Origin of the sequence: Haliea salexigens DSM 19537 (assembly GCF_000423125.1) — a bacterium.
Classification (GTDB): domain Bacteria; phylum Pseudomonadota; class Gammaproteobacteria; order Pseudomonadales; family Halieaceae; genus Haliea; species Haliea salexigens.
Map to the genome: position 1 here is coordinate 1 of NZ_AUHJ01000009.1, position 115343 is coordinate 115343.

Genomic DNA, 115343 nt, shown 5'->3' on the forward strand with positions numbered 1-115343 from the left:
TGTGCAAAATGCGCTGTGGGTGTTCGGATTTAAGTTAATAAAATCAATGGGTTAAAATTTTACAGCAAAATTCATAATGCTGGGGTCGGTGGTTCAAGTCCACCCGTAGCTACCACCTTTTCCTGGTGCATTCCGGTCACATAGGTTGCACTTTATTCCGAGGGCATGGGTGACACTTTTGGAGCGAAGGGGTTCACACCCACTGGCTCCACCCTGTTCTCGGTCTGGTCAAAAAAGCCTAGATCATAATCCATAAAGCTGGGGTCCGGCCTTCCGGCAAGCCAGATCTCGTCAGCGATCTCTCTAATCCCTACATACTGGCCCGCAAACACGGTACTGAAGTTCACTTTGCGGCTGCCTATGCATATCCGCCCACACTGGGTGACCTGGATCGTACGGTCATGAAACGGGGCTCTACCCAGTTAACGGGGGAAGCGCTAAGTCTCACTAAACTCGGTTGATAATGCCATCCCACCCGCAATGGACGCTTGGGAAACCACAAAGCATGAGCTATCGCGTGCACCTGTTCAGAAATGATCGGATTTTACTGGCCTGCTCAACGCAGCGAACAGGATTATCGGGTCAATAGATGGAAACTTTGACAGGTCTGCAGGTCCGGGCAGCACAATCAGCGAGGATGTCTACTCTCGATGGGCCATTGATATGTCCTATGCTTACCGGTCAGACAAGTAGGATTCGTTCCAGCCGGCGTGATCGTCACAGAACGGTTGAGGAAACTCATTTTCCAGCGCGATACCGAATTCCGTTACGTCAAACTCATGGCTCATAGGCGACTCAAACCCCTTTGAGTTTTTAGATGGGCGTTACTAACTGTAAATCACAGTTACATATCCCGGGCATTGAGGCAACCGCGCAAGCGGCCATGGTGCAATTAGCGGCACTGTTGCTGATCACAATGCGCCCGTCTGGTGCAATGCTTCTGGTTCGCGTGACCCATTACGCGTGACTACAGATTTGCAGCTGTCACGAATGGCTGGGAATTGCGCTGATGACATGGTTCTGTGGGTATCGACCTTGTTTGACTTCGCTATATATGCATTCTGGCATATAAGTTGCGTCTATCTGAACGAATGACACGAAAGCACGCGTTACCGAGGAGTGAGAAAGATGACGACTAGCAAATTACTGGCGAGCGATTTCGACGATCCTCAGGCCACTCTGCAATCGCTGCACGACCGCATCTGCGATACGGCCCAACTGCCGCTCAATCAGGCACGGGCGCTGCCGGCAGCGACATACACGGACGATGCACAGTTTGCATGGGAGCGCGACGCGGTGCTTGTGCGGCAGTGGCTTTGTGTGGCGCATATTTCGCAAATTAACCACACCGGAGATTATGTCAATCTCGATTTACTGGGCGAGCGCATCAGCGTGGTCAATGCGGGCACCGATGGCATCAGGGTGCTTTCGCGGGTGTGCGCACACAGGGGTATGGATATCATGCCACCGGAATTCGGACATGCCGCGCAGGGCAACTGCGACAACTTTCGCTGTCCCTATCATCACTGGGTGTACGCACTAGATGGCAGCCTGAAAGGCGCGCCATTAATGAAAGACCATCCGGACGTGGTAGGCGGACACATGTCTTTGCACGCGTTTAACAGCGTTGTATGGCAGGGCTTTGTGTTCGTGAATTTCAGCGGCGACGCGGAGCCGATCAATACACAGTTCGGCGGCCTCGAAACGCACTTGGCGCGCTGGCAAATGGACGAGCTGGTGATGGTAGCCGATATCGCCTGGGACTGCCCCTTCAACTGGAAGGTACTGGTGGAAAATTTTATGGAGCCCTATCACCACGTTGGTGCCCACCAGTCGTTGTTTCAGCCTATCCTGCCCGCGCAGGGCTGTTGGACCGATGAGGAAGGCGCCAACTTTCAGGTGTGCCACCTGCCACTGTCCAAGGCTCTGCAGCAGAAGGTGAAAGCGGGAGAGCCTCAATTAATATCCTTCAAGCCGATGCCCGCATTGATCGAAGAGGACTTTCTGGAATGGACCGTGTACCTCGCAGCGCCCACTATGCTGTTGTTTGTTGCGCCCGATCGCGTGTACTGGTATCGCCTGCAGCCTGAAGCCGCCGGGCGCATGCAATTGCGCACCACCCTGCTGGTGCACCCTGATTCGATACAGGCATACGATTATGTGCAGACACTTGAGGCGGAAACTGAGTTGATGCGCAAGTTTCATTTGGAAGATATGGAAATGTGTGGTGCCGTACAGTCTGGTTTATCGTCAGCGGCATACTCCCCCGGTCCCCTCAGTGCATTGGAGGAACCGGTATGGTTATTTCAGCGCTATCTGGCGCGACAAATACAGTTGCGAGCGTGAATCTCTCGGCGCAGATTGCTGACGGTGTTCCTGCACTTCAATAAAGCGCGCGTAACCCTGCGGGGCCAGTGCTGTGAGAAGCCCGGGGGCATCACCAAAGCTATTGGAGCGTGGCTAACGAATACGCTAGAAATAGGCGGCTATGCTTAAAAAGCGCCTAAGTGGCCCCCCCCCTTTGGGCAAAAATTTCCCACTATTTTCCATTGCTTTACTGGCGACGATTAACGAGCTTCAAGCTTTTTCGCTAACTGCGGAATATGCAGTACGGTGGCATTGTGGGCCTCGGTAGATTCAGCCAGCCATGTAATCACGTCAGCAACCGTTTTGGCCGGTGTGGCGTCGGCAAAATCAGCTAACTTTTCACTCAAGCCATTTGCTTTCATCACTTCGGTAACAACAAACCCGGGCTCTACATTCATAAACCGCAGATTAGAACCCTTGTGCTCTACCCGCAGAACCCCGGCCATTCGTATCAACGCAGCCTTTGATGAAGAATAGGCAAATCCCCATCCGCCCTCGCCTGCGGGCGCGGGCGGGTCAAATTCGGCAGAGCCTGACACCATATTGATAATAGTGCCTGACTGCCGGTCCAGCATGCCGGGCAATACTGCCTGCACAGCAGCTAGTGGCGTAAATACATTACCTTGATAAATATCCCCAAGCTGTTGCGCGGTAATATCCATAATGTGCTGCATGTTTCCCATACCCTGGAAACACGCATTGTTAAACAGCAGGTCGATGTGGCCGTAATGGCTTAGCGCCTCTTCAATGGCCGCCAACACGGTGTCGGGTTGCAGAATATCCGAGCGCATACATAAGGCCTGGCCGCCGGCAGCGCGAACTGCGTCTGCTGTAGACTCCAGACTGCCGGGCAACGTCTGGGTATTTGACTGATAAGTACCATGCTCATGCTGCTCGCCGTCACTTAAACTACGTGCCGTGATCGCCACATCGTAACCGGCATGGGCCAGGGCGATGGCCGTTTCAGCCCCGATACCCCGGCTAGCACCGGTAATGAAAGCAACTTTTCGTGTCATTTAATTTCCTTTGGGAATCAGCGACCCACTCGTCTTCATAATAACTGGCCCACCAAACGCAGGACCCGTGTTCAGGCAATCGCCCGGTCAGGCCGAGCCAGCAGCAATGGCTAGCCGGCTACTGGTCAAGCGAGCAGCGCAGTGAGCCTGGCGGCCTCCTGCCCTTGCGCTCCCCCACCCCGCTGATGGGCAGCCAACTGCCGGCGCAGCTGCGCGGGCAGATCGGCAGGCTGCCAGTCCGTCAGCAGCTCCGTACCCGTGAAGTCACGCACCGGTTGGCCGAGCTCCAGTAGTAGTTCCAGGCTGTACACGATGCGACCGTGCAATGCGGGGTCACGTGTAGTGCACAGGACGGTGGCCGCTTCCACCATGGTTTCCAGAGGCTCGAAAAAATCCGCATCCAGGTAGCCGGCATCGCGTACCTGGGCCAGTTCTGGCGTAAGCACCGCGGCCTGCGGCGTCAGGGCGTTGACCGTAATACCCGTACCCTCGACTTCGGCAGCAAGTCCAACCGTCATCCGGTTAAGGGCGGCCTTGCTCGCACCATAAGCGCTACCCGCCTGCGCTGGCGCTGTCTTGCCGAACGGCGGGCCAGCGGGCAACTCCGCCACCGAAGTGGTCAGGTTGAGAATCCAGCCACAACCGCGTTGTTGCATCCCCGGCAGAACCTGTTGGGAGAGTCGCCAGGGCGCCCATACGTTGACCTGCTGTAAAGATTCCAGCTCCGCGAGCGTCCAGTCTGCAAAGGGCTTGTAGTCACCGGCCGCTGCATTGTTCACCAGGATGTCGATGCTGCCAAAGTGGGCTTCCACCTGTGCCACCAGAGATTCTCGCTGCGCCGGGTCGGCGAGATCACACACCAGCGGCAACACCTCACCGCCAGCGGCTTCTATTGCCGCCCGGGTACGCTCCAAACCGTCAGCGCTGCGTGCGGTAATTGCCACGCGGGCCCCTTCGGCCGCAAGACGCATTGCAATTGTGGTACCACAGCCACCCTTGCTGGCGCCAGTGACGAGGGCTACGCGGCCTGCACAAGCTTTTGCACTCATGTCCTTACCCCACTTGCGGGGCGCGGTGAAACACGGCTCATGCTCATCGTATTGACTCCTCGTATGCCTTTATTGTGTTTCGAGTGTTGCATGAGGGCCTCGTCGTTGCCACCGGACGGCTTGGATTGTGCCGCCGCGGTTCAAAAATCTGCTTCAGGCGTGCCGCAGCCTCCAATCACAACACGCTACGGCAAGTGTCCTGGACGCAGACGGCCAGGCCTATATCGAGTGCTGCGCAACCGGCTGGAGAAAGTGCCCCTGCAAGCCAGTACATTGGTTTGTCTCTATCAAAAACATATTTCATAAAATGAGGGAGTTGTAAGCGATCAGGAGGATTCATACCATTCGATTTGTCCGGCCGAACAGCGCCGTCGCAATCAGCCCGATAAAGGCAAACCCCGCTACCACCCCGAATACATGCTGGTGCCCCGCAGCCCCTGGAGAGGAATCGATAAGCCATCCCATCAGCGGGCCCATGAAAATATCCGGTGTGAATCCGACAAAAGACACCACCCCCACCGCGGTGCCGGTCTGTATTAGCGGGACATTGGCTTCACCAAAAATCGCGAAATACAGGCCGCGCAAACCATAGATACCGGCACTGGTGCCCGCGATGGTCGCCAGCAACAGCCAGGGCAGTCCGGGCACAATCATGCCGGCCGCGATCGCCCCACTGCCCAGCATGACGACGACAAAACTCCACAACAGCATAATCGTGCCGCTGAACCGGTCTGCCAGCAATCCCGCGCCGATGGCCGCGACCGGGCGCACCCAGAAAGAGATGGTGCCGATAGTGGCGGCCTCCACTTCGTTATAGCCGAAGGCGTCTCTGGCATACAGGGAAAAATCATCGGTGCTTTTGTAGGCCACGTACGCACACAGCACGATGACCGCGTGGCACCATACCGTGCGCATGGCCATGACCTGCTGCAGGCACCGCAAGGTCACCCCGGTACCGGCCAGGGTATCGGTCCGCGGCGTCGGCGGAACGAAAAACCAGACCAGTGCCGCCGACAGGACACACATACCGGAAAATCCCTGGATGATTACAGCAAGTGCCTGCCCGCGCTGTGCCAGAGTGGCGGTTTCAACATCCGCCGGCAACAGAGCCGCGAACACCAGGACCGACACCGAAGACATGACCGCAGCAAACAGACCGCGACCGCCGTCCAGCAGACCGAAGGTCCTGCCCTGGTGAACACTGCCCAGCTCCCGGGTGGTTTTGATAAGTGCCCCCCAGAACAGCAGGATCGTGGTCAGTCCCCAGAAACCGTAGAGCAGGGTCAGGACACCAATCGATGGTATGGCGGCCATGACCACCCCGCCGAGGGAAGTCGCCAGCAATGCCGCCACCAGCAGGTTGCGGGCGGAGAAGCGATCCGCCAGCGGACCGCCAGCAAGATAAGACGCCATGGCTATAACGCCATACAGGGAGAACGCGGTGCCGAGCTGGAAGTTGGTAATGCCGAATATGTCGATGAAGGTGGGACGGAAAATGCGCGCAAGGACGAAGGGCAGTAGAAAGATGGCCTCGCCGGCAATGATGAGGGCGGCGAGCGCCAGAAAACCGGAATTCTCAGGGACTCTGTCCTTGCTTGTCTCAATGACCGAGATAACAGCACCTCTTGGTATCCATCCGGCAAATCACGGCGGCTCCCACCAGAAACCAGGCAGTGCAGCTCAGAAGAGCGGGGGCACTCAGGCTGCTGATACCGGGAATCAACTGGGCACTTGATCCGCTTCCATCTGCCTCGGATCAAAAATCAACTGAAAGGAGGTGGGGTTACCGGCCCTTACCTTCAGATCCGCCTCGATCTGCAACGCCAGTGCTTCCAGCAATCGCAGTCCCAGTGTTTCGCCTTCGCGGCCAGTCCTTCCGGATGGCAGGCCGACGCCTGTATCTGTTACAGCCAACATCGCTCTGGAGGCACTCTCTGCTTTCAAGCTAACAGTCAGTTTGCCAGCTCGGCTTTCAGGGAAAGCATGTTTCAACGCATTTGACACCAGCTCATTGACGATAAGGCCCAGCGGGAGACTCCGGTTCATCGACAGAATCAGAGGATCGACATCAAGTTCCAGGTCAATGCGTGCTCGGTCCATGCCATAGGACTGAACCAGGTTGTGTGTCAGCGAGGCAATGAACTCACCCGCGTCTATATGAGCAAAATCCTGTGACTGGTAGAGGATCTGGTGTGTCAGAGATATCGTTTTGACGCGATTTTGACTGTCCATGAGGGCAGCCCGAGCCTGCTCTCCCGCGACATGCTCCATCTGCATACCAATCAGGCTGTCGATGATCTGCAAATTGTTTTTCACCCGATGATGAATCTCCGCCAGCAGGACTTCTTTCTCAAGCAAAGCAGATTTGAGCGACTCCTCCTGCTGCTTGCGCTCGGTGATGTCTACAACTGACGCGAGGATCATCACCCCTGTCGCCGTATCCAGAGGATTCAACCCTATTTCAACAGGAAATTCCTCGCCCTTTTTGTTGAGTGCGTACAGGTCGCGGCCCTGACCCATCGCTCTGGATACGGGCCGCGCGGTATAGGCATGACGAACCTCCGGGTGGTGTTGCCTGAACCGCTCGGGAACCAGCATATCGATGTTGGCGCCTATCAGTTCATCGCGACTGTAACCAAACATGGTTTCAATCATTGAGTTCACGAGTGTGATTGTGCCGGTCTTGTCCGTCATCACCATCCCGTTGGGTGCTGCCTCAACTGCCAGATGGACCATCTCCTGGGAGCGTTGGCGTTCGGTGATGTCCAGAATGGTCGCAAGCGTATAAACCCGTTCCCCGATACTGATCGGGTTGAGGCCGATTTCGACCGGCATCTCGATACCATTCCGATGCAAGCCATACAGGTCTCGCCCGTGCCCCATGGCACGGGCCTTTGGTCGCCGAAGGTAGCTGGAGCGAAGCTGGGGGTGTGCCTGCGCAAAGCGTGGAGGCACCAGTCGCTCAATGGGCTGTCCGAGCAGTTCATTCCGGGTGTAACCAAACTGGCTTTCAGCACTGGAATTGGCCAGCACGATTGTGCCTCTGTCATCAACAATGACCATGCCATTCGGCGCCGCCTCAATGGCGAAGTGCATGAGTTCCTCATTATCAAGCACGTCTGCAGGGTTGTCTGTCGCCATGATGCCCTACCCGTCACTCTTCGAGCTGTTGATGCTCTCGCAGCAGCTCAGCTAGATCCCCGGGCGGCAACGGCACACTGAGCAGATAGCCCTGCATTTCGTCACAGCCTGCCGCCCGCAGGAAATCCGCCTGTTCCCGACTCTCTATTCCCTCGGCAATGACGCGCAGTTCCAGCTGATGCCCCAAAGCGATAATGGCTGTAGCGATAGCGCAGTCATTTTTATCGCCAGGAATATCCCTCACAAATGACTGATCAATCTTCAACCGATGAATCGGGAGCAATTTCAAAGAACTCATACAGGAATAGCCGGTGCCAAAGTCGTCAATAGAAATGGTAACACCCAGGGACTCAACTCTGCGTAGTGCGACGAGGCTGGCCTCACAGTTTTGCAGTGATGACTCTGTAACTTCCAGCTCGAGGAATTCACCGGGCATCTGGCTGGTCTTCAGAGCGTTGGTGACAATGCTGACAAACCGCGGTTCCCGCAGTTGCCTGGGAGACACATTGACCGCAATGCGTATGTTCTTGCCGAATTTATCGACCCAGATACGGTATTGTCGACAGGCCTCGCCGATCACCCATTCGCCGATATCGACGATCAGGGAGCTGTTCTCGGCCACTGGAATGACCTCTGCGGCGGATAGCAGGCCGACCTCGGGGTGCTGCCAGCGAATAAGCGCCTCCATACCAACAATATCCTGGTTTTCCGCGCTAAATTGAGGCTGGTAATACAGGACAAACTGCCGCTGCTGAAGCGCATGTCGCAACTCCTGTTCACGGTTCAGATAGTGCGCCACTGCCTGCGTCATTTGCGGCTGGTAGAATGCGTAGCAGTTCCTCCCGAGGCCTTTCGCAGAATACATAGCAGTATCCGCCATTTTTACCAGGTCGTCCTTGTCGTCGGTATCCGTTGGATAGATACTGATACCGACGCTACAGCCTGGTGTCACCTCATTCTTGCCAAGAAGCATCGGCTGGTGAACCGCTTCGATTATCTTTCGGCACAGCGCCTCAAGGTCATCGGTAGTATCAAAAGCATCGACAATAACTATGAACTCGTCCCCGCCGATCCGGCACAACGTATCCGAAGTCCGCAACACCGGCTGCAAGCGATCTGCTATGGCACGCAGCATCTGGTCTCCAACCTGATGGCCCAGTGTGTCATTGACTCGCTTGAAGTGATCGAGGTCGATGAAAAGTACAGCCAGCCTGCTTTTCGCCCTCGCAGCATGCGCAATCGCCATGTTCAGCCGATCCATGAAGAGGTGCCGATTGGGTAGCCCGGTGAGGGTGTCGTAGTAAGCAATATAAGCCAGCTCGGCCTGGGCACGTCGCATCTCCGATATATCGGATATCAGGATGACATATTGCCAGGGGCCGTTTGCCCTGGACGCAACTCGCGAGATATTCACCAGCGCATGGAAGGGTTGATCGTCCTGCCTGTAGGCGCGGACCTCACCGCGCCAGCACTCGCCCTGAGCCAGCGCGGCATTCATCTTCTCGCGCGTCGCCTGACCGATGTTGGCCGCCGAGAGTAAATCCAGTGGTTGACCCTGTACGCTGACCGCTGTGAGCCCGGTAATCTGGTAGAAGGTCGCGTTGGCATTCGCTACTGTCAAGTTTTGATCGGTAACTACGATGGCTTCCGAACTGCTGTTGAACACCAAGGCGGCCTGCTGCAGCTCCCGCTCCGCCAGTTTACGTGCAGTGATGTCCTGGATCACACCCAGGACATCGCGGGTGCCGCGCTCTCCTTGATCATCGGCTACCCCGTACAACACATAAAAACTCGGTCCTGTGCGCGCGTCGTCAACCTCAAATTCGAGCTCGATCGAGTCCTGCAGACGGTTCTGCAGATTATTGATCTCGCGATCAATCCGGCGCCTGTCTCTCGCCGTGATCAGGGGGCGGAATTCGCTCCAGTTGGAGAACTGGGTATCACCGTGCTTGATAGGGTTCGCCAGCACTACGGTGCTGCCAGAACGCTCGCCAATCTCCCACGTTCCCATATTGGCAGCGTCAATTGCCAGTTTCAGGCGAGCTTCGCTGCGCTGCAATTTCTGATCCCACTTCGAGCGTTCAAGAGAAATCTTGAGTACTGCTTGCAAGTCGCGTTCGGAAAATGGTTTCAGAAGGTATCCATAGGGTAGAGCCTGGCTGGCCCGGCCCATCGTAGCGTCTTCCGAATATGCAGTAATGAAAATGATAGGCAGACGGTACTTTTCATTGATCGCGTTGGCGACATCAATACCATCGATAGCGTCATTGAGATGGATATCCATGAGGACAATATCGGGGAGCTCGCTCTCAATCAGTGTCATAGCCTGCTGAGCACGGACTGCCATTCCCGTCACCCGATAGCCGAGCTTTTCCACTCGCCGCCGGATATCCAGAGCGACAATACTCTCGTCCTCGACTATCAGGATCTTGCTCTGTACGGTGGCACTCACAGTCTTTCCTTTTCCGACATGAAGCGAGTGGCCCCCGCATCCATGTAACGTAGTGTATTAGTTCACGTTGCCGGGAGTGTCAACCGACGCCGTGTCTTGTCAGCGCGCTGTTAAAGTGATTTGCGCTGGCCTCACCACGAGGCACTACGGTGTTGCATCGCTGCAAACACCGGGTTCAAAAGAGAGTGACGCGATGTAGCTTTCCTGCGCGGCTGCCAAAGCATGGATCTACCCCAGGATGTTGCGCGTACACCCGCACTGTCCTAGCATGCGACCCTCGCTAGACTACCCGGTCAGCCTCCCTACACACTTTCCAACACGAGTGGTGATTTACCGTGATTTCCCAGAACCGACATCTGCCCGGCGCTCTGCTCCTGGCGGCACTTGCCACCGGCAACGCCCACGCTACCAACGGCTACTTCACCCACGGCACCGGGGTGCGCGCCCAGGCAGTTGCCGGTGTCAGTTTTGCCCTGCCCCAGGACGCCCTGGCAGCGGCAACAAACCCCGCCGGCACCGCTCTGGTGGGAGATCGCCTGGACGCCGGGATCACCTGGTTCCAGCCCGACCGCAGCTCATCCATTTCCGGCAACCTGGCCGGAGCCAACGGCAGCTATGACGGCAACGACGACGCCTGGTTTCTGCTACCGGATATCGGCTTCACCAGCGCAGTGAATGAACAGCTTAGCTGGGGGGTCGCCTTATACGGCAATGGCGGCATGAATACAGGCTATGAGAGCAATCCCTACGCGGCGTTTGGCGCTACCGGAACTGCCGGTGTGGATCTGGCGCAGGCTTTCATTACGCCCTCCGTTGCCTGGAAATCAGGCGCGCACAGCTTCGGTGCGGCGGCGACCTTTGCCTACCAGCGCTTTGAAGCGCGCGGCCTTGCACCCTTTGATGGTTTCAGCAGCCGTCCCGGTTCGGTGACGGACCGCGGGCACGACAGCAGCGCTGGCTGGGGTGTCAAACTGGGTTGGATGGGGGAGGTTCACGAGAACATCATTCTCGGTGCTGCCTGGTCTTCGGAAATCGATATGTCGAATTTTGACGACTACGCCGGACTCTTCGCCGACGGCGGCGGTTTCGATATCCCCGAGTCCTATGGCGCAGGCATCGCCTGGGAGGCATCAGAAGCCCTGACCGTTGCGGCCGACTGGCAGCGCATCCTCTACAGCGACATCACCTCCGTGGGTAACCCGCTGGCACCTTTGCTGACTGGCGTACCCCTGGGTGTTGCGAATGGCCCGGGGTTCGGCTGGGAAGACAGCGACGTGTACAAGCTGGGGGCGGTTTATCGTGTCACCGGCGCATTGACACTCCGCGCCGGCGTGAGCCACATGGATCAGCCCATCCCGGGCTCGGAGACCTTCTTCAATATACTGGCGCCAGGTGTGATCGAAACCCATGTGAGCCTGGGCGCAAGCTGGGCCCTGTCCGACAGGAACGAATGGAACGTTGCCTATACCCACGGGCTTGAAAAAACCGTGCGCGGCACCAACTCCATACCCATGCCGTTCGGTGGCGGTGAGGCCGACCTCACCATGCACCAGAACATACTTGCAATCGGGTATACGAGACACTTCTAATGGATATCGCCTGGTCCCTGTTTACACCTTGGCACTCACTAGCCGGCGGGGCGCTGATTGGCCTTGCTGCGAGCCTGCTGTTGCTTGCCAACGGGCAGATTGCCGGCATTAGCGGGATACTCGGCAACCTGTTGACACGTGAGGGGCGTGCCCCGTGGCGGCTCGCCTTCCTGGCGGGCATGGTGCTGTCTCCACTGCTGCTGTGGTCGGTAATGACAGAGGTTGCTCCCGCTACCGTTCAAACCCCGGATATCGATACGCAGACAGTTGCACGCCTGTTGGTGGGGGGCTTTCTGGTCGGCCTCGGCACTCGCCTCGCCAACGGCTGCACCAGCGGGCATGGTGTGTGTGGCCTGGCCCGTTTCTCCCTTCGCTCGCTGGTTGCGGTCATCACCTTCATGGGCGCGGGCTTTGTGACTGTTGCGCTGTGGCGGCTGATCAACGGAGGCGTTGCGCTATGAAAAGTGCCCTCACTGCGATGATCGCGGGCCTGCTGTTCGGCAGCGGCCTGATTGTGTCAGGCATGGTAAACCCCGCCAAGGTGCTCGGATTCCTCGACCTCACCGGGCAGTGGGACCCCTCCCTTGGGCTAGTGATGGCCAGCGCAATCGTGCTGTCCTGGGTGGGCGTGAAACTGGCCGCTCGACGCAGCGACCCCGCTTGCCCTGTCGACCCGCCCGCCAAGCCGATCGACAAACCACTGGTACTGGGCAGCATCATGTTCGGTATCGGCTGGGGCTTGAGTGGCTTTTGCCCCGGCCCGGCGGTTGTCGCAGCCAGCGACTGGTACTGGCCCGCACTGGCTGTCATGGCGGGCCTGCTCCCCGGTCTCGCGGTCGCAGGCGCCTTTCAGGCTCGAGAAAGGAATAGCGCTGGGTAATGTTCGGGGCGCTGGCCTCCCCCTGGGCGCTATTCACAGCACCCAGGGAATCAGCACCTTGCGCTCTCGCGGGTAGTTGTCGAATTTGTTGAGATACCAGCGGTGCACCTGAAACGCACGCGGTATCAAGTTGGCAGCACTGACAAACAACACAAAAAGCGCGCCGGGGGACCAGGTCGCAATCGCGAAGCCCGCAAAGGACACCAGTTCGGTAAAGTAACTGGGGTTGGTGACGTAGCGGAAAAGCCCGCCTTGGGGAATGCGGTAAATGCGTTCTCCACTCTCCACTTCAGCCTTGCTTCGCAAGTTGCGGATGATCGCGTCAGAGTGCACATTCATGACAAAGCCAAACAGGTAGATGGCCATGCCCAGCAGGAACCGCGGGTCGCTCAACCAATCGGGTGTGAGGTGCGTAGACAGGTGAGAGATGAATACCGCGTTGAGGTAGCCGTGCAGGGTGGTGACCAGCCAGCCCGCGACCACCACCAGCAACCCAAAGGTACCTTTACTACCACTCGCAACGCGCATCAGCAGCGGAAAAATAAAGCCGCGATTGGCGTAGTGAATAAGCCACACACCGAGGAAGATCATCGGCACCCATTCACTCGCGTTCTTGCCGTGCAGGTAAAACCAGAGAAAACTCAAAGTGGCCGGGAGCTCCATAAGAAACCACCCCAGCCGAGGTGAGAGGGAGAGCCCCGCACCCTCCGAGCCGAAACGCCCGTAAGGTGCCTTTGACAGGAATGCACCCACCAGAATGAAAGCGGCGTAGACAAAACTGCCGACCAGGATCGTGTTATACACTTCAGCGGACATTAACCAGTCCATAATTTCTCCTTCGCAGCTGCCCCGGCAGACACGTTCAGTTCTCGTGAGGCTCAGGTACGGCGAGCCGTGAAACCTTGGATCACATCCGGCCCGATGGACGCCCAGCGGAGCTGCTCTGGGTACGACTTTCTATACAGCCAGAGACAGTCTACCCATTGAGCGCACCCCACCCCCAAAGCGGCAGATTTGCCACAATCGTCGCGCACCAGAGGCCACCTATGCACTACACTAGCACCAAAGATCTTGTCTCCGGATAATGACATGCAGTACGCGATTGGCCAGGTCGTCTGGCTCAAGGTAATAGAGGTGAACGCGCTGGGCGCCTTTGCAGATTGGGGTCAGGCAAAGGACCTCTTTATCCCCTTTGCCGAGCAGCAGCACCCACTGACGCAGGGCACCCATACCCTGGTGAAAATTTATGAGGACAATCAGGGCAGAGTCGCGGGCTCCACCCGGGTTGATCACTGGATAAAGGACACCGCCGCAGGCCTCTCGCGGGGGCAGAAAGTCAAGCTGATCATCGCTGACCGCACTGAACTTGGCTTCAAGGCTGTTATCAATGACAGCTGCTGGGGATTGCTATACAGCAATGACCTCTACCGCCGAATTCGCAAAGGTGAGGTTGTGGAGGGGTACATCCAAAATATACGCGATGACGGGAAGATTGATCTGTCGCTTAATCAACCGGGGTTCAGCAAAGACAAAATGGATACCGCATCCGGTAAAATTCTCGAAGCGCTCGAGAAAAATCAGGGCTTCTTGCCGCTGACGGACAAATCCTCGCCGTCAGAAATCCACGCAGCTTTCGGCTTCAGCAAAAAGGTATTCAAGCAGGCGATTGGCACGCTATACAAGCAGCGCGTGATTGTGCTGGAAACGGAAGGGATCCGGCTGACCTGAGTTCTGCTATTCTTTCCTTTCATTCCCGGCAGGCTTTGTTATCATTAGCAGTCTCCTGGCGCGCATCGGTCTGCGCCAACGCGAAACGCCACATCTTCTCCACGCTCTGTGTCACCCGGTGCTCGACAAGCACCCAAAGCAACACCCAAACGCATCCCGTTCTGGACCGAACCATCACACAAGTAGATTGGCTACTTCGCATGTTGGTCAGACGAATCCGTAAGCCAAAAAATCAGGATTAACATCACGTGTTCTTTAAAGATCTCGGCCTTTCCGCCGAACTGCTACGCGCAGTCGAAAAACAGGGCTACAGCAAAGCCACACCAATACAACAGCAGGCGATACCGCTTGTGCTCGAAGGCAAGGATCTGCTGGCCGGCGCGCAAACTGGCACCGGTAAAACGGCAGGCTTCACCCTGCCGTTGCTGCAGCTGTTGCAAAACAAATACTCCGGCGGCGAAAAAAGCTACCCGAAAGTACTGGTGCTGACACCGACACGCGAACTCGCCGCGCAGGTGCATGAAAGCGTCCGCGACTATGGCGCCTACCTGCCCTTTCGGTCAGCCGTAATTTTCGGCGGCGTGAGCATCAACCCGCAGAAGCAGAAACTCATCAAGGGTGTCGATATTGTCGTAGCCACGCCGGGCCGCCTGCTCGACCACGTGCAACAACGCAGTGTTGATTTATCCCGGGTAGAAACTCTGGTCCTGGACGAAGCTGACCGCATGCTGGATATGGGCTTTATCCACGATATCCGCCGAGTGATGAAAGTCATCCCCAAACAACGCCAGACTCTGCTGTTCTCGGCCACTTTCTCCAACGACATCAAGAAGCTCGCTTCCGAGTTTCTGCAGTATCCCGCAGAAATACAGGTAACACCCGAGAACACCGCGACTGAACTGGTCAGCCAGACCGTGTATCCGGTGGACAAAAAACGCAAGCGTGAGCTGCTGTCGGAAAAAATCGGCGAGGAAAATTGGCAGCAGGTGCTGATTTTTACCCGCACCAAGCACAGCGCAAACAAGCTTGCGGAGCAGTTGGGGAAAGACGGTATTACCGCAGCCGCTATCCACGGCAACAAGTCCCAGGGCGCACGCACCCGGGCCCTGTCTGACTTCAAGGCCGGCAGCGTGAGAGCGCTTGTCGCCACGGATATTGCAGCGCGCGGAATCGACATCGACAAATTGCCCCACGTTGTCAACTTCGAATTGCCCAACGTGCCAGAGGACTACATCCACCGCATCGGCCGCACCGCCCGAGCCGGGCAACAAGGCAGTGCGATTTCGCTGGTATGCGTGGATGAGCTGAAACTGCTGAAGGATATTGAAAGACTTCTGGGGACAGCGATTCGGAAGGTGCACGCACCCGGCTATGAGGTGGACCCGAGCATCAAGGCCGAGCCCATTCAGAATGGCAGCAATCGAGGCGGCGGGCGCAACAGGCCGGGCAGCGGCGGAAGAGCGCAGCAGGGCCGTGGGCGCCCAGGGGCGTCTGGCAACGCCGCGCGAGGCCGTTCTGCCAGCGGCAACCGGCGCGCCGGCTGATTTCGACTGAGCGGCGCCTACAGGTTCAACTTCAGAGTATCCCGCGCCTGCCGCGCCAGCTCCTCCTGAAAGCTCGGGTGGGATATGGCCACAAGGTCCCTGGCCCGCTCACGCAGTGAGCGGCCCCGGAGCTTGGCGACGCCGTATTCCGTCACCACATAGTCAACCTGCGCACGCGTAGTCACCACCCCCGCGCCACTGGCCAGCGCCGCCACCAGCCGCGAGGACTGGCCGTCGCGCACCGTGCTGGGCAGCGCGATAATGCTCTTTCCGTGCTCTGAGTATGTGGCGCCGATGACGAAATCGACCTGGCCACCAACGCCCGAGTAAATCCGGTGACCAATCGAATCGGCGCAAACCTGCCCGGAAAGATCAATCTGCAAGGCACTGTTGATCGACGTTACCCGAGGATTCTTGGCGATGACGGTGGGATTGTTGACGAACTCCACATCAAGAAAAGCCACCTCCGGATTATCGTGCACAAAGTCGTATAACGCCTCACTACCCAGCGCAAAGCTGGTCACGGTTCTGCCGCGAGCGATGCGTTTCCGTGAGTTGTCAATCACACCCGCTTCAAGGAGAGGCAACACGCCGCTGGAGAACATTTCCGTATGAACCCCCAGATGCTGACGATCGCCGAGGCAACGCAAGGCGGCATCCGGGATGGAGCCAATACCCATCTGTAAACACGCACCGTCTTCCACCAGCGACGCAACATGCGCCCCAATACGTTCTTCCGTATCGCCCCGCCGACTCTCACTGACCTCCATAGGCGCCTCATCGAGCTCAAACGCCGTGTGAATATTGCGGGTATTGATAAAACCGTCGCCATGCGTGCGCGGCATACGTGGATTGATATGGGCAATAATCCGCCCCGCAACTTCACAGGCGGCCGCAGTCGCCTCAACGGAAATACCCAGGGAGCAATTGCCATGACGGTCTGGCGGTGAGACCTGCACGAGCACGGTATCGATTTTCTGTTCCCGCCGACGAAACAGCTTGGGCAATTCCGACAGGAAAAGGGGCACATAATCTGCCCGACCCTGGTTAATCAACTCGCGGGTTTGCTTGCCGGCAAAGAAACAGCGGTGTCGCAGGTGCCCGTCAAGCTCAGGTGCCGTAACCGCGTCGGCGTTCTCCAGGTGCAATTGCATCAGCGTGATGTTGCTGTGGGACAGCGCATGACGGGCGAGTGCATCAAGCAGCCGCGTCGGCGTGGCTGCCATGGAGTGGCACCAGACAAACTCATCGGAACCGATATGCTCAACCGCCTGTTCAGCGCTGCTTACAAGTCGCAACTCTATCTCCCATTGTGATGTGACTCAGTCTTTAGAGCGCTCTTCCAGCCATCTGACCTGGTACAAATCCCTTCTTCGGTCGAGGAAATTACGCACAGAGCCTTCATTGCGCAACTTGTTCAGCTTCTCGAGATCAAGGTCGACAATCAATGTCATTTCCGTGTTCGGCGTTGTTTCAGCCATGATGGCATCGTGGGGAAACGCGAAATCCGAGGGTGAGAAAACCGCCGACTGGGCATATTGAATATCAGCGCCGTCCACCTTGGGCAGGTTGCCCACACTACCGGCCATTGCCACGTAGCACTCATTCTCGATCGCGCGCGCCTGCGCGCAACAGCGCACACGAAGATAGGCATTTTTTGTGTCCGTCCAGAAAGGCACAAACAGCATTTGCATGTCCTGCTCTGATTGCAGGCGCGCGAGCTCTGGGAACTCCACGTCGTAGCAGATGAGAATACCGATCTTGCCAAAGTCGGTGTCAAATACCCTGAGCTTGTCGCCACCGTGCATGGTCCATGCACGCGCCTCATAGGGTGTTGGGTGAATCTTATACTGTGAATCAAGGGTACCGTCACGGCGACACAAATAAGCCACGTTCAACAACTCATCGTTTTCCAGAACGGGAACCGAGCCCGCGATGATGTTTATGTTGTAGGACACTGCCAGCTTCGATGTCGCGTCAACGATCTCATCGCTGAAGCTGGCCAGGGCCTTTATCGCGTCTACAGAAGTTCGATGCTGCTCCAGCCCCATCAACGGTGCGTTGAAGAACTCCGGGAACAGTGCCAAGTCACACTGATAATCCGAGAGCGCATCAACAAAGAACTCGACTTGCTGAATCAATTCTTCTACGGACTTGAGCGGCCGCATCTGCCACTGCACACACCCGACTCTTGCCGTCGACCGGGTGGCTCCAATCAGCGGTGCCTTGCCAGGGTCGTAGTACAGGTTGTTCCACTCCAGCAGGGTGGCGTATCCATGGGATTCCTTGTCCTCTGGCAAGTAGTTTTTCAGTACGCGTTTGACATCGAAATCGTTGGACAGCTGAAAACTCAATATGGGGTCGTACAGTTCCTTTCGCTTCACACACTCGATATAGGCTTGCGGGGTCATCTCACTGGCGTGATCCTCGTAATTTGGAATGCGCCCACCCGCGACTATGCTTTTCAGGTTCAGGTTCTGGCACAACTCTTTGCGTGCCTCGTAGAGACGCCTGCCGAGACGCATACCGTGGTAATCCGGGGACACACAGACCTCCACGCCATACAGCACATCCCCTTTAGGGTCATGCGTGGTGAGGTACGCGTCGCCTGTTATTTCATCGTAGGTGTGCTGGTCACCAAATTTGTCATAATCCACAATGACGGAGAGGGCCGCCGCGACAACAACGCCATGATCTTCAATACAGATCTGCCCTTCAGCGAACGCGGTTAACTGTGCCTGGAATTTCTCTCTCGGCCAGGCACCCCCCAGATCCGGGTAAACCCGGTCCATAATCGCCTTTAAATCGGCGTAATCATCAATTGTAAGATGACGAAGGGTAAGCTTGTGCTCCGATCCCTCTCCTGCGGCGTTATCTACCATTCTCAGTTCCCGATTGCTGTCAGCTGACGCGTCGTCATGTGGCCGTAAAGTATACGCGAACGTAAAATCCGGCAGGTAGTTCTTTCCAGCGCGAAGGCGATGAGAGCAGGCGTGGCCGAGCGGTCAACACCCTTTGAAAAAAACGCTCGCGAATCGGCCACCGGTATAGATCATTGCCTTGACGCTGCTGCCCGTGGAACTTAGTCTCAGGGCTTTCCAATGATAATAAGCCAACTCTATGCCCAGTTCTCTGGACACAACCGCGGCCGCTAACGTTTCCACGACGAGCAGCGCTGAGCGCCGCACTGCAAACCTGATGGCAGTTTTGGCGTTTCTGGCCCACAACGCAGCGGTCGGGCTGTGCTACGGCTCTTTTGGCGTACTGGTGATGGAGTTTGAGCGCCATTTCAGTGCAGGCCGCGCCCAAACCTCTCTCGCTTTTTCGCTGGTGGTGCTGGCGAGCGGTTTGATGGCGCCCTTTGTGGGTGCACTGCTGGGCCGCGTGCAGATCCGCTCGGTGATGATCAGCGGTGCAGTGCTTGCGAGTGCGGGGTTCTTTTGCCTGCCACTCACCCAGCAACCTGCCATTATGCTGGCCTGCTTCGCCTTGCTGATCGGCCCGGGGATCAGTTTCCTTGGGCTCTTGCCCGCTGTCACACTGGTCAACAACTGGTTTACCCAGCGCCAGGGGCTGGTGCTGGGACTGGTGATGATGCCCGTCGCGGTCACCGTAGTACCGTTAATCGTAGTGGAACTGCTGCCGACGCTCGGTTTTGAGACATTGTTGCGCGGCATCGGTGTCGTTTACCTGTTGATTATCCCCGCACTGCTTCTCGTCAAGGACAGTCCAGAGCACTGGCGCGCCACCTCCAGGGACCGCGAAGATGCAGATGACAAAGGCGATGTTCAGCCCGCGCACCAACAGCGACCGTCAGTTGCGGACGTGCTGAAACATCCTGCATTTCTGCCGCTGGTCATCGCCACTGGCCTCATGATGGGTGCCGGCGTCGCCAAAAACACCCACATGGTACCGCTACTGGTAGAGAGCCACTGGTCGATGGAAAAGGCCACGCTGCTACTCGCAATCTCAGGGGGCTGTGCGGTGCTGGGCTCGCTGTTACTGGGTTGGCTGGCGGACCGGTACAACGCCGCGGCGGTGATCGCTTTGAATGCTCTGCTGCAGGCTGTGGTGTGGTTGATCCTTATCACCCCTGCCTCATTCGCATTGCTGGTGCTGGATGCGGTACTCATCGGCATGTGTATCGGTGGTATTTCCACGGCCAAGGCCGTGGTGGTGTCTCGCGTTTTCGGTCGCCGGCACTTCGCTTTTGTCAGTGGCCTGATGGGGTTTTGCACCTTGCCTCTCTTGTTTACCTTGTCACCACTGATGGGGTTATTGCGGGAAACCAGTGGTGGATACGTACTGCCCATTTCACTGATCATCGGCGGGTTTTGTGTCGCGGCCGCCTGCATGTGGCTGGTAAGCGGGGTGGAGCGCCGCCACCCGGACGCCACGCAGGCGGAATTGGCACCGGTAGCCCCTTGACGACTGCCAAGGCCCGATACTTTCACTCGCCCCCATAACTCAGCCGGAGCAGCACACTATGCAGCAATTCGAAGTTTCCCCATTGGAAGGCGGTATCGGCGCCGAGGTTCGAGGACTGGACCTCAGCCGTGAGATTGGCGATTCGGTGCGTGAAGCCATGATGGAAGCCTGGCTGGATGCCGGCATTCTACTGTTTCGAGGCATTGGCGACAGCCCGGAAAAGCAGCTGGCCCTGAGCCGCGCATTCGGCGAGCTGGAAGTACACCCCATCGAGAACATCCGCGTTGAGGGCTACCCTGAACTCATCTGGCTCTCAAACCGCAAGAGCGACGAAACAGCCCCGGTCTACCATTACGACGGGGTGGCCACAGTCGGCCGCATTCCCTGGCACAGCGACCTCGTCTACACCACTACGCCCAACCGCGGCGCGCTACTGCGTATGCTGGAGATGCCGTACTCTGGCGGACAAACGGGCTGGATTGATACCGCGGCGGCCTACGACGCTCTGCCGGAGACGACCAAGCAGCGTATCGAGCACCTCGAAGCACGGTTTAGCTTTATTGCCGACCCACGGGAAATGCGCTTCGGTCGGCCCAACGTGGAACGCCACGATGAAACCAACCTGGAAAAGGAAAAAGCCTTCTACCCGCATTTTCCGGACACCCTCCACCCGCTGGTGTGGCGCCACCCGGTGAGCGGTCGCAAGGCTCTGTGTGTCAGTCCGCTGCACTTACGCGAGGTCGTGGACCTGCCACAGCAAGAGGGAGACGCCCTGCTGCGCGAGCTTGTTGCACACGCAACCGATTCACGGTTCAGCTATGTACACGCGTGGCAGCCGAACGACATGGTGCTCTGGGACAATTTGCGCAGCATGCACCGCGCCTTTGGCAACCCGCCGGATGCCTCCCGCCTGGTGCACCGCACCACGCTGAAGAGCACCGTGACAATGGGGCGACTGGTGCCCACTGCAAACAACTGACAGTATCGCAGGGCAAACCCGGCGTTAGCGCGGCATAACCCGGACTCTGCCCAGCTGCTCCAGGGGCGCCGGCTCGCCAATCAGGTAACCCTGGACAAAGTCCACACCAATATCGCGTAGCAGGTCCAGCGTGCTCTGATCTTCAACAAACTCGGCAATCGTCTTCAGCCCCATGATATGGGCGATATTATTGATTGAGGCCACCATCGCCTGGTCGATTTCACAGCGCGCGATATCACGAATGAAAATACCATCAATCTTCAGGTAGTCTACATCCAGCTTCTTCAGGTAGCCGAAGGACGAGAGGCCGCTGCCAAAGTCATCGAGCGCAAAGCGACAGCCCAGTTGGCGCAATTCCGCAATAAATCGTCGGGCCGCCTCCGGATCGTTCATCGCGGCAGTCTCGGTAATCTCGAAGGAAAGATAACGCGCGGGAATCCGGTGCTGGGCGATGAGGTCTTTAATCAACTGCAGGCATTCCGCACTGCCAATCGACACACCCGACAGGTTGATGGCGCAGTGAATGGGCTTCTGTTGCGAATGCAGCCTGTCACCCACCCAGGCGAGCGTGTTGCGCACCACCCACTGGTCGATCAGCGGCATAAGATCGTAGCGTTCGGCAGCCGGTATGAAAGCGCCCGGGGGCACGACTTGATCCCGGTCATCAAGCATACGCACAAAAATCTCTATGTGGGAGATCTCGCCGAGCTCTGACGTCAAGGCACTAATCGGCTGGTAGAACAACCGCAGGCGATCACTATCAATCGCCTGTTGAATCTGAGTCGCCCATTGCATCTGCCCCTTGCGATGAATCAGTTCCTCATCGCCCATGACGTAGACATGCACCCGGTTCCGCCCCGCCTCTTTGGCCGCGTAACAGGCACTGTCAGCAACGCTGAGCAGCTCATCCAGCGAAGGACAATCGGGGCCAAACGGCACCAGACCAATGCTCACCCCCACGGAAAAGATCTGCTCCTGCCAGGCAAAGCGGAAGTCTCTGACCGCGATGCGGAGGTCCTCGGCGATGTCTCGAGCCCGCTCTGCAGGGCAGTTGGCGAGCAGGATTCCAAACTCATCACCGCCTAGACGCGCCAGGGTATCGTTCTGCCGCAGCAGCGACTTGAGTTCATGGGCCAGTCGACGCAGCAACAGGTCCCCGGCGCGATGACCGCAGGTATCATTAACAATCTTGAACTGGTCCAGATCCAGATAGAGAACGACATGTTCGCTGTTGTCAGAGCGGGCTGCAATGACCAGCTGATCCAGCCGACGCTCAAACTCCCGCCTGTTTATAAGACCGGTCAGGCTGTCGTGTACGGCCTGAAATGTCAGCCGGGCCTGTAGTTCGCTGTTGCGCGTGATGTCCTGCATGGCCAGCACCCAACCCACGCTGGTTCCAGCAGCATCGCGAAGGGGCGCGCAGTTTACCTGTACCCGCGCAGGTTCCCTGTTTCTGCCTTGCAGTTGCAATTGCTGGTACTCCCCAGCAGGCCGCATGTCCCGGCACAGCGCTGCGATCGAAATGCTCTCCTCCCCACCATCCAGAAGCTTCACAACCGTATCGATTTCCTCACCGTAGGCACTGGCGCTGCTCCACCCGGTCAACATTCTGGCGACTGGGTTGAGGTAGACCACATTGAAACCGGCATCGCAGGTGATAACAGCTTCCGTAATGGCCTCCAGGGTTACCTGAGCCAACTCCGAATGGCGGTGCAGCCGTTCCTCCATCCGCTTGCGCTCACTGATGTCTCGCACAACCGCACTGTACTGTATGCCCGTTTCAACCGGACTGGCAGCGGTAATGACTTCAATGGGGACAGGCTCTCCCTGGCCATCGCGACCACTCAACTCATGGGGTCCTTCATTGCCGCCCGCAGCCAGCAGCGTCAATAGAGAATCCATTGCGGCTCCCGGATAGCGGGCGCTGTTTTCTTCATGCAGTAATACACCGACGGGGTGGCCAACGAGTTGCGGCGCGACACGACCGAAGATCTGCTCCGCACCGGGGTTGACGCTGGTGATAATGCCGCGCTCGCTGAACGTGACCACGCCATCTCGCATGTCCTGGAGTATGAGGCGGGTGCGACTGATGACCTGACTGAGCTTGGACATGACCTGATTGTACTTTCCGGCTATCTGTCCCACTTCCGTGAACGGCTCAACCGGCATTTTTTGTGTCATGTCTCCGCTAAGCTCCTGCTCATTCATGGCGCGCAGGAGCTGCGCCAGCTCCGTGGACGCACCGTGCTCGGAGCTGTTCAACCCCTCCTGCTCTGCTTCCGCAGACACTCTGAGAGGAATGAAGCGACGCACAATCAACAGGAAGAGAATCGTCACCGTGAACGCCCATGCTCCGCAGATGAGAATGCCCTGCAGCTGAACCAGGACTTGAGCACCACGGGAGAGCCCGGTTCCCAGCAACGTTGGATCGCCAAAGAGGGCGACCGCCAGCGTGCCCCAGATACCCGCGCCGAGGTGCACCGGAACCGCGCCTATGGCGTCATCCAGTTGCAATTTGAGCAGCAGGTGCTCTGTTGCTCGCATACACAGGGCGCCAATCAGGCCGATGCAGGCAGCCTCAGGTGTCGTTACGGCATGACAACCCGCCGTAACCGCTACGAGTGCCGCGAGAGTGCCATTAATGGTCAACTGCGGCGTCTGGTTTCGCCCAGGCTGTAGGTGGCCGAGCAGCATGCCCGTCATGCCCCCTACCGCCGCAGCCACCAGCGTGTTGACAATGATCCCCGGAATGGCCGCGGAAAAGCTGAGGGTGCTGCCGCCGTTGAAACCCACCCAGCCGATAACGAAGAACATCATACCCAGCATGGCAAACGGAAGATTACTGCCTGGAATGTTGATCGCAGTGCCGCTGGCGAACCGCCCCAGACGCGGGCCAATCACAATAATCGCCGCCAGGGCGACCCAGCCACCGGTACTGTGCACCACTGTACTGCCGGCGAAGTCGACAAAGCCGCGTGCGGCCAACCAACCAGGAGGCCCGACAAGCGCACCGCCCCATGCAATATGGCCAAAGGCAGGGTAGATCACCATCGCGATTAGAGCGGTGAGCAAAAGGTAGGTGACAAACCGGGCGCGCTCCGCGATCGCCCCAGATACAATCGTTGCCGCAGTCGCACAGAATGTCAGTTGGAAAATAAAGAAGCAGGCGTGCCAGAAATCGCGGTGAGTGAAATCGGCGGCAAACATACTGATGTCCAGCACTACCCCCTGATGGGCACCGAACATCAAGCCAAAACCCAGCAGCCAGAACAGACCGCTCGCCACCAACAAATCCAGGGCGTTCTTCAGGGCTACGTTGATCGCGTTCTTGCTCCTCGTCAGCCCGGACTCAAGACACAGGAAGCCGCCCTGCATCACGAGCACAAGAACTGCGGCAAGAAGTAGCCAAAGGGCGTCGAAAGCTTGCTGGTCCGTCACGTAGTGGCCCGCATATTGAGAGGAGGTACCTGCTACATCACGGCAATTTCCGTGCCAGACTCATTCTGCGCAAGAGCGTGAAGACGAGTCGCCATGCTCCGCTTGTTTTCTCGCCAAGCACAGCCCCCAGACACCGACGACGTTTACACCGGCCCTGGATTCGCGGCAGCCTGCGCCAAAAAGAAGCGCGATGCTGCACCTGATTGGCGCAAGGCAGCGTCCATTGCCAAGAAATGGTGCCTCCACACGGCATCAGCGCGAACAAGGAAGGCCAGAACTCTAGGCGACCGTCAGATAATGAACGCTGAACAGCTCATCCGCATCCAGCCAGCTCTTTTCCAACGCAAAACCGGCAGACTCGCTCAAGGCTGAAAAGTGTTGCAGGCTGTATTTGTAAGAGTTCTCGGTGTGCAGTGTCTCGCCCTGCCTGAAGTGGATACTGCGCCCGTTCACCGCAACCGTCTGCGCCTCGTTGCTGACCAGGTGCATTTCAATGCGTTTGAGCTCGCTGTTGTAGAAGGCCCGGTGTGAAAATGCATCCTGCCTGAACTCGCCGTCAGCCTGCCGATTCAGCGCGTTCAGGATATTCAGGTTGAACTGGGCGGTGACACCACGGGAGTCGTTATAAGCGGCGTTCAGCAGGGCCGCTGACTTGTGCAGATCCACCCCGATCAGGATACCGCCGTCGCGACCCAGCCACCGGCGCAGGCCGGAAAGAAACGCCTGCGCCTGCGAGGGCTCCATATTGCCAATGGTGGAACCCGGGTAGAACACAACGCGGCGCCCCACAGGCAATTGCACCTGCTCCTGCCACGGCGACCCGAAATCCGCACACACCGCGTGGACCTTGAGCCACGGGTATTCACCCCCGAGTTTTACCGCCGTTGCATAGAGAAACTCACTGGAGATATCGACCGGTACATAGGCCGCTGGGCGCAGGGCCTTCAACAGCAACCGAACCTTCTCGCTGTTGCCGCTGCCGGGCTCAATCAGCACACAGCCGGCGCCACAGCAAGCGGCTATTTCAGTGGCATAACCATCGAGAATACCCTTCTCGGTACGGGTCGGGTAGTACTCTGGCTGTTGTGTAATCTGTTCGAACAACTCGGAGCCGCGGACGTCATAAAAATACTTGGGGTCAACCCGCTTCTGCGGCAACTGCAACCCGGCAAGAAGCTCGGCACGACTTTCGGTTTGCGCCGGATGCAGGTTCTCGAACACCACGTTCGCTGGCGCAGCGCCGCGGGCAGGTTGCGTATCATGTCGTTTGCAATCCATGACTAAAGATCTCTCGCCAGACGCAATCCACTGAACTGCCAGCGGTCCTGCGGATAAAAGAAATTTCTATAGGTCGCGCGTACATGCCCCCGCTGGCTGATACAGGACCCACCCCTGAGCACCCACTGATTGGCCATGAACTTGCCGTTGTACTCACCAATGGAGCCGGCACCCGCTTTAAAGCCGGGATAAGGCCGGTAGGCGGACCCCGTCCATTGCCAGCAATCGGCAAATAGTTGCAGCAGCGGGTCGGCGCCACTCGCGGCACTGGGATGCAACCGCGATGGGTCGAATACGGTTTCAGGGCACGGCTGTGCACGAGCGGCGGCCTCCCACTCGAACTCGGTGGGCAGGCGTGCACCCGCCCAACTGGCGTAGGCATCCGCCTCATAGCCGCTCAAGTGGGTAACCGGCTCGTGAGGAACGCGCGGCTGCACGCCGCACAAGGTAAAATGCGCAGGTGCCGAACCCTGTTCAAGCCAGTACAGCGGCCGGCACCAACCCTGTTCCTGCACCACGGCCCAGCCATCTGCCAGCCAGAACTCGGGGCGACGATAACCGCCGTCATCGATAAATGCCTGGTACTCCTCGTTGGTCACCAGCCGGTTCGCCAGTGCATAAGGGTTCAGGTACACCCGGTGAGCAGGGCCTTCGTTGTCGAACGCGAAGCGGGTGTCAGCTGTCGCTTCCGCCTGCGCGCCAACCTCAACCAGGCCGCCGGCATATTCCAGCCACCTGAACGCTTGTGTATCGGAGGGTGCGGTTGATGGCAGCGAGAGTAGTGCCCTGTATGCCGGGTAGAGCGGGTTGGCAAACAATGAATACTTGAGGTCGGTATAGAACAGCTCCTGGTGCTGCTGCTCATGCTCAATGCCAAGGCGGCTGCGCTGCAAAATCCCGACACGCTGCGGGTGTGCGGTATCTTTGAGTAACCGCGCCATGGCGTCGTCAACATGCGAACGGTAGGCCCTGACTTCATTCACGGTAGGGCGCGACAGCAACCCGCGTTGGGGTCGGGAAAACTGCTGCCCGACGCCGTTGTAATAGGAATTGAATAACACCGCGTACTGCGCATTGGGCGTTTCATAGCCGGGAAGAAACGGGATGAGCAGAAATGTTTCGAAGAACCAGCTGGTGTGGGCAAGATGCCATTTTGGCGGACTGGTGAAAGCCTCGGCCTGCAAGCCATAGTCTTCGATGGCCAGTGGCTCGCACGCCGCCAGTGATTGCGCGCGCACCTGCCTGAAATGTTCGTACAACCCCTGCTCAGGCATCGTTGGCGACCTCGCCGGTGGGAATACAATAGCCTCCGACCTCGACATGGTCGGGCGCAAGCCTCGTCATGAGCAGGCCACCCTCGGGCGAACACTGCACAGCGCTCAGTGTGTTGAAACGATGAGACCAGTAATCAGCCAGCACCCTGACGGCCGAACCGGTGGCCGCATCCTCGGGCACACCGTATTGAGGCGCGAAATAGCGCAGCGTGATGGCAGCGTTACCGGACGCGGGTTGTGCTGCGGTGCAAATTACTGCCCGTTGAGACCACTGTGTCAGGCCACGCCCCGGCGGGGAGAGATCCCCGAGGTCATAATCATCCGGCCATTGCAGCACCAGGTAACCGCGCTCACCACCACAGGTCGCTGCAGCCACCGGCTGCGGCTGCTGTGGAAAAACGGCTGCTGTCCACGCGGGCACCGTGGCCGCCACTACGCTCTCACGCCGGAACCTCAACCAGGTAAGGCCATCGCTACGCCAACAATGCACGGTGCTCTGGTGCATGGAAAGTATCAACAGGTCGCGCTGCAGGCGCCGCAGCCAGATGTGTGCTACCGCCAACAGGCCGTGACCACAACACTCGATAGGGTGCACCTGCGGTGTGAAGCAGCGTACAAAAACCACTGGGCCTTCCGTAGCCTCTTCCGCCCACGACTGGCAGACCGTGTGCCTGGAAGCATTCTCAGGCGGAGTCGCAGGGGTGCGGTCAAGAGCCTGCACCAGGCAAACATTACCGCCGACGGATTCCACAGAGAACCCGTCGGCGGCAGGAACGAAGGCGCGAATCGTGTGCTCTGCCACGCTGTGCCGTTATCCGGTAGCCCGCCTCACGCCGCTTCAGGCGTGTTTGCGCGCCACCTCCCGAAACACATCAGCAAAAATATCCAGACCCTCGCGAAGGATATCGTCCTCAATGGTCAACGCCACGAAGAGTTTATTGACATGACCATCCGCGCCACAGGTCTCGCAGACCAGCATGCGCTCGAAAGCCGCAGCGGCTACTTCCGCTGCAAACCCGTCGATGGGCGTTTCGATACCCACCACCAGGCCGCGACCCTTGACCCTGCTGTTCAGCTGCGGAAACTCGTCTCGCAGCGCGCGCAGCGTGTCGAGCACAATCTCGGACTTGCGGTAAACCTCATTCGTCAGGCTGTCATCGGACCAGTACTGGTCGATGAGTTCTTTTGCTGCAACGAAGGCGAGCGAATTGCCGCGGAATGTGCCGGTGTGCTCACCCGGAGACCAGACATCGACCTCCGGATTGATGAGCAGTACTGCCATGGGGTTGCCACCGCCAATGGATTTGGACAGACAGATAAGATCGGGCCTGATCCCCGCCTCTTCAAACGAGAAAAACTTGCCGGTACGGCCATTGCCAACCTGAATGTCGTCAACAATCAGCAGAATGCCATGCTTGCGGCACAGTTTTTCCAGACCCTGCAACCAGGCGCTGGACGCCACATTGATACCGCCTTCGCCTTGCACCGTTTCCACAATCACCGCCGCCGGTGCTTCCAGGCCGGAGCCCTTGTCATCCAGATAGCGCTCAAAAATATACAGGGTGTCCATGTCGCCCAGGAAGCCGTCGAAGGGCATGAAATTCACCGCCCCGCGCGCACCGTAGGATTCATCGCGGTAGGCCTGGTTGCCGGTCACGGCCAGTGCACCCATGGTGTGACCGTGGTAGCCATTGGTGAATGCAACGATCAGGTTGCGCCCTGTGGCCTGCCGGGCAAGCTTCATGGCAGCCTCGGTACAGTTGGTGCCGGTCGGCCCGGTGAACTGGAGCTTGTACTCCATCTGCCGCGGCTCGAGAATCTTCTCGATAAAGGTTTCCAGAAACGCCTTTTTGGCCACGGTGGCCTTGTCGAGGCCATGCGCAATACGCCGATCCCGCAAATACTGGATTTGCGCTTCAACAGCGCGCTCCGGGTTGTGTCCGTAATTCAGCGTCCCGGCACCGGCAAAGAAGTCGATGTAACGACGGCCGTCCTCATCAAACAGTTCCGAGCCAACAGCCTTGTCAAAAACCGTGGGAAATGAGCGGATGTAACCTCTAACCTCGGATTCGTACTCGTCAAAAACTTCCACGGGTAATTTCTCCTGTGCGGGTGCGGATGTTAGGGATGATCGATTATAGCGCAATCGCGCGCGTCGTTCCTGTCGCCGCGGGTCGTTCCCGTCAAACCACCTGCCAGGTGCCACAAACAGGGCCTCACCAGCCCTGCTTGCCGAGGGGATAGTTTCGGCATATTCTATGCCGTTATAAATTGGCATAACACGTGCCGCTAAAAAACAGAAACTCGGGGAACGCCACAATGACTGCAACCCGGCCGCTCGTCGCCGCACTTCTCATTGTCAGCAACGGAGCACTGGCCCAGACCGGGGCCCTGGAGGAGGTGATCGTCACGGCAACCAAACGTGCGGAGAGCCTGCAGGACATTGCCGTCACAGTTACCGCGTTTACCGAAGATGAGATACAACAGGCCAACATCCGCGATGCGTCGGATATTGCCCTGCTGACGCCCTCACTCAACATCAATGCCAATATCAGCCCGTTCAGCACGCGTATTGCCATCCGCGGCATAGGCACACCGGGGTCGACATTTCTTGAACCCTCAGTGGGCACCTTCGTCGATGGGGTCTACCTGAATCGTTCTGGCCTCGCGGTGTCCGACCTGGTGGATGTAGAGCGCATTGAAGTTCTGCAGGGGCCACAAGGCACACTGTACGGCAAGAACACCAACGCCGGCGCCATCAGCATCACCACCAAAGCACCCAAGCTGGACGCCCCCGAGGGCCATCTGGAGGTGACCACCGGCAACTACGCCATGACCCGGCTTACCGGTGCGCTCTCCAGTCCCATCGGCGATACCGTTGCTTTCAGGCTGGCAGGTAATGCACACCAACGCGACGGCTACCTGCAGAACGCTGCCGGCCCGGATCTCAACGACGCTGACGAGTGGAGCCTTGTCGGCAAAGTGCTGTGGGAACCCACCGCACGACTGTCTGTATTGCTGCACACCAGCCACCTGCGGCGCGACATGAATTGCTGCGCGCCGGATTCCGTGCACGACTCAATTGCCGAGCAGGCAATTATCGACCGAGGGTTGCCGCCACTGGGCAGCAATCCGTTTGACCAGCGAACCGCCCAGGACACGCTTACCCCGTTCAAGCAGGAATCCACTGCCGCGTCATTGCATGTCGACTACGAGACAGACTGGGGAATGCTGGAATCGATCACCGCCTGGGACGAGTACGATGTGGAGTCCTCACAGGAAACCAGTCGCTCGGTGTTGGACACCACGTTCCTCAACCAGCCCCAGTCCGGGAACAGCGTCTCCCAGGAACTGCGTTTCAGCGCCAGTACCGACCACGTTGACTACATGGTCGGCCTCTACTACTTCCAGCAGGACACCCGCGAGTTTGAAGGAGAACTGAGCGCACTGGTCGGCGCTGATGTTGGCGTCGGCACAGGAATTTTCGGCCCCCAACTGGGCCTGATCGCGGCCACAGGGGACAGCTCTTTCCAGGACAATCGCTTTGCCACTGAAACCATCGCCCTGTTCAGCCGGGCCAGCTGGCAGGTGAGTGACGATTGGCAATTCACCGCGGGCCTGCGCTGGAGCGAAGAACAAAAGGACGCGGACCTGTTCGTGGCAGTGGAGTCCTCCGCGTTGACAGCACAGAACCCGGAGAATCTGCCAGCACCCCTGCTCGCCCTACTGTCGCAACAGGGGATCTTCCCGCCATTTTCACTGCTCGCCGCCGCCCGCCCGGAAATTGATGAGCGCTTCAGCCGCAAGGCAGACAATGTCGACTGGCTGGCCAGCCTGAGCTACGGCCTGACTGCCCGCAACCTGCTCTTTGCCAGCGTATCCACAGGTACCAAGTCAGGCGGTTTCAATGGTGTGGCCGGCGCCACAGAGGAGCGGGAATTCGACGATGAAGACACCATCAGCTACGAACTGGGCATTAAAAGCACGCTGCTTGATGCGCGCCTGCGCCTCAATTCCACCCTGTTTCTGACGGAGATCAACCAACTGCAAAGCTCGCAACAGGCGGCATCGGGGTTGGGTCAGGTCACCTCCAACCAGGGTGAAGCCGAGGTATCGGGCGTCGACCTGCAGCTGGACGCCCTGCCGGCCCCCAACCTCACTCTGAGCCTGGGTGTGCAGTACCTGCATACCTATGAGTTCACAGAAGGGCCCGACAAGGGCCTCGAGCTGCCGTATGCCGCGGAACTGAGCGGCAGCCTCGCTGCAACGTTCGCCTTGCCTCTGGCGGACGGCAGCGCCTACCTGCGCGGCGACTACACCGTGATGGGAAATCACTGGACCAATTCAGCCAGCACCGGGCAGCTGGAGGACAAGGACCGGCAGGACCGCAGCAACATCAACGTGACCGTCGGCTGGCGCAATGACCGCTGGGCGATCAGTGTGTGGGGCAAGAATCTGGGCGACGAAGAATACGCGGTGCAGACGCTCACGCCGTACCCTGTCACCGACACGGACGCCTACTTCCTTACCCCGCCCAGAACCTATGGGGTGACCCTGCGTTACGATTTCGACCAGGGCTGATCGTCAAGCGTTGCCCGTTGCCTGCGGTAATTCAACCGCATGCGGTAGGCCACCAGAAACGGCAGCAATACCAGCAGCGACAGCAGCAAGATCAAAACTGCATCCGTGTACTGCGCACGCACCGTGTTGGTAACCAGCTGCCGCATCTGTGAATAGCCGGCGGGCAGCGGCAGCACGCCGTTTTCGATCTGGTATTGTGCATAGCGTGCCTGCATGCGCTGGAACAGGCCGGGCCGGTCCCCGGCGAGATCGACAACCTCTCCGGGATCGCGGACGATATCGTATAGATGCCACTGACCATCCCCCAGCGGCGGCCGATTGAGCACCAGCTTGTAATCCCCCTGAAACAGGGCGGCATGACCGGTCAGTTCGTAGCCGACTGCATCGTCTTCTGTGTATACACGCTGTTTTTCACCCCTCAGCAGCGGCGTCAAATCACGCCCCGTTATCGGCTGCACCGGCTGGCCCCCGTATCGCTCGCCCGGCGGCGGCGTGCCAGTGAGCGACAGAATGGTTGGGGTGATATCCGTGGCCCAGGCAAAGGCGGGTAGCACAGCATTGCGGCGCGGCAGGCGCTCTCCGGCAATAATCAGCGGCACCCGCATTCCGCCCTCACCCGTGTAGAATTTATAGAACGCCAGCGGGCTGGCAGCGGCACTGGCAAAACCCGGGCTGATGGTGTTGTAACTCCCTTTGAGGCCGAGGCGAGCATAGTCCACGTGGTAACCCATGAGCGCGGCACCCAGACGGGAAGACAGCGCTGTGGGGTCGACCGGGCCACTGCCCTCACTGCCGTTATCCGACGTGAAAATGAAAATTGTGTTCTCGTAGGCGCCCTGAGACTTGAGGTAGCGGACGAGGCGTCCGAGGTGAAAATCCATGGCTTCAATCATGCCAGCGTAAACCGCCATGCGTTTGGCCTCGTACCGTTTGCGCTGCTCTGTCAGCGCCTGCCAGTCACCGCTGCCCGGCATAGTCCGCAGCGCGGTGTGGGCCGGCACGATCCCCAGCGCCACCGCGCGCTGCAGGCGTTGCTCTCGCAGCACGTCCCAGCCGCTGGCGTACACACCGTGGTAACGGTCGGTAAATGCCTGCGGTGCCTGCACTGGCATGTGCACAGCCATGAACGGGAGGTAGGCGAAGAACGGTTTGCCGTCCTGCAAATTGCTGCCTATAAACTCAATGGTCTTGTCGACAAGAAAGCGCGAGGAATAGAAGTCATCTGGCAGGGTGAAGCGTTCACCGTCCGCAAACCAGTTGGCCTCATCATACAGCGGCAGATAGGGCCGCTGCTCCCAATTGTCAGCACCGGAGTCCATCAGGGCAACGGTGCGCTCGAACCCGCGACGGCTGGGCCGTTTTTCCGGGGTGGCACCCAGGTGCCACTTGCCCGCCATATACGTGTGATATCCAACCCCCTCCAGCAGGGTAGCGACGGTGACCACATTGTCGCCAAGCACCCCCTGGTAATGCCGGTGCCGGCGCTGCTCAGGTGCCAGCATTTCCGGAATATTCGGCACGCCGGCCAGGTGGTTGTTGACACCGGTCAGCAGCATGGCCCGGGCCGGCGCGCAATTGGCCGCCGTATGGTAGTTGGTAAATCGCACACCTTGCCGCGCGAGAGCAGACAGCGTGGGCGTGTTTACCTCGCTGCCATACGGGGCGATGTCCGTGTAGCCCAGGTCATCCGCCAGAATAAAGACGATGTTCGGGCGCGCCGCCGGCAACAGCGCCTCCGCAGCGTGCAGGCCGGGTAGGGGCAAAACAAAAAACAACCACAGCGCCCAGAGCGTATGCAACGCCCGAGGACAGTTGAGCACTCAGCTTTTCTCGGGCAAATAGCGCGCTGCAACCAGCAGAATGATCGACACCAGCACTTCCGGGCCAATCAGGTGCAGTGCCAGCGCGGCATCGTGCAGTAGCCACGCCAGAACGCGGCCAATGGCCGCCAGTGACAACAGCATGATCGCCGGGTAGTACCAGGTGCGCCGGCCGCTGATCAGTGCGATCAGCATGCAGGCTCCCAGCGTGAGAAAGAATGCCGCCATGTCTCCAACCTGAGAGCTCAGTGCAATCCCGTCACCCAGGGTCAGGCCAAAGGATGGCGCAACGCCTGCGGGGGCAATCAGCCAGCGCACCCCACTCACTACAAACAACAATGCGGGCAGCAACACCAGCACACGCAGGACAATTTTTATTCGGGGCATTGGCAGAACTCCTATCATCGCCACAGTATCCTGAGCTGGATTACAGCATGGCGCGCACAATGAGCAAAATCCTATTTTTGACACACTATATGCCATTATGTAACCTGCGACAGGTCAAGTCCATTCGGTCCGCACGCGGCCACGGAGATTGCAATGAGAAAAACAAGCCTGCTGGCCGGCGTGATTGTCATCGCCGCTGTGATCGCCTATAGCCAACGCGCCAACCTCGCTGCACGTGTGCTGGAAAACGGCCTGCCGGCGCGCCTGGGGGCGGACCGGATAGCCGAACTGGAAGACGGGCTGCACCTGGCGCTCTGCGGCGCCGGCGGTCCACTGCCTGCGCCCCGCGCCTCGGGACCCTGCGTCGCCGTCATCGCCGGCAAGTCACTGTTTGTCGTTGATGCGGGTACCGACGGCGTGCGCAACCTCAACCGCATGGGCTATCAGGTCGGCAACATCCAGGGCGTTTTCCTCACACACTTTCACTCCGACCATATTGACGGGCTGGGTGAGATGGGCACGGTGCGCTGGGCCGGCGGCGCCAACGCCACACCACTACCGGTCTACGGCCCGGATGGCGTTGAGCGCGTTGTCGCCGGCTTTAACATGGCATACGCGCAGGATTTTTCCTACCGCCACGCCCACCATGGGGATGCCGTCGCGCCGCTGCGGGGGGCGGGCCTGGACGCCCTGCCGTTTGCCCAGCCCGCGCCGGGCACCCTGACCACGGTACTGGAAGCCGGCGGTCTCAAGATCGAGGCGCTGTCGGTTGACCACGCACCCGTAGAACCTGCGGTGGGTTACCGCTTCACCTACAGGGGGCGATCGTTGCTCATTACCGGTGATACCGTAAAAACGGCGGATATTGAACAGTTCGCACAGGGGGTAGACCTGCTGGTGCACGAAGCGCTGGCGCCCAACCTGGTCAACATGATGCACGAAGCCGCCGTGAAGAATGGCAACACGGTTCTGGCGCAGATCACCCATGACATTCTCGACTACCACGCGAGCCCGGTAGACGCGGCCGAGACCGCGCGTGACGCCGGGGTGGGGCACCTGCTTTACTACCACATTGTCCCCCCCTTGATCATTCCCGGGCAGAAAGCGCTTTTCCTGAACGGCGCGGAGGACATTTTCCCGCACTACACCATCGGCGAAGACGGCGTCAGCTTCTCCCTACCGGCGAACAGCGACGAGATCATCATGACCCGCAAGGGGCTCTGAACGCGCCAGGCTCAACCCGCTTCGCGCAGGCGTAACTGGCGCCGGATGGCGCGGGCGATCAGCCACAGGCGATCCTGCCCCCACAGCGCCAGCAGCTGCGCCCCGCTCTCATCGAGCAATCTGAAACTGGGCACCCCCCAAAGGCCCGCCTGGTACATGGCCAGCCGGTTGTCCTCCAGCAGCTGCTCCCAACCCGGCTGGCCGAGGTGCACTGCTGCCGCCTGCCAGTCGAGGCCAGCCGACTCCACCACCTTGCGCAGGCCCCTGTCGCTATTGGTGTTGGTGCCCCTGGCGAACGCATGGGTGAGAAAGCTGGAGAGCAGCTCGTTGCCCTTGCCCTGAGCCACAGCCCAGGGGTATAGGGAATAGCAACGCCGGGCCGGCTCGCCTATGGGATCATAAAACCTGCCGTAGGGCACACCCGCCTCGCGTGCTTCACGCGCGGCGTCCATAAAGATGTAAAAGCCTTTCTCGCGGGTTGCCGGCACACCACGCATCACCATGGGTAGCACTGGCCGCACCGCCAGCCTGACGCCAGTATCACGCGCCAACTGCACGGCCCGATCGAACACGATGGCCGTGTAAGGGCTACGCAGAGACGCATAGAGCTCCAGCGTCAGGGTGCCAGTATCACGCAATCCCCCCGTCTCGATGTCGGGGCGCGGCACGAGCATGGGCTCGCCGGGATGGCGATCAAGGCCCAAGGCCGCAAGGCGCTTCTCCAGGTGATAGAGTCGGTCCACTCCCCAGTACCATTCTCCACCGTAATACAGCATGGCACCGGAGTAGTGTTTCAGGTGCGCCCTGCGCTCGCTGCCAGCGGCGATCGCTGCGGCGGTGCCCTGCCCGGAGGCGCTGCCGTGGGCAGCCGCCAGCGAAGCCAGCGCACCTGCGTCCTCGCTCCACAGCGCGCGCCCCACATCAGCAGCCAGTGCAATGAACCCGGCTGTGTCTTGCGCGGCGAGGATGGCGGCAGCCTGCTGCACGTTCGCCGGCGCCGGCGGCCCGGACTGCCTGGGGAATTCGAGGTTGTACTCCGGTGCCACCTGAAACGCGTCGTAGCGCGATAATTGCAGCAATAACGCAGGCTCGGCCACGTTGCGGCCTTGCGGCCCCGACACCAGGTGGCATTGCAACTCGACGGCGTAGCGCGCCACCAGCTGCGGCAGAACCTGCGCCACCAGGTGACTGTATCCATCATCAACCTGGTGAAAATACTCGATGCGGTGTGGCACGCCCTGCGCGCGACGCTTCTTTTCTGCCCGCGCCCGGCGCCTGTCAACCTGCCCAGGGCTGAACAGGCGGCTCATGAGGGTCGAGGTAACCCAGCGTTTCAGGGGGCCAGGGTCCATGGTGGCTGCCCCACCCTGCTCTGTGAATTGCTCAGCCATGCGCTGCACCTCTCTCGCGGGTCAAGGGTCTGGAACCAGCGGCCTGATGAGTTGGATAACAATGCGGGTACTGGTTTTCTTGCTCAGGCCCTGATGCTCACGCAGACGGTGCCACATCTCGAATGACGCAAGAGCGTCGACGGCTTCGCGGTCATCCGATGGCAGCGCATTCAGCTCCGGCATCCAGTCACTGAGGTTTTGCCGCAGGCCTCGCAACGCGCGCGCGTAGTTCTGCCGCAAAAACTCATAACGCCAACGCTGTGCAGCCGTGGACAGCATCACGTTGCCGATTTGCTCATAGGCATCGGCGTGACGCTCTATCGCATGGGTGAGCCGCTCGTTCAGTGTGCCCTCTCGGTCGCCACCGGTGAAAAGGTCTTTCCAGGTGGCACCCAGTTGTCCATTGACCGCCTCCGCCAATGCGCCCATGTCTTCGAAGTGGCGAAAGAAGGAGCGAATACCCACACCGGCGCGCTCCGCAATCTGCTGCGCCGTAGGCACCAGAACGCCCTCCTCCATGAAGGCCACCGCAGCCTGGATAATAGCCTGGCGACTGCGTTCGCTGCGTTGACGGCGCCCGTCGATGGCCTCGGTCTGCGTCGCTTTTGTCATGACGTTCTCACCCTGCCCACAGGGCCCGCATATAATGACATCTCATATGCAATATTCTGCCACGGGCAGGATGCAATGCCCAGCGGACTGCGCCGCCGGCACCGGCCGACCGCGGACTGACATCACAGGTCACCAGCAAAAACGTCGGGCACGGTGTATATTACGGCAAAGACCATAGACGCCTCGGCTGTGTATGTGTTGTGGCCAGCTGTCTATCGTTAAGAGAACAATCGAGAAACGTTTCATGCGCATCATTGATGAAATTCACGCTGTTGTCGGCACCAAGGGGGTACTCACGGGTGAGGACGTGCGCGCACGCCCCAATCACAGCTGGTGGCAGGGACAGTGCAAGGCCATGGCCATTGTGCGGCCTGCGAGCACCGAAGAGCTGTCAGCGGTGATGCGCATCTGCCACGCGCACAACCAGAGTGTGGTGCCCTGGGGCGGACTGAGCGGCCTGGTAGACGGTATCACCTGTACCGGTAGCGACATCGTGATTACGCTGGAAAGAATGCAGGCCATTGAGCAACTGGACGACATCGCCGGTGTGATGACGGTGCAGGCCGGTGCCATTGTGCAAACGGTGCAGGACGCGGCTGCGGCCGCAGGTTGGCTCTTTGCCGTGGACTTCGGTGCGCGCGGCAGTGCCCATATCGGCGGCATGATCGCCACCAACGCCGGCGGCAACAGTGTGGTGCGCTACGGCATGGCGCGGGAGCAGGTACTGGGACTGGAGGCGGTACTTGCCGATGGCACCGTCATCAGCTCGATGAACGAAATGCTGAAAAACAATGCGGGGTACGACCTCAAGCAGCTGTTCATCGGCTCCGAGGGCACACTGGGCATTGTCACCCGGGCGGTCCTGCGGCTGCGCCCCGCACCCAGCGCCACCCAGACGGCCTTTGTCGCGGTGGAGAATTTTTCATCTCTGCTGCAGGTGCTGCGGCGCCTGGGCACCGACCTCGAAGGCAAGCTCAGCGCCTTTGAAGTCATGTGGAACAACCACTACCAGCTGTTGGTGGAGGAAACCCGGCGCCACCAGGCCTTCCTGCCCACGCACCACGCCTTTTATGTACTGGTGGAGGCGCAGGGCGCGGACAGCGAAACCCTGGAGGCGCAGTTCACGGCGGTCATGGCTGGCCTGCTGGAAGACGACCATGTGGTCGATGCGGTGATCGCGCAAAGCGGCCAGCAGGCCGATCAGCTCTGGGCCATGCGCGATGATGTGGAAGCGCTGGTGCACTGCATCAACCCCATCGCGGTCTTTGATGTCAGCCTGCCCATTCGACATATGGAGAGCTACATCAACGACCTGCTCGCCGCCCTGGAGCAACACTGTCCCGGCACAAGGCTGGTGTGTTTCGGCCATATGGGCGATGGTAACCTGCACCTCGGCATTGGCCCCGCCCACGAGCGTCACCGTATTGAGCGCATCGTCTACGAACATCTGGTGCCGCTGCATGGCTCAGTCTCGGCCGAACATGGTATCGGCCTGGAGAAGCGCGAGTTCCTGCACTGCAGCCGTTCGCCGGCGGAAATCGCCCTCATGCGCACGTTAAAGCAGGCGCTGGACCCCAAAGGCCTGCTGAACCCGGGCAAGGTCCTGCCACCGACAGAGACAACAACATGAAGTTCTATTCGCGTAAATGGGTAAAACCGGAAAACCTGAACCCGCACGGCAGCCTGTTCGGGGGCCAGTTACTCAGCTGGATCGACGAAGAGGCCGTCATCTACGCCATGTGCCAGCTGGGCAGGAACCGGCACCTGGTCACCAAGTTCATGTCGGAAATCAATTTCGTCAGCTCCGCCCACCAAGGTGACATCATTGAAATGGGCGTGGAAGTGATCGCCTGTGGCCGCACCTCGGTCACGCTGCGGGCCGAGGTCAGGAACAAACTGACCAAACAGACCATCATCTCCATCGACCGTATTGTGTTTGTGAACCTGGACGACGACGGCGCTCCCCTGCCTCACGGCTACGCCTGGCCGGGCGCGGAGGCCAGCGTCGAGGGCGAGCCCTAGGCCGCGCTGTCCGTATCGCTGACGATACGTCCGGGCCGGAGGCATACTCATTGACACATTGCGCTTCGCGAGAACATCCCTGATGCCCGTGTAGTGAACGCTCGGGGCCTGCTGCTCATTCCACCGAGCAGCAACCCAGACTACGGCTATTGCATGGAATCCATGAAGCGGCTCGCCTCGGCGATGGACTCTTCCATATCTGCTATCAGCGAGGCAGTGGCCTGCTCTATCGTGTTCAGCTCGCCCTGCAGGGAGCCGATGGCACGCGCGTTCAGGTTGTGGCGAAGAAAGGTAACGTGATCCTTCAGGATAGTAAGGACGGGCTCCATGGAGCGCTCCGCCCGCTGCATGGCTTGCAACATGACCGCATACTCAGAGCGCGTTTCGTTCAGCAGTTTTCGACTTTGCCGTGCCATCCCGGCATCTGCAAAGTCATCTATCTCACCATCCCATTCATCGAAGAGGTCCTCCGCCACTGACTCTACGGCTTCGATGCGCGCAGACACTTCTTCTGCATCACGCTCGCAGCGCTGGTATTCAGCGTTGAGGCGATCGTAAACCTTCTCGAGTTCGCCACCGTCGACATCGATAATACTGCGATACTGTTCCAGTGCGGAGGCGAACTGCGTCTTGGCCTCTTCCTGAGACTCCCGGGTATCGTCAATCCGATCCACTAGAATCTCGCGCTTTTCAATTCCAAGCTTCTCCAGCGCCCCGTAATAGGTGCTGGAGCACCCGGTCAGTATCAACAACATCACAAGGCATGACAGGGGACTACGCAAGCGAACGGGAACACACATCATTTTTTTCTCCACATAGCGAGTTTTTTCACAGCCTACACCAAAGGATAGCCAGAGCTACGTCGCCCAACGCCACTCGGCTAATCAGCGGCGTCTGCACGCGGGTGCATCTTGATGAGACCAGAAAACTGAAAGATCAGAAATCCAATGGCCGACAGCACCAGGGCGATTTCATAGCGAGCGTACGCCACGGACAACCCGATCGCACCGGTGAGCCATAGACCCGCTGCCGTCGCAGTACCTTGGGCCCGACTTCCCCGCTTGATAATGGAACCGCCGCCAATGAAGCCCATGCCCGTGATGATGCCATACATAATGCGTGCCTCGGCTTCCCCCTCATCGTAGACGTCCATACCCACAAGCATGAAGGCGCAGGAGGCGATGGCAACCAGGGGAAAGGTTCGCAACCCGGCCCCGTAAGCCCGGTATTCTCGATTAATCGCAATGGGCAAGGCCAGAATGAACGCGATGCCGATTTTGTACAAATGATGCCAGACAAGCTGGAAATCGATCTCGATCATGTTGAGCTCCCGGATAAGCCGCGCAGGTGCCCGGCCCGATGTCGCCGTGAAAGCTGATCGTACCCAGAGTCGCAGCGACGCGAAACCGCTGCTCTGGATTGAGCGCAGCTGAAACTATAGTATGGCAATAGAATCTGTGCATCAGCCAACGCCGTCCACGCTCGAATCGCGCAGCCGTGCACCAAGGCCATCAAGGAGCCTGCATGAACGCCAACCAAGCACCCGACGCGGTACCCGAGCGGGAGCTGCGGCTTGCGCTCGTGTGCTACGGCGGTGTTTCTCTCGCGGTATACATGCACGGTGTCACGCGGGAAATCCTCAAACTGGTTCGCGCCTCCCGGGCCTACCACGCTGTGCCGGAAGATGCGGCCAGCGACGCAAGCTATACCGATGCCGCGCCCCATCGCGGTGAGCTCGACACCGAAACCGTGTACTTTGAACTGTTGCAACAGATTGGCGGGCATGTGCGCCTGCGCGTACTGGTGGACGTGATCGCGGGCGCCTCTGCCGGCGGCATCAACGGTATCATGCTGGCGCGCGCGCTGGCCTTCGACCTGTCGCTGGATGCACACCGCAAGCTCTGGCTGGACCTTGCCGACATCGAGGCACTGCTCGACCCAGCCGCGCGGCCCTCGCGCCTGTCCAAACTCTACATGCGCCCGTTGTTCTGGTTTGCGGGGCTGCTGCGCAAACGCCGTAACCGCCAAGCGGGTGGCGCGGGTGAAGACCCCGAGGTGCTGCAGAACCTGTCCCTGTTCATGCGCTCGCGCTGGTTCGAGCCACCTTTCTCTGGCCCCACCATGAGCAACATGATGCTCGACGCCCTGGAATCGCTCGGCGAGGAACAGGCCGATGGCTGTCAGTCGCTGTTGCCGCCCGGACTGCCCCTCGAACTGTTCGTGACGACCACCGACTTCTGGGGGTCGCCGCAAACCATTCCACTGCACGACCCAGCGACCGTGCGCGAACGCGAACACCGCCACACATTCCACTTCCATCACCAGTTCAGCAAGAACTGCGACCTGCACCCTTCCACACTGGGACGCGATCACCTGCCCTCGCTCGCTTTTGCCGCACGCGCCACCAGTAGTTTTCCCGGCGCATTCCCGCCCCTGCGTCTCGCGGAAATGGACGCGGTACTGGAACAACGCAACACCGGCTGGGCCGGCAGGGGCGCCTTTATTGCCCGACAGCTGCGCAGAGCCCGACGCGCAGGCGAGAGCGCGGACGAATCCGCCTTCATCGACGGCAGCGTGCTGATGAACAAGCCCGTGTCCGTGGCACTGGACGCCGTACAGCGCCACCCCGCACACCGTGAGACTGACCGCCGGCTGGTGTATCTCGAGCCGAACCCGGAGCCCGAGCGCGAGACAGCGCGCGAAGCACCCGGTTTCTTTACTACCATTCTCGGCGCGCTCTCGACCATCCCGCGGCACCAGCCAATTCGCGATGATCTGGACTGGATTGCCGCGTTCAACAACAAGGTACAACTGCATCGTGAGGTCGCCGACGGCGTGCGCAGCCAGGTGCTCGTCGCCATCGGCAGCCACCTTGAAAGCACGCTGACAGCAACACCCACAGCGGCGACCATTGCCCACTGGGGCAAAGAAGCGAACATGCGCGCCGCCATGGACGCCGGTTACGCCTACGAGGGCTATTCGCGGCTGAAAGTACTGGGCTTGCTGGATGAGCTGGCGGAACTGTTTCAGCGCAGCACGCGCGGACTGACGCGCACCGAAGCCGTCGCCCGCCTGCAAGCCTGGGCGCGCATGGCGCGCATCCGCCCGCTGGGTGACACCGCCAGCAGCGCACGGTATCAGGAGGGTGCCCCCTGGGTACGCTTCCTGCGCAACTACGATATGCGCCATCGGCTGCGCCGGGTGATGTTGCTGATTCGCCGCGTGAACGAGCTGTACACCGACCCGGATACTCTGACGATTGCCGATTACCGCGAGCATCTCGATCGGCTCAAATTGCGTCTCTACGCCCGCGCAGAAACGCTGCGCGAACACATGGACTGGCGCGGCGAGCACCTGCAGCGCCCCTCCACCGAATGCCTCGATGATCACCTGAACGACTTTCTGGTCAGGGTGCGCGAACGCTTGGACCTGATTGAGTTCGATGCCGCCCTGGAGAGTGACCTGGCGGCCTGGTGTGGCGAAGTCGGCGCCCGAAGCATGATGCGTGAAGTGCTCACCACCTACCTGGGCTTTGCACATTACGATGTGCTGACCTACCCCATGAGCCAGAGTCGGGAAATGGATACCATGGAGCAGATCAAGGTCGACCGCATTGCGGTAGACGATGCCAACAGCCTGCGCCAGGGCGGCGCGCGGGAGATTCTCAAGGGCGTACAGTTCGGTAATTTCGGTGCGTTTTTTTCCCGCCGCTTTCGTGAGAACGACTACCTCTGGGGCCGCCTGACCGCCGCGGAACGGCTGGTGGATATTGTCGGCAGTGCGGCCCCGGAAGCCGTCGCTGCGGGGCTGGACCTGCAGGACTACAAGCGACGGCTATTCCTGGCTGTCCTGCGCGCCGAAGCACCACACCTCACGGGAATCAGCGAGATGATCGCCGACCTGAAAGCCAGCGCACACGCCATGGAAAACGACTCCGCCGCCGCGTCAACCGCCGGGTCGGTACCAGACCGGTGAGGTATACGCCCGCTCCTGCAAGGTAGAGGGGAAACCCTCGGCCTCCCGTTGCTTCAGTGCCAGCGCATCCAGCAGTGAATGGCGCGGCGTGGGAATCTGCAGCACGCGCACGTAATAGAACGCAGCCTGTGTCGGGTCAAAATCCGGATCCTGCCAAAGCGCGGCCAGGCGCGGCGCGCCAATACTGTTATCCCACTCGCCTGTGCCCAGGTTCACCGTATTACCCACGGCCGGGAGATCACCCGTCGCATCCGGCTCGCGCGCACCCGACCAGACAACGTCATAGATACGTTCGTGCGTATCGCCGGCCGCATCGATCCAGCCCTTGATCACCTGGATACGGTCGAGGTTGGCGCCCACCGGGTCACGCGAGGCCTGCACCAGAATCTGCGGGCCAGCTGCACCATCGGTTGCCGCAAGCTCACCGCCCATGGGCACCCCGGCCGCGGCCGCGGCCTGCCAGTCTTCCGCACTGTCTGTGCCCACCACGGGCAGGTTCCAACCCGCGAACAGCCGTACACCGATGCGCGGACCCGTGGTGGCATAGACTTCACGTCGACGCATTGCTTCCAGTATGGATTCCCGTGTGTTGCTCTCTGCCCAAACCGCCGCGAGCCCCGAGGCAGACATTGCCCAACCGCTGGGCCCCTCTTCCTCTGCCCAGCGGTTTGTCTTGTTCTCGGGAATGGAGTCGGTGGCGAGTTTGCCGTGAAAGTTTCCTTCCTCTGCCGAAGACAGGCTGGTGTGCGAATCCGTGGAGCCGATAAAACCGAGCTGATAGGGGTTTACACCCAACGACGCTTCCAGTACCAGCCCCCGCAACAGCGCCGGGCGCAGGAAATCGCCCGCTGCGGGGGTGTAGGAACTGGCGCCCTGCTGAATATAAAACGGGTAATTCTCGAAATCCGCAAATGCGTCATCGGGTGACAGCGCTGGGTGCGTCTCGGAATCACCCTTGATTTGTGTGATTTCTGCCACCGGCTCCCAATAACTGCGCACGCTGGCCAGCTCCTCGCTGAGGGGTTCACCGCGCAGGGTGGTTTCATCGAACATGTAGCCCTTGGAAATATTCGCGTTGTGCGGAATCGCAATAAAGTCGTCACCGGTTTCTTCGGCAGTGGCCGCCAGCCACTGCCACAGATCTTCAGGATACTGACTGTCGTCCAGGCCAAAAGGCTCGTATTTACGCGCACTGCGCGCATCCCCATCGGTCATCACCACACGGTGCAGGTTTGCGCCCCCGGGAATCGAGCTCCACTCCCAACCGATCAGCGCGGTAAAGCGTCCGGGATCGTTGTAGCGATCAGCGGTCTCGGCAATCTGGCGCCAGGTATCCGCTTCCACCGACAACATCGGCGGAATCATGCTGGAGCCGACCCGCATAGTCGCCGCGGCCTCGCGCGGGTCGTCCGTGGACTTGGGCAATACCGACATGAACAGCTCGCGGCCGCGGCCTGCGTCCACGCGCCGTCGCAGCAGCCAGCCCACAAAATCGGCCTTGAGCCCATCGACAAAACCCAGCTCCACGCCGTCCGAGCCGTTGTAGTAAAGGTGGCGGATAACCCCCATGTATTCCGCGTGGTCAGACACCACCAGGAAATCCAGTGGCGTTTCAATTTGCAGCCGCGCATGGTGGTAGGGATGCACTACCGGCAAGCCCTGCGCGTACCGGTAGGCCGTGTCCGGGTCGGCCAGAAGGTTGTTGTTGGCAAAGGCGTCGGAGGAATAGGTGGTATGCAGGTGCGTATCGCCCCACAACAGCGTTTTTTCCTGTGCGCTGGCCAGTATCGGCAGAAGCAACGCAGCGATAAAAAGCGGTCGGCGCATGGAGTGTGTCCTGTTCTTGTTATTGATGGATGTGCATGCTCAGGCGGCCAGCAGGCGCACCGGCATCTGTTTGAAGGCATGAATACTGTTGGAGCGGATAAACACCGGGTCGCCTGTCCGTTCCACTCCGGCGAAGGCGCGGAAGAATTCCTCGAAGAAGATCCGCGCCTCCATGCGCGCCAGGTTGGCGCCAAGGCAGAGGTGAATGCCGTGACCGAAAGCGAGATGCGGATTCGGCGTGCGTGTGATGTCAAAGCGCCGCGCGTCGGCAAACACCTCCTCGTCGAAATTGCCCGAGCTGTACAACATCACCACACGCTCTCCCTCGCGGATGGGCTGCCCGCGTATCTCCGTATCGCAGGTTGCCGTGCGGCGAAAATAGTGCAGCGGGCAGGTCCAGCGCAACATTTCTTCAATCGCCAGCGGCAATGCGCTGGGATGGGCCGCGAGCTGTCGGTACAGGCCCGGGGTGCGCAGTAACTGATCCATGCCAGAGCTGATCAGGCCTCGCGTGGTTTCGTTGCCGGCAACCGCGAGCTGAACAAAGAGTGAGGCGAACTCCATCTCCGATACAGTGTGGCCATCGATCTCCTGGTTGACCAGCAGCGACACGAGGTCCTCTCCCTTGCCGTCGCGGCGCTCTGCCGCCAGCGAGTAACCGTAGCTGCCCATGTCGATCGACGCCTGAGTGACCTCCTCCGGCGTGCCGCCCAGGTCCGGGTCTGAGCCGGAGGTTTGCACATCGGACCAGTGCCGTATCTGTGGCCACATGTCTTCGGGAATATCGAGCAGCGAGCAGATCACCGCCGTCGGCAGGTCGCCTGCCAGGTCATCGACGAAATTGATTTCCGTGCCACAGCGAGCATCGACCATGATGCGCCGGGCAATCTCGCGCACCCGCGGCTCCAGCTCCGCCAGGCGGCGCGAGGTAAAGCGCGTAATCACCGCACGGCGAATGGGGCCGTGGTTGGGCGGATCCATACCCAGCAGCTGATTCTGCACCATGCCCAGGATCTCCGGTGGCATGTCGTCCACCATGACAAAACCGCGCTGGGCAGAGAAGGTCTTGAAGTCACGGGACACGGCAACAATATCGGCATGCTTGCTCAATACCCAGTAGCCTCCCCCGTCGGGATGGGGGTGCCAGTACACTGGCGCATGCTCGCGCAGCCAGGCGAACTGGGCATGCGGAATACCCTGCACGTAGGCGTCCGGGCTGTAGATATCAATCTCCATGTCAGCCCACCAACACATTGGGGCGTGGCAAGCCCTGCTGCTCACACATGGCGAGGTAGAACTCCAGGGTCAGACCACCATCGGTCACCGAGGTGATGTTTCCGGCCTCGTCGAGGTTGATGTTGGAGCCGGTCATGTGGAACCAGACCCGCGTGTTGTCCTCAACACACTGCAGTGTGTGCACTGAGCCCGCAGGCTCGTACAGGAAAGACCCTGCCCGATTGACGTAGTCGTAAGAGGTGGCCCCAGTTCTTTGAACAGCAATACCCATTCTATAAGTGGATGCCTGCCCGAGGTTTAAGCTGCCATGGGTAGTGGCAGCGATTCAAAGTAAAACTGATCCGGTGTCTGCCGGTCAAGACTGCTGTGTGGGCGGCGGCTGTTATAGAACCGAAAGTAGCGATCCAGTCCTGCCTTGGCAGCTGACACAGTATCGTACGCATGTAGGTACACTTCTTCATATTTCACTGATCGCCACAAGCGCTCTACGAACACGTTGTCTCGCCAGGCCCCCTTGCCGTCCATGCTGATCTGGATACCATTGTCCTTGAGAAGGCCCGTGAATGCCTGGCTGGTGAACTGACTGCCCTGATCGGTGTTCATGATCTCTGGTTTGCCATGCCGCTCTATGGCCTCCTCAACAGCCTCCAGGCAAAAGTGGACGTCCATGGTGGTCGAGACCTTCCAGGCCATTACGCGGCGAGAGAACCAGTCCACCACAGCCGCAAGATAGATAAACCCGCGCGCCATGGGAATGTAGGTGATGTCCATCGCCCACGCTTGGTTGGGTCGTGTCACTGCGAGATTACGCAGTAAATACGGATAGACTTTGTTCTCCGGGTGTCGGCGCGTGGTCCTGGGTTTGCGGTACAGCGCCTCAATGCCCATGAGCCTCATCAAGCGGGAGACCTTTGAGCGGCCCGCCTTGTGGCCTTCCTGCCGCAGTAGATCCCGCAACATTCGAGCGCCGGCAAAAGGTAGCTCCAAGTGCAGCCGGTCGATGCGATTCATCAGCATCTGGTCGCGCGGGGAGATTGGCCTGGGCTGGTAGTACACCGTACCTCTGCTGATATCCAGCAGCCTGGCCTGACGCGAGATGGGGAGTTTGTGTTTGCAGTCGATCATCGTTTTGCGCTCAGCAATCCCGCTTTGGTGAGCGCGCCGCCTAAAAAATCGACTTCCAGGGTTAGCTCGCCGATCTTGGCGTGCAGTGCCTTCACATCAACAGGCGGCTCCCTGGATTCATCGCCCCCAAAGACGTCGGCAGAGCGCTCCAGCAGCTGCGTTTTCCACTGGGTGATTTGATTGGGATGCACATCGAAACGTTCCGCGAGCTCCGCCATCGTCTGTTCACCCTTGAGGGCCTCCAGCGCCACCTTGGCTTTGAACTGGGGTTTGTGATTACGGCGAGGTCTTCTGGCCATAGTGATTCTCCTGAATATGGGCAATACGATGCCCTATGTCAGGCAGGGAATCCACTTACAGCGCTGTTCAGATTTCAGGGGCCACCTCTGTATTCCTTGTACTTCCAGGCACCGCTGGTGGTAAAGCCGTAGACCGGGCCTGTATGACGGTGCGTCTCCACCTCATAACCCGCGTGGAATATGTTCTCGATTACCCAGATACCCTCATCCGGCTTGACCTGCAACACTTTGAGCTGGCTGCCATCACCGATATCGACGAAGGGCAAATCGTGGTTGCCGATGTGCACGGCGAGCGGCATGTTCATGAGAAGGCTCCACTGCATGGTGTTGGAAGTTGGTGCCAACACGGGTGACTATTGATTATTAGCTGAGGATACTGTGTGCCTGTGCCGGCAACAAGTAGCGCGCCAGCATGTTCGGAGGACGAGCGACAAAGCAGTTGCTGCCATTGGATGCCGACACGGAACGGCGTATGGTTCATTTACGACCCACCTTCAGGATCATCATGCCCGGCATCAGCAGCCTGTTGAACAGTCTTGCCAATCAAGTGTGGAGCATCGGTCCCGGCTCGCGTGCAACACTGCGGGGCCGTGAGGTCAAACTGATTGCGCACCGGGGCGCACACGGTCCCGGCATTGCCGAGGAAAATACCGCAGCCGCTTTCGCACACTGCGTAACGGCGGGGGTCTGGGCGGTGGAGACCGACATCCGACTGACCGCCGACGGGCATCCCGTGATCTACCACGATCCCCATTGCGGACGCCTGCACGGCAGGCCCGAGTTGACGATTGCGCACAGCACCCTGGCCGAACTGCGTGCAGCGGTGCCAGCACTTTTCACGCTGGCCGAGCTGGTGGACGACTTCGCGGGCAAGGTGCATCTGATGCTCGAAGTGAAGGAGTCGTGGCGTGAGCGCCCCGCCTACCCGCAGCGGATCATGGACTGCCTGACGGCGCTGGAGCCCGTGCGGGACTTCCACCTGCTTTCCCTGGTGCCCGATCACCTGGAGGGATTTCCCGATCTGCCGCGCGCCGCGTGCGTGGACGTCGCCTGGATGAACACAGGGCGCATCATTGCCGAGAATGCCTCACTGGGCCACGGGGGACTCGCCGGTTCGTTCGCCCTGCTGGGACGACGGCGCCTGCAACGGCTGCACGCCGCCGGGCGTACAGTGGGCACCGGTTTTGTGACCCGGCCCGGCGCTCTGCGCCGCGAAGTCTACCGCGGCGCCGACTGGATCTTCACGGACCACGCGCTCAGGCTGCAAACGCTCATCAACCACGAGCAAAAGGGCGATCGCCGCGGTTGATACCGGGACTTCGCTCAGGGCTGTTCATTTGCCAGCACATCGCGCGTGGCGCAGAATGACCGACCGTACACGCCGCCATGCCGCAGGGAGATATTCATGGCCGATTCCGTCACCGCCCTCGCCAGCATTATCCAGATCGCCGTGGCCCCGGTATTCCTGCTGGCGGGCATTGCCGGCTTTCTCAACGTCATGTCAGGGCGGCTGGGGCGGATTGTCGACCGCGCACGGGTACTGGAGCGACGCGTCAACACCGTCAGCGATGACACCCGGCTGGCCATCGTCAGCCGTGAACTGCGCACCCTGTGGCGACGGGTCAAGATCATCAACTGGTCAATCGGTATGTGTACTGCCTCTGCCCTTATGGTTTGCGTGGTGGTGGTCAGCCTGTTCATCGGTGATTTCCTGGCGATTCACATTGAAACCTTCGTGGTTATTACGTTCGTGCTCGGACTGCTGTTGCTCATCGTGGCACTGGTGCTGTTTCTCAAGGAAGTGCAGCTCGCCACCCGCGTCCTGGTGGCCGGACTGGAGTACGGCGATTGAGCAGCGCCGCCGACATCACCTCATTCATTCATATCGCAGGGAGCTCGACTCGCGTGAACACTTACTTTCGCCTGTTTCTTGTCACCACCCTCTCGCTGTGGTGGGCCGTGCATACACACGCGTCCAGCCCCGAGTCGCAACCCGCGGTGGAGCAGCGCCTGGTGGACCACATTGACCGCCAACAGCCGGTCGCACTCGATCTACTGGTCCGCAGTGTGAACACCAACAGCGGCACCATGAACCTGGCCGGTGTGCGCGAAGTCGGCGATCTGTTCAGTGAAGCCTTCGCGCAACTCGGCTTCGCCGTGGAGTGGGTGGAGGGTGCCAGCTTCCAGCGTGCGGGCCACCTGGTTGCGCGCTATGCCGGTGCAGAGGCGCGTCGCAAGGTGCTGTTGATCGGTCACCTGGATACCGTGTTCGAACCGGACAGCCCGTTCCAGCGCTTCACTCGCATCGACGACGAGCACGCCACCGGCCCCGGCATCGCCGACATGAAGGGCGGCAACGTCATCATGCTGCAGGCGCTATCCGCCTTGCGCGCCAACGGTGTACTGGAGCAACTGGACGTCACCGTCGTACTCACCGGTGATGAGGAATTGAGCGGCAAACCATTGGCGCTTTCCAAACAGGCCCTGGTTGACGCCGCGCGCCACGCCGACGTGGCACTGGGTTTCGAGAATGGGGACGGCGACTATCGCACCGCCAATGTATCGCGGCGCGGCAGCGTGAGCTGGCGGCTTGACGTTACCGGCACCCCCGCGCACTCCTCCCAGGTGTTTCGTGAGGACATCGGGTCGGGCGCCATCTACGAGGCCGCGCGGATTATCAGCGCCTTCCACGACGATGACGCGCTGCGGGGTGAGGAGTATCTCACCTTCAACCCGGGACGTATGGCCGGTGGCACCACGCTGCGCAACAACCCGGTGGACAACACCACCAGCACCTACGGCAAAAGCAACGTGGTGGCAGAATTCGCACTGGTGGAAGGCGATATTCGCGCCCTGTCGGCGGAACAACTGACGCGCAGCAAGGCGCGCATGCAGGCCATCGTGGCAGAACACCTGCCCCAGACTACGGCGGAACTCGCCTTCGACGAGGGCTACCCGCCCATGGCGCCCTCCGCCGGCAATCTGCGCTTGCTGGCGCTCTACTCACAGGTCAGTGAAGACCTGGGGTTTGGGCCGGTGACAGCAGTCAATCCGCTGCGTGCCGGGGCGGCGGATATTTCCTTCGCCGCAGACCACGTGGACATGGCCATCGACGGCCTGGGCATGAGCGGCAGCGAAGGCCACACGGTCAACGAAACGGGCTACCTGCCCTCCCTAGCCCTGCAAGCCAAGCGCGCCGCCGTATTGCTCTACCGACTGGCGCAGGAATAGCCTGGAGCTAGCCAATAAAGGCGTTGTAAATTGCGCGCAGCGCCGGAGCGTAATCGTCTGGCGCTACACCCACGATGATATTCAACTCCGAGGCGCCCTGATTGATCAGCCGCACGTTCACGCCGGCGCTTGCCAGTGCGCTGAATACCTTGGCTGCAATACCCGGTGTGCGCGCCATTTCTTCGCCGACGATGGCGATGAGCGCAATGCTCGGCACGTACTCCAGCTCGTCGGGCTCCAGCGTACGGCGAATTTCATCCAGCAGGCCGTCGACCCTCCCCTCCAGCCAGCATGACTCCAGCACCACGCTCACGCTGTCAATCGCCGAGGGGCAATGCTCGAAGGGAATGTCATTGTGCTCGAGCACACCCAGCAGGCGATACACGAAGCCCACTTCGCGGTTCATCAGGTGCTTGCCTATGGTGATCATGGCAAAGTTCGACTTGCCTGCTACGCCGGCTATCTGTGTGCTCTGGATAACCTCGGGCGAGAGCTCGGCAACAATGCGCGTACCCGGATGTTCCGGCTCGTTCGTATTGCGAATATTGACCGGTATACCCACCTCGCGCACCGGCGCCATGGCTTCGTCATGCAAAACGCTGGCACCCATGTAGGACAGTTCGCGAATCTCTGCGTAGGTCACCTCGGCCATGGGACGGGGGTTGGGCACAATACGCGGATCCGCCATCAACAGCCCGGACACATCGGTCCAGTTTTCATACAGCGAGGCATGCGCTGCGCGCGCGGCAACCGCGCCACTGACATCGGAACCACCGCGGGAAAACGTGCGTACTTCGCCTTTTCCATCGCATCCGTAAAAACCCGGCACCACGTAACGGCGGGTGCTGTCCTGCAGGCGTGCGCCGAGCAGTGCCCAGGTGGCGGGATCAACCAGGCCGTTGCTGCCAATGACCACGCATTCCGCTGGCTCGACAAACTCGGCGCCCAGCCATGCCGCCAACAGCAGGCCCGAGAAATGCTCCCCGCGCGATGCCGCAAAGTCCGCGCTCACGCCTGCCGCGAGCTGCGCCCGAAAGTGCTCCAGGTGCTCGTGCATCATCGGCTGCATGCCCAGCTCCTGCTCAATCGCCGCAAAACGCTCGGCCACCTGGGCAAACGGCGCGGAGAAATCGGCGTTCATACTCGCCGCGTGATGGCAGAGATACAGCAGGTCCGTGACCTTGGTATCTGCGCTGTCGCGCTTGCCGGGAGCCGAGGGCACTATGATGCTGCGACGCGGATCCGCCTCGATAATCGCCCTCACCTTGCGCAGCTGTGCCGCGCTCGCCAGGCTGGAACCGCCGAATTTACATACGATACGCTGCTGGGCAGACGCACTTCCCGCCACTGCCTGATCTTGATCCGTCACTGCGATAATCCTGTACGCTCGCACACCGCCGTTATGGGGTGCCATAAAGCTGCACAGTTTACTGGATAGGCAGGGTTTAGCTGAAGAGGTTGCGCGAAACTGGCTGAGCCAGAAAGAACGCCACGCGCTGCTGGCCCAATAACGGCGATAACGCGTACACTCCTCCACACCAACGACCTCATAACAAGGATCACAACCCCATGCTGACACTGCACGGTTTTTCCGCCAGCAATTACTACAACATCGTCAAACACTGCCTGCTGTACAAGGGCGTGGAATTCACCGAGAACCTGGTTTACCCCGGGGCGCCAGAGCTGCTCGCCGTGAGCCCGGCCGGCAAGGTGCCCGCACTGACCACGGCAAACGGCACGGCGCTCTCTGAAAGCAGCGTGCTGGTGGAATACATCGAAGACGCCTATACACAGACGCCGCTGCTACCCGCAGACCCGGAACAGCGTGCCCTTGTGCGTCAGGTAATGAAGGTGGCGGAGCTGTATCTCGAACTGGCGGGAAGACGGCTGCTGCCCGCCGTGCTGGCGAATGCTCCGGTGGCGGATGGCGTGAAGGAGGAGGTGCGCGCAACACTCGACAAGGGCGCCGCCAGCCTGACGCGCCTGGCCGCATTCTCGCCCTGGGTGTGTGGCGCCGACATGACCCTGGCGGACATCTATCTTCGTTATGCGTTGGCCATGCCCAAACTGGTCGGCCCCAGTCAGCTGCAGTGGGATGTACTGCAGGCGGTGCCCGGCCTTGCGGAATGGGATGCACGCATGGCGGAGGAAGCGGTGTCGAAGCAGGTAGACGCAGACCAGCAAGCCAATATGACCGAGTTCATGGAGTACGTCAGCGCGGCAATACAGCGCGGCAAGTAAGAGGCCTCAGCTGCGCTCGCGGGCCTCGGCCCGCAGCGCTGGCTTGTCTACCTTGCCCGCCGCATTCAGCGGCAGGGCCTGCACGCGCCGCCAGCTCTTTGGCGTTTTGTAACCGGCCAGGTACGCGCGGCAGTGAGCTGCGAGCTCGTCATCGCTGGCCTCCCCGTCCAGCACCAGCACCGCAGCGACCTGCTCCCCCCACTGGGCGTCTGGCAAGCCGATGACCGCGCAGTCCTTCACCGCCGGGTGGCCACGCAACACTTCCTCCACCTCGCGCGACGCCACATTCTCGCCACCGCTGATAATCATGTCTTTCTTGCGGTCAACAATGCTCAGGTAACCTGCGCTATCGAAGCGGCCGACATCCCCGGTATGCAGCCACCCGTTCACCAGCACAGCGGCCGTTGCCTCAGGCTGCTGCCAATAGCCGCTCATGCACTGGGGCGCTTTCACCAGCACTTCACCGGCCACCCCGGGCGGGCAGGTCGCACCGGCTTCATCCACCACCTTCAGCTGTACCGTCGCCAGGGGCTTGCCCACGGTGCGCAGCAACGCCGGCTGCCCCGCCACAGCGCGCTGGTGATCCTCCACGGTGAGAAAGGCAGCACTGCCGGACAACTCAGTCATGCCGTAACTCTGGCAGAGACCCACGCCGGTATCGGCCAACAACCGCCGCAGCAGGGTTTCCGGCATCGCGGAAGCGCCGTAGCCGATAGTGCGCACCGATGCCAAATCCGCCGGGCAAAACGCGGGGTCATCCAGCAGCATGGCGATCATGGTGGGCGCCAGTGACAAGGTGGTCACGCGCTGTTCCCGGCAGGCGCGCAGGGTGGCCTCGGGGGAAAACGACCGCAACAGCACGACTGCAGCACCGTACTGGTGTTGCAACAACACATTGTGCGCCGCCACGTGAAACAGCGGGAACGGGTACAGGTAGGTGTCGCCCGGGAGCACCGGCCGCGCCAGTGCCGCAGACTCAAGCCCGGCCAGAAAGGAACGGTGGGTAAGCACCGCGCCCTTGGGCCTGCCGGTGGAACCCGAGGTGTACAGAATCCACACCGGATCATCCGCCGCAGTCGCGGGCAGGGTCGCCTGCGGCCCCTCCAGCCACTGTGCATAGTCGCCCTGTAAATCCACCGCCGGTAGCGTCTGCGGAACCCCCGGCTCTGCACGCAGCGCCTGCAACAGTTCGGCATCGGCAAACAACAGGCTTACCCCCGACGCGCCAAGTTGATAACACCACTCCGGGGGTGCCAGCCGTGCGTTGAGGGGCACCAGGATGCGGCCGCTGGCCGCCGCCGCGTACATGAACTCGATGAATTCCGGGCCGTTGAAGGCGAGAACCCCAATGCGGTCGCCGGGGTTACCAACGCTCGCCAGTCGTTGTGCAAGTCGCGCTACGCGCGCCTGCAAGTGCGCGTAGCTTGTCGCCCGTCCCTGCCACCAGAGTGCCGTCGCTGTTGGCTGGCGCTGCGCCTGCAGTGCCAGCAGCTCGTGCAGCCGCGTTGCCGAAGGCGCCGTTGTGCTACTCATGCACGGCCATTCACGTATCGTGGGTCACAAGGCAGCCTCACAGGCTGACCTCGATGGCGGCGGTAACCTGCAGCGCCTTCTCTACCGCTTCTTCGATGGTATTGCCGCGCGCCAACCCCACCCCGAGGCGCCGCTCACCGCGCACTTCCGGCTTGCCAAACAGGCGCAGGTCTGTGTCGGGCAGGCTGAGCGCCTGTGCCAGGTTGCCGTAGCGCATGTTGCTGGAGTCTCCCGCCACCAGCAGAACTGCAGAAGCAGCAGGGCCCCACTGGCGAATGACCGGCACCGGCAAACCGAGAATGGCGCGCGCATGCAGTGCAAACTCCGAGAGGTTCTGCGAGATCAGCGTCACCAGCCCGGTATCGTGCGGCCGCGGGGAGACTTCGCTGAATATCACCGCATCGCCCTTGATAAACAGCTCTACCCCGAATATCCCATGGCCACCCAGCGCATCGGTGACGGCCGTTGCCACCCGCTGCGCGTCGGCCAGCGCGGCCGCACTCATGGCCTGGGGTTGCCAGGACTCGCGATAATCACCCTTTTCCTGCCGATGCCCGATGGGCTCACAGAAGCTGGTACCGTCGCTGTGACGCACGGTGAGGAGGGTGATTTCGTCGTCGAAGTCAACGAACCCCTCGACGATGAGCTTGCCGGCGCCGCTGCGCCCGCCCGACTGGGCATAGTCCCAGGCCACCTGAATATCCGCAGGCGTGCGCAGCGTGCTCTGCCCCTTGCCAGAGGAAGACATGATGGGTTTTACCACACAGGGCAGCCCGACAGCCTCCACCGCCGCTTCGTACTCCGCGCGGGTTGCCGCGAAACAGTAGGGCGAGGTAGCCAGGCCGAGCTCTTCGGCTGCCAGGCGACGAATGCCCTCGCGGTTCATGGTGAGCTGTGCGGCCCGTGCCGAAGGCACCACATGCCAGCCCTCGGTCTCCATGGCCACCAGTTCGCCTGTGGCGATGGCTTCGATTTCCGGCACAATCAACTGTGGGCGCTCCTGTTCAATGAGCGCGCGCAGCGCAGCGCCATCCAGCATATTCACCACATGTGCGCGATGTGCCACCTGCATGGCGGGAGCATGGGCATAACGATCAACCGCAATCACTTCGCAACCCAGGCGCATCAGCTCAATCGCCACTTCCTTGCCCAGTTCGCCGCTGCCCAGCAGCATGACGCGCGTGGCGCCGGGAGTCAGTGGTGTTCCGATGGTGGTCATTACTTGGGCTTCCCGCTGTGAAAAATACCAGTTTATCATCCGTGCTCAGAACTGCAGCGGATATTGCGCGGGGGCGGGTTCGGCAATGTCCTGGGTTGCCTGTGCCGTGGGCGTCTCGAAACCGGACAGGCTGAGGCCCAGCAAGCGCACGCCGAGTGGCACCGGCAACAGGCCTGCAAGAATTGCGCGTGCCAGCTCCCCGAACTGCTCGCGGCCAACAATCGGCGCCGGCAGGGATTGCGCCCGGGTAACCTGGCGGAAGTCGGCATATTTCATTTTCAGGGTAAGTGTGCGTCCCTGCGCGCCCTGCTGCGCAATACGCTGCCAGACAATGTCGATAATGTCCTCCAGGGCGGCGTACAGTTCTATGCTTGATGTCATGTCCTGTGCATAAGTGCGCTCTCCTCCCACCGACTTGCGCACCCGGTCCGGCCGCACGGGACGGTCATCCTCACCGCGGCTCGCGCGAAAGAGATACATGGCCGACTTGCCAAAATGCTGTTGTAAGAAACCCAGGCTCTGGGCCCGTAAATCAGCGCCGGTGTGAATGCCCAAATCTGCCATGCGCTCTGCTGTGCGCGGCCCCACGCCATAGAATCGCCGCGTCGGCAGCGCGGCAACAAAGGCGGCTCCTTCCGCGGGCAGGACGACAAATTGGCCGTCGGGCTTATTCTGGTCTGAAGCCACCTTGGCCAGAAACTTGTTGTAGCTGATGCCCGCGGAAGCCGTTAACGCCGTCTCCGCGAGAATATCCCGACGGATGCAGCTGGCCACACGGATGGCGCTGCCTATCCCCTGACGATCCTCGGTCACGTCGAGGTAGGCCTCATCCAGCGACAGGGGCTCAACCAGGCTGCTGTAACGGTCGAAAATGGCGCGAATCTGTCGCGACACTGACTTATAAACGTCGAAACGCGGTTTCACGAAGGTCAGCTGAGGGCAGCGCCGCTTGGCGGTGACCGAGGGCATCGCGGAGCGCACACCGAACTGACGCGCCTCGTAGCTGGCCGCTGCCACCACGCCACGCTCGGCTGAGCCGCCCACGGCAATGGGCCGGCCACGCAACGCAGGGTTATCGCGCTGCTCTACGCTGGCGAAAAAGGCATCCATATCGATGTGAACAATCTTGCGCAGCACCTTTCGGGCTCCCCAACTCCAGCAGCAAAGGTGCAAGCGGCGGTAAGAGGCAACAAACGAGGTCTGCTACACTCACTCCACAGGCCTCCTGACCCAGGCAGTGTGATTATCCCATGGAAACGCCACAGCAACGCAAAATTCGCGAAGCCCTGAACCGCCCATCGCCGAGCGACAGCAGCTCGATGGACAACAGTGAGCCGGAAGCCAGCACGTCCCTGCAGGCGCACGCCCTTGAACACACCGACCCGGACTACGTGCCCAAAACGCTGACACCCCACGAGTGGGAAGCGTGGTATGCGGAGCACGGGGTGCCCGCTTCACACCGGCAAACGTCGACAGGTGCACCGGCAGCACAATCGCTCTGGTCGCGGCTAAAAAAATTGCTCCGCCGCAGCTGAGGGTCGGCTACCGCGCACCTGGGCCAAAAAGCTGAACCGGGAAAGCCCGCCCGCTGCGGTATAGTGCCTCGATTGCCAACGCCGAGGACACCACCCATGGAAGATTTCTCCCGTCGCACGTTGATCAAACAGGGCCTGCTGGCAGCCACTACCGTCGCGCTGGCTCCAACCTTGCGCGCGAGCAGCGCCACCACCCTGCCGCTGGAGGAATACCGCCAGTGGGATGCCCTGGACATCGCCGAGCGCGTGCGTGCGGGGGATGTGTCAGCGTCAGAAGTGCTGGAGACCGCCATTGCGCGGGCCCGGGCAGTGAACCCGACACTGAACTGCATCGTCGAGACACTCTACGACCGGGCGCGCGCAGCCGTTGCAAAACCCCTGCCTGCGGGCCCCTTCCACGGCGTGCCGTTCCTGCTGAAGGACCTGGGCATGATGCTGGAGGGCACCGTGACCACCCACGGCTCGCGCTTCTATCGCGACAACGTGGCCGACTACACCAGCACGGTGGTCAGCCGCTATCAGGCCGCCGGGCTGGTGATCATGGGCAAAACCCACAGCCCCGAGTTCGGTGGCACCGGCAGCAGCGAATCCACCCTCTTCGGTGACACGCGCAACCCCTGGAACCTGGAGCACTCGGCCGGGGGATCCTCAGGTGGCTCGGCCGCAGCGGTAGCCGCCGGTATTCTGCCCATCGCCAATGCCACCGACGGCGGCGGCTCTATTCGCATTCCCGCCTCTGCCTGCGGCCTGTTCGGCATGAAACCCAGCCGCGGGCGGGTACCCCACGGGCCGCGTACCCTGTCGTCGCTGATGTCGGTCACGCATGCCGTCTCGCGCAGCGTGCGCGATAGCGCGGCGCTGCTGGACGCCACCAGCGGCCCAGAGCCTGGCCAGACAGTCATTGCGCCACCACCCGAGGGCAGCTTTCTCGAGGCATCGATGCGCGCGCCGCGAACGCTGCGTGTTGGCCTCGTCACAACACCGCTGACACATACCCCGGTCGCGGAGGAGTGCCTGACGGCGGCGCGCAACGCCGCCACACTCTGTACGCAACTGGGGCATAACGTGGAGGAGATTCAGCTCCCCGTCGATCCCAGGCAGTTTTTTGCCGCCTTCGGCCCGGTCATGGCAGCGAGTACTGTTGAACGCATCCACGCACGGGAACGGGCGCTGGGCCGTAAGGTAACCGAAGATGACCTCGAGCCGCTGATCTGGGAACGCTACCTTGCCGACCGCGACAACAGCGCGGAGCAGCTCTTTTCCGCCATGCAGGTGCTGGAGCAGATCACGCGCGACATGGCGCTGCTGCAGCAAACCTACGACGTTCTGCTTTCCCCTACCTTGACCACGCCTCCGGTAAAACTGGGCAAACTCAGCCTGGATCAGGACAAGGCCAGCTACGAGCAGGAGGCCATCAGCGTGTCGGCATTCACCAGCCTGTTCAACGCCACCGGGCAGCCCGCCATGTCTGTGCCGCTGCACTGGAGCGCGGAAGGTCTGCCGGTAGGCGTGATGTTTGCCGGGCGCTACGGCGAGGAGGCGCTGTTGTTCCAACTGGCCGCACAACTGGAAAAAGCGGCGCCCTGGTTCAACCGATTGCCAACAGTGTGAACCCCGTCACCCAAGCTGTGTGGCACGCAACAACTGGTCTGCGGTAACCTCACCACTGATTCCAGCCAAGCACCACACCATGAGCAAACCGGTCCCCATCGAGCTACGCATCCCACCGCAGGACGGCGCTCCATTCACGCGTTTCGCCGCCACCCTCGCGGGCGCAGCCGGGTGGTGCGACGCGCTGCCGATGGCAGATCCGCCCGGGGTGGCGCAGCGGCTGCGCGACACGTTGCTGGAGCTGAATCGCGCGCCACTGGACCCGGAACTTCGCTATGAATTGCTGGAAACCCTGCGGCCCAGCCTGACCCAGACCCTGACACTGCTCGACCGCGTGTTGATCAACCAGCCGCTGGCCATGCCGCCACGTATGCAGGCATTGGCTGCGGTTTCCGACCAGATCGGCGGGTTGGCGTGCACCGCCTATTCCATCTGCGTGATGCACGCGGCCCGCGAGCCCGCGCGAATCACCCGCAGGGCACCCGCCAGGCTGGTGTGCGAGGCGCTGGAACGCAGCCTGCACTATGCAGCACACAAGGTTCTCCTTGCACTCAACTTGCAGCTGCCCATCGAATCGCGTACCTGGTCAACGCTGCATCAACTCTACCTGCTGGGCGAGCGCTATCGCCTGACAGACCTCGCCGTGCCCGCGGCCACCGGTGGTGAGAGCACCCTGAGGAACACCTGGCTATTGCCGCAGCTGCTGGCCTGCTGCCATACCGGCCAACTGCTGCGTAGCGACATCAACGTGCTTCACGCTGCGCTGCGGCATTCGGCACCGCGCTGCACCGTGCAGCTGGCCAGTGAACCCGGGCTGTTTGCCGTCGACCTGGGAGGCGCCAGCCCGCCGGTCTACCGCGCCAGCATGGCTACTTTGGGCAAGCAGGTGCGGGTGCTGGACACCACGGAAATGCTGAAACCGCTGACACAGGCCAGCGCAATGGCGCGCAAAGCGAACCGCAGCGGCGTGTTACTGGGCGACACCCGAATTCCCCTGCCGGTGCTGGAACATTTGCTGGATTGCCTCGGCAGCGAGCGCGAGCGCGGGAGCCGCAGGGTGATTGTGCGGGAACCGCTACAGGCCGTCTTGGGCTTCAGCGCCACGCACTTTCACCTGGCCGGCGAGCGCACCCTTGACGAGCTGGTACAGAAGCCCGGGGCCCGGAAGGCCAAACCCAGCACCGAGAACCCTTTTCTGGTAGAACGCAAAAGTGACGACCCCTGGTCCGCCGCACCCGATACCGACCGCAACCACTCTTCGCTGAACCGGGACGGCAGTATCAATGTGCTGGCTCGCGCACGCACCGAAAAAACAACCGCGCCCGAACTGCCTGCCGGATTCAGCGTTCTGCAGGTCACCACCGTGGATGCCAGCCCAGGGGGCTATTGCCTGGACTGGGGCGCCACCGCGCCCGCAGCGGTACGCAACGGGGAACTGGTCTGTTTACGCAGGGATCAGAAAGACCCCTGGCTATTGGGTGTCGTACGCTGGACACATCGGCAGCACACCCGTGGCACGACCACCGGTATTGAAATCCTGGCTTCGCGGGCTGAGTCCTGGGCCTGCCAAACCCTGCGCGACGGGGCCAGCCAGGCCTCCTCGTTGCGGATCATTATCCTGCCACCAAACCGGCTTTCACAGGGGCGGGAGACTATCATCACGCCGCGCAGCGGCTTCGCCCCCGGCAACCACCTGCTGCTGCAGCGCGGGCAGGAGCAGCGCACCATTACCCTGGGCAAGCAGATGGCGATCAGTGCCGGGATGAATCAGTTTGAAGTGCGAGAGGGGTTGTTGGCGGTGGAGGATACCGCCACTGCAGTGAAACAGCTGAATGATATCGACTACGCGCCCTAGCTAGCCATCAATCCGCTCTTCTGAACCAGGTGGCGCAGTAGCAACCCCGGCGGCATGCGGATCCAGTGAGAACGTAGATACAATAACTGTTCTGCGGCTGTCACACGCCATGGCTGATCCACCTGAGGCACCAGGTGCCAGCGCATCAATGTGCTCATCAAGCGATCGACGGGGTATGCAGGCCGCGCCGCAAGCACCGTGTGCCAGACAGTATCCGGCGGCTCAAGGCCAAAGAGATCCCCGGCGAGGGACAAACAGTAGTAAAGCGGCCGCAACAGACCCAGCGCCCTGCCATGCGCCAACAGGTCGGGCCAGAAATTCGCATCTCGCTCTGCGCCATGCAGGCAGGCCACATGAATATCGTAAAGATCGCGTATTCCACCGCGTAGTTCATCACTCATCATCAAGTGCAGCGCACTGTGCAACACCCTGTCTGTCGGAGCCAATACATAAAAAGGCGTGCCCGCAACGCGCTCCGAGCGCTCTATGACCGGCGCAACATCCAGCGCGCTGCGGCTGGTGACCTGAATCAGATTGTGATGGACATCGAGCTCCAGCGAGCAGTCGGAGTGCCGCAGGGGGGGCAGCTCATGACTCCACTGGCGGTAATACTGATTATCGTACGCCGTCAGGTTGGGGTCGAACTCCCAGCCTACATCACGCAAGCGCTGCTCGAAGTCCGGCAGCGCATGCCGGGGCACCAGCACATCAATATCGCTCAAGCCACGACCCGCAGCGAACGGCAGTTCCGCCATCAGATACGCCGCGCCCTTCAGGAGTATGACCGGATACTCGACCTGGGCCGCGAGCTTACCCAGGCCGCGGAGTTCGCTGCGTACCAGCACATGCATATGTGCTACGTAGCGCGCATGCCCCGACAGCATATCGCGCACCGCAACCGGCAGGTCCAGGTCTGGTACCTCATGCGCGAGCAGATGATGGAGGCGCGCCAGCATCCGCGAGCGCCGCCCCTCGCCGAGCAGCGCCTCCCATTGCGACGGACTCAACTCGCGAGCACAGTCCGGATTGCGCAACACCGCGATCAGTGTATTCATGGTTCCCGCGCCTGCACCAGGCTTTCTACAGCGGCCACGGCTTCGGAGAGGTCGCCGTTGATCAGTTGGTAGCTCGCACACTCTCTGACGAGCCGACAGAGCGAACGGAAACCCAACGCACCACTCACGCGGTAGTTGAATGAGTTGTTGACCAGTCGCGTCATGGCCACTTCGGGAGGCTGCTCCTGCAGCTGCAACGCAGCACCGGGCTCATAGCGGGGAAAAACAATGAACCGCGGACGCGCCGGGTCTGCCTGGCGCTGCAAGCTGTCACCAGGCGGGAACATGTGTACCACATCGCCCTTGCGCGTTTTAGCATACCGCGGGCCGAAGCCGAGATGCGGGGCAAAGTCACGCAGCAGAGGTATCGAGGCATTCTTCAACGGCGCGGCACGCGGCAAGGGCAGGAAGCAGCCATCTGCATGGCGCAGAATGCCGAATTCATCGGAGAGCAGCCGCCAGCCGCGACCGACCAGAGCCGCACACAAGGTACTCTTGCCTGAGCCCGGCTGCGCCGGCAACACCACGGCGCAGCCATCGCGTTCCACCACGGCACTGTGCAGCATCAAATAATCGTGGGCCGACATGGCAATGCACCAGTTCAGGCCCCACTCGAACATCGGAAATGCATGATCCAGCGGATAGGGATCGAAAGGCGTGAGCCCTTCAATGCGAAATACCACCTGCGGACGGTACCAGCGTCGAGCGCCTAGCTGCCGCTCCACGACGATACGGAAGTGACAGACCTCATCCTCTGGGAGCACATCGAGTGATGCGTACGATCGCTGCCACGTGGCAGAAAAACTGTCCACATCACTGCCCAACCGCACTTTAAAAGGTCCTGTCTCGAAACACAGGCGCCGCTCCCGCAGCCTGCGCGACAAATCCGCCTCACCCAACGCCCCGACTTTCAACGTGCGAAGCGCTCGACGAGCTGCATGGAAGCCAGGCGTTCCAATACGTTGCAGACCTGTGGCAGCCAATTCTCCCATGGTTCATCTGCGACCTTTGCCACTGCTACAGCGAGCTCCAAGTGCGTCAGACAGGCCCCCGAAGAAAGGCACGAGAGCACCTCCGCTGGCAAGGCATCAAGCAAGTGAGTCTCGCCGGTCGCATTGGAGTAAACGGCGACACAATCGCCGATCTCCTCTAGGATCAAAGTATCGTGGGAACTGAGTTGCCAGCCGTGCATCATGTCATGCTAACACGAGCCACGGCGGCAAAGGTGATCAGTTGAAAGTGCGCAGGCTCGAGGGATTGAGAGACGTCCAGCAGGAGCCCGTCATCGGTGTAGCGTGGAGATCATTGAACGCGGACTCAGGAATCTGCGGCCAATACCCGACAATCTCCGGGGTGCGACCGTTGACATCAAAAAGAACCAGCACATGCCGCGTTGACTCTACGTATCCATGGCCCAAAAGTTCTTCACGATTGGTGGCGTAAACCGTTCCGCTGTTGTGGTAGTACACGCCGTTGATGTCGTACAAGTCATTCGCCAGGCCCTGCACACTACGACCCTGCTTCTTGAAGTACGGCACTTCGAGCCTCACCGCGGTATCGCCCTGCAGGCTGTTCCCTTGACTCGCGGACTTCATATTGGAAAAACTGCCGCCGGAGCATTGTGCCGCGCTCGCCATCGCGAGTGCCGCGTTAGGGGTTAGTGACACGATTACCGGTGCCGCCGCTGACGCTTTCAACAAGCGACGCCGGGTGGCATTGACCACATGCGTTTCGTCCTTCGACTTTTTACTCACTGTATTACCCTCGTACGCGGCTCCGCGTCTCAAAACTGGTCGATCTTGTTGGCCACAAAGCAGCCACAAAGCAAAAATCAAGCCAAAATATTAACACACTGATTTATAAAGAAAACAAACTGCTCGAATCCACGCGATCTCGGTCAATTGTAAAAATTCTCGACAAATAATCAGCGCCGCACTCTTGCTCTGTCGACGAGCAGATACGCTCGCACATCATCCTTCGTAGACTAACACAAGTGTCCGCCTGACTTTTGCGCACTGGTTCACAGTGCTTGACATAACGCGCGATGCGTGGCGTTTGCTCAAAATGTGTCGGAAAATCTTACACCAGCCTGTCAGGAAGATATTTTTCCAATAATTTTCAAAGGGTTACGATTTGGCTCGAACCTTGCCTAGGCAAACTTGAGGGACCGCCCATGATCACAACCTGCGCCGGGATGTGTCGAACGCGTGTACCCTCACACCGATCGCTCACACAGGAATAAGAAACCGATGAAATCACGCTTTTGCCAGTTCAAGCACACTGCGCGCGCGGCCATCGCGGCATTGGCCATCGCCAGTAGCCCGCTGTACGCCGCGCCCCTGTTTTCTGACATCTACGTTTTTGGTGACAGCCTGTCGGACACAGGCAATACCCGTTCAGAGGTTCCCTTCGGCTCAACCGGAACGGTTGCGGCACTTGCCGGCTACGGCCCTAACGGACGCTTCAGCAATGGGCCCGTGTGGCATGAGTACCTCGCCGACCTTCTGGCTTTGCCCCGCGCAACGCGCTCCTCCGCTGGCGGCAATAACTATGCGTATGGTGGCGCACGGGTCGACAACGCCGGCGGCGTCTCAGCCGGCGTTCTGACCCAGCAGGCCCGCTACAACACCGACCTTGGCGGCGCCACGTCAGACCCTGACGCGCTGTATGTCGCCTGGGCGGGTGGCAATGACATGCGCGACCTGGTGGGTAGCGTCGATCCGCTGGCCGCCATCAACGCCACGCTGGACTCACTGTTTGGCGTACTGGGTGGGCTGGTAGCGAGCGGCGCTGGCACATTACTGATCCCCAATCTGCCTGACCTCGGCAGTATTCCGGAATTTCGCACCTCGGCCGAAGCCGCATCGGCCACATTCGTCACCACGGCGTGGAACACCGGCCTCGAACAACGCGTGAATGGCCTCGCAGCAACCACATCAGCATCAATCTACTTTCTCGATGTGTTCTCGGTATTCAACGATATTATCGCTGACCCGGCACCGTTCGGCTTCACCAATGCCACAGGCGAATGCCGCTCCGTTGTGAGCTCAGGCTTTCTCGGCTTGGGGCGCACGGAAGTAGAATGTGCCGGAGCGGCCGGCTATGTGTTCTGGGATGAAATTCACCCCACCACGGCAGCCCATAGCCAGCTTGGCGCCAGCGCCTTCGCGTTGTTGAGCAGCGGCGCGGCGGTCGGCACAGTGCCGGCACCGATGACACTTTGGCTGTTCCTGTTTGGGCTGCTCGCCCTGATCTACATGCACCGGCGGAACGCGGTGGCCGCGTAATACGGTCACTGACTTGTGTGCGGAGCGGCAGACCGCCAGACATACGCGCGTCTTGCCGCTCCGACACCAAGCATAGCCCGCGCCCTGCGGGGCGGCTGCGCCGCCTTCCTGCACTGCTGGCACTCATCCTGCTGCTCGCCAATCTCCCGACACTGACAGTGGCAGCCCCGCAGAACGCCACCCGGCTCACACTAGAGCTGCAGATTGCTGAGGAATACCGCACCCACTACCTAGTGCTCATGGAGCAGCAGGTGCATGTCTATAGCGATGAGGGCTGCCTCGAGGGGGTCTACACAACCTCATCCGACACTTTGCACATCCATTCAGCGTCAGACGGCGCAGCCATGCTACTGAACCGCAACAGCGCCGCCAAGCTGGCCGCACAGCTGTCGGCAGAGGTGATGGCTATGGAGGACTCGCTCGCCACCCTGACTCCGGAACAGCAGGTCGTCAGCCGCTTGCGCATGGCGCAGCTATTCAACCGTGAGGGCGAGGGAACAGCAACCAGCGTGGATATGGCTGTTGAATCGGGTGCAGATGAGTCCATCCTCGGGATCGCGTGCAAAGGCTATTCATTGCACAGCAGTGGCGCCACGGTGGGTGAAGCGTGTTTTGCCCCTGCGGGTGCGGTGCCACATGGCGCTGCATTGGCGGACATGTTGGCGCTGATGCACGACCTTCACATTGCACTGCAGGAGGCTGCACCGGCCTACGTGAGCTGGGTGCTTCCCACGCAATTACTCTCCAGCCTGAAACCCGAATTGGGTATCCCCCTGCGTCTGAGCATCGTCGAAGACAACGGCACAACAATCAGCGCCTGGCGCATGACAGAGCTCGAAGAAACCTCCGCCAGCCCCTTGGTTGTGGACTGAAATCGCAACCCCAGCTCAAGGCAGGCACACTCCGCAACAAAAAAGGGTAGAGAGCTTTCGCTCTCTACCCTTTGCGCACTTGTGGGCCGGGCCTATACCCGCTTTTTCAGGCCTTGCGGCGACGAGCCGTAAAGCCAAGACCAAACAAGCCAAGACCCATCAGCAGCAGCGTGCCCGGTACCGGCACCGGGGCGGCGTCGACACGTGACGTCGTGTAAGCGAGGTCATCCGAGGTGATCTCCTGCCCGGATATCAACAACGTCTGAATGGCCGTGTCGGAGGTGATGCTAATGAATTCCATCGTGCCATCACCCGGGCCAAAGCCGCTCGGCCGCGACACCAGGCCCAGAGACTCATTGCCCGCACCAAAAAACTCGATGGATTCCGCACCGACGCCCGCAGCACTGAACCAACCGCTAAAGCCGAAAATGCCCCCCAGCCCACTGAAATCCAGGCTGTAGGTACCGTCACCGAACCCCGCGCCAAAGAGGGAACCGGAACTCGGTACAATCGGAGAGCTGCTACGAAAATCAGTCCAATTACCCTGCGCTACGGAGGCGAGTTGGACCGTGCCGGGCACTACACTCACCGAACCACCGAACAGGGATGTCAGGAAGGCACGACCACCGGGGGTACCCTCGAAATCCTCAACCGCGTCGGCCAGGAATGTGCCTGCGACGATGGGAGCCGCTTGAAGACCGAGTGCACCGAAGGTCAGTGACACCGCCAGCGCGGCTTTGCAGACTAATTTCTTGCTTGTATTCAGCATGGCTCTAACCCTCGAAATTCAAATAAGTAACGCTCTGCAACGTCTTAAGCAAAAAGCCTGCCATAAAAATATTTACGTTTTAAAACAGTAGCTTGCAAAAACAACGTCGCACAAGCCCGAGGGCCACTGTAAAGAAAACCGACACCCTTCACAGCGCAGGCGAGCCGGCCGCTACGCGCCTCCATCAGCTCTCGCGAAGTTGCTCCGCCAACGCCTTGGCGGCAGGCGTCTCAGGGAACGCCGGGCCACGCAGCAGCGTATCCAGCAAGGTCAGCGCCTCGTCAGAACGCCCCGCCGCCGCCAGAATCTGCGCACGGTGGTAGCGAAATTGAGGCGAATCCGGGGCGCTGTCCAGCGTTTTCTGGTTTACTGCCAGCGCTTCATCGTAATCGCCGTTCTCCAGCAGGATCATGGCATGTGTATCCTGAATCGCCGCATTATCAGGAACGGCTCGCAATGCCTTCTCCACGAGCTCCAGCGCCCGTGCGGTGTTTGAGGCGCGATACGCCCAGGCCAGGTTGTTCATCGCAACCACATCGTCCGGTGCCAGGCGATGCAGGGTTTCAAACACGGCAGCAGCCTCTTCATCCCGCCCCTGAGACAGGTACAGCGGCCCCAGCTGGTTGAGCACGGTCACATCCTCGGGAGCGCTCTGCAGCCAGCCTTCGAGCATCCTGTAGGCCTCGTCACGCTTGCCTTGCTGCAACAGTGTGGAGGACAGAAACACCAGCGAATTGCTGGACGGCGACTCACTGTGCGCCTTGCGCAGCAGCGTTTCGGCCTCGTCCAGATCGCCCTGGGTCAGCGCCAACCGACCTCGAGCCAGGTTGAGTTGCGCCTCGGGCACCACACCGGCCGGCATTTTTGCCAGCTGCTCGCTGGTCTCGGCCAGCTTGTTCTGCTGCAGCAGCACTTCAACCAGCATTTTGCGGGAATCCACATCCTGCGGCTGCAGATCCACCGCCTGGCGCAGGTGACGCTCAGCCGCCGGCAGGTCGCCGTTGGCACGCTCCGCCTGCGCCGCCAGGCGCAGCGCCCGTACATTATCCGGCATCAATTCCAGCAGGCGGCGGCTGGAATTCACCGCTGCACCCGGCTGATCAAGTGCCAGGAAAGCGCCCGCAAGCAACTGGTGTACGCGGGGATCGCCGTTGTGTTCATCGCGCACGGCGGTAAGCAGGTCCACCGCTTCGCCGGGGCGCTGCTGCGTGAACTGATACCGGGCCAGCATAAGCCTTGGCTCCAGCGCCTTGGGGTGAGCGCTCATGGCCCGCTCCAGCGCCGCCACCATCTCCGTCATTTCACCGCGCTGTTCGTGCACGGCGGCGAGGTTCATCATGCCCTGCAGGTCATCGGGCTGCGCGGTGAGGCTGTCATTGAGGATATCCAGCGCCGCGGCAGAGTCATCGTCCAGCATGGCCAGAGACGCCAGCCCGGTGCTTGCCTGGGTATTGCCCGGCTCCAGCGCCAGAGCGGCGCGGTAATTCTCCGCCGCACCCGCCCGGTCCCCCGCATCCAGTGCCAGTTGTGCTGCCAGCACACTGGGCAGGGCATCCTCAGGGGCGCTGTCGCGAAACGACTGCAGTTCGGCATTCGCCGCCTCGGCATCGCCACCGGCAGCCAGCGCGCGCACCAGCCGATACCGTATTTCACCATCGGCGGGGTCGAGCTCACGTGCGGTACGCAAGGCCACCGTGCCTGCATCCAGGTCGCCGGAGCGCACCAGGGAGGTGCCGAGTTCCATTTGCACCTGGGCGGAATCCGGTGTGGCGGTGGCCATATCCTGGTAAACCGCCGCACTGGCACCGTGCATGCCCTGCGCGGTGAGCGCCAGCGCCAGGATATTCATCGTGGGGACATTCATGGGCAATTCCTCCAACAACTTGCGGGTGATGGTTTCGGCGCGTCCGGGCTCGCCCATGCGCAAGTACACCGCGGCCAGCATCTGGCGCGCGTTGATGTTACGGGGCTGGGCCGCAAGAAACCGGCTCAGCTGGTCTTCCGCTGTTGCGAGGTTGCCCTCACGGAAGTTGGCGTTTGCCGCCAAATAGAGGCTTGGCAAGTGGTCCGGTGCCACGTTGAGCACCTTGGCCAGTTCACCCAGGCCAGCGCTGGCGTTGCCATTTTCGATCTCGATACGGGCCTGCGCGTAGTTTACGCCGGGGTGGTCAGGAATGATTTTCTCGAGCTGCTCCAGCTCTTTCGCTGCTTCATTGTGCTTGCCCTGTTCGACCTGCACGGCCACCAGGCTCAGGCGGTCATTCAGGCGAAAGCGGTTCAGGCTGCTCGCAGTCGCGAACGCGGCCTCGGCCGCAGGGTAATCCCCACGCGCTTGCAGCAAGCCACCGTACAGGCTCCAGGCTTCGGCAAATTCGGGGTGCGTTGTCGTCAGCTCCTTGAGGATGCTCTGGGCGTCCTCGCGCTCGCCGGTGTGGCTGACCGATACGAACGCCTGGGAAAGCTGCACCTGGGGGTCATCCGGTGCCAGCTGTATGGCCTTGCTCAGGGTGTCTTCCGCGCTGAACGTGTCTCCCGTGGACGCTTGCGCCCGCGCCACCAGGGCTAGCCAGGCGGATTCCTCTGCGGCAAAGGCGTAGCCCGGGTCGGCATAGTGCTGCAGCAGTTTTTCCGCCTCGCCCGCGCCTATCAGCGCCTCGGCATAGAGCACGGCGACCTCCGGAACCTGTTCCGCCTCCAGCGACTTTTCAAACTCTACCGCCGCTTCAGCCATGGCGCGCTGGCGCAGGAACACTTCGCCCAGCACCCGTCGCCCTGCCGCGCTGCGAGTGTCCTGCTGTAACGCGGTTTTGGCGTCGATCTCCGCCGCGTTCAATTTGCCTTCGGCGAACGACTGCTGCGCCCGGGCCAGCAGCTCATCGTGGGTGAGTGATTTGGAACACGCGGAAACAGCCAATACCACCATGGCGGGCAGCCACAGCTTCCGGGCAACAGACATTTGCATGGTAACGCCTCGTAACGTTCTATTCTTTCCCCCACTCTAAGGCAGGAACGCGGTGCCGCCAAGGCGCAAATGCGGCACTGGCTCACACTTTGGCAGGGAAAGGGGCTAGAACCAGCGGCGCAGCTCGACAAACACACGGTCACTCGCGTCGTATTGCCCAAACAAGCCGACCTCATCCCCTCCGAACAAGTCTGCACCAAACTGCAGGCGCCACTCCTGCGTCACGCTCCAGCTCACGCGCGGCTGCAGGGACCAGTCACTGCGATTCAACCCGGTGAGGTAGAGCACTTCCGCTTCCACACGGTCACCGAACCGCCGATTCACCAGCAGCGTGAGCCCGGTCTCGTTGCGATCCGACACCAGCCCGGCGCTGTAGTCGGCCAGATGACGGCCGTAGAACTGCGCATCGAAGCGCCAATCGCCCCAGGGCAGCATGACACCCATCACGTAATCCAGCCCGTCACTCTCTGCCGAGCCACTGATCGCTGCCGGATCCAATGAGAAAAAACTGCGACCGCGGGTATACACCGCTTCACCCTTGAACACGAAGTCGCGGAAATCCTTGGAGAAGGTACCGCCAAACTGCTGGATGCGGTCGTGACGCAGCTCCAGCCCATCTGCTGTCTGGTAGAGCATGGGAGCCACATCGGTGCTCTGGTAGTAAAAGCCACTGAGATCCCACCCGTCGAGCAGGTAGGAGAAGCGGCCACCCAGGCCGTGGTTAGACAGCTTGCTGCGGCTCGGTGTGCGCTCGGCCACCGGCGTTCCGGCTGCCACCGGGAAGGGATAAAAGTCCGCCCCTGGCTCGCCTATCCTGTCGTAGCTGGGATACGGCACCCAGAGCAGTTCCAGGTGGGCATCACCCGCAAACCGCTCGGCGCGCACCGCCCACTGGGGAATGCGCATGGTCTCGAACTCCTCGAGATAGAACTCCCGGGTATCGCGCGCCGACACCACATCGGCGAGAAACAGGCCCACCATTTCCCCCCAGACCACGTGTTGCCGGCCGAGGCGGTACTCCCAGTTGCCGGCGCCGAAATCCAGATAGGCCTCGCGTAATGACGCATCGCGGCGCTGATCGTGGCGCACAGCGGCGGGGTAAAAATCATCTTCCAGACTGTAGGCGCCATCCCCTTCCAAGCGGCCCACGACTTTGAAACGCGCACCCCAGTCGAAGCTGCCACTCACACCAACTTCCAGCCGCGCGCGCAGCTTCGACCAGTGTTCCGGCTGTGCCGTGGTGTGCGCCGCAGCCAGTTCGCCGTAGCCCCCCACCAATACATCGCTGATACCCGCGGGGGAGGCACTGGGAGCAGCTCCCCCCACCGGGGCACCGGGAGCGGGTTGACGGCGTTGCGGCCGGGCGACACGCGGTGCGGTGTCGGCCACCGCCGCAGGCCTGGGCGCACTGTCCAAAGTCGGCCGGCCCGACGCAGCGCCCTGCGCCACGCGGTTCTCGCGCGAATAGAGGTCCAGAACCAGACGGTAGCCACCGTTGGCATCGGGGCCGAGCACGAAGCTCTCGTGATGCACGCCGCTGTCGGCCAGATCCAGCACCAGCCGCAGCGTGTGCCCCTCGCGCACGCCGGTGCGCATCCCGGCAACGGGCGTGGCGGCGAACAAAGCCGGCGCGGGTGTGCTGGCGAGCACGGTATGCTTGAGATCGATAACAATGCGATCGGGGCCGGACAACTCAAACAGGTCGTATTGCGGCGCGGCGCTGATATCCACCACCATGCGTGTGCGCCCGGGCTCGCGCCCCACCCGCACACTGGCACTGGCCTGCGCGGCCTGGCCAGCAACCACCCCGGGTTCGTTCGCGGCCAGCGCGAACGACGGTACCACCAGCGCGGTGCAGAGGAACGCCACTGCCCGGCAGGCGGACAGCACCCGGTTCACGGCGCGGCCTCCTCCGCAGACTGCGCACTGCGCTCCTCTTGACGCAGGATGCAGCCGTCTTCCATGTGCACAAGACGGTCAGCCATCGCCATCACATGACTGTCGTGGGTCGAAAATACGAAGGTCGTGCCCGCCTTGCTGTTGATGCTCTGCATGAGTTCCAGAATGCTGCGCCCGGTCTCGCGGTCGAGATTGGCGGTTGGCTCGTCGGCCAGCACCAGCCGTGAATGGGTCGCCAGGGCGCGGGCAATCGCCACGCGTTGCCGTTGGCCACCGGACAACTGATTGGGGCGATGTTCGGCAAAGCGCGCCAGCCCCACCATGTCCAGATAGTGCGCTACCCGCTCGCGCCGCTCCGCTCGCGATAACTCCGGCAGCTGCAGCAACGGGTATTCCACGTTCTCCCGCGCCGACAGCACCGGCAACAGGTTGAAATTCTGGAAAATGAAGCCCAGCGTACGGGCCCGCACGTCCGCCAGCTGATCGGGTGTTTTGCCGGAGACATCCTGCCCTTCAATGAACACATGCCCCGTGCTCGGGCTATCAATGCAGCCGATGATATTCAGCAGTGTGGACTTGCCACTGCCGGACGGGCCCGCGATGGCCAGAAACGCCCCGGGATCGATCGTCAGTGACACGTCGCGCAGCGCATCCACCACCTGTTCGCCCAGCGGATACCGCTTACCCACCTTTTCTACCTTTACAATCGCCATTGCACAGCGCCAGAATGCCGGAACATGTCGCCACAGGATAGCACCCATGTTTCGGCAACTACGCAAGAATCCTGACTTTTTGACCATTTTGGGGGGGGGCGCCCTCGCCTTTTTGCTGGCCTCCGGCGCCGCTCGCGCCCAACCGGCACCAGCGGAAGATGACGCTGCGCCCGCCCGCTCAGAGCTGACGTCAGATTACAGCGACGGCACCTCGGATGCCGCGACGGTGGACGCCACGGCCCTGGTACAGCGCGCCGACGCTATTCGCTTCCCCCGGGAGAGCTTCGAAACGCTGATCACCGTCACCAACTACACGGCTGGCGAGGCGGGCGATGTACGCGAGTACAAGGTCATGTCACGGGGCAATGAAAACACCATCGTGCTCACCGAATCGCCGGCTTCCGAGCGCGGTCAGGCCCTGCTCATGCGCGGCCGCGACCTGTGGATATTCATGCCCACCGTCTCCCAGCCAGTGCGCCTCTCACTGTCCCAGCGTCTCACCGGGCAAGTGGCCAATGGTGACCTGGCGCGTGCCAATTTTGCCGGCGACTACAGCGCGGAGCTGGCGGGGCGGGAAAATCTGGATGGTGAGGACGCCTGGGTGCTGGACCTGACCGCAGCTGGCCGCGGCGTCACCTACGCCAAGGTGCGGTACTGGGTGGCCGTCGCGGATGACCGGCCGATCAAGGCAGAGTTCTACGCCGTGTCCGGACGGCTGCTGAAAACCAGCCGCTACGAAGCCTTTCAGGACCTGGCCGGGCGCATGCGCCCCACCCGGCTGGTCATCGAGGATGCACTCAAGGAAGGTGACTACTCTGTGCTGGAGTACAACACCATGACGGTGAAAGACCTGCCCGAGCGCATGTTTACCCAACAGTACCTGCGCCGGCTTTAGGGCCACTTGTTTGCAAGGGTGTTGCAGCGCCCGCTAAACGGCCTGGCGCAGTGACTCGGCGATGTCGGCCCGCGCCGCACGCCGCGCCGGCCGCAATGCGGCAATGACCGGCGCCAGCACACCCACGGCAAAAGCCAGGCCGCTGATCCACCACGCCAGCCGCACCAGTGCGATGTAGGCAATATCCGAGTTCGGTGGCGGCGGCATGGGTATGCCGACGGCGGAAATGGCAAGTGCCAGCCCATTGCCCAGCACCACACCAAGCACTGCGCCCGCGGCGCCGAGAAATGCACTTTCCAGCAGCACCAGCCGGAATATCTGCCGCTGAGGGGCGCCGCAGGCCTGCATGGTGCCAAACTCCGCCGCGCGCTCGTACACATTCATATTAATGCTGTTGCCCACACTGAGTGTCACCATCAGCAGGATCACCAGCACCAGAAACCCGAACTGCTGCTGGTACAACGCCACCGTCTGCTCATAAAAGGGGTTGAGGCGGCGCCAGTCCAGCACTTCAACATCGCGCTCGGCCAGTGTTGCCTGCGCGGCCTGTTGCACGGCGGCGGTTGCCTCCGTGCGCGCCAGCCGCAACACGGCCAGGTGCACGCCGGGATCGCCCAACAGCTCCTGGGCGGCGGGCAGAGGAATGCGCACCGCGCGGGCGTCATAATCCTTGGAGAAGGTCTGGAAGATGCCGACCACCTCGAATTCCAGTACGTTCACCGCGCCTTCTGTGGTGTTGGTGAGCAGGTCCACCCAATCCCCCGGCTGCAGATTGAGGGCCTGGGCCACGCCCGCACCCAGCATCATGCCGAAGGGGTCACTGTCGGTCAGCTGCCGCCCTGCCGAGATGTTGATATAGGTTCCCAGGCGGGCTTCGGCGGCAGGCTCCACGCCCTCGCCGATAATCGCCCAGTCCGTGCGCCCATTGTTCAGCAAGCCCGTGAATACATTGCGCAGCAGCACTTCTTCTACTGCGGGAATAGCTTGCAGCTGGGCACGCAGGGCTTCCGGCTCGGCAAGCAGGTAGGCAGCGGGCTCACGGGCGCCCTGCTCACGATAGCCCGCCCGGTTAACCTGCAGGTGCCCCGACTGGGAGTGAATCATCGATTCCCCGAGCTCATCCACCGTGTCCTTGATGAAACCACCGGCGAGGATGAGGGCGACCACGCCAAAGGCGATGGCGAACAGGGTCATCAGCGAGCGGCCACGCTGGCGCAGCACGTTGCGGGCGGCAAGCTGCAGCAGCTCTCTCACTGGAACCCCCTAGCGCGCATGGCGAATGGCCTCCACGATCTCCATGCGCGAGGCACGCCAGGCCGGGTAGAAAGAGGCCAGCGTGGTGGTGACTATCGCAATCAGCAATACTTCCAGCACCATCGGCGGGGTGATTAGGAGCGCCGCATCGTAGCTGCGGGCGAAGGTCGGCGGCGGCGGCATTTCGATGGCAGCCAGCGCCAGCAGCTGACCGACGCCCAGAGCGGCCAACACGCCGAGCACGGCACCGAGCAGGCCCAGCAGTGCGCCCTCCAGCAGGAAGCCACGCAACACAGACGCACGCGTATTTCCCAGGGCCATCACCGTGCCGATTTCTCCTGTGCGCTCCAGCACACTCATCATCATGGTGTTGCCGATACCCAGCAGGATGATGAACACCACAATCCCTTTCACCAGGTCCAGCTGTTGTTGAAACAGCGCCGAGGCGCGCGCATAAAACTCCGCCAGCGTGTACCAGGGCTGCACGTCAAACTCATCGGCAGGTAACGCATTGCGCACCGGGCCCAGCGCGGACGCTGTCGCGCTGGTGTCCTGCAGGAACACCAGCCAGGCATGGGCGCCCTCCACCTGCGCCAGCTCCCGGGCCAGCGACAGCGGCAACAGCAGGGCGGCATCGTCAAACTCCTGACTGAACGAGCTGAACACCCCCGCGACTTCGGCTTCAGCCGCACCCAACTGCCCCGTGGGTGTGTTGACCAGCAACACCACCGACTCTCCCGGTTCCACCTCCAGCTGCCGCGCCAGGCCCTCACCGAGGACTACATGGCGGTGATCTGCAGGCCCCAGGCGACGGCCCAGCTCAATCCGTAGCGAGCGGTCATCCAGCATATCGCGCGCCGGGTCTATCCCTTCGCTCATGAAGGGCAAGGTGCGCTCACCAAAGCTGACCAGACCGTTCAATAACAGACGCGGCGATATCGTCGACCCCGACGGCAAAAGGGCCGGATCAAGCGTAACATCGGCGGGAAGCAGATAGGCCCAGGGGTCACTCCGGCCCCGCTCCTGAAAGCCCGGCCGTGTGACCTGCAAGTGGCCGAACTGCGAGCGAATGGTGGCCTCGCGAAACTCCTCGAACATGGCCGCGTTGAACCCCGTTGCCACCAGCAACGCGGTCACCCCAAAACCGATGGAGAGCAGTGCGGTGAGGCTGCGGCGAAACTGGCGGCGTAAATTACGCAGCGCCAGCAGCAGCGACATCAACAGCGCCGACACTCAGCCAGGCCCCGGGAAATAGCGGAACTTGCGTTCATAATCCAGGCCCATGCCGTGGGGGAATTCGGCGTAGGCGAAACAGCAGAGCTCCGGCGCCGGCACAGCACGGCGTGCGGCGGACTCCGCTATCAGCTCAGCCAGGTCTGCACCGACGGCCTCCGGTGGACGGCTGGCGCACTGCGCGAGTTGCACATCCAGGCGCAGGCCGTCGGCGATTGGCAACACTCGAAAGGCCCCCGACAGCTGATCTGCCAACGCTGGCCGCCGGTAGAGTAGCGCCTTGAACTGGTCGACATGCCAGTGGCTATCGACCTGGTCGCGCGCCCGGCCGAGCATCGCCAGCATGGGAAAGGGCACCGCTGCCAGCGCCTCCCGCGCGGCATCCTGCAGGGGTTCGCGATCCTCTTCCGTCAACCATCTCGCGCGATCCCCCGTGCGATAGCGGATCATGGGCACAGGTGCCTCACGATCGAGCATGGTGATCACCAGGTCACCCACCCCATCCGGCCCAGGGTCAACAATCTCCACGTAGCTGCGCAATGGGTTGAAACAGAACCAGGAGGGCAACACGGCGTCCGGGTTACGACGGTGCCAGGCACGGCGCAGAGCAATGGTGGCCGAGTTCTCGAAAAACAGGTTCAGGCCCAGTTCACCCACACCCATGGAACTGCCTATCAGCGTGCCATCAGATTCATCCAGAGGAATACGCAGGGTAGCCGCCAGGTAACTGCGGTAGTCCTCGGAAAACATCTCTTCACCGAGGATGACGTTCATACGCAATTGCGACCAGTCGAAACCCTGCTCCGCCGCATAATCCAGCAGGCGCTTGCAGAACAGGGGGTCGGTGCAGAGTATGGCCTGGTCAAACAAGGGGCCCGCCTGGGCGAGGATGGCCAGCGCCATGTCCTCACGCACGCTGACATTCGCCACGCAAACCGTATTGGAGGTAAACACCACGCCCATGGGCAGGCAATTCACCAGCAGGGTGTTGCGTTGGTCGATGCCAAATGCCTGCTGCAGGCCAAGGTCAATGTCGTCCGGTGTCAGATGGTGCTGGCGGCGGGTGCTGAGGCCGAAGGCGAAATTGCTGCCACCGTGGCCCGAGCTGGTGAGCACACCGGCCAGCGCAGCTGGAGGCAGATTGTCAACCAGCAGTTGTTGCACTGGAAAGCGTTCGAAAAGGTCGGCCTTGGCTAGAATGGGGGCCTGCGCCAACACGTCCCCACCCGTGCGCACCTGGCCCGACGCTACCCCGGCCTCCTGCAGCAACGTACGATAGGCTGCAGAGTGCCGCGCTGCCCGCGTAAACACGACGGGCAAGCGCTTGCGCCCCAGCGCTTGAAGCCTGGCTGGCGATTGCCGTGCCAGCATGGCCAACAGAAGCTTGCGTTTCAGTCGTCTCAGAATTTGCATGAGGAAAATCGCGGTTCAGGCTTGTGCATCAGGGGCCGCTGCGGAACCACCACAGCAGTGCGGGATTGGAAGCTTCCAGTGCCGCTTCGAGTTTGCGCAAATCACCCAGGTAGGGAGTCACCGGGCCGTAATAGTCGCTCTCAGGGCCAATGGGCGTGAAATCGAACCCATAGATTCGCAGTACCCGTGCCAGGCCCTTTTCCATCGCGGCATACCAGTAGCGAATGCCGTTCTCACAACTGAAGCGATAGATTTGCCGATACAGCCCCAGCACCAGCAACGGCGCATTGACGCGTTTCTCACCGCGCGGTGACTCGTCGACCGCATCGCGACCCTTGAGATGCGACTCGTTGATGCCCCACAGGCTGTCCCCTGCCCGGCGCCGATATTCCCGCTTCACCGCAAGGCGGGACACCTCGCCGGATTCAGCGGCGGGCGGTGGCTCAAAATCAGCGAACGGCGGACAGTGGTCAAAAAACGGGAGCGGCTCGCCTTGCACCGGCATCACGAGGCGCGCGGTGCCAGCCACAACGCCTTCGGCATTGGTGGCAGAAAAATGCGCTGAGCGCGCATCGTAGGCATCTGTTTCCAGCCCATCGGGATAGCGGGCGGCATTCAGGAAGTGGCATTCGAGGCAATAAATCTGGTAGCGCAACGCGTAGAGATCGTTGAGCTCTGCAACTTCACTTCCGCGGTCGTAGGAGTGCAGCGAAAAGTATTTCGCCAAGGCACCTAACGATGCTGCTGCGTCGCGGTCCATTGCTCCCTCCACCCTCATTTATGATTCTGCCTGCAGCATAGCACCAAATGCCTACGTGTCTGCAATCAGGCCCGCGAGGGCCTGTCGTCAAAGCTCCGAATCAAGCCAGTGCAGGAACGCCGGATTCACTTCGGCCAAACGACGTTGCAGGGCCGAAAGCTCCAGCAGGTACGGGGCAACCGGCCCGTAGTAGTCTACCGCGGGCCCGATTCGTTGAAACTCGACGCCGATGCGACGCAGCATGCGCAGCAACGGACGCTCCATGGCCGCATACCAGTACTCGATGCCATGCTGCAGACTGTACTGGTACATCTGCCGGTAGACGGTGAGGATGACCGTGCCGGTGTTGCCCCCTCCGGGCGGGGTGCGGCAATTCTGGTTGAGCACCAGACGGGAGACCTCGCCCGCGACCCGCGACGGAGGCAGCGTGACTCCCTCGAACAGCCTGCAATGCTGCTGATAGGGGAAGCCGTCTCCCGCCGCGTCGAGTACCAGTCGCACTGACCCCGCCACCTCGTCATTCCGATCAAAGGCAGCGAAACACCGGGAGCGGGCATCGTACCCGTCGATCTCCAGCCCTTCCGGATACTGCTCGGCGCACAAGAAGGCCCGTTCTTCGCAGTAGACGCTGTAGCGCAGCCGATAGATTCGGCGCAGTTCCTCAGGTTGATTGACAATACGTGTGTTCAGCCAGTGTTCCGGACGGAACGCCTTGGGGTTGGTCATAAAACGCCTCGCAGGATGACCCCGCACTACCGATTTTCAGGGGAGTGACCTTACGCATCCTGCCTGGGTCGAACGCATACTAAAAGATACCGGCGGCGACGGAAAGCAATTGTCAGGATTTTTTACACCCATAGCCTGCGAAGGGCGGTGCCCCATCACAGCAACACGAACAACCTGTTGTTTATAAAGCGTTTTATTTAACTGGCATGGCAGTTGCTTTAGGTTCCGTGCGAAGGCGGCCAGGCCACGAACACTGGCCAGACGCTTAAACTCCGATACCCCACCGGGCACTGTCGGAACCCAACATCAGGAGATTCATGATGAAAACAATGATCAAGACAGCAGGCGCAGCGAGTCTCCTCGCAGTTGCCGTTGCCAGCACCTCGGCAGTAGCCGCGCCCCTCGCAGAACTCGGGTTCAGCCAGCAAGCGGGTTTCGGTACCCCCACGTTCTTTGGTGGTTCACTCAGCTACAAGCCTGCAAGCGATGTTCCCAACCTTGACCCGCTGGCACCCGCCGGCACCAACCTCAGCTTCGCTTGGGAAGGCGCCAACGACCCGGTAGAGTCCTCAATCGCCATTCAGTCGTACAACAACAGCACTGCGCCAGTGGCAGACCTGGACGGCACGCCCCTGCGCTACACTGCCGGTTTCGCCGGCGTTGATGGCGACGGGCAATGGAACGCCGGCGACTGGTGGGTTATCGACACCATTACGCAAACCAACAATACGCTGACCACTCTTGGTGGCGCTATCGTTGACCCGCTGTGGGTTGTCGACACGCTGGCGAACCTGCGTATCTACGCGGATGCCGCGCGCACGGACCTGGCTTACGCCGACCCGACCACGACCAACAGCATCAGCTTCAATGAAACGCTGAACACCGACAGCGAAGCAGCCTGCGCGGGCCCCAACCCGCTGGAAACGCTGTGCGATGACATTTTTACCGCATCATCTGACGCGTTTGCACCGGTTTCGTTCGTACGCGACGGCTACCGCTATGACCTGAGCTTCACGCTGTTCGCCGGTACTTCTACCGACAACGGTGTTCCTGCCGGTACTTCGGAAGTTGTTCTGAACCCCGACGGCACTATCACGGTGTACACCCCTGAGTATGATCCCGGCACCAGCTCTATCCACGTAGCGATGAGCTACATGGCCACGGCAGTTCCCGAGCCTTCGATTCTTGGCTTGGTCGGTGCAGGCATGCTCGCTCTGGGCTTCGCTGGTCGTCGTCGCAAGCAGGTGCAGGCCAAGAAAGCCGCATAATGCAGCACGCTGAAGCAGCTTCGTAAGCAGCTCGCTTTAAGGAAACGGCCCGCAAGGGCCGTTTTTTTTGGCAGGTCTGAAACGCGCCGCTTCCGGTCGAGTAACACCAGACTGCAAGAAGGCGCACTCCAAAAGTGTTAAGCAAGTACAGCTATTCTGGTATAGCATCGCAACGCTACGACAAATTAACAATGGCCCACCACCTTTGACGCACGGACAAACAATAAAGCGGATTCTCGTGCTTGATGGCGACATGGTCAGCGCACTCACCATCGCCCGCTCGCTGGCCGCGCGACATTACGTCGTGGATACCGCCAGCCCCAAAGCCGCCCCTCTCGTCGCTTATTCAAACGCGGTCAACGCAAACTATCGGTACCCAGACCCGCTCGTTGATGAAACTGCGTTCCTGGAATGGCTCCTGAAGCATCTCGACCAAGAAAAATACGAGTTGGTTATTCCAGTCACCGAAAGAAGCCTCGTGCCCCTTGCAAAGCATCGCAGTGTGTTCAGTCACGCCCGCATGGCAATGGCTGACGACGAGAGTCTCGAACTCGTGTTGGACAAAGCGGCAACGTTCGCGCTGGCCGAACGTATTGGCGTTTCCGCCCCGCAGAGCTTCTACATTTCAGACATCGACGAGTTGGCGACATTACAGCCACAGCTACGTTTTCCAGTGGTGGTCAAACCGAGCCATTCCGTTTCCGCGGGCAGCGAAGGCTACTCCAAACGCAACGTTAGCTACGCCAACAACGACCATGAACTCCGCCAGCAATGCAGAGCGTGTCTGCGACATTCTTCAGTGATTCTCCAGAGCTACTTTCGCGGCCTGGGTGCCGGAGTAGAGTTGATTGCCAAGCAAGGGGAGATCCTTTACGCCTTCCAACACCTGCGCTTGCACGAAGTCCCCTTGACGGGAGGCGGTAGCAGCTTCCGCATGAGCACAGAACTGGAGCCCGCGCTTCTTGACGCTGCAACCAGGCTGATCCGGGAAATTCACTGGACGGGGGTCGCTATGGTCGAGTTCAAGTGGAACCCAGAGACCAAGGAATACTGCCTGATGGAAATCAACGGGCGTTTCTGGGGCTCACTTCCGCTTGCCGTTGCCGCCGGAGCCGATTTCCCGGCGATGCAGGCAGAGCTCTCGTTGACCGGTAAGGTAGGCGCCTATCCGGCCTATCGGCGCGGCATGTATTGTCGGAATCTGCCCAGCGATGTCATGTGGCATGAGATGGTGTTGCGCAGCCAGAGCGACGAAATTACCCAGGTTCCCTCTTTTGGCAGTGTGTTGAAAGACTTTAGCAAGGTATTGTCCCCGAAGCACCATTTCGACACGCAGTGCCTGAGAGACCCGCTTCCGGGCCTGATCGAAATCAACCGCCTTTTGGCAAACTATGGCCGGCGGCTTCGGGACACCCTGGCTGAGAACCTGTTCACAGTCTCCCAGCGATTGCTTTGGCGCAATGGGACAGTTCGTGAGAGACTCAGAGCGTCAAAAACAATCCTGTTCATATGCTATGGCAACATCAATCGTAGCGCGCTTGCGCAATCACTCATGGTGGCCCGGCTGCCCACCACGTGGAACCTGGATGTTCTCTCGGCAGGCTTTCACGTGGAGGAACAACGTCCCGCCGACCCGCGTATGGTGCAGGTTGCAGCGGCGAATGGCGCAGACTTGACTCAGTCCCGATCACGCATGGTCGACAAACAAATGCTGACAGAAAGCGACATTATATTTGTGATGGAAAGGGAGCACCGAAACCGGCTGGTAGCGCTAGACCCCACGGTGGCGAGCAAAACGTTCTCGCTGGGCGCCTGCCTGACCGGGCTCCAGCGTCCGCACGCTGAGATCGCAGATCCCTATAATAAATCCGAAACGGTCTATCGCGCATGCTTTGACGATGTCCAGCGAGCAGTAGCGCGCATTGCAGAGGAATTGAACGTTCATCATGTCGGCCATTGAAGCCTACAATGAGAGCACCGAAACAGCGGCAGAGAAGCGAAATGAACGCCCTTTCTTCTCCGTGGTCTTGCCGACACGCAATCGACCGGAGCTGTTCAACCGGGCACTGAATTCGGTACTGGAGCAATCGTTTCAGGACTTTGAAGTACTGGTCGTGAATGACGGTTCTGATGACGACTATCTGGAGCGCTATAAAGAACTGGAAGCCTCCGCAGATCCGAGAGTACGGTGGCACTATCAGGCGCAGAGGCCCAATGGCCATGGCCCCAGCTACTCGATCAACACCGGCGCTCACAGGGCGCGTGGGCTATACCTGTGCATACTGGACGACGATGACAGCTGGGACGCAGTTGACCACCTGCAGCAGGCCCATGCCACCATCACCGCGACCGGCGCAGTGGACGCCTATTACAGCAACCAAACTGCCTATCGTGCTGATGGCATGCCGGTACAGAGAGCGTTGTGGTTGAACGCGCTGGCAAAAGAACTGCCACGACCGGGCGTCACTCAACCAGTCGACCCTGAATTCCTTCTTAGCTGCCCCGGGTTTCCGCACCTCAACTGCAGCATCATAAAACGTGAGCTCTACCTCGGAATTGGCGGCATGGACGAGGGTATCCGTTATGAGTGCGAAGTGGACTTGTACTTGCGCACGCTGGATGCGGCGTCGCTCATCCTTTACAACCCGACTGTCGTTGCGCGCCACAATGTCCCAGACGTTGCGCAGCAGGCGAACGTCTCCACCAACGTAACCAGAGTGGGAAAGCTGCTCTCACAATGCAACATTTACCAGAAGAACCTGGCCACCGCCAACAGCGTCGCGGTTCAGGGTCGTTGCCGCGATAAACTGACCTTGGCCTACAAAAATCTGGCGCAGGCATTTGCTGAAGACCGGGACTTCCCCCGCGCCACAACCTTCGCCAGAATGGCACTGGCATTCCGCTACACGATCAAGTGGCGCCTATACTGCCTGCAGTTAGCACTGCTTGCGGCCTTCAGAGGCTGACGAATGATCAATGCAAGTCTGAATAACTCGGTGCCTCTTGGCAGACGACCTACACAACGGGTATTGCGAAGTCATGGCTATTGAGCACCCTGTGAACCTGACCGCGAGCATACGAACGAACGAACTGGCTTGTTCTCCGCAGTTCATTCGAGGCGGTCTCACCAATGAAAACGCTCCCTTGGACCGCAACTTCGTTCTCGCAAGCCATGGCGTGCAACTCGCAAGTGGCATCACTGCCGTAATAGCCGGCCAGCCAATGCTGTCGGGAGCGAGCCCTGAGGATGAGTTTAGCGGCAACGACCTTCTTGACCTTTACGCTCGGTATGGCAATGAATGCGCAGCGCATCTGAGTGGAACCTGGGCGTTTCTCATCGCAGACCCTCTACAACAAAGAATCCTTCTGGCGACTGATCGTATGGGGCGCCTCCCGATATATTTTGCGGTCCAAGACCACAATGTAGTCGCTAGCGCGACGCTACCTGACCTGCGCAAGCTCTCACCCTCACGGGGGGTCGACAGTCAAAACCTTTACAACTACGTTTACTTCCACATGATACCTGCCCCCGGGTCCGTATGGAGCGGCATACAGAAGCTGCGAGCGGGCGAGCAATTGGAGGTAACGGCCGCTGGCTGGAACACTTCCCGCTACTGGACTCCGAGTTTCAGGGAAACAGCTGCCGATAAAGCCCTCCGCCACACCTCACTGCAGCAGCACCTGAAAGGTGCTGTGCAACGCAGTCAATCGAACACGGGAAAAACAGGCGCCTTTCTGAGCGGTGGCCTGGATAGCTCCACCGTTGCCGGCATGCTCAGTGAACTACAGGGCGGAAGCTGCGATGCCTATGCCATAGGCTTCGATGCCGAGGGCTATGACGAGATGGCCTATGCTCGGATCACAGCCGAGCACTTCGGTATTCGACTACATGAATACTATGTCACTCCCGATGATGTGGTTACCGCGCTCCCAGCCGTTGCGGCGAGCTTTGATGAGCCCTTCGGCAACTCATCCGCCCTACCGGCGTATTTTTGTGCGCGTATGGCGGCTTCAGATGGCATCACAACCCTGCTGGCTGGGGATGGCGGCGATGAGCTTTTCGCGGGGAACGAGCGTTACGCCAAACAAAAGGTATTTGACCTCTATAGAAACTTGCCTGACTGGCTGCAACGCGCCGTGATCACACCGGCTATATCCAGTCTGCCAGGAATACTACCAGGCGCCGGAAAAGCCAAAAGCTACATTACCCAAGCCAACCTGCCATTGCCGGACCGCCTCCAATACTACAGTTTTCTCGAACAAATCAGCCCTGAAACAGTGTTCAACACGGGCCTCTTGCATGAGGTCGATGTCAATGAACCTCTCAGGGTGATGCGGGAAACTTTCCATACCCCGAAAGATGCCTCTGCGCTGAACCGCATGCTCTTCCTGGACTGGCAGATGACGCTGGCTGACAACGATTTACGCAAGGTATCCCAGGCGTGCAGACTGGCTGGGGTGAAGGTGCGCTACCCGATGCTGGACGATGAGCTTGTTGCGTTTTCAACGACCCTGCCCACACGCTGGAAATTGCCTGGGAATCGTTTGCGGGATTTCTACAAGCAAGCACTGTCCGGCTGGTTGCCAGAGGCCACGATTAAGAAGGCAAAGCACGGCTTCGGTCTGCCGTTTGGCGTATGGATGAAGGACCACAAGCCGTTACAGGAAATGGCCTACGAGAATATCCTGAAGCTTAAAAGCCGCAACATTTTTCAGGCAGACTTTCTTGAGGAGGCGATTGCACAGCACCGATCCGAACATGCCTCTTACTTCGGGGAGCTTATCTGGGTCCTCACCGTCCTTGAGATATGGTTGCAAGCCAATCAGCCCGATTATCGTCATGAGTAATCCCCTGCCAATCATCCACCCTGTGGCCCCATGAACCTTCCTGAGGAACTACCGCGTGACAGCACTTGAACTGACAAAGCAACTCGTAAGGTCCTGCCTGCAACTGGGCAAAGACTACCCGTTATCAGAGGACACCGTGCTCCTGGGCGGATTCCCCGAGTTTAACTCCCTTACCATTACCACACTGATAACACAAATCGAGGACGCTACCGGCTGTGAAATCAGTGATCAGGAGATAAGTGGCGAAATCTTTGAGACAATTCAATCGCTGAGCGAATTTGTTGAAGCGAAAATATCAGAGGCGTAATCGAATTGAGCCAGATTGACACCATCGCCGAGTTTATCGGGAGTGATCACCCTGCATTCTCACTGCAGTATTGGCCGACAGAAACCCCCAAGGCGAACATCATCTATCTTCCTCCCTTCGGCGAGGAGATGAATCGTTGTCGATCGATGGTGGCGAGCCAGGCGCGCTGGTTCGCACGCCAAGGCTCCTCTTGTACGATTCTGGACTACTTCGGCACTGGGGAGAGCCACGGAGAGTTCGAAGATGCCAGCCTGGAAATATGGCGGGAAAACATAGCCAATGCCATCCAGAGGGTCAGGGAGCGAAGCGATGTCCCCATCACATTGTGGGGATTACGGCTTGGGGCGCTCATCGCTTTTGACTGTATCTCTCGCCCGTCAACCGCTGTAAACAAGCTGCTGCTCTGGCAGCCTGTAACGTCGGGAAAGCTCTTCCTGACACAAATGCTACGTCAACGAACCGCGTCACTAATGCAAGCAGGCAAAGAGGCAGAGACAACCGAGCAGATGAAAAACGCCCTGGCTGCCGGGGAAACCATCGAAGTGGCCGGCTTTAAACTGGGTGGCGTATTGGCTACGGGCATTGATCGACTCACCCTGGCTGCAAGCAGTGCCTCTCCCGGCACAACAATTTTCTGGTTGGAGCACTGTAATGATGAGTCGTCCGATCTGAACATGAAAACCAGCAAAGCCATCGCAGAGTTACGGGAAAATGGTGTGACGGTAGCGGTCGATACCTTTGTCGGGGAACCGGTATGGCAGCTACACAAGCGTGGTGAATGCGGGAACCTCCTGGAGAAGACAAGGGCACTGAGCCTATGAACGACGCCCAATCTCCAACGCGCGAGTCAGCCTTCGCGTTCGACTGTAAGGGAAGCAGCCTTATCGGCTTCCTGCACGGTGGCGATGAACACTGCGATGTGGGAGTCCTTACCATTGTACCTGGTGGGCCACAGTACAGGATTGGCGTCGGTCGACAGTTGTTGAGGCTCGCTCGTCGTCTCGTAGCTGATGGCATTCATGTCATGCGTTTCGATCAAAGAGGTCTGGGTGATAGTGAGGGCGATTTCAAAGGCTTTCAGCACACCCGCGACGATATCGAAGCGGCTATCGCGGAGTTCAAGATAAGAGCTCCCGCCGTCAAACGGATCATTCTCTGGGGCGGCTGCGACGCTGCTTCAGCTGCGATTTTACATGCGCACAAGCTACCCGATGTTGTGTGCATCATAGCGGGGAACCCCTTTGTCGGGTCGTCGACGTCACCATTGAAGGCCCAGCAGATGCACTATCTTGCGCGCATTCGACAGAAGTCGTTCTGGAAAAAGCTGTTCAAACTGGAATACAAACTCAGTGACTACGCGTCGGGCGCGATTAAAAAAGTCCGGCAGAGGCTGAAACCAAAGAAACCTGAGACAGCGCCGGGATCCCAAGCCCAGGCAGGCGCCCGTACAGACTTTTCCGCCGATCTCCTGACCGGGTTGAAAATGTTCAACGGCAAGATACTCTTTTTAATGGGAGACAGGTTCCTACTGAGCACCGAATTTGATCGGCTTGTCTCTTCGTCACCCGAGTGGGTAGCTGCTTATAACAAGCCAGGAAACGAGCGGCTGGACATCAAGGGAGGTGATCAGGTTTTCTCCAACCAGGATGCACAGGAGAGGATGTTCGAACTGGCAGGAGAGTGGATCCGTAAATCGTATCTAACCTAGTTTCCAGGATTTTGAAGCAAACCAACCGGCTTGGGTGCAAGCATCGCAACCAATAATTGCGAACATGGGCTTATTATGAAGGTAATTTACTTCCAGGATCCGGAAGGCAATTTCGGGGATGAACTGAACCGCTGGCTGTGGCCCAGACTATTTGACGGCGCCGTTACCGGCTTTGGTCACCACGGTATCGAAACCCTGGAGGAAAACGGCAAGGAAAGCCTCCTTTTTTACGGAATCGGCACCATCCTTGATGACCGAATACCGGTAGAGCCAAAGAAAATTATTTTTGGGAGCGGTTTTGGCTACGGTGCACCACTTTTTAACCTGAACAACTGTGACATCAGATTCGTTCGGGGGCCCAAGACTGCAGAAGCCATCGGAGTACCAATCGACAAGGCACTAACAGACCCCGCCATTCTTCTGCGCCATTTCTTTCCAGTTGTGGCAAATGAAAACAAGGTTCACGACGTCTCTTTCATGCCTCACCACAGCACAACTAAAGGAGACTTTTGGGAAGATGCATGCAAGGACTCGGGCATAAATTACATTAGCCCTATGGGGTTTGACGTAGAAGCTGTCGTTCAGCAAATTTCTTCCAGTCGGCTAGTGATCGCAGAAGCAATGCATGCCGCAATCGTGGCGGACGCGTTTAGAGTTCCATGGATACCGGTAACCAGCGTACCTGAAACGAACCCTTTCAAATGGCAGGACTGGTGTGAATCACTCGACCTCAGATACCAGCCACACACTATTACGCCCATCTACAGGAACGTGACTGGCAACCCGGCAAAAGATCTCATCAATAAAGTGAAAGCTCTCCTCCGGCGCCATGAACTTCGTGCCATCAGCAAAAAGAGGGGCGCCACTATGCTGAGTGATACACGTGTGCTAGATGCACGTCGAATGAAGATGGATGAACTCGTTGAAGGCCTTCGAGACCACCTGCGAATAGATAGCGCAAAACCACCATGCTAACCTCAAAGGTACGCCAATATCTCAGGAAGAGCTTTCGAATTAGGCCGAGCCACTGCTTTTGCCTTGGCGCCGCAAAAACAGGTACCACGTCATTCTCCGCGATGTTTGCGGACCACTATCGGGCTGCCCATGAGCCGAATGTTGCGGATCTCACGGCGACTGTTGAAAAGGTCATCCTTGGGGAACTCCGACCACCTGAAATCAAGGACTGGCTATATAAGCGGGACAAGGAGCTCAACCTTGAAGTTGAGGCCTCGCACCCATTGGGATATCTGGCACCGTGGCTGCCCGAGGTGTTTCCGGAAGCCAAGTTCGTGATCACCATTCGAGACCCACTGCCCTGGCTCAAATCACGGCTTAACTTTCACTACTACAAGACGCCTGAGGTCTGGCAGCGTTATAGAGACTTCATTTGGGGGCGACACCACATAGGCTACCAACTTGAAGAAGCTGTTCTAGAGGAACTTGGACTATACTCACTGGATGCATATCTCACTCAGTACTCTGAACAGTACAAACTGCTGTTTAACCATTTGCCAGAGGATAGAACACTAATGCTGCGAACTGAGCGATTGAGTGATTCTATCGAGATACTCGCTGCGTTTCTGGAACTTGACCCGACGACAATTATAGCGAAGCATGAAAATATTGTAGCAGTCGATTCGAATGTGATTGACTTACTTCCAACAGCTTTTGTGGCGAGCCGTATCAAGGAAAAGTGCGGCTGGATAGAAGAACGCTTAAGTATTCGAATACCATGTTTTGAACGCGGGCTATCCGTATGATGCTTTCCTTTCGGACAATTTTCCTCGTCATTGTAGCAATGAGCCCCGCATCTGTTGCGGCAGATCCCGCCCCTTGGGTCGGTATGTCTTTTGGTGGCATAACGTGCAAGGGGGGCAGCGCGGGCAATTTCGGCCCATACGATTACGTCACCGACAAAGAGAAACTCCCTGTCGTCGAAAGACGCCATTTTACACCGCAGGTTGAACAACTTGTTAAAGGCGAATCGACGCTTGATCCAATGCGTGATGTCAACTACACGTTAGTCAGGTTCCCCAACCACCACCGAGCTCTCTATTCCGCAGTACGGTTTTCCTTAGGTGAAGCATCGAACTCTAAGGGGAACTATTCCGCAGAGTGCTACCTCCAAAGAGCTATCAATTTCAGCCCTTCAGATCCGGTTCCACACATGCTTTTTGGTCTCTATCTACACCGACTGGGCAAACTCGATCAATCACTTAAACATTATCGTGTCGCGGAAAAAATGGCTCCAAATGATGCCAATCTACTGTATAACTTCGGACTTGCTCTGTTCGATTCTGGGAATTTCTCTGAATCCTATGAGTATGCCAAGAGAGCCTACGATTCTGGAATGGATTTTCCGGCACTCAAGCGAAAACTACAGCAAGCCGGGTACTGGAAGTAAATTACAAGAGGTTTGGTGCCGCCATCTTGAGACAATCACTGGGCCTTGACTGGCCACAAAATTGACTGTCACGCATTGCCTGCAGATCGCGTGGATCTGCAGGCATCGAACTGATCCCCCTAGACAGGCAATTGCTGCAACCCAGCCTCAAATGCAGCGACTAGCTGTTGCTGCTCCCTCTCCGAGAGGCTCTGGTGCACCAGCTGCCAGCTCTTGCGAACATCGCCCGGTGGGCGTACTCCCAGCCTTATCCGACAAAAATCCTGCGTCTGACCTGCTGCGATCATCGACCGTACCCCGAGGTGACCGCCGTCACCACCGCCTCGGCGAACCTTCATTGTACCCACCTCGAGATCCATGTCGTCGTGAACCAGCACAACACGAGCCAGCTCCTCCGAACCGAGCATACGAAGGATAGTGCTGCCCGAATGGTTGATGGCCGCAGCCGGCTTCACCAACACTACTCGTTCACCTTCCAGTAGCCCTTCAGCAACTTGCCCCTCGGCTGTCTGCTGCCAGGTTATGTCCTGCTGCTGGGCGAATGCATCCAATGCAAGATGACCGGCGTTATGTCGGGTCAATCGATATTTGTCTCCGGGGTTCCCTAGCCCTACCAGAATGAAACGACCGTCACCTAGGGGGATGGCTGGTAGAGCCTCATCAGTGCCATCGACGAGTGCTGACGAGGTGTCACTGCCGGCCAGCGTGAAATCATACAGTCTCGGGCAACTTGTGCAGAATTGTGACTTACCACATCGAACTTGCCAGCAAGCGATTGGATCCTCCCGATCAAAAATCAATCTCACGAGATGATCAACCCGGGAAGACCCCTTGAGCAGCACCAGGTCACCAGGGCGTAGAACGTCGCTTAAATACATAGAGGCTTGACGCAACTCGCTAAAGCCTCGCAAGCGCTCCCGCTGCTCTGCGGTAGCTCGTTTGATGGCCCGATAGGCATGAGTTCCAACGAAAATAACTAGATCGGCAATTTCCAGGGCTTTCTCCGCCACCTGCGGGTAGAGCTTGGAAGCTGACCGAGAGTAATCAGAGAGTGTACCAATCACCATCACCTTGCGCGGAGCTGCCGCATCTCGTATGAAGGCCATTGGAGCGTCCAGCGACCAATAGGGTGCTTTCCAGTCATCCCTTACGAAGGTCACGCCATCGCTCCTGGTCACCACCTGCATCCGACCCTCACTGGGTTCCAGGGTTTGCAGATTAGCAATAGCCACGGGTAACTCCATCCCCGTCGCAAGAGCTACAGCCAGAGCACATAGGACGGAAAGAGCGAGGTGCTCACCATACAACCGGGTGGGCACGGCAAATTGCTCCCCATCGTAGGCCACCCTTAGGGTCAGCGGTTGTGGCCACGCAGATTTGCACTCCAACAACCGCAAATGGGCACCCTCGCTCCACCCCACCCAGATTACGTTTCCGTCCCACTCCTCTCCCCGCTGCCGCAGCAGAGGATCATCAATATTGAGAATTGCCGTACCATTCTCCGGCAACGCGTTGACGAGGCGAAACTTTTCGTTGGCAATATCCTCAAGCCCAAAACCAGACCGGGCATGCTCTCGCTGAAACAGTGTCACAACGGCAATACGCGGTTTAAACAACCTGAGGGGCCAGTCCATAGCACCAGACTCCCCACCCGAAACCTCCAATACCGCATAGCGATCCTTGCGCCGAATAGAGGCTATGGTTCTGGCTACCATCACCGAGTCGTTAGACGATTGCTGCGTCTTGGTGACCGCACCCACACAGGACAGTAATCCGGCACTGAGATCCTTGGTGGTGGTCTTGCCAGCACTGCCGGTAATGGCAACAAACTCCACCTTGCCCGTGAAGGGTCTCCTCATTAACGCGAGCCCCAAGGATGTAACGACCTCGGTGCGCCAGCGAATTGTAGCGACCAAAGCCATAATTCGATTGGTCAAAGCGGATATAGTCATCCTTCGGGGTTCCCGTGCTCACGGATAGATTTGAGTACCTCCAAGACGCTGGAGAACCGACACTACCCAACTATTTTTCGGTTTGCGATTGAACCATGGCATACGGTGTAGGCTGAGGATACTCTACACCGAGCCGCGTACCCATCAAGCCTTAAGCACCGAAAAATCGATTGTCGCACGAAAGTACTACGGATAGATCAAAATCACGCTCGCAACGGAGTATAAACTGCGTAAAAATGGTCTCTTCTTCAAACAATGTTAGTGGACGGTTCTTGGGATTTGAAACACCTCATACTCGCACTCGCAAAAAGCACCGGGCTCTTTGCCCTCAGCAGGCTCGTCACCGCCAATCAGGTGAGGATACTTGCCTATCACGGAATATGGATGGGTACGGGCCATTTCGGCAATTTTTTGTATATGAGCGCATGTAAGTTCCAGCGCAGAATGGAGTTGCTGGAAGAGTTGGACTACCCCGTAATCACCCTCACTGACGCATTAGCAAAGCGCTGCAGCGGTGAACTACCGCGGGGTGCAACCGTTATCACTATCGATGATGGCTGGCAGAGCACATATGAACATATGCTCCCCATCCTACAAACACGCAATTACCCTGCCACAGTTTATCTAACCACTTACTATTGCTTCAATCAGGCACCTGTTGTCGATGTTGCCTTGCAATATTGTATTCATCAGATTGACCCAACAAGACACCCTTTCATACATGTACCAGAATATGATCTGGGACCACTTCCCATTGGCACCCGTACCGAGAAAGACCGGGTTCTGGGGGCCGCATCTGCTGTTGTAGCGCGGCTAGACAACGATTCCGCGAGGCAGCTGTTCTTACGCTCTCTCTGTCAACAAACGGGATTAGACTACGACTTCATGGCGGCAAACCGCCTCTTTCATCTTATGACTCCGATGGAAGTGAAGAAGATCTCAGAATCAGGCGTCGCGGTGGAATTACACACTCACCACCACAGAATCACACACAAGGGCGTAGATTGCCTGGATGCCGAGCTTACAATCAACAGTGAGCGTATACAGGCGATTACCGGTCGTTTCCCCAGCCATTTTTGCTATCCAAGCGGCCGCTATTCACCCGAGGTCTGGCCAACACTCAGTGAGGCAGGCATAGCTTCAGCTACAACCACTGACATCGGGCTTGTGAACAGTCACTCGGACAAATATGCGCTGCCGCGCATTCTGGACGGGCAAAACATTTCGGAATTAGAATTCGAGGCTGAGATGAGCGGCTTTTTGGAGCTGATCCGCCAGGCGCGACAACTATTCAGACTTCGTGCGTGACCACCGCAACGAAGCCTAACATTAGGGTACTGAAGCCCTAACCATGATTACGAGAATATTAAATTGGCAGATCACTCAAAAAAAACGCCTCCCGCTACGCTCACTGACATAGTACGTCAGACGCTACAACGAGGGAGGGAGGGCCACCTGCCTGTCTGCCGGCAGGTGGCGGAAATGCTTGTATTGCGCCTCGCGTACGGATTGGGGCCAAGACACTACCACGTTGCACGACACTGGCGCAGGGAACTCGCCTGGGAATTCAAGACAGGCTTTTGGAACTACCCGAAATTCCGCCGCTTCCTAAACACGCTCAACCCTCCGGCATACCAAAAAATCTCGCAGAGTAAACTTAGCGAAAAGGCCGTTTTGGAGCTTCTGAAAATCCCAACGCCCCGGTTTCTGGGCCGCTTTCATGCACACCTCGGTGTAGCTGAAACAGGTGCTCGCTTGATCAATAGCACAGATTTGACGGAACTATTGCATAGCCACCCGGAAGTAGATCGACTGTGTTTCAAATTAGTTGAAGGCTACGGGGGCGAGGGCTTTCGCGCGGTAAAAGTAATACGAGAAAAGACATTGACCTTCAGTTTACTAGATACAGGCCAGGCAGTAGAAATCCCCAGATTTGTCGACGAGTTTCTGCAACTCACCGCAGGAGCTGACTACGTCATTGAAGAATATCTTCAGCAACACCCCAAACTTGCAAGCTTCAACGCTTCCAGCGTCAACAGCCTAAGAATCTGGGCTGTCAGTACAGGTAACAATGGAGCTTTACTCGGCGCCTTCCTTCGGGTGGGCCGATACGGAAGTCTGGTCGACAATACGAGCCAAGGTGCTCTTGCGTTTCCTATCGACATGGAATCCGGCGAAATAGGTCGAGGGCTGATCCTAAATATTTGGAACGAAACCTTCGAGTGCCATAAGGATTCGGGAGTGAAAATCACCGGGGAGAGTGTGCCCTACTGGAGCGAGGCCGTGGATCTGGCGATACGTGCAGTCGCGGCTTTCCCTCACCTACAATTCGCCGGCGTAGATGTTGCAATTGCTGCTGAGGGGCCAGTTGTTATCGAGCTCAATGTGGAACCGGACCCAACCGCCAGCATAGTTTTCGATCGACCTCATCGAGAAATTTTTAGCCAGTTCGACACCACTTGAAACAGAGTCAACTACCTAAACTTTGTGAGGCCTTCGCGCAAGAGCGCAGAATCAAGCACGGGAAAGAGCCAAAATATTTCAGAAAAACCGATGGCACCATGTTCAGCAATCTCGCTCGGAGCAGCTTAGTTCAGTGACCGAGAATATATTAAGATCGCTTCGTCATCTATTATTCAATAGCCTTTGGGCCAGAGCCCGGGTAACAATGCCAAATACAAACGCTCATAAAGATGAAAGACAGGGCTTTTCTGTCTACTCACGAGTAAGTTGACTATGCTTAATCAGTATAAAAATAAGATGATTGAAATTTTCAAGATGGCAGAGGAGGTACATAGGCAAACCGGTCGTAGCTACCTTACCCAGGCGCAGGACATACGCAAACTTTGTCGGGCCAATTCGACATGCAGAATATGGGATTACTACAAACTTGGAATTTACCAACACGAAAACGTCAATGCACGACTAGCTCGCTCGTATCTCGGTGAAAGTTCGCTGGCGGCTGCTAGCGTAGCACTCAACCCTAGGCACGCAGTGACAGCCGCATGGGACAAGTTAGTTTTCGATATGATCGCTCAGCTTCACGACTTGCCAACGGCACATAATATGGCTGTTTTCAAACCGGCAAGTGCTCTACCCAGCTATATTCCCCAACCACTCCACACGCGAAAAAGCCTGGTACGCTTTCTGTCCAATCCATCGTCATACCCCTTGTTCATGAAGCCAGTCCATGCACAACAGAATATTGGAGGCTACTACCTCGACAGCTATAATCCGAGCACCGACACAGTCTCCGTCGGAGCGAGCTCTGAACTGACGTTATCGAATCTGATCGAAACGACCATTGATCTACAAAGTGACTTGTACGACAGAAGTGCCGGCTATCTTTTTCAGACGCCCGTTAAGCAGCACGATTTACTGACATCGGTGACAGGGACAAGCGCCCCATCGGGACTGCGTTTCATCGTCCTCCAGGACCAGCACTCTTCAACCCCCAAAATTCACCGCTGCATTATGAAACTCGTTCGCCAAGGGAATTACAGCGATAATTTTCACAGTGGTAAAAACGGCAACATGATTGCCTATATCGACCCCGCAACAGGCTCCCTGTCGCAGGCTGTCACTGGGTACTGGCCCTTTGCGGTCGCCCACCAGTTTCACCCCACAACAGGATACGACCTGCTAAATCTGAAGATACCGATGTGGTCGAAGATAGTCGATACCGTGCTCAAGGCTTCCAGCGTCTTTGCGACAATGAAAATTCTCCACTGGGATGTGCTCGTTGGGCCAGAGGGCCCAGTGCTTCTTGAGCTGAATGATCTGGGTAGCACGAGTTTCGTACAACTCCACGGCACAGGGTTAATGGACGATTTTATGACTGATTTCATGCGTCGCAATGGGCAGCTGAAGCACCACAAAGATATAAGAAACCTGACAGGACAATGACAGCTTCCCAAACTCTTAAACCGTAACCCGCTCTGTCCAACGTTGAATCAAATAACTCCGCGCAAGCACGCGACCCGAACAATAGCGCCGAGGCTCAGCAGCAAACCTCACCTGCGGAAAAAATCGAATGCTGCACGCCAATACAAGGCACGATCACGCGGAAACCAAAGGTCAGCATGACACCGAAGATTCAGCGACCAGAAAATGAAGCCCAATATGGTTCTTAACCGGTCCCTCCAACCAGTTTCCCTACTTTTGAGCAGGGACAGCACATGGCCAATATCAGCCGGAAATAGATATCGACAAGAAATGCCAGACGGCGGCGGCCCCAGTGCTGAACGAGTAGAACCGAAAAATGCGTCTGCTTGTAAACAGGGAAAGTCCTTCCCCGCATAAAGATCGAGATGCAAGTAGCCCCAATAACGTGCGTTTATCTCAATGAACCAGAAGCGATCAGAGTCAGGGTCCCATTTATACTCCATCATCGCGACGCCTTCCCAGCCTAGCAGTTCCATTTTCCGCTTGGCATCTTCGAGAAGAGACTGGTGCCAGAACGTCTCACGCAATGACATCATCCCTCCATGGAAAGGGTTCATATGGATACCCAATGTCATGCTTTCGGCGCGAAACTCCCCGCGGTGGCGCCATAAACTGACACCCACCTTCCGGCCCGGAGCATGTCCCTGGCAAATAACGGCCTGATAATTCGGCAGAAGTTCGGCCACGGCTTCCAGGGCTTCGGCAATAGAAAGGCATCGGTGCACCACTGCATTGCCGGTTTCGCCCAATGCTTTCCCCGCATCACCTTTGACGTAAAATGGCGATGCCACGGACTGCAAGGACAATTCAAGACCCGCAAGCTCATGCGCACCGGTGAGGACAACAGAGAAGGGTAGATTGCATGCGCCATCGGGGTGGGCACGGAGGATCGCATCACTATCCACCTTACTCATGCATCCCTCCCAAACATCCTGAGGAACTGCATCGGGCAGCAGTGGCACAAAACGCTCATAGCGATCACGCACCGCATGAAGGAAGCCTTCGCTTGGCACGATCATATCGACCCGTCGTTCACTGATATAGTCGTCCAGCCAGCTTGCAAAGTTTCCACTAGCATACGGCGGATGAACAGCAACATCCTCGGCGTAATGTGAATGCAGACCAAGGGCGCTGGCTGATGTCGCGCAGGCGGTGACGGAATAGCCCGCCCGTCCAAGCGAGCGGATTACACCCAGCATCCCTACGGCGTGAGCGTCCATCACGAGAATACGTTTGCTCATTACTACGCTTCCTTACGCACAGCGCCAGTTACAGAACCTACCGAGGCATCTACTCGCGCCACCCTCCATGCACTGTATCGCGATGAAAGCGAGCGCGCGAAAACACCACGGAGAACATCGCTGCGTCATTCCCCCACTACTCTAGAGAGCCTGCCCCCGAGTCCAGCCAGTCAGCCAGGGTACGCAACTCAGCGGCCGTTATAGTCACCGGATGGTCCGGGCCAAAGTCGATGTCGTTAGGATAGGTTGCATCGGTGCGGCCATCCGTGCGCTGGTTCGCAGCCTTCCAGTAAAGCAAGCTCTCGCGGGCGAACATCGAGTTGACGTACTTGCTGGTATACGGTCGCTGGATACCCCAGCGACGACGCTCGTTCTCCGACTCGCGCATCAACACCCGTCTACCTTCCAGCACGGAGGCCTGAAACTGGTCCCACACCAGAGCGTCATAATCCATAAGCGGCAGGTCCGCGACATGGCAAGTTTGACAGCGGCGCTCAAAAATCGGCTTGATATCACGCGCGTAGGTAGGCACGGGGCTGGATTTCAGCAGCACCTCAGCCTCGGCGGCAAACGCGAGAGAATCCTCATAGGATCTTCCGGGTTGGGAGTGCAGGTGGCAACCGGTGCATACGCGCTTTTCACCGGGGCGCAGGGATTGTGGCACTTGGTCCCGTTTGATTACCCTGCCCATACTATCTACCCCGGCCATGACGTAAGGCGTATCGCAGGGCAACTCCACCTTGAAGGATTTGTCTCCCAGCAAAGGTACATCTCCCAGCAGCCGCAATTGATTGCCAATGGAGTTCTTGAAGGCACGCGGCTCAAGCTCGTTTGGCAACACCTCCCAGAACCGGATCGCCGCCAACTCGGCGTGCGGCAGGCCATGGATTTCGCCACCGTTATTGGCCATAGATTTATAGTTGTTGTTAAATTCATACGGCCTTGACGCGGAAGTCTCTGCGGTACCCGCATCACTGCTCGCCAACTGACAGCTACCGTCATTTGTGGAGCGCAAACCTGGAGTATCGGGAATCGACCGGGCGGCGACCACTCTTGCACCGAATTCGTGCCACTCCTCGCGGTCCACTACCCGCACCATATCAGACATCGCGCGGGAGGGAATGCGGGTGGTGTGATACACGCCGACATCACAACCGCGTTGCTCCGGCTGATCAGCTACGCGCTCCTGAAAACTCCTTACCGAACCAGACACGTTGGTACAGAAGCCCCGACCCATCGTCAACATCAGCTGGTTACCCGGGATGCCCTCGGGATAGCCGATTTTGCCTTGGTAAAGGCCGTTCTGTTTGACAGAGGGCTCGTCATTGGACTTGGACCAGTTTGCCACATTGTAGAGTTCACGCGGCAGAAAACCGGGCAGCGCGCCCTCCACCCCGACAGGCTCGGGGCTCCAGCAGAATACATCGCCCAGCCCGAGATTGTTGCCGCGATAGTAGTTACTCACACAGATATCGCTGTTGTAGCGCTGCCCGAGAAAATGCAGCGCCTTCATTGTTTTGGTGCGCCCGGAGGCCGACGTGAAAGTATTTCTGTGCGCCCCCAGCAGTGCGTTCATATCGCCGCCACGGGCATCCATCTCCATCACCAGCCACATGTTGTCGAGCGTGCCTGGCCAATTGATACTGCCATTGGTGCCCCCGTAGGCCAGATTGTGGCTCAGCCACTGAGAACTATAGGCAATTCGGCCATTCTGTAAAACATACGGGTGCATCGCCGTGGTCACCTCATGCGGACTTACATTGACCGCGTTGCTCCCATCGTCATCGGCAATATAAAGCTGAGTCTCCGCTCTGTTATTGGGCGTGATCCGGTCCAGCCACGGCTCGCGGAACCTAGCACGGGAAGAGGCAAAAAGAATACGGCCATCCGGCAGCCAAGCCGGGCTGACATCAAAAACCCCCGGCTCATGCTTTAGCGGCGTAACCTTGCCAGTGGCAATGTCGAACACATGCAGACGCGCTTCGGTGGCCTCATCGAGCCGCTTGTTTGGCAGCGTTGTGCCATCCCACCAGGCGTTAGTCAGGCGTTTTCCCCGATACACGGAGAACAGGACTCGCTGACCATCAAAGGACACCATCGGATCCAGCGGCACGCAGGGTTCATTGTGTTGAACGCAGTCGTACAGAATACGCTCAGAGCCGTCTGCCTCCCGCAAAATCAACTGACCCGGCGCATTGAATCCATCAAAAACATGACGCGAGTCCGGCAGTCGATCCCATACATCGGGACTATGCAGGATATAGGTTTCGTCATTTCTTAGCTCTACTTCATGCAGGCCGATAGTGCGAGGCACTCGCACGTAAACAATCGCCTCATTGAGGTCGCCCTCGTAGACCGGCTCATCCTCTATGGTTGTTCGGGGGGTCAATCCGTCCGGTATTTGCGTGGGCGGCGTTTCTGGCCCGGCGACCGGCACCGCGGCAGGAGAATCGTCTTTGGGTGAGGGGGGCACTTGTTCTGCTCCGGCGCCACCGGATACTTCGCCTCCCATTCGGATCCGAACAAACTCTTCCCATATAGCAGCACCCGGGCCTGTGTACCGTTCGATGTAGATATCTTGCCCAACAGATAGGGAAGCAAAAGCAGCAAGAAGTAAAAAAACTCCTAGATTGCTAATGGAAACACTTGAACGAGTACTGCCAATACGCATGCTGAACTCTGTCTCGTAGCCGGGTAGTGGGGCGCTGAAGCTATTCCGCATCAGGCGATGTTCACATTGAAGGATAGCCTAAAAGGCACTCCACTACGAACCCGCTACGCCAGCGGGAAAGGAGAAATTTGCTCAGCTCTCAGCAGTCTGGCGCATGTTCAGAGCCATACGCAGCAGGTATTTGGGAGCAGATGTATCCCACGGGGTAAAACGCGGCAACTGCAATACGTCAGTAGCGGAGGACGATACCCCCCAGTTTGTGGCCACAGCCACTTCAAACCCGGCCTCCCTGACTAACGACACATGCTCATCACTATAGTCTTTTTCTCTGCGCCCATTGGGGTACGCGAAGACGCGCAGGGGCGCGTCTAACAGCGCTTCCAGCTGAGCCTTGCCACTCTGGATCTGTTCCCGCGCTTGTTCCAATGTAAGTTTGGTCAAAATCGGATGCGATACTGTATGCCCCCCGATTTCCACGCCATTGTGGTGCAGGGTACGCAATTGCGACGAGGTCAGCATCAAATGATCTGGCAACGGACCCACTCGGGCGGCAACACAACTGGCGATTTCATCGCGCCGCCCCGTGGGGAGGTACTTCCCCTCACGAATGATCGCATAGGCGGCTTTTCGCCGCTGTTCTTGGCTGCTCGTGTCATATCGTGGAAAATCGATCTCTGTCAGGTCCAGAACCGGCTGGTCGTAAACTCTCAAAGACTCCACTATCGTGTCGTTCCACATGCGCCCGCCGTTAAGGTAACCACTAGCCACGAACACCGTGGCCGACAAGCCATAGCGCTGCAGCACTGGCAAGGCGACGGTGGCATTGTCGGCATAACCATCGTCAAAAGTGACACAAGCCGCGCGCGGTGGTAAACACCCTGCGTGCAATCTACGCACTGCCTCGTTCAGAGGCAGTACGTTGAAGTGACGACTCAGCAGTTGCATCTGCCAGCCAAACTCCTCCGCCGTTGGCTCCGCAGGCCGCATCCAGTCGCGTTCAGGCAGTACCCGGTGATATATCAGTATCGACAGACGCTGATGACCTGCGAGCCCAGCAAGCGAAAGCCCTACACGGAAAGCGAGCTGTTGCCAGTTAGCCACGGGGGCTGTCCCCCGGCAACAGAACCCTCAATAAGCCGGTTCGCGCATGCACAAGCCTTACCAACTGCAGCTCCGGCCCTTCCGGACGGGACTCCAGTAACCACAAAAAGCCCAACACCAGAAAGAAGCAGATACCGCCTACGGCCACAGCGGCAAACAGCTGGGCCAATTGCCAGGGCATAGGTTCCGCGGCCCAGTGTGTGGGAAACATCCCGTTTACCAACAGAAACATGGCCAAGGCCGCCAGCCCCGGCTTGTACAGAATGTAAACTACCCGCCTCAAACCCAGAGCCATGTTGCGGCGCAGAACCATGTAGGCCACCACCAGCACAAGAGACAGGGTGGCAAAGGTCGCGTACGCCACACCGAGTACGCCGTAGATTGGCAAGAACAGGTTCAAAAATATCACCATCAAAGTCAGACGCACAACAATGATTGATGTGGCCCAGCGAATGCGGCCCAGCGCTATCAACACATTATTGGTACTGGACATCATAATCATTAACAATGTCGCCAGTGCCAACCATTGGACCAGCGGTACTATATGGAGCCACTTTGCACCCAGTAAGGTCGGCACCAACAGATGCGCAACCGAGAAGATACCGACTGCCATGACGAAGCCTAGAATCATCAAGGCACCCATCACATCACAGAAAACGTTCAACAATCGTGCCGGGTCCTTGTTAACTCTGGAATAGCCTGGGAACGCGGCGCGATTGATTGGTTCAGCCAACTCACGCAACAACTGGCCAGTCTCTTTCGACATCGACAGAGAACCCACCGCGGAAACCCCTGCCACACGCGATACCATGAAATTTTCAATATGCCGGTTGAAGAAATTGAGAATATTGTTCACCTGCAGCCAGGCGGAAAACGAAAACAACTCACGCCAGAAATCGAGGCGGAACCGGGGGCGGAAAGGCTGCATGACATAACTGAGCAACACCAGCATCAGCGATGTAGACAACAACCCATACAACATCGCCCAATAACTTCTGAGTATAAATGCTAGCGGGATAGCGACAAAAAACCCTGTCAGCTTGATAGAGAGCTGGAAGCGAAATTCCCTGTCAAAGGTCATGTGTTTTTGGAAATTTATTATGGCAACGTTCTTGACCCCATCGATCAAGAACAGAAGACACATGAAGCGCAGCACCGAGACCAGTCCAGGCTCTTTGAGCAGTTCAGCGGCCAACGGAGCAAACAGATAAAGCAGGCAGGAACTGACCAGCGAAAACAAAAAATGCAAGGTCCAGGCGGTATGGTAGTGAAGGTCGGTGGCGTCCTGATTCTGAATCAGCGCAGTACCGAAGCCGAATGCCCTGATCAGTTCTACAAAGGCATAGACCGACATCGCCAGGGCATAAATGCCAAAATCTGATGGCGTCAGCAGGCGCGCAAGAATCAGGGTGCTGACCACGCTAATGGAGCGACTGACCAGTCGAATAGACATGGTCCATACCGCTCCCTTGGCAATTGACTTGCCCACCCCACGCCGTGTGTGTGTTGACTCACCCACGGCTGTGTTGCTCCCGCGTCAGATCCCGTCCCAAACCGAGTAGCGACTGCCGCTGCAGTGTCATTACCGCGATGATGCCCAGAACGGCATACAGCAGGTCGAAATAGGCGAGGCTTACATTGGCGCCAGTAATGCCGTAACCGACTAGCGACAAGGTCAGTGCATTGGCTAGCTGCCGGTACCAAAGTACCCCGTGTTCCTTACCGAGGTCCGCGTTCTTCATACTACTAAACAGCGCCAACGCGAGAAACATTAGGAAAATGAAAAGCCCCGGGAAGCCGTGATCCCCCAGTACCTGAAAATAAATATTATGGGCCGCCTTGGAGCCACTGTGTGGCGGGATTGGAGGCGTCGCCACCGGCGAAAAACCCGGTGTCTCAGGGGCGTAATAGCTCCATAGATTTGGATCCAGCACCGAGCGGAACCCGCCACCGGTCAAAGGGTGATCCAGCGCTATCAACGTCGATATTTTCCATGCCCAGAGCCGGCCAATAAAGGAGCTGTCTTCCTCGACGGCGGTCGCAATTGTCGCCTGCCGCTCACGCCAGTCTTCCGGCGCACTCTGATACAGCACAGGTAGCATTGAAAACGCCAGCAAAACCAGCACCCCCTTGTGTCGTGACTTCAACCAGAAGGCGAACGCCAGAATAGCCAAGCCTATAAAGCCTCCGCGCGAGCCGGTTCCAACGATACTGATAATGTTCAAGCCCACCATTCCCAAAAGGCCCATTCTGACCATCTTGTGCTCCGTGACCTGAACAAGATAAACGATGAGGGGTATGCACATATTGATAGCCACTGCCAGATCGTTGCGATCCGCGATAATCCCTGCCCTGCCAACAATTCTGTGGCCACCACCAGAAAGTATGAACTTTACCGCCTCCATCGCCGCATAGGCTGATATCCCTAAAACGATAGTCCACACCAGTACATCAATATGCAGCCTCTTGCGAATTATCAGAGTGATAAAGAAAAACAACAGCAGAACTTTGACAAACTGGTTCCAGTACGCCCAAACATTCTGAGGGTTGGAGTTCAAGTTGAATAGCGTACTCATAAGTGTCCAGAAACCAAACGCCAGTATCCAGAACCCAATGGCGTTCAGACGGAACTCCTTGTGCTTCTCAACGAAGAGATAAGACAGCATCGTCACCAACACAATGGTCAGGTTCAACCTGAAGCTTTGGGAAAACCCGAACGCCCAGTTAACCGGCGCAATCAGCGCTATCCACGTCCAAGCTGCCACGCCAATATAGGGCCGCCGGAAGGAGTAGTAGATGGCCACAAAAAGAAAGCCCACCAACAACAGATCGCGCATCAGTCGTCGTCCTGCCGATCGGCCCAGGAAAACAGGTAGCAGACGCATACAACGACAAGCAGCAAGAAGAGGCTGTCGATCATTGGTGCGACACCCGGCTGAGGACGTAGCGAAATTTACCGGACTTCTCGCGTGGAATCTCTTCGCAGGCGTCTATCTCTATTTCAACCGACTCACCCAATCGCGCACGCAGCCCCGATTCGATCTCCACTCTCATTGCTTGCGTCAACGTATCCCGTGGTACCACCTCTACCCGTGTCCGCTCCAACGACTCCTGCACAATCCGAAAATTTGCAACACCGGGCATATCCCTCAGCACATAAATGAGTGCAAGGCCATGCAGAATCGTGCCATCCGCCGCGGTGACGAAATCCGTCGTGCGCCCCTCCACGCTGGCCAATACCGGAAGGCCACGACCACATTTGCAGGTATCGCTCGCCAGCACCCCAACGTCACCCGTTCTATAGCGCACAAACGGAAACTCACTGGTGTACAGGTGGGTGACCACAATCTCGCCGCTTTCACCTGCGGGCAGTACATTGCCATCCGCATCGACGATCTCCACCACCATGTCCTCGGCGGTAATATGCAGGCTACCTTCCGGGCAGGCGTGGGCAATAAAACCCGCGTCGCGACCGCCATAGCCGTTGGCGACGGGGCAGCCGAACGCTCGCTCGATGACCATCCGCTGGTGGTCGTACAGCCTCTCGGAGGTTACGAAGGCCACTTTTATACCAAGCGCATCCACTGCGATATCATGCTCCAGAGCGAACTGAGCGATCAGCGCGAGAGACGACGGGTAACCAAACAGCATCGCCGGACGGCGCGCCACGATACGCTCCACAAAGCGCTGCAGATTCTCCTGCGACATCTCGAAGGCTGACAATAGCTCGGTGCGAAACAGCGCGTCACGCGCAAGCCGCACCCGGTCTTGCGCGCCAAGCTCAATCGGAGAACCCCACACTACGATTTCGGGGTCACCGATATCCACACCCCACCAACGGGTAGCCCGGCGCTTGGCAGCCACATCGTGGCTTACACGTTCGTTGCCCAGATAGAATATCAGCGGTTCGCCGCTGGAGCCGCCGGTATTGAAGCGCTTGAGCCCTTTTGCGCCCGGTGCCTTGAGATCATCCGTATGCGCTCGAATCGTCGCCTTGTCGAGCAGCGGCAGGCGTTGCAGGTCAGCAATGGAGGTAACGCTTTCAGGCTGGAAGGCCAGTTCGTTGAACAACTTGCTGTAGTACGGCACCGTGCGGCCAATCCTGGACAGGAAGCGTTGCAGGTTTTCCAACTGCAGTGCCAGCACTTCATCCTGCGGTAGCCACTGCGATGTGTTCAGCGCGCGATGCACAGCGACCGTGTCATGCCCCTTGAGCTTCTCGTGCAACGGGAAGAGCACGTTAGCCACCAGCTGTTGATACACGCTCACGCTGCCTCCACCCGCTTTTTCCCTGCCACTTCGGCATAGGCCGCCAACCACTGCGCGCGAACCTGCGGCCAGGCGTACTGAGCGACCTCTGCAAGCCCCTGTCGGCGCAAAGCTGTGCGTAAAACCGCGTCTTCCTGCAAGCGACATATCGCGGCTGCCATTGCGGCCGGCTCATTGGCTGCCACCAGCAGGGCGGTTTCCTCGTGACGCACTATGTAGGGCACACCGCCCACCGCCGTGGAGATAACAGGCACCCCACAAGCCAGTGCCTCGATAACCGAATTGGGCATATTGTCCACCGTGGTCGGATTCAACATGGCATCCGCCGTGGCGTACAGATCGACAATACCCGGCCGATCCAGGCGCCCGGTGAACTCCACGGCATGACTGATTCCCAGCACACTCGCCTGATTGCGCAGCTCGCCTTCCTGCGGGCCACTCCCGGCAATGCGCAGACGGGTACGGGGCATGGACGTGAGCGTTTCTGCCAGTGCCCGCAGTGCGGTGCCAATGCCATAGATCGGCTCCAGATTCCGGGTGATTACCAGAGTAAACGGTGTGCCGTCAGTCGGTGGTAACGACGAGGGACGGAATACATTGAGATCAACAATATTGGGGATCACCCGCGTTGCTTGCCCGAATTCACTGAACACTGCCTGCAAGTAACCGGAGGGCACCACCACCAGAGTGGCCCTGCGCAGCGAGGGCTGCACCCGGCGCCAGGCACGCTCGAAGTAGCTACCCGCCTCTCCGCCGCGATAGTTGACGATCACCGGGCAGCGCCGCAAGGGCGCCAGCCACAGCACCGGTGCGGCAAATAGCTGCCAGGACCAGCCCGAATTGGCCATCAAGTGAATAACATCAGCCTTCCCAGCCAGGCGCCATACCGCCCAGAGGTAGGGAAACAGCCGAAACAAGGCGCGCAGGCCGGGCACATGTGCCACCCACGCCGGCCGGTAGGGTGCATTGGTTGCAACCTGCGTCACCTGCAGCCCCTCTTCGCGCAAGAGCCTGGCGAGCTGCTCGGTCTGCATGGCCATGCCGCCATTGGGTGGCGGCGCGGGACCAATCAGGCCCAGGTGCAACGCGCTCACAGTACGCGGCCGTACACGGCAGGATAGCGACCCACACTCGCGGTCCAGGTACGCTCCTGCTCAACGAATGCCCGGCCACGATCACGCATGTCCTGCCAATCATCGCGCCTGGCCAACAGGTCACCAACCGCTGCAGATAGCGCTCCAGCCTGCCCGGCTGAGAACAACATGCCGGTATCCCCGTGGCGGATAAGCTCCTGGTGCCCACCCACATCCGAGGCCACCACCAGGCGCCCCTGCGCCATGGCCTCCAGCGGCTTGAGTGGGGTGACGAGTTCAGTCAGGCGCATGGGTAACCGGGGGTAGACAAAAATGTCGACCAGATTGTAGTACGCCTGCACCTCCGAGTGCGGCACGCGTCCCGTCAGGATTACATGCTCCTGCAGCTTCAGCGCAGATATCTTCTCGCGGATCAGCGATTCCTGAGGTCCGCCTCCCACCAGCAGCAGACGCAATTCCGGGCGGTCTGCGAGTAGTGCGGGCATCGCTTCCAAAAGCAATGGAATACCCTCGTAAGCGTAGAAGGAGCCGATAAAACCGAGTACAACGTTGCCTTCAAGCCCGAGATTGCGCGCAAGCTCGAGGCTCGCCGGTGCACCGAAGGTGAAATTTTCTGTATCGACTGCGTTGGGGATAACTGTCACCTTCGCCGCATCAATGCCGCGCGAGACAATTTCACTGCGCAACCCCTCGCAAATGGTGGTCACCGCGTCTGCTCGCTGAAACACATGCGTCTCCAGCGCGCGAGTCAGACGGTAGCGAGGCCCCCACTCACGGCTGGTGCCGTGATCCACGGCCGCATCCTCCCAGAAGGCGCGACACTCATACACGACGGGCACACCCAGTTCACGGCCTGCGCGCAGTGCCGCAAGACCATTCAGCGCGGGTGAGTGTGCGTGCAGAATGTCCGGCTTCTCGATCGCGGCCACCTTCACAATACGCTGCGCCAGCGTGGCAACCACCTCCCACTGATCAAACAGCGGCAGGCGGTATAGTGGATTACTGCTGGAGCGGGTGCGGTAAAAATGCAGACCGTCTACCGTTTCATCCTCCGCTTCGCTCACGCCCTGTTTGAGGCCGGTGACATGGGCCGTGTGCCAACCCAGGGCACGCTGCCCACGCAGAATATTGCGCGTACGGAAGGTGTAGCCGCTGTGCAGGGGTATGGAGTGATCCAGCACATGCAGAACACGCATGGTCTTTTCTCTCACGCGGCCACCACAAACTGGTCGTCGCGCACCGTGGCCTGGAACATCAGCAGTGTCCAGAGAGGGGCACTGTGGTCACGCATGCCGGACTGGTGCTCATCGACAAGGCGTGCCAGATAACGCTGATTGAACAAGCCAGTCGCGGCAAGTCCACCGGACTCGAGAAGGTCGCGAGGGAGGCGATCTTTCAGCGGACCTCGGAACCACTTCGCCAGCGGCACACCAAAGCCCATCTTGTCTCGATAGAGCACATCGTTGGGCAAATGCGGTTCAAGGGACTTCTTCAACAGGTACTTGCCCTCCTGCCCACGCAATTTCCACTCCGAGGGTAAGCCGGATACCCATTCCGTAAGTGGGTGATCCAGGAACGGCACACGCACTTCCAGTGCATGCGCCATGCTGGCGCGGTCGACCTTGGTCAGGATGTCGCCAACGAGATACGTCTTCATATCGAGGTACTGAATCATCGAGAGAGGGTCATCTGTCGGGCAATTGGCGGCATGCGCATCAAAAACCGAGTGCACAGAATAGCCCTGGAGTTCGCGCTTGAATGCATCACTGAATAAAGCGGAGCGCTGCTCATCACTGCAAATGGACACCGAGTGCAGGTACGCCTGCACGGAGTTACGCGCCAGCGCCTGAAAGGTAGTTTTGGCACGAAACATCCGAGGCGCCCAGTCCGCTTTCGGATACAGGCGCCCCAGTGCACCAAACACCGGTGCGCGAATGCCAAGCGGCAGGGCCTGCCGCAAACGCTCCTCGTTCATGTGCCAGCGGTAACGCCGATACCCGGCAAAGTGCTCATCGCCGCCATCACCCGAAAGCGCCACCGTGACACGCTTCTTGGCCAGCTGGCACACGCGAAACGTTGGAATTGCCGAACTGTCGGCATAGGGTTCGTCGTAAAGCACCGCCAGTTCGTCCAGCAAATCGAAGTCTTCGCTACCCACCGTCTCCTGAAAGTGGTTGGTGTGATAGCGTTCCGCTACCCGCGCTGCGTACTCGGTTTCATTGAACTGCTTGACGTCAAAGCCGATCGCACAGGTATTCACCGGCTCATTCTGCAACTGCGCCATCATGGCGACAACAGCACTGGAATCAACACCGCCGGAGAGAAACGCACCCAACGGCACTTCCGCTACGAGCCTCACCTGTACGGCCTCACGCAGCCGGGCAAGGAGCTCCGCCTGTAGATCGGATTCGCTGGCGACAGCCACAGGTTGGAAGGGGATATCCCAGAATTGCTTTTGCTCCGGCACAGGCATGCCGGCGCGCAAGAGCAGGGTATGGCCAGGACACAGCTTGTGCACTCCCTGGTAAATCGTTTTCGGCTCCGGCACATAACCGAGCGCAAAATAGTCTTCCACCGCGCGCGGATCCAGCTTTCTCGGCAAGCCCGGATGCGCTTTCAGCACTTTCAGCTCAGAGCCGAAAATCAATTGGCCATCCGCCAATACGCTATAGAAGAAAGGCTTGATGCCAAACCGGTCGCGCGCCAGAAACAGGCTGCGGGCGTTCTGATCATATAAAGCGAATGCGAACATGCCGCGAAAGCGGTCCACGCAACGCTCGCCCCAGGCCTGCCAGGCGTACAGGATAACTTCTGTATCACAATGGGTGCGGAACTGGTAACCCAGGCCTTGCAGCTCGCTCGCCAGTTCGCGGAAGTTGTAGATTTCACCGTTGTAGACCACGCACAGCTTGCCATCGGCACTGAACATCGGTTGCTGGCCGCTGGCCAGGTCGATAATCGACAAGCGCCGATGCGCTAGCCCTACCCCCGGCGCTGTGTAGAGGCCACCCTCGTCCGGCCCACGGTGAAACTGGGTCTGGTTCATGGCGGCCAGCAGACCGCGATCCGGTTCACGCTGCTCGGTGAGATCAAAGATGCCGGCGATGCCACACATAATCAGGTTCCGTCCTTTTACCCTGCGCTCGATGTCCTACCCAGCAGTACATCATACACTTGCAGATAGGCGGCAACAGTGCGCTGCCAATCAAAATCCCGTTGCACGCGCTCCAAACCTGCGTTACCCATGCGAATACACAGCGCCGGGTCATCAATAAGACGCTGCAATGCCCGAGCCAGCGCCGCAATATCACTCACAGGAACCAGCAAGCCGGTGTCGCCCTCGGTGACCAACTCCGGGTTACCGCCCACCCGGGTCGCCACAACAGGCAAGCCCGTCGCCATGGCCTCGAGCACCGTGTTGGAAACACCCTCGCCCAGTGACGGCAACACAAACACATCCATACAGGCCAGCAGGTTCGGGATGTCGTCCCGATCTCCGGCCATCCATACACAGTCACCGAGTGCCAGCTCCTCGACCAGAGACTGTAAGGACGCTCGCTCGGGGCCATCGCCCACCAGTATACAGCGCAGCATTTCACGCTGTGCGGGTTCGGCCTGAACAATCGCCGCCAGCGCGCGTAGCAGGCTGCCCTGATCCTTGACCGCGGCCAGCCGGCCCACGGTTCCCACCACGCGACAACCCGGGACAGTGAAAAAGCCTTCGGGTATGCCCCGGGCCTCAGAGCGTACCCGCGGGTTTCCAGTTCCCGCCTTGCGTTGAGGTGAAAACCTGTCGTGGGCCACGCCATTGTAAATTTGCACCACCTTCGCCGGGGGAAGACCCACGGGGCCTTTCAGCCACTCCGCGAGATCACGACTCACTGCTATAAAGCGATGAATCATCGGGCTCAATCCGCGCCGCAGCCAACGATACTTCACATTACTGCCATCGATGTCGTTGATGTCTCGCCCGTGTTCACCGTGCACCCGCTTGCACCGTGGCATCACAACGCCGAGCGCCTGGGTTTCGAGTGCGGCAAGATTGCGCGTGTGCACAATGGCGGGGCTCAGCCGGCGCAGTACCCGCCACAAGCGCCAGTACATCCCCCAATCATGGCCTGGCCGCTTATCCAACTCGATCACCTCGACACCCGGCGCGGTGATGCGGCTTGCGAACTCTTCACTGCGCGTGAGACAGATAATCGCATGGCGGTAGCGGCCCGGAGGACAGCGATTAATGATGTTGACCAGCCCGTTCTCCAGCCCCCCCGTACCCAGGGCGTAGATGATATGCGCTACAAGTGGTGCTTCTGCCTTCAGTGGCTGCTGCTTCGGTTTCATGCAACTCTCTATTTTTACTGAGAAGCCAGCCCTTGACTCACGGCATCGGCAATCGAGGAGAGCTGTGCAGCTGTAATTGCTTCAAGCGCCGCCCGCGCATCTTCTGGCACATCCCCAGGTATCTGCGTCGCCACGAAAACGCGAGCTCCTGTCCTGCGTGCCTGCAGAAGCTTCTGCTGTGCCTCGAGAAACTTGGCGACATACGGGTTGGCTACGTTGCGACCCGCGATGTGGTACCACGACCACACCAGATATTTCGTACCACCATGGCGTATCTGGACTTCTTCTATGGCATCCAGTGACCCAATGTCCACCGTCATTCGCTGCTGATCCACAACCCGCCATAGCTGACGTGGCTCGGGCCTCCAGGGCTCTGCACTGGCAACCAGCTCCGAGCCTTGGCTCTGGGTCAGGAATTGCCGCAGAAAGAGCGCTACCGGCTGAGGACCTGAATAGAACTGATCCAATTCCCGGTCAGCGCCAGCCACGTCCGGCTGCCAGAACTCCGGTAACCTGGCTATGGGCTGCCACACACCCTCTGGCTGCGACAAGGTGAGCGGCGCCATCTGTCCGAGAGGCGCCTCCCTCTCCAGAGTCCACCAGGTTGCAGCCGGCCAAATCGCCGCCAAAATCACCGCACAGGCCGCGACAAACGCAAGCGAGCCGGAGGCCGGGGTACCGGCGGCGACCACACCAACGCCCGAATCGATGTCAGCTGTCGTATCCTCTTGCCAGAAGCCGCCTGCCCAAAACAGGATAACCATTACCAGCCCGAAAAAACCCCAGCCGTACACGAGGTGGTCTACACCCACACCCAGACGCATATCACTCAAATGCCCCATCATAACAACGCCGTAGGCGCGCAGGCTGTTCGCCAGTATGGGAACGACGATTGAAGCGATAACGAACAACAGCCTGCGCTGCAGGCTGCTGTAGGTGAGATAGGCGTAAATCAGGCCAAGGGTGAATGAAGCGATCAAATAGCGAACACCGCTACATTCAGCGATGACCGACCAGGTACCCGTGGGCAAATACAAATACATGCCTTCCCGATAAAGCGGAACACCGCTCGCTCGGACCAGGTACTCTGTCGTTGTCGCGGTCAGGTTCATCAGCGGCGGAATCAACTCTGCCCCCATGGGCACGGCAAGGAACAGAAACAGCAGGGGGAACGCCGCGCGCGCGGCCATCGCATTGCCAATGATGGCCCAGATGCCACTAACCAGAATCGCTACAAAAGCAAGTTGCTCCAGAACCCGCACGTCTACCATGTGCGCCAATAGCCATATCGCACCGAAAAGCACGACAAGCAGAAGCGCGTAGGGCTGCGGACGCACGGTCAGTGACGAGTAGGCACTTCTCTCTCGCCAAACGAGCCAGATACTGATCGGCATCACCAGGAATCCATGTGCGAACGTCTGCGACCGCGACCAAATATCGACCAGCGACAAAACGGTTTGATGGAAGATCAGAAATAGCAACAATACAAAAGCCACCAGCGTTACCAGAGCTAATGTTGCTTGCCCCCGCCCCGCGCGCGATTCAGTGATAGCTTGTGTCGATGTCATTTCCGCTTTTCCTTTGCGTACCGCGGCTGTGCCGATTCTTCACCCAGTAACAAAACGACTTCCGGCAGGTTATCGTCCCAGCTGAACCCCTGTAGCACGCACTGGCGCGCCAAGGTCCCCAGTTGAGGGTAGTCTTCCTGCAGTAACTGGCCAAGGAGACGGCAGTAATCCGCCGTGGTCTCCGCCAACAGCACATCCTGGCCATCTGCCGCCGCAATGCCTTCAAGCCCCCGAGCGCTGACCAGCACAGGCCGCGCCATGGCCATGGCTTCAAGTACCTTGTTCTGAACCCCGCGCGCGATGCGCATGGGTGCCACCGCCGCAAAGGCGTGTTTCAGATAGGGCCGCACGTCCGCCACGCGACCGGTAACTGCCACGCCGGGTTCCTGCGCCAGTTGGCGTACCGCACGGGTCGGACTACCACCGACGATGGTGAACGTGACCTGCGGATATTGCTGCCGCAGTGCCGGGAGCACTTCGTGCACAAACCAGACCACGGCATCCACATTCGGCCAGTAATCCATGGCTCCTGTGAACACCAGAGGAATCACGTTTTCCGGGTAGGGATTTGACTGAGGTCCATCGGCATCAAACGCGGGATCGAAATATTCACAATTGACGCCGTTATTGTAGAACCCGATCTTGTGGGCCGTTGCCGGGGAAAGCTGATGAAACAGATCCGCCTCGGCCGAGGACACAAACAGCCCCGCATCGAACTGCTCGGCCAATGCCTGCTCCAGCGCCAACAGGCAGCGCGCTTCGCGGCGATACACCCAGCTGAGGGGCCAGGGCTTCTGCACCGCGTACTGCTGCCACTTGTCAGAATCCACATCCACGAAATCAATCACCTTGCGCTGAAAGGGAACGCTCGCCGGCAGAAACTGCGCCATCGATGAGGAATAGACGATCGCATGCCGGATAGTGTGCTGCGCTGCCACCTCCTCTGACCATTGCCGCAACGCGCGATCGTGGTAGTACGGCACGGACAGCGCCTGGCCGGTCAGCAAGCCGCTCGCACTGCGCAGCGTCGCGAGCCGCGGCTTGAGCGGACGAAGAAATACACTCGCGCAGTATTTCTCCAGCTCTGGAGCCCAGGGCCAGTCCTCCGGGTCGTCGACGAAACTGCCGAGGTGGATATCAAAATGTCGACTCAGGTGATGCAACAGATGGAACGAACGAATCTTGTCGCCTTTGTTCGGCGGGTAGGGAATACGGTGGCAGAGAAACAGGAGAGGCTGACGGCGCGTTTCCTCACCGGGGTGCGCTGCCTGCTGGTCCCGCGATAACACGCTGCCCGTTGTCATTGGCCTAACCCAAACTGCGCGCCAGCGGCGGCCCCAGCAGGTTCGCCATCGGCAATGGCAGGCGCTGCCAAGCGTTGACCAACAACCGATACTTCGGGTTGTTGGGGTTCACATCAGGCACCTGATCACTGTTGACCAGAAAGTACTCGTAGGGCAACGCCTGTGGCTCAAAGCCCCAATGCTTCTTGAACTCGAAGGGCCCGGTGTCCCGCTTGCTGCGCCCGAAGTCGTACACGGTGATGCCTTCATCGGCACTGCGCCGCATGAGGTCCCAGTACATGAAATGGTTGCAGCCGCGAATCGTGCGAGCCCGCGCAATGCTGCCGCCGTAATACGGCAACACTTCATTGCGGAAGTAGAAACTCATCACACCTGCAACGTCCTCATCACCCTGACGGATCATCAACACGCGACAATCCCGAGCAAACTCGCGACGCAAGGCTTCCAGATAGCGCCGGCTGAATACCGGCGTACCCAGATTGCGCACACTCTCGGCATACACGCGGTACAAGCGCTGTGTACCCTCAACCTCTTCACCCACAAGGCCCTCCTTGATGCCCTTGCGGATCATGGCACGCTGCCGGTTGGGTATGGCCTTCAGGTTCGCATCGTTGTCTGCGGTGATTGGCTTGCGAAAAGTGTAATACAGCTCCTTGACCGGCCAGCCGCTGTCGCTTGCCTCGAGATTGCGCAGCTCCAGAGCATCGACCCCCAATGCGGTCGCCATCGCCGCGGCTTCATCACGCAACAACCGTGCGGCATCTGCGTTCGGCGTGGCAATGCCGCCATACACGCAGAACGGCAATCCGGACAGCTTGTACCCGAACAGACGGCTGCGCACTTCCGCCAATGGCAACACGCCGACGATGTCACCGCCCTGTTCCGCCAGCAGAAAGTGGCAGCGATGCCCCAGGGAACCTTCGAGTACCCTGCGCCAACCAAAACGGTGAAAGAAGGTTGCCTGCTCACACTGATCTACAAACCTGTCCCAGGCGGCTTCGTCACTGGCTTCGGCAGAGCGGACTCGCAGCGTCACGCCCCGGCACTCCCGCCCAAACCGTCGAACTGCCCGGCCGCGAACGCCGGCTGCTGCAGGCCGGCGGGTGCCGCGATAGCGTCAGCGAACACACGGTCCATACGGTCCCAGCGAAAGTCCACGAGCAGCTGCTGCAGGCGCGGTTGCATACGCTTCAGGTTCAGGTAGTGACGAAAACGGGTGCGGGCCGTGAGGCCATCAGGGCGCGGTTGCTGTGGGTCGATTTCCCAGGGGTGGAAGTAAAAATGGGCGCTCTGCTGTTCGCGTTCGTTGATGCGCCGCAACGCCCAGCGTGAAAATGCGTAAGGGAACAGGCGAAACCAGCCGCCCCCGCCACAGTTGATGTTGCGGCCTGCCAGCGGCAGGGTGGTCACCGGAATTTCCGCCAGGCGGCCGGATGCCGCCGCAAAGGCAAAACGCGGTGCCTCGGGCATGCCGTAGAGGTCGTGCCGGAGTGGCGCAATACTGGAGCTGTAGCGATAACCCGCATCCGCCAGCGCGTCCAGCGCCCAGAGGTTGTCTCGGCCAATGGAATAACTGGCCGCCCTATAACCCTGCACGGCAACACCGCCAACATCTTCGAGAAAAGCTTTGGTCCGGCGGATGTCGTCGGCGAATTCCGCCGGGCGCTGGGTGTTGGCACGAATGTGCTCCCAGCCATGACTGGCGAGCTCATGGCCTTCAGCCACGATGCGCTGCACCATGGCGGGGTGCCGCTGCGCCACCCAACCGAGGGTGAAGAACGTCGCTTTCACGTCGTGCTCGGCAAAAAGGTCCAGGATTCGTTCGACGTTCGCCTGCACGCGCAACGGTGTCGTATCCCAGTCCACGCGCCTGATATGGGGCTCAAAGGCCGAGACCTGAAAGTAGTCTTCCACATCCACGGTCATCGCATTCAGGCGCGTGTCGAGTTGCTCGCTCATGCCGCGCGACCACTCGCAAAGCAACGCGCCAGAACGGTTGCAATGCGCTCGGCTGCGTGTCCGTCCCAATGCTCTGGCTGACGCCCAGCCTTGCCGCCCACTTCCATCACCTCGCGGTAGGCCTTGCGTATGGCGGTGGCGTCAGTGCCGACAATGGTATTGGTACCCTGCGTAACAGTAATGGGCCGCTCCGTGCTCTCGCGCAATGTTATGCAGGGCACTCCGAGCGCGGTGGTTTCCTCCTGAATGCCGCCGGAGTCCGTGAGTACCATGCGCGCATCCCGCATCAGGCCAAGCATCTCCAGATAGCCCTGGGGTGGCAGAAGCAGAATACTGGCATCGTCGAGTAACGTATCCAGCCCCGCGTCACTGACGCGGGCTCGTGTGCGCGGGTGCACCGGAAACACCAGCGGTGTCTCGCGGCTGATCTCGGCAAGCTCGGTGAGCAGGCGACGCAATACAGGGGCATCATCCACGTTGGACGGCCGATGCAGGGTCATCAGGCCATAGCCTTGCGTGAAGCCAGCACCGGCTTCTGCCAGTGTGTGGGCAGAGGGCGTTGCAGATGCCAGATTGTAGTGCAGGGTATCGATCATCACGTTGCCGACGAAATGCACCTTGTCCCGGCTGATACCTTC

General features: G+C 59.2%; 92 protein-coding genes and 1 pseudogene (1 of these 93 running past the window's edge). 36 read left to right on the forward strand and 57 right to left on the reverse strand.

Translation table 11 applies throughout. The annotated features are described in order from the left end of the window. Window positions 1-152: 152 nt before the first annotated feature. Window positions 153-410, reverse strand: a pseudogene (locus G533_RS25365) (hypothetical protein); the annotation flags it as partial. 718 nt (window positions 411-1128) lie between these two features. On the opposite strand from G533_RS25365, the gene G533_RS0111300 reads away from it, so the two are divergent. Continuing rightward, window positions 1129-2346 (forward strand): aromatic ring-hydroxylating oxygenase subunit alpha, encoded by a 1218-nt coding sequence (locus G533_RS0111300; RefSeq protein ID WP_051230233.1) that lies wholly within the window; start codon window positions 1129-1131, stop codon window positions 2344-2346. 221 nt (window positions 2347-2567) lie between these two features. On the opposite strand, the gene G533_RS21680 is transcribed toward G533_RS0111300, so the two are convergent. The 5 genes from G533_RS21680 to G533_RS0111330 all read right to left on the reverse strand — a co-directional run bounded on the left by G533_RS21680 (window position 2568) and on the right by G533_RS0111330 (window position 10025). Then, window positions 2568-3383, reverse strand: a complete 816-nt coding sequence (locus tag G533_RS21680; RefSeq protein WP_035527770.1) for an SDR family NAD(P)-dependent oxidoreductase — start codon at window positions 3381-3383, stop codon at window positions 2568-2570. Window positions 3384-3508: 125 nt separating this feature from the next. Then, the gene (locus G533_RS21685; protein WP_051230234.1) at window positions 3509-4432 is read right to left on the reverse strand and encodes an SDR family NAD(P)-dependent oxidoreductase; all 924 of its coding nucleotides are present in this window, start codon (window positions 4430-4432) and stop codon (window positions 3509-3511) included. Between the two features lie 336 nt (window positions 4433-4768). Continuing rightward, window positions 4769-6064, reverse strand: coding sequence for an MFS transporter (locus G533_RS0111315; RefSeq protein ID WP_205622610.1), 1296 nt, complete (start codon window positions 6062-6064; stop codon window positions 4769-4771). Window positions 6065-6151: 87 nt separating this feature from the next. Then, the gene (locus G533_RS21690; RefSeq protein WP_027950051.1) at window positions 6152-7573 is read right to left on the reverse strand and encodes a sensor histidine kinase; all 1422 of its coding nucleotides are present in this window, start codon (window positions 7571-7573) and stop codon (window positions 6152-6154) included. Window positions 7574-7586: 13 nt separating this feature from the next. Beyond that, window positions 7587-10025, reverse strand: coding sequence for a GGDEF domain-containing response regulator (locus G533_RS0111330; protein ID WP_027950052.1), 2439 nt, complete (start codon window positions 10023-10025; stop codon window positions 7587-7589). Between the two features lie 335 nt (window positions 10026-10360). Here G533_RS0111330 and G533_RS21695 point away from each other — a divergent pair, with 335 nt between their 5' ends. From G533_RS21695 to G533_RS21700, 3 genes are read left to right on the forward strand one after another with little or no spacing between them, the layout of a single operon-like run. Beyond that, on the forward strand, window positions 10361-11614 hold the full coding sequence (locus tag G533_RS21695) for an OmpP1/FadL family transporter (RefSeq protein ID WP_051230235.1): 1254 nt from the start codon (window positions 10361-10363) through the stop codon (window positions 11612-11614). Continuing rightward, window positions 11614-12075 carry a YeeE/YedE family protein gene (locus G533_RS0111340; RefSeq protein ID WP_027950053.1) on the forward strand — a complete coding sequence of 154 codons (462 nt, stop codon included), beginning with the start codon at window positions 11614-11616 and terminating at the stop codon, window positions 12073-12075. Before G533_RS21695 ends, G533_RS0111340 begins: the two co-directional genes overlap by 1 nt. After that, entirely contained in the window at window positions 12072-12494 is a 423-nt protein-coding gene (locus G533_RS21700) for a DUF6691 family protein (RefSeq protein WP_035527776.1), read from the forward strand. Before G533_RS0111340 ends, G533_RS21700 begins: the two co-directional genes overlap by 4 nt. 33 nt (window positions 12495-12527) lie before the next feature. On the opposite strand, the gene G533_RS0111350 is transcribed toward G533_RS21700, so the two are convergent. Then, window positions 12528-13322, reverse strand: coding sequence for a methyltransferase (locus G533_RS0111350; protein WP_027950054.1), 795 nt, complete (start codon window positions 13320-13322; stop codon window positions 12528-12530). 261 nt (window positions 13323-13583) lie between these two features. Between G533_RS0111350 and G533_RS0111355 the strand changes: the two genes are divergently transcribed. Together G533_RS0111355 and G533_RS0111365 are read left to right on the forward strand one after the other, a co-directional pair. Beyond that, the gene (locus G533_RS0111355; protein ID WP_158413414.1) at window positions 13584-14222 is read left to right on the forward strand and encodes a CvfB family protein; all 639 of its coding nucleotides are present in this window, start codon (window positions 13584-13586) and stop codon (window positions 14220-14222) included. A gap of 248 nt (window positions 14223-14470) precedes the next feature. Then, the gene (locus G533_RS0111365; protein ID WP_027950056.1) at window positions 14471-15766 is read left to right on the forward strand and encodes a DEAD/DEAH box helicase; all 1296 of its coding nucleotides are present in this window, start codon (window positions 14471-14473) and stop codon (window positions 15764-15766) included. A gap of 17 nt (window positions 15767-15783) precedes the next feature. Here G533_RS0111365 and G533_RS0111370 read toward each other — a convergent pair whose 3' ends face one another. Both G533_RS0111370 and G533_RS0111375 read right to left on the reverse strand, forming a co-directional pair. Next, entirely contained in the window at window positions 15784-17064 is a 1281-nt protein-coding gene (locus G533_RS0111370) for an acetyl-CoA hydrolase/transferase family protein (RefSeq protein ID WP_027950057.1), read from the reverse strand. A gap of 24 nt (window positions 17065-17088) precedes the next feature. Further along, window positions 17089-18648: a bifunctional GNAT family N-acetyltransferase/carbon-nitrogen hydrolase family protein gene (locus G533_RS0111375; protein WP_027950058.1), complete on the reverse strand. Its 1560-nt coding sequence runs from the start codon at window positions 18646-18648 to the stop codon at window positions 17089-17091. A gap of 316 nt (window positions 18649-18964) precedes the next feature. Between G533_RS0111375 and G533_RS21705 the strand changes: the two genes are divergently transcribed. Continuing rightward, the gene (locus G533_RS21705; RefSeq protein WP_051230236.1) at window positions 18965-20194 is read left to right on the forward strand and encodes an MFS transporter; all 1230 of its coding nucleotides are present in this window, start codon (window positions 18965-18967) and stop codon (window positions 20192-20194) included. Between the two features lie 58 nt (window positions 20195-20252). Then, window positions 20253-21173, forward strand: a complete 921-nt coding sequence (locus tag G533_RS0111385; protein WP_027950059.1) for a TauD/TfdA dioxygenase family protein — start codon at window positions 20253-20255, stop codon at window positions 21171-21173. 24 nt (window positions 21174-21197) lie between these two features. On the opposite strand, the gene amt is transcribed toward G533_RS0111385, so the two are convergent. From amt to ectB, 5 genes are all read right to left on the reverse strand, one after another. After that, the gene (gene amt / locus G533_RS0111390; RefSeq protein WP_027950060.1) at window positions 21198-24611 is read right to left on the reverse strand and encodes an ammonium transporter; all 3414 of its coding nucleotides are present in this window, start codon (window positions 24609-24611) and stop codon (window positions 21198-21200) included. A 279-nt stretch (window positions 24612-24890) separates the two neighbouring features. Continuing rightward, on the reverse strand, window positions 24891-25889 hold the full coding sequence (gene egtD / locus G533_RS0111395) for an L-histidine N(alpha)-methyltransferase (protein WP_051230237.1): 999 nt from the start codon (window positions 25887-25889) through the stop codon (window positions 24891-24893). A gap of 2 nt (window positions 25890-25891) precedes the next feature. Beyond that, window positions 25892-27163 (reverse strand): ergothioneine biosynthesis protein EgtB, encoded by a 1272-nt coding sequence (gene egtB / locus G533_RS0111400; RefSeq protein WP_035527780.1) that lies wholly within the window; start codon window positions 27161-27163, stop codon window positions 25892-25894. Further along, window positions 27156-27788 (reverse strand): PhzF family phenazine biosynthesis protein, encoded by a 633-nt coding sequence (locus G533_RS0111405; protein WP_027950063.1) that lies wholly within the window; start codon window positions 27786-27788, stop codon window positions 27156-27158. Before G533_RS0111405 ends, egtB begins: the two co-directional genes overlap by 8 nt. 213 nt (window positions 27789-28001) lie before the next feature. Continuing rightward, window positions 28002-29255 carry a diaminobutyrate--2-oxoglutarate transaminase gene (gene ectB, locus G533_RS0111410; protein WP_027950064.1) on the reverse strand — a complete coding sequence of 418 codons (1254 nt, stop codon included), beginning with the start codon at window positions 29253-29255 and terminating at the stop codon, window positions 28002-28004. A 227-nt stretch (window positions 29256-29482) separates the two neighbouring features. On the opposite strand from ectB, the gene G533_RS0111415 reads away from it, so the two are divergent. Then, window positions 29483-31744 carry a TonB-dependent receptor gene (locus G533_RS0111415; protein ID WP_027950065.1) on the forward strand — a complete coding sequence of 754 codons (2262 nt, stop codon included), beginning with the start codon at window positions 29483-29485 and terminating at the stop codon, window positions 31742-31744. Here the strand turns inward: G533_RS0111415 and G533_RS0111420 are convergent. Further along, window positions 31723-33564 (reverse strand): arylsulfatase, encoded by a 1842-nt coding sequence (locus G533_RS0111420; protein WP_240472421.1) that lies wholly within the window; start codon window positions 33562-33564, stop codon window positions 31723-31725. The genes G533_RS0111415 and G533_RS0111420 overlap by 22 nt on opposite strands. Beyond that, complete coding sequence (locus tag G533_RS0111425) at window positions 33565-33951, reverse strand: hypothetical protein (protein ID WP_240472422.1); 387 nt, start codon at window positions 33949-33951, stop codon at window positions 33565-33567. Window positions 33952-34104: 153 nt separating this feature from the next. Here G533_RS0111425 and G533_RS0111430 point away from each other — a divergent pair, with 153 nt between their 5' ends. Next, window positions 34105-35175: an MBL fold metallo-hydrolase gene (locus G533_RS0111430; RefSeq protein ID WP_027950068.1), complete on the forward strand. Its 1071-nt coding sequence runs from the start codon at window positions 34105-34107 to the stop codon at window positions 35173-35175. A gap of 11 nt (window positions 35176-35186) precedes the next feature. Here G533_RS0111430 and G533_RS0111435 read toward each other — a convergent pair whose 3' ends face one another. Together G533_RS0111435 and G533_RS0111440 are read right to left on the reverse strand one after the other, a co-directional pair. Continuing rightward, a complete protein-coding gene (locus tag G533_RS0111435) occupies window positions 35187-36566 on the reverse strand; it encodes a DsbA family protein (RefSeq protein WP_027950069.1) in 1380 nt (459 codons plus the stop codon). Window positions 36567-36587: 21 nt separating this feature from the next. Next, window positions 36588-37178, reverse strand: a complete 591-nt coding sequence (locus G533_RS0111440) for a TetR/AcrR family transcriptional regulator (RefSeq protein WP_027950070.1) — start codon at window positions 37176-37178, stop codon at window positions 36588-36590. 244 nt (window positions 37179-37422) lie between these two features. Here G533_RS0111440 and G533_RS0111445 point away from each other — a divergent pair, with 244 nt between their 5' ends. Next, on the forward strand, window positions 37423-38808 hold the full coding sequence (locus tag G533_RS0111445) for an FAD-binding oxidoreductase (RefSeq protein WP_027950071.1): 1386 nt from the start codon (window positions 37423-37425) through the stop codon (window positions 38806-38808). Beyond that, a complete protein-coding gene (locus G533_RS0111450; RefSeq protein ID WP_027950072.1) occupies window positions 38805-39200 on the forward strand; it encodes an acyl-CoA thioesterase in 396 nt (131 codons plus the stop codon). The genes G533_RS0111445 and G533_RS0111450 overlap by 4 nt, the downstream gene beginning before the upstream one ends. Window positions 39201-39346: 146 nt before the next feature. Here the strand turns inward: G533_RS0111450 and G533_RS0111455 are convergent, their stop codons facing one another. Both G533_RS0111455 and G533_RS0111460 read right to left on the reverse strand, forming a co-directional pair. After that, complete coding sequence (locus tag G533_RS0111455; protein WP_035527840.1) at window positions 39347-39955, reverse strand: DUF2959 domain-containing protein; 609 nt, start codon at window positions 39953-39955, stop codon at window positions 39347-39349. A gap of 125 nt (window positions 39956-40080) precedes the next feature. Further along, entirely contained in the window at window positions 40081-40521 is a 441-nt protein-coding gene (locus G533_RS0111460) for an MgtC/SapB family protein (RefSeq protein ID WP_027950074.1), read from the reverse strand. Window positions 40522-40724: 203 nt separating this feature from the next. Between G533_RS0111460 and G533_RS21710 the strand changes: the two genes are divergently transcribed. After that, a complete protein-coding gene (locus G533_RS21710) occupies window positions 40725-43175 on the forward strand; it encodes a patatin-like protein (protein ID WP_051230238.1) in 2451 nt (816 codons plus the stop codon). Here the strand turns inward: G533_RS21710 and G533_RS0111470 are convergent. The 5 genes from G533_RS0111470 to G533_RS21720 all read right to left on the reverse strand — a co-directional run bounded on the left by G533_RS0111470 (window position 43146) and on the right by G533_RS21720 (window position 47967). After that, the gene (locus G533_RS0111470; protein ID WP_027950075.1) at window positions 43146-45002 is read right to left on the reverse strand and encodes a DUF3604 domain-containing protein; all 1857 of its coding nucleotides are present in this window, start codon (window positions 45000-45002) and stop codon (window positions 43146-43148) included. The genes G533_RS21710 and G533_RS0111470 overlap by 30 nt on opposite strands. 39 nt (window positions 45003-45041) lie before the next feature. Beyond that, the gene (locus tag G533_RS0111475; protein ID WP_027950076.1) at window positions 45042-46238 is read right to left on the reverse strand and encodes a cytochrome P450; all 1197 of its coding nucleotides are present in this window, start codon (window positions 46236-46238) and stop codon (window positions 45042-45044) included. A gap of 1 nt (window position 46239) precedes the next feature. Further along, a complete protein-coding gene (locus tag G533_RS21715; protein WP_240472423.1) occupies window positions 46240-46509 on the reverse strand; it encodes a cupin domain-containing protein in 270 nt (89 codons plus the stop codon). A 26-nt stretch (window positions 46510-46535) separates the two neighbouring features. Then, window positions 46536-47662, reverse strand: a protein-coding gene (locus tag G533_RS0111485; RefSeq protein WP_144079863.1) for an IS3 family transposase whose coding sequence is annotated in 2 segments (ribosomal slippage) — window positions 46536-47416 and window positions 47416-47662 — 1128 coding nt in all. Because the reading frame shifts where the segments join, the coding sequence is not laid out codon by codon here. A gap of 74 nt (window positions 47663-47736) precedes the next feature. Further along, entirely contained in the window at window positions 47737-47967 is a 231-nt protein-coding gene (locus G533_RS21720; protein ID WP_205622605.1) for a cupin domain-containing protein, read from the reverse strand. 167 nt (window positions 47968-48134) lie between these two features. Between G533_RS21720 and G533_RS23540 the strand changes: the two genes are divergently transcribed. The 3 genes from G533_RS23540 (at window position 48135) to G533_RS0111515 (ending at window position 50893) form a co-directional block, all read left to right on the forward strand. Further along, entirely contained in the window at window positions 48135-48971 is an 837-nt protein-coding gene (locus G533_RS23540) for a glycerophosphodiester phosphodiesterase (RefSeq protein WP_051230239.1), read from the forward strand. Window positions 48972-49067: 96 nt separating this feature from the next. Beyond that, on the forward strand, window positions 49068-49514 hold the full coding sequence (locus G533_RS0111510; protein ID WP_027950079.1) for a DUF2721 domain-containing protein: 447 nt from the start codon (window positions 49068-49070) through the stop codon (window positions 49512-49514). Between the two features lie 53 nt (window positions 49515-49567). After that, window positions 49568-50893 (forward strand): M20/M25/M40 family metallo-hydrolase, encoded by a 1326-nt coding sequence (locus G533_RS0111515; RefSeq protein WP_084638960.1) that lies wholly within the window; start codon window positions 49568-49570, stop codon window positions 50891-50893. Between the two features lie 7 nt (window positions 50894-50900). On the opposite strand, the gene G533_RS0111520 is transcribed toward G533_RS0111515, so the two are convergent. Beyond that, window positions 50901-52262, reverse strand: coding sequence for an aspartate kinase (locus tag G533_RS0111520; RefSeq protein WP_205622606.1), 1362 nt, complete (start codon window positions 52260-52262; stop codon window positions 50901-50903). Between the two features lie 200 nt (window positions 52263-52462). Here G533_RS0111520 and G533_RS0111525 point away from each other — a divergent pair, with 200 nt between their 5' ends. Continuing rightward, a complete protein-coding gene (locus tag G533_RS0111525; RefSeq protein ID WP_027950082.1) occupies window positions 52463-53134 on the forward strand; it encodes a glutathione S-transferase family protein in 672 nt (223 codons plus the stop codon). 6 nt (window positions 53135-53140) lie between these two features. On the opposite strand, the gene G533_RS0111530 is transcribed toward G533_RS0111525, so the two are convergent. From G533_RS0111530 to dinB, 3 genes are read right to left on the reverse strand one after another with little or no spacing between them, the layout of a single operon-like run. Continuing rightward, the gene (locus G533_RS0111530) at window positions 53141-54667 is read right to left on the reverse strand and encodes an acyl-CoA synthetase (protein WP_051230240.1); all 1527 of its coding nucleotides are present in this window, start codon (window positions 54665-54667) and stop codon (window positions 53141-53143) included. A 37-nt stretch (window positions 54668-54704) separates the two neighbouring features. Next, window positions 54705-55886: a formate-dependent phosphoribosylglycinamide formyltransferase gene (gene purT, locus G533_RS0111535; protein ID WP_027950084.1), complete on the reverse strand. Its 1182-nt coding sequence runs from the start codon at window positions 55884-55886 to the stop codon at window positions 54705-54707. Between the two features lie 45 nt (window positions 55887-55931). After that, complete coding sequence (gene dinB, locus G533_RS0111540) at window positions 55932-57023, reverse strand: DNA polymerase IV (RefSeq protein ID WP_027950085.1); 1092 nt, start codon at window positions 57021-57023, stop codon at window positions 55932-55934. 113 nt (window positions 57024-57136) lie between these two features. Here dinB and G533_RS0111545 point away from each other — a divergent pair, with 113 nt between their 5' ends. From G533_RS0111545 to G533_RS0111555, 3 genes are all read left to right on the forward strand, one after another. Continuing rightward, on the forward strand, window positions 57137-57421 hold the full coding sequence (locus tag G533_RS0111545) for a hypothetical protein (protein ID WP_027950086.1): 285 nt from the start codon (window positions 57137-57139) through the stop codon (window positions 57419-57421). A gap of 96 nt (window positions 57422-57517) precedes the next feature. Continuing rightward, window positions 57518-59032, forward strand: coding sequence for an amidase (locus G533_RS0111550; protein ID WP_035527788.1), 1515 nt, complete (start codon window positions 57518-57520; stop codon window positions 59030-59032). Between the two features lie 79 nt (window positions 59033-59111). Next, window positions 59112-60887: a cyclic-di-GMP receptor FimW-related protein gene (locus tag G533_RS0111555; RefSeq protein WP_035527792.1), complete on the forward strand. Its 1776-nt coding sequence runs from the start codon at window positions 59112-59114 to the stop codon at window positions 60885-60887. Here the strand turns inward: G533_RS0111555 and G533_RS21730 are convergent. The 3 genes from G533_RS21730 to G533_RS0111575 form a co-directional block, all read right to left on the reverse strand. After that, window positions 60884-61942, reverse strand: a complete 1059-nt coding sequence (locus G533_RS21730; RefSeq protein WP_051230241.1) for a nucleotidyltransferase domain-containing protein — start codon at window positions 61940-61942, stop codon at window positions 60884-60886. The two genes, G533_RS0111555 and G533_RS21730, sit on opposite strands and share 4 nt — an antisense overlap. Then, on the reverse strand, window positions 61939-62934 hold the full coding sequence (locus tag G533_RS21735) for an HprK-related kinase A (RefSeq protein WP_084638948.1): 996 nt from the start codon (window positions 62932-62934) through the stop codon (window positions 61939-61941). Before G533_RS21735 ends, G533_RS21730 begins: the two co-directional genes overlap by 4 nt. Before the next feature lie 237 nt (window positions 62935-63171). After that, window positions 63172-63696: a hypothetical protein gene (locus tag G533_RS0111575; RefSeq protein ID WP_144079864.1), complete on the reverse strand. Its 525-nt coding sequence runs from the start codon at window positions 63694-63696 to the stop codon at window positions 63172-63174. A 495-nt stretch (window positions 63697-64191) separates the two neighbouring features. On the opposite strand from G533_RS0111575, the gene G533_RS0111580 reads away from it, so the two are divergent. Both G533_RS0111580 and G533_RS0111585 read left to right on the forward strand, forming a co-directional pair. Continuing rightward, a complete protein-coding gene (locus tag G533_RS0111580) occupies window positions 64192-65229 on the forward strand; it encodes an SGNH/GDSL hydrolase family protein (RefSeq protein WP_027950091.1) in 1038 nt (345 codons plus the stop codon). A 158-nt stretch (window positions 65230-65387) separates the two neighbouring features. After that, the gene (locus G533_RS0111585) at window positions 65388-66101 is read left to right on the forward strand and encodes a hypothetical protein (RefSeq protein WP_144079865.1); all 714 of its coding nucleotides are present in this window, start codon (window positions 65388-65390) and stop codon (window positions 66099-66101) included. Between the two features lie 106 nt (window positions 66102-66207). On the opposite strand, the gene G533_RS0111590 is transcribed toward G533_RS0111585, so the two are convergent. The 4 genes from G533_RS0111590 to G533_RS0111605 all read right to left on the reverse strand — a co-directional run bounded on the left by G533_RS0111590 (window position 66208) and on the right by G533_RS0111605 (window position 72444). Continuing rightward, the gene (locus G533_RS0111590; RefSeq protein WP_027950093.1) at window positions 66208-66870 is read right to left on the reverse strand and encodes a PEP-CTERM sorting domain-containing protein; all 663 of its coding nucleotides are present in this window, start codon (window positions 66868-66870) and stop codon (window positions 66208-66210) included. A 184-nt stretch (window positions 66871-67054) separates the two neighbouring features. Next, entirely contained in the window at window positions 67055-69832 is a 2778-nt protein-coding gene (gene prsT, locus G533_RS0111595) for an XrtA/PEP-CTERM system TPR-repeat protein PrsT (RefSeq protein ID WP_027950094.1), read from the reverse strand. A gap of 105 nt (window positions 69833-69937) precedes the next feature. Beyond that, entirely contained in the window at window positions 69938-71731 is a 1794-nt protein-coding gene (locus G533_RS21740; RefSeq protein WP_051230242.1) for an AMIN domain-containing protein, read from the reverse strand. Continuing rightward, a complete protein-coding gene (locus G533_RS0111605) occupies window positions 71728-72444 on the reverse strand; it encodes an ABC transporter ATP-binding protein (protein WP_027950095.1) in 717 nt (238 codons plus the stop codon). The genes G533_RS21740 and G533_RS0111605 overlap by 4 nt, the downstream gene beginning before the upstream one ends. 46 nt (window positions 72445-72490) lie before the next feature. On the opposite strand from G533_RS0111605, the gene G533_RS0111610 reads away from it, so the two are divergent. Then, the gene (locus G533_RS0111610; protein ID WP_084638949.1) at window positions 72491-73339 is read left to right on the forward strand and encodes an outer membrane lipoprotein-sorting protein; all 849 of its coding nucleotides are present in this window, start codon (window positions 72491-72493) and stop codon (window positions 73337-73339) included. A gap of 33 nt (window positions 73340-73372) precedes the next feature. Here the strand turns inward: G533_RS0111610 and G533_RS0111615 are convergent, their stop codons facing one another. The 5 genes from G533_RS0111615 to G533_RS0111635 form a co-directional block, all read right to left on the reverse strand. Continuing rightward, window positions 73373-74593 (reverse strand): ABC transporter permease, encoded by a 1221-nt coding sequence (locus G533_RS0111615; RefSeq protein WP_205622607.1) that lies wholly within the window; start codon window positions 74591-74593, stop codon window positions 73373-73375. A gap of 9 nt (window positions 74594-74602) precedes the next feature. Further along, complete coding sequence (locus G533_RS0111620; protein ID WP_051230243.1) at window positions 74603-75826, reverse strand: ABC transporter permease; 1224 nt, start codon at window positions 75824-75826, stop codon at window positions 74603-74605. Further along, window positions 75827-77239, reverse strand: a complete 1413-nt coding sequence (locus tag G533_RS0111625; RefSeq protein WP_027950099.1) for a phenylacetate--CoA ligase family protein — start codon at window positions 77237-77239, stop codon at window positions 75827-75829. It lies immediately after the preceding gene. Between the two features lie 28 nt (window positions 77240-77267). Further along, window positions 77268-77999 (reverse strand): PEP-CTERM/exosortase system-associated acyltransferase, encoded by a 732-nt coding sequence (locus G533_RS21745; RefSeq protein WP_051230244.1) that lies wholly within the window; start codon window positions 77997-77999, stop codon window positions 77268-77270. An 87-nt stretch (window positions 78000-78086) separates the two neighbouring features. Next, window positions 78087-78725, reverse strand: a complete 639-nt coding sequence (locus G533_RS0111635) for an N-acyl amino acid synthase FeeM domain-containing protein (protein ID WP_027950100.1) — start codon at window positions 78723-78725, stop codon at window positions 78087-78089. Window positions 78726-79045: 320 nt separating this feature from the next. Here G533_RS0111635 and G533_RS0111640 point away from each other — a divergent pair, with 320 nt between their 5' ends. The 10 genes from G533_RS0111640 (at window position 79046) to G533_RS21770 (ending at window position 89260) form a co-directional block, all read left to right on the forward strand. Next, window positions 79046-79993, forward strand: a complete 948-nt coding sequence (locus G533_RS0111640) for a THxN family PEP-CTERM protein (RefSeq protein WP_027950101.1) — start codon at window positions 79046-79048, stop codon at window positions 79991-79993. Window positions 79994-80060: 67 nt separating this feature from the next. Further along, a complete protein-coding gene (locus G533_RS0111645; RefSeq protein WP_144079866.1) occupies window positions 80061-81953 on the forward strand; it encodes an arsenate reductase/protein-tyrosine-phosphatase family protein in 1893 nt (630 codons plus the stop codon). Further along, window positions 81940-82959 (forward strand): glycosyltransferase family 2 protein, encoded by a 1020-nt coding sequence (locus tag G533_RS23545; protein WP_051230245.1) that lies wholly within the window; start codon window positions 81940-81942, stop codon window positions 82957-82959. The genes G533_RS0111645 and G533_RS23545 overlap by 14 nt, the downstream gene beginning before the upstream one ends. A gap of 73 nt (window positions 82960-83032) precedes the next feature. Then, window positions 83033-84841 carry an asparagine synthetase B family protein gene (locus G533_RS0111655; protein WP_051230246.1) on the forward strand — a complete coding sequence of 603 codons (1809 nt, stop codon included), beginning with the start codon at window positions 83033-83035 and terminating at the stop codon, window positions 84839-84841. A 55-nt stretch (window positions 84842-84896) separates the two neighbouring features. Continuing rightward, the gene (locus tag G533_RS0111660) at window positions 84897-85148 is read left to right on the forward strand and encodes an acyl carrier protein (protein ID WP_027950104.1); all 252 of its coding nucleotides are present in this window, start codon (window positions 84897-84899) and stop codon (window positions 85146-85148) included. Window positions 85149-85153: 5 nt separating this feature from the next. Continuing rightward, entirely contained in the window at window positions 85154-85969 is an 816-nt protein-coding gene (locus G533_RS23550) for a hydrolase 2, exosortase A system-associated (protein WP_051230247.1), read from the forward strand. Further along, complete coding sequence (locus tag G533_RS23555; protein WP_051230248.1) at window positions 85966-86856, forward strand: hydrolase 1, exosortase A system-associated; 891 nt, start codon at window positions 85966-85968, stop codon at window positions 86854-86856. Before G533_RS23550 ends, G533_RS23555 begins: the two co-directional genes overlap by 4 nt. Before the next feature lie 75 nt (window positions 86857-86931). Beyond that, the gene (locus G533_RS21765) at window positions 86932-87831 is read left to right on the forward strand and encodes a polysaccharide pyruvyl transferase family protein (protein ID WP_144079867.1); all 900 of its coding nucleotides are present in this window, start codon (window positions 86932-86934) and stop codon (window positions 87829-87831) included. Further along, entirely contained in the window at window positions 87825-88616 is a 792-nt protein-coding gene (locus G533_RS0111680; RefSeq protein ID WP_144079868.1) for a sulfotransferase, read from the forward strand. Before G533_RS21765 ends, G533_RS0111680 begins: the two co-directional genes overlap by 7 nt. Continuing rightward, window positions 88613-89260: a hypothetical protein gene (locus G533_RS21770; protein WP_051230250.1), complete on the forward strand. Its 648-nt coding sequence runs from the start codon at window positions 88613-88615 to the stop codon at window positions 89258-89260. Before G533_RS0111680 ends, G533_RS21770 begins: the two co-directional genes overlap by 4 nt. 119 nt (window positions 89261-89379) lie before the next feature. Here the strand turns inward: G533_RS21770 and pth are convergent, their stop codons facing one another. Then, entirely contained in the window at window positions 89380-91212 is a 1833-nt protein-coding gene (gene pth / locus G533_RS0111690) for an aminoacyl-tRNA hydrolase (RefSeq protein ID WP_027950106.1), read from the reverse strand. Window positions 91213-91491: 279 nt separating this feature from the next. On the opposite strand from pth, the gene G533_RS21775 reads away from it, so the two are divergent. The 3 genes from G533_RS21775 (at window position 91492) to G533_RS0111705 (ending at window position 95118) form a co-directional block, all read left to right on the forward strand. Continuing rightward, window positions 91492-92520: a polysaccharide deacetylase family protein gene (locus G533_RS21775; RefSeq protein WP_158413415.1), complete on the forward strand. Its 1029-nt coding sequence runs from the start codon at window positions 91492-91494 to the stop codon at window positions 92518-92520. Window positions 92521-92694: 174 nt separating this feature from the next. Beyond that, a complete protein-coding gene (locus tag G533_RS0111700) occupies window positions 92695-93675 on the forward strand; it encodes a sugar-transfer associated ATP-grasp domain-containing protein (protein ID WP_027950107.1) in 981 nt (326 codons plus the stop codon). A gap of 273 nt (window positions 93676-93948) precedes the next feature. Next, window positions 93949-95118 carry a sugar-transfer associated ATP-grasp domain-containing protein gene (locus G533_RS0111705; RefSeq protein ID WP_027950108.1) on the forward strand — a complete coding sequence of 390 codons (1170 nt, stop codon included), beginning with the start codon at window positions 93949-93951 and terminating at the stop codon, window positions 95116-95118. 107 nt (window positions 95119-95225) lie between these two features. Here G533_RS0111705 and G533_RS0111710 read toward each other — a convergent pair whose 3' ends face one another. The 15 genes from G533_RS0111710 to wecB all read right to left on the reverse strand — a co-directional run. After that, on the reverse strand, window positions 95226-96398 hold the full coding sequence (locus tag G533_RS0111710) for a hypothetical protein (protein ID WP_027950109.1): 1173 nt from the start codon (window positions 96396-96398) through the stop codon (window positions 95226-95228). A 136-nt stretch (window positions 96399-96534) separates the two neighbouring features. Continuing rightward, window positions 96535-99069, reverse strand: coding sequence for an HzsA-related protein (locus tag G533_RS21780; RefSeq protein WP_144079869.1), 2535 nt, complete (start codon window positions 99067-99069; stop codon window positions 96535-96537). A 132-nt stretch (window positions 99070-99201) separates the two neighbouring features. Continuing rightward, on the reverse strand, window positions 99202-100170 hold the full coding sequence (locus G533_RS0111720) for a polysaccharide deacetylase family protein (protein ID WP_027950110.1): 969 nt from the start codon (window positions 100168-100170) through the stop codon (window positions 99202-99204). Next, a complete protein-coding gene (locus G533_RS0111725; RefSeq protein WP_338035399.1) occupies window positions 100163-101689 on the reverse strand; it encodes a lipopolysaccharide biosynthesis protein in 1527 nt (508 codons plus the stop codon). Before G533_RS0111725 ends, G533_RS0111720 begins: the two co-directional genes overlap by 8 nt. Next, the gene (locus G533_RS0111730; protein WP_027950112.1) at window positions 101682-103007 is read right to left on the reverse strand and encodes a putative O-glycosylation ligase, exosortase A system-associated; all 1326 of its coding nucleotides are present in this window, start codon (window positions 103005-103007) and stop codon (window positions 101682-101684) included. Before G533_RS0111730 ends, G533_RS0111725 begins: the two co-directional genes overlap by 8 nt. Window positions 103008-103086: 79 nt before the next feature. Beyond that, complete coding sequence (locus tag G533_RS0111740; protein WP_027950113.1) at window positions 103087-104439, reverse strand: phenylacetate--CoA ligase family protein; 1353 nt, start codon at window positions 104437-104439, stop codon at window positions 103087-103089. Then, complete coding sequence (locus tag G533_RS0111745) at window positions 104436-105533, reverse strand: glycosyltransferase family 4 protein (protein WP_027950114.1); 1098 nt, start codon at window positions 105531-105533, stop codon at window positions 104436-104438. The genes G533_RS0111740 and G533_RS0111745 overlap by 4 nt, the downstream gene beginning before the upstream one ends. After that, window positions 105530-106729, reverse strand: coding sequence for a TIGR04063 family PEP-CTERM/XrtA system glycosyltransferase (locus G533_RS0111750; RefSeq protein ID WP_027950115.1), 1200 nt, complete (start codon window positions 106727-106729; stop codon window positions 105530-105532). Before G533_RS0111750 ends, G533_RS0111745 begins: the two co-directional genes overlap by 4 nt. A gap of 11 nt (window positions 106730-106740) precedes the next feature. Then, entirely contained in the window at window positions 106741-108648 is a 1908-nt protein-coding gene (locus G533_RS0111755; RefSeq protein ID WP_027950116.1) for an XrtA/PEP-CTERM system amidotransferase, read from the reverse strand. 17 nt (window positions 108649-108665) lie between these two features. Beyond that, complete coding sequence (locus G533_RS0111760) at window positions 108666-109874, reverse strand: TIGR03088 family PEP-CTERM/XrtA system glycosyltransferase (protein ID WP_035527805.1); 1209 nt, start codon at window positions 109872-109874, stop codon at window positions 108666-108668. 14 nt (window positions 109875-109888) lie between these two features. Further along, on the reverse strand, window positions 109889-111442 hold the full coding sequence (xrtA, locus tag G533_RS0111765; protein WP_027950118.1) for an exosortase A: 1554 nt from the start codon (window positions 111440-111442) through the stop codon (window positions 109889-109891). Beyond that, complete coding sequence (locus G533_RS0111770) at window positions 111439-112746, reverse strand: TIGR03087 family PEP-CTERM/XrtA system glycosyltransferase (protein ID WP_084638954.1); 1308 nt, start codon at window positions 112744-112746, stop codon at window positions 111439-111441. Before G533_RS0111770 ends, xrtA begins: the two co-directional genes overlap by 4 nt. Window positions 112747-112750: 4 nt before the next feature. Then, window positions 112751-113782 carry a FemAB family XrtA/PEP-CTERM system-associated protein gene (locus G533_RS0111775; protein WP_027950120.1) on the reverse strand — a complete coding sequence of 344 codons (1032 nt, stop codon included), beginning with the start codon at window positions 113780-113782 and terminating at the stop codon, window positions 112751-112753. Next, entirely contained in the window at window positions 113779-114705 is a 927-nt protein-coding gene (locus tag G533_RS21785) for an XrtA system polysaccharide deacetylase (protein WP_240472424.1), read from the reverse strand. Before G533_RS21785 ends, G533_RS0111775 begins: the two co-directional genes overlap by 4 nt. Further along, on the reverse strand, window positions 114702-115343 hold the 3' portion of the coding sequence (gene wecB, locus G533_RS0111785; protein ID WP_027950121.1) for a non-hydrolyzing UDP-N-acetylglucosamine 2-epimerase. Its footprint extends 495 nt past the window's final position; only the last 642 of its 1137 coding nucleotides appear in the window; its start codon lies beyond the right edge, outside the window; the stop codon is at window positions 114702-114704. Before wecB ends, G533_RS21785 begins: the two co-directional genes overlap by 4 nt.

What these genes read in the sequence shown, in the direction of transcription:
- G533_RS0111355 (WP_158413414.1), top strand. Translation starts at nt 13,584, where the DNA reads ATGCAGTACGCGATTGGCCAGGTCGTCTGGCTCAAGGTAATAGAGGTG.
- G533_RS0111580 (WP_027950091.1), top strand. Translation starts at nt 64,192, where the DNA reads ATGAAATCACGCTTTTGCCAGTTCAAGCACACTGCGCGCGCGGCCATC.
- G533_RS0111475 (WP_027950076.1), bottom strand. Translation starts at nt 46,238, where the DNA reads ATGGAGATTGATATCTACAGCCCGGACGCCTACGTGCAGGGTATTCCG.
- G533_RS21745 (WP_051230244.1), bottom strand. Translation starts at nt 77,999, where the DNA reads ATGGACCGCGACGCAGCAGCATCGTTAGGTGCCTTGGCGAAATACTTT.
- G533_RS0111655 (WP_051230246.1), top strand. Translation starts at nt 83,033, where the DNA reads ATGGCTATTGAGCACCCTGTGAACCTGACCGCGAGCATACGAACGAAC.
- G533_RS0111610 (WP_084638949.1), top strand. Translation starts at nt 72,491, where the DNA reads ATGTTTCGGCAACTACGCAAGAATCCTGACTTTTTGACCATTTTGGGG.
- G533_RS0111605 (WP_027950095.1), bottom strand. Translation starts at nt 72,444, where the DNA reads ATGGCGATTGTAAAGGTAGAAAAGGTGGGTAAGCGGTATCCGCTGGGC.
- G533_RS0111510 (WP_027950079.1), top strand. Translation starts at nt 49,068, where the DNA reads ATGGCCGATTCCGTCACCGCCCTCGCCAGCATTATCCAGATCGCCGTG.
- G533_RS21705 (WP_051230236.1), top strand. Translation starts at nt 18,965, where the DNA reads ATGGCAGTTTTGGCGTTTCTGGCCCACAACGCAGCGGTCGGGCTGTGC.
- G533_RS0111460 (WP_027950074.1), bottom strand. Translation starts at nt 40,521, where the DNA reads ATGATCGAGATCGATTTCCAGCTTGTCTGGCATCATTTGTACAAAATC.
- G533_RS0111640 (WP_027950101.1), top strand. Translation starts at nt 79,046, where the DNA reads ATGAAAACAATGATCAAGACAGCAGGCGCAGCGAGTCTCCTCGCAGTT.
- G533_RS0111415 (WP_027950065.1), top strand. Translation starts at nt 29,483, where the DNA reads ATGACTGCAACCCGGCCGCTCGTCGCCGCACTTCTCATTGTCAGCAAC.
- G533_RS0111555 (WP_035527792.1), top strand. Translation starts at nt 59,112, where the DNA reads ATGAGCAAACCGGTCCCCATCGAGCTACGCATCCCACCGCAGGACGGC.
- G533_RS21710 (WP_051230238.1), top strand. Translation starts at nt 40,725, where the DNA reads ATGAACGCCAACCAAGCACCCGACGCGGTACCCGAGCGGGAGCTGCGG.
- G533_RS21680 (WP_035527770.1), bottom strand. Translation starts at nt 3,383, where the DNA reads ATGACACGAAAAGTTGCTTTCATTACCGGTGCTAGCCGGGGTATCGGG.
- G533_RS23540 (WP_051230239.1), top strand. Translation starts at nt 48,135, where the DNA reads ATGGTTCATTTACGACCCACCTTCAGGATCATCATGCCCGGCATCAGC.
- G533_RS21730 (WP_051230241.1), bottom strand. Translation starts at nt 61,942, where the DNA reads ATGAATACACTGATCGCGGTGTTGCGCAATCCGGACTGTGCTCGCGAG.
- G533_RS21720 (WP_205622605.1), bottom strand. Translation starts at nt 47,967, where the DNA reads ATGAACATGCCGCTCGCCGTGCACATCGGCAACCACGATTTGCCCTTC.
- G533_RS0111760 (WP_035527805.1), bottom strand. Translation starts at nt 109,874, where the DNA reads ATGAAACCGAAGCAGCAGCCACTGAAGGCAGAAGCACCACTTGTAGCG.
- G533_RS0111770 (WP_084638954.1), bottom strand. Translation starts at nt 112,746, where the DNA reads ATGACAACGGGCAGCGTGTTATCGCGGGACCAGCAGGCAGCGCACCCC.
- G533_RS0111545 (WP_027950086.1), top strand. Translation starts at nt 57,137, where the DNA reads ATGGAAACGCCACAGCAACGCAAAATTCGCGAAGCCCTGAACCGCCCA.
- G533_RS23555 (WP_051230248.1), top strand. Translation starts at nt 85,966, where the DNA reads ATGAACGACGCCCAATCTCCAACGCGCGAGTCAGCCTTCGCGTTCGAC.
- G533_RS0111530 (WP_051230240.1), bottom strand. Translation starts at nt 54,667, where the DNA reads ATGAGTAGCACAACGGCGCCTTCGGCAACGCGGCTGCACGAGCTGCTG.
- G533_RS0111300 (WP_051230233.1), top strand. Translation starts at nt 1,129, where the DNA reads ATGACGACTAGCAAATTACTGGCGAGCGATTTCGACGATCCTCAGGCC.
- G533_RS0111430 (WP_027950068.1), top strand. Translation starts at nt 34,105, where the DNA reads ATGAGAAAAACAAGCCTGCTGGCCGGCGTGATTGTCATCGCCGCTGTG.
- G533_RS21690 (WP_027950051.1), bottom strand. Translation starts at nt 7,573, where the DNA reads ATGGCGACAGACAACCCTGCAGACGTGCTTGATAATGAGGAACTCATG.
- egtD (WP_051230237.1), bottom strand. Translation starts at nt 25,889, where the DNA reads ATGGATTGCAAACGACATGATACGCAACCTGCCCGCGGCGCTGCGCCA.
- G533_RS21770 (WP_051230250.1), top strand. Translation starts at nt 88,613, where the DNA reads ATGATGCTTTCCTTTCGGACAATTTTCCTCGTCATTGTAGCAATGAGC.
- G533_RS0111700 (WP_027950107.1), top strand. Translation starts at nt 92,695, where the DNA reads ATGCTTGTATTGCGCCTCGCGTACGGATTGGGGCCAAGACACTACCAC.
- G533_RS0111590 (WP_027950093.1), bottom strand. Translation starts at nt 66,870, where the DNA reads ATGCTGAATACAAGCAAGAAATTAGTCTGCAAAGCCGCGCTGGCGGTG.
- G533_RS21715 (WP_240472423.1), bottom strand. Translation starts at nt 46,509, where the DNA reads ATGGGTATTGCTGTTCAAAGAACTGGGGCCACCTCTTACGACTACGTC.
- egtB (WP_035527780.1), bottom strand. Translation starts at nt 27,163, where the DNA reads ATGCCTGAGCAGGGGTTGTACGAACATTTCAGGCAGGTGCGCGCGCAA.
- G533_RS0111755 (WP_027950116.1), bottom strand. Translation starts at nt 108,648, where the DNA reads ATGTGTGGCATCGCCGGCATCTTTGATCTCACCGAGCAGCGTGAACCG.
- G533_RS21780 (WP_144079869.1), bottom strand. Translation starts at nt 99,069, where the DNA reads ATGCGTATTGGCAGTACTCGTTCAAGTGTTTCCATTAGCAATCTAGGA.
- G533_RS21785 (WP_240472424.1), bottom strand. Translation starts at nt 114,705, where the DNA reads ATGAGCGAGCAACTCGACACGCGCCTGAATGCGATGACCGTGGATGTG.
- pth (WP_027950106.1), bottom strand. Translation starts at nt 91,212, where the DNA reads ATGACTATATCCGCTTTGACCAATCGAATTATGGCTTTGGTCGCTACA.
- xrtA (WP_027950118.1), bottom strand. Translation starts at nt 111,442, where the DNA reads ATGACATCGACACAAGCTATCACTGAATCGCGCGCGGGGCGGGGGCAA.
- G533_RS0111440 (WP_027950070.1), bottom strand. Translation starts at nt 37,178, where the DNA reads ATGACAAAAGCGACGCAGACCGAGGCCATCGACGGGCGCCGTCAACGC.
- G533_RS0111445 (WP_027950071.1), top strand. Translation starts at nt 37,423, where the DNA reads ATGCGCATCATTGATGAAATTCACGCTGTTGTCGGCACCAAGGGGGTA.
- G533_RS21700 (WP_035527776.1), top strand. Translation starts at nt 12,072, where the DNA reads ATGAAAAGTGCCCTCACTGCGATGATCGCGGGCCTGCTGTTCGGCAGC.
- G533_RS21735 (WP_084638948.1), bottom strand. Translation starts at nt 62,934, where the DNA reads ATGGGAGAATTGGCTGCCACAGGTCTGCAACGTATTGGAACGCCTGGC.
- G533_RS0111385 (WP_027950059.1), top strand. Translation starts at nt 20,253, where the DNA reads ATGCAGCAATTCGAAGTTTCCCCATTGGAAGGCGGTATCGGCGCCGAG.
- G533_RS0111455 (WP_035527840.1), bottom strand. Translation starts at nt 39,955, where the DNA reads ATGTTGTTGATACTGACCGGGTGCTCCAGCACCTATTACGGGGCGCTG.
- G533_RS23545 (WP_051230245.1), top strand. Translation starts at nt 81,940, where the DNA reads ATGTCGGCCATTGAAGCCTACAATGAGAGCACCGAAACAGCGGCAGAG.
- G533_RS0111350 (WP_027950054.1), bottom strand. Translation starts at nt 13,322, where the DNA reads ATGGACTGGTTAATGTCCGCTGAAGTGTATAACACGATCCTGGTCGGC.
- G533_RS0111470 (WP_027950075.1), bottom strand. Translation starts at nt 45,002, where the DNA reads ATGCGCCGACCGCTTTTTATCGCTGCGTTGCTTCTGCCGATACTGGCC.
- G533_RS0111435 (WP_027950069.1), bottom strand. Translation starts at nt 36,566, where the DNA reads ATGGCTGAGCAATTCACAGAGCAGGGTGGGGCAGCCACCATGGACCCT.
- G533_RS0111625 (WP_027950099.1), bottom strand. Translation starts at nt 77,239, where the DNA reads ATGCAAATTCTGAGACGACTGAAACGCAAGCTTCTGTTGGCCATGCTG.
- G533_RS0111550 (WP_035527788.1), top strand. Translation starts at nt 57,518, where the DNA reads ATGGAAGATTTCTCCCGTCGCACGTTGATCAAACAGGGCCTGCTGGCA.
- G533_RS0111425 (WP_240472422.1), bottom strand. Translation starts at nt 33,951, where the DNA reads ATGCCCCGAATAAAAATTGTCCTGCGTGTGCTGGTGTTGCTGCCCGCA.
- G533_RS0111375 (WP_027950058.1), bottom strand. Translation starts at nt 18,648, where the DNA reads ATGGTAGATAACGCCGCAGGAGAGGGATCGGAGCACAAGCTTACCCTT.
- G533_RS0111525 (WP_027950082.1), top strand. Translation starts at nt 52,463, where the DNA reads ATGCTGACACTGCACGGTTTTTCCGCCAGCAATTACTACAACATCGTC.
- G533_RS0111750 (WP_027950115.1), bottom strand. Translation starts at nt 106,729, where the DNA reads ATGCGTGTTCTGCATGTGCTGGATCACTCCATACCCCTGCACAGCGGC.
- G533_RS21685 (WP_051230234.1), bottom strand. Translation starts at nt 4,432, where the DNA reads ATGAGTGCAAAAGCTTGTGCAGGCCGCGTAGCCCTCGTCACTGGCGCC.
- G533_RS0111340 (WP_027950053.1), top strand. Translation starts at nt 11,614, where the DNA reads ATGGATATCGCCTGGTCCCTGTTTACACCTTGGCACTCACTAGCCGGC.
- purT (WP_027950084.1), bottom strand. Translation starts at nt 55,886, where the DNA reads ATGACCACCATCGGAACACCACTGACTCCCGGCGCCACGCGCGTCATG.
- G533_RS0111730 (WP_027950112.1), bottom strand. Translation starts at nt 103,007, where the DNA reads ATGCGCGATCTGTTGTTGGTGGGCTTTCTTTTTGTGGCCATCTACTAC.
- G533_RS0111705 (WP_027950108.1), top strand. Translation starts at nt 93,949, where the DNA reads ATGCTTAATCAGTATAAAAATAAGATGATTGAAATTTTCAAGATGGCA.
- G533_RS0111635 (WP_027950100.1), bottom strand. Translation starts at nt 78,725, where the DNA reads ATGACCAACCCCAAGGCGTTCCGTCCGGAACACTGGCTGAACACACGT.
- prsT (WP_027950094.1), bottom strand. Translation starts at nt 69,832, where the DNA reads ATGCAAATGTCTGTTGCCCGGAAGCTGTGGCTGCCCGCCATGGTGGTA.
- G533_RS0111710 (WP_027950109.1), bottom strand. Translation starts at nt 96,398, where the DNA reads ATGAGCAAACGTATTCTCGTGATGGACGCTCACGCCGTAGGGATGCTG.
- G533_RS0111680 (WP_144079868.1), top strand. Translation starts at nt 87,825, where the DNA reads ATGCTAACCTCAAAGGTACGCCAATATCTCAGGAAGAGCTTTCGAATT.
- G533_RS0111450 (WP_027950072.1), top strand. Translation starts at nt 38,805, where the DNA reads ATGAAGTTCTATTCGCGTAAATGGGTAAAACCGGAAAACCTGAACCCG.
- G533_RS21765 (WP_144079867.1), top strand. Translation starts at nt 86,932, where the DNA reads ATGAAGGTAATTTACTTCCAGGATCCGGAAGGCAATTTCGGGGATGAA.